The organism is Clostridium sp. DL1XJH146 (assembly GCF_054819755.1).
Map to the genome: position 1 here is coordinate 1 of NZ_JBTVVN010000008.1, position 115,343 is coordinate 115,343.

The following is a 115,343-nucleotide window of genomic DNA, read 5'->3' on the forward strand; positions in this document are numbered from 1 at the left end:
GATCTCTTTTTAAACAATTCTTTTATCATATAGTCCCTAATTTTTTCAATCTCCGTAGGAGCTAATGTTTCTAAAAAGTTGTTGATAGTATCGTGATGGGGTAATTCTTCTAATTCCTCATATCCCAATGCTTTCGCAATATTATCAATACATTCATCTCTATTAAATTCTGTTGTCATTTTGTTCATGCTTTTTATACCAGTTATATTTTTCATTATCAATGTAAAGATTAATATATCAGCATTGTAATTAATATAACTTTGATGTCTTTTGTCTTTAATATCCTTTAGTTTTGAGTTAATTGCTTTAAAAAAATGATTTTTGATTTTTAAGAACTCTCCGAAAAAATTTATTGTACTTAATTTTTCTCTCTTTTGTTTTCTTGTTACTTTTTTCATAGGTACCCTCCAATAATGTAGTAATATCAATATATCTTTACTAATAATTATATAATATTTTATTACATTTTTGGATTAATTTATCTCGAAATATTTTTACTCGTTAAAGCTGCATTTACCATCTAATTTATTTATTATGCTATAATTATATATTATCTTTTATACTCTATTAAAACAAAAGGATGTGAACTTATGAATTTGATAGATCTACATTGTGATACATTTAGTAAACTTTATTTAGAAAATAAACAACTATGTAAAAATAAATTTCATATTGATATAGAAAAATTAAAAAAAGCTAACTCAATAGGACAATTTTTTGCAGTTTTTATTGACCAAAAGGAAACTTTATATCCTTTTGATTATTCTAACGAATTAATTAATTTATTTTATTCAGAGCTAGAAAAAAACAAAGATTATATTTCCTTTGCTTCAAATTATAATGAATTAGATGTTAATACTAAACAAAATAAAATTTCGGCTTTTTTAACTATAGAAGGTGGGGAAGCTATAGAAGGTAAAATGGATAATCTATATTTATTGCATAATTTAGGTGTTTCATTAATAACTCTAACATGGAATTATCATAATGAAATTGGTTATCCTAATCATGAGTTTAAATATAGTAATAATGGATTAACTCCTTTTGGCAAAGACTTAGTTGAGGAAATGAACAAACTTAATATGATAATAGATGTATCTCATCTCTCTGACCAAGGCTTTTATGATGTATCTCAAATCTCTAATTCTCCTTTTTTAGCATCTCATTCTAATGCTAGGTCTATTGAAAATAATGCTAGAAATTTAACCGATAACATGATAAAAACAATTTCTAATAGTGGTGGTTTAATAGGAATAAATTTTTATAGTGAATTTTTAAATGGAAGTGATGAAAGTAAAATATCTGATATTGTACAACATATAAAACATATACAAAATATTGGTGGTATCGATGTTATTTCTTTAGGTTCTGATTTTGATGGTATAAATTGCAACTTAGAGATTAAAGATATAAGTTATATGGACAAATTAGAGTATGCATTAAAAATAACAAACTTTACGGAAAATGAAATAGAAAAAATATTTTATAAAAATGCTGTAAATTTTCTCAAAAACTTCTAGAGATTTATTAATCTCATCAATATATACTGGAAAATTTATCAATAAAAAGATACCATTTTATTATAATTCATAATTATTACTAATTTGATTGAAAAAAAATACTAAATACGATACATTTATTACAATACATAATTTATAATGCACAATGCACAATTGTGGATGATTTTCTTCCCTTTGGTCAGAAAATCTTTAATTATTTAGTTAATTATAGATTTTGCGTAGCAAAATCATCCTTAATTGCAAATTGCTAATTTCAAATTGCTAATTTGTTTTACAATCTACAGAAGGAGGAAAATAGAATGGAATATAGAAAAATTTATGAAGAGTGGCTTAATAACCCTTATATTGATGAAAAGGCAAAAGAAGAATTAAAAGCCTTAGAAGGAAATGAAGAAGAAATTGAGGATAGATTTTATAAAACTCTTGAATTTGGTACTGCAGGTCTAAGAGGAAAACTTGGAATCGGTACAAATAGAATGAATATATACAACATATCCACAGTTACTCAGGGAATAGCTAACTTTATTGTGGATAAAGGTCAAGAATATGTGGATAGAGGAGTAGTAATCGGCTATGACTGTAGACATTTTTCTGCAGAGTTTGCAATGACTGCCGCTCTAGTATTAAATGCAAGTGGTATTAAAGCATATTTATTTGAAAGCTTAAGACCTACTCCTGAAATTTCATATGCAATTAGAGACTTAAAAGCAGCTTCTGGAATAATAATAACTGCTAGCCACAATCCAAAAGATTATAATGGCTATAAAGTGTATTGGGAAGATGGCGCTCAAGTGTTATCAGACATTGCTGATGGAATGACTAAAGAAATATTATCTCTTAAAGGGTTACAAGATGTTAAGAAAATGGATGAAGAACAAGCTAAAAAATCCGGTTTATTAACTATATTAGGTAAAGAGATGGATGATAAATATATAAATATGGTTAAAGGCTTAAGCATTAGAGATGAAAACATAGATAAGGATATTAAAATAATCTATACACCTCTTAATGGAACAGGAAATATTCCAGTAAGGAGGGTTCTCTTTGAAAGAGGATTCACTAATATTACTGTAGTACCAGAGCAAGAAAATCCAGATCCTGATTTTACAACAGTAGGATATCCTAACCCAGAGGATACAAGAGCCTTCAAATATGCCGAAAATCTTGGAAAAAAAATAGGCGCAGAATTACTTATTGCAACAGACCCAGATTGTGATAGACTTGCTATTGAAGTTAGAGATGAAAACGGAGAATATGTTTCTTTTAACGGAAATCAAACAGGAGCAATTCTTATTAATTATATAGTAGAAGGTATGCATTCATTAGGTACTCTTCCAACTAAACCTGCAATAGTTAAATCAATTGTTACAGGAGATTTAGGAAAAACTATAGCAGCTGAATATGGTGTTGAAACTTTTGAAGCTCTAACTGGTTTTAAAAATATATGTGGAAGAATACCTGAACTATCACAGAAGGGATATAACTATATTTTCGGATACGAAGAAAGTATTGGATATACAACAGGAACTGCCGTAAGAGATAAGGATGGTGTAAGTTCTTCTATGCTTTTATGTGAAGCTGCTGCTTATTACAAATCAATTGGTAAAACTCTTTTAGATGTAAGAGGTGAAATATTCGAAAAACACGGCCATTTCAGAGAAAAACAAATTTCTCTTGTTTTAGAAGGTGTTGAAGGAAAAAATAGAATCAAAAGAATGATGGATGTTTACAGAAAAGACTATCCAAATAAGATTGGTGATAAAGCGCTTTCTGAAGCTGTAGACTATGAGAATGGTTATAAAGATATTCCTGCATCAAATGTTCTAAGATTTTTCTTAGAAGACGGAAGCTGGTATGCCGTAAGACCTTCAGGTACAGAGCCTAAGATTAAAATATATATCTATACAAAAGGGGCTACTGAAGAAGAAGCTCTTGAAAATATTAAATTGATTGAAGAGATTGTGCTTGCCAAATTGAATTCTGTGGAATAATCTTATCAATGCACAATTCACAATGCACAATTTAGGAGGATTTTCTTCGTTCCTTAGAAAATCTAAATTTAAATAATTAATAAAAATAATAACTAAAAATAAAAAGGCAGTAAATAGATTGTTTATACTATCTATTTACTGCCTTTTCTTTAGTCTAAAAATTAATACAAATATTTAAGCAATAGTTTAAATACCAACATTACTTTAAACATAACTTTTAATAGCAAATACATAATCTATATAAACACTTGCACAGCAATACACGTTGATACAGATGTAATCAAAAATAAAATACCACCTACATATAATGCTTTAATCCCTCTATCCTTAATATCCTTAAAATTAACAGACAACCCCATGGCAACCATAGCCATTAATATAAACATTGAGCTAAGTTTAACAAGTATATTAGTTATGCTACTTGGTATAATTCCTAAAGAACTAACTATTCCTGCAAGTATAAAGTATAAAACATACATAGGGAATTTTGCTTTTTTTACGGCATTATTTCCCCCATTTTTTTCTGATTTATTATAAATATACCCTAATACTAAAGAAACAGGCACAAGCATTAATACTCTAGTCATTTTAACAAAGGTTCCAACTTCACCTGAAATTTCACCTCTTGCAAAGGCCGCAGCAATTGCATGTGCAACGCCATGCAATGAAATACCAGACCAAACCCCATATTGAATATCACTAATATTTAGTGTTACAGCCATTGCTGAATACACTAAAACGCCAATAGCTCCTAAAAAACTTACTATGGAAACTGCAACAACAGAATCCTCATCTTCAGCATTAATAGTTGGAGCCATAGCTACTACTGCAGATGCTCCACAAATACAAGATCCCACACCAATAAGTACGGCAAGCTTGTCCTCCACCTTGAATAATTTCCCTAAAAAAACAGCTATTAACAAAACACTTGGAACAAATATTAACACCATAATAATTACTCTAGGTCCTAGCTCCATTATAGACTTAAAATCCAGTTTAAATCCAAGTAATACAATTCCCACTTTCAAAAGTTTTTTTAAAGAGAATTTGATTCCATCTGTAAAAACCTTACTAGTTTTTACAGTATTATTATAAATAATTCCCATTACTATTCCTATAGTCAATGCCTCTAGATTGATCCATCTACTTAAAGAATCATTTATATACATAGACAATATAGATATAAAAAATACAAAAACAATACCAGGTATTATTTTTTTTAGCTTTTTCATAAAATCACCTCGATTTGAATTATATCAAATCCAAGGTATAAATAAAAATTATAAATACTTATAAATATATAAATTATTCTTATAGTATTGCTTTGTTACAATAATTAATGAAATCCGCTAAGTAAGTATTATCCATACAATTATTCATATAAACAAAATTAAACTCTCTTTTAAATTTAATTTCCTTTAAATCTTTATTCTTAATAGGTAATGTTTTAATGAACCCTAACTCTACTTCTCTTTTTATAGCTTCTTTAGAAATAATGGTGTACCCTAAATTCTCTTCCACTAAAGCTTTTATAGCATCTATGCTTCCTACTTCCATATAGACACTAAACTCGTCAAAATTATAATTTTCTTCTATCAAAGTATTTTCAAAAGATTTTCTTGTTCCAGAACCATCTTCTCTCAAAATAAGTTTTCCAGAGAATATATCTTCTATAAATACAAATTCCTTTTCATTAAAAGAATGCTTTGGTGAAAAAGCTAAAACTAGTTCATCTTCTTTTATTTTTACATATTCAAATTTATTTCTATCAAAAGGTCCTTCAACTAAGCCCAAATCAATCTCTTCTCTTAGTAATCTTTTGAGTATCTTCTCAGTATTATTTACAGTCAAAATCAAATCAATCTCTGGATGTAAAACTTTATATTGTCCTAATATTTTTGGTAGAAGATACCCTCCGATTGTAAGCGTTGCGCCAATATTATATGTTTTTTCTATAAAAGCTTTATTCCTAAGCTTCTTTACAATATCTCTTTCTTTTATTTCAACATCCTTTACGTATTTTAAAAACTCTTCTCCTTCTTCTGTTAACTCAATATTCCTACCGTTTTTCCTAATAAACTTTATCTCATAATATTCTTCTAAAAACTTAATATGCTGACTAACTGCAGGTTGTGTCAAATTAAGAATTTGTGCCGCTTTAGTATAGTTTTTTATTTTAGCGACTGTTAGAAAAGTTAACAACCTTGTATCTATCATATTTATCTCCTAGCATAAATTTTAATTATTAACTTCATTACTTTCCATTTAGAATCTCTTGATGTTTCTCATCAAAAGGTTTATTAGTATCATAGCCTAAATTTTCGAAAATACTAATGTCTTCAGCTTTTACATCACTATTATATAAAATGCCAATAACTCTATTAATCTGTTCGTTTCCTTTTTCTAATGCAATTTCTAATAAATCATAAAAGCTCTCTTTATGAACTTCCTTTTTATCTACAGGATTAAACCATTTTCTTCTTTTACTATTCATGTAATCTATATTACTATCATAGGCAAATTGCGAATGAAATTCCACTGGTTTTTTATTAAAGAATTTTAAGAAAAAATTCAAAACTGAACTTTTCATTCCCTTTGGATCAATAAATAACCAGAATGTAAAATATCCAGTATTAACTGTTTTTTGAACATCCTCTTGCAGTATATCTAAATCATAAATACTTTTAGAGGAATAGACTAAAAATTCTTTTATTATATTAGGAATTTCTTTTTTATCTTTTATATATTTATTCCCATTTATATATTTAGAATCTTTTCCCAATCTTTCATTTGATAAAATACTATCTATTATTCCTTCCAATTCAACATGTCTTATTTCTACCTTTTCACCTTTGACTGTATATACATTATTCAATTGAGCCCAATATACATAGGGATGTACAAATCTATCAGAACTATAATGACATATAAATCCCACTAAATATGCTAATAAATCCTTATATTCTTCTGAACTATTATCCATCTTCTTTAAAAATTCTATTCCATTATTTAAAAAATCCCCAGTCTTTTCTCTATGCATTGCTTTAGCTAATTTTAATATATTTTCTGATTTACTCAAAGGATTCATTCCAGAAAAAAAGAAAACATCTGGCCCCATAGCCCCCAAGAAAAAAAGATGCTTTCTTGAGTTTATAATATGGGCTAAATCACTATCATAGAGTTTATTAAGCATATCCTCAGCAAAGAAAAAATGTGTAAGATTATCAGCCATCATTGCTCCCCCCGTAAAATAAATATACTTTATTTTACCATAAACTCACACTCAAACTTTGTCTTAAAATGCTTTATTACATAATCAAATTGTAATAATTTTATACAACGAGATAAGCAAAGTAAATGACATAAAAAATTTTCACTAAAACAAAAAGTAATAAACACATACACATTGTATGCACTTATTACAAATTCTTAATATTTTATCATTTCAATCTTTTAATCTTTTAACTGCACTCTGCACATTGCATTCTATAATTACAAAAAGCACTGTGGACTATAAACTATTCTACAATCATAGTCCCTACCCCTTTATTAGAAAACACTTCTAACAATATAGAATGAGGTACTCGTCCATCTAAAATATGGGTCCTATTAACTCCACCACAAATGGCTTCTTTGCAACATTCAATCTTTGGAATCATACCTCCAATAATTGTTTTATCTTTAATCATTTCTTGTATGGCAGAAGTTTTCACTACAGGAATCAATGTATCAACATCATCTTTATCTTTTAATATTCCAGGAACATCTGTTAGTAAAATTAATTTCTCAGCTTTTAACTCTTTACTAATACTTGCCGCAACACTATCTGCATTAATATTGTATACCTTTTGGTCGTCCTCGCCAAGTGCAATAGTTGAAATTACTGGTGTATAACCATTTTCAAGACTGTCTACTATTAACTTTGTATTGACATTAGTTATTTCACCTACACAACCAAGGTCTACCCCATTTTTGCAAAGTTTTTTAGCCCTTAAAAGATTAGCATCTATACCACAATACCCTACTGCATTTCCCCCGCTATTTACTATTAAAGAGACTATATCTTTATTCACTTTACCTGCTAGTACCATCTGAACGATCTCCATAGTCTCGTCATCCGTAACCCTTAGTCCATCTTTAAATTCACTTTTTTTTCCAACCTTTTTTAACATATCATTTATAGCTGGACCTCCACCGTGTACAACTACTACTTTTATCCCAACACAGCTAAGCAATACAATATCATTTATTACAGCTTTTTTTAATTCTTCATTAATCATTGCATTTCCACCATATTTAACAACAAATGTCTTCCCGTAGAACTTTTGGATATATGGTAGCGCTTGAATTAAGATTTCTGTTTTCTGCATATTTGTTATATAGTCTCCATTGAACATATTTTTATTCCTCCCTTGTATCTCTCAATAATTAATTACAAAGTCAATATTTATTAATATTACGTATGTTCTATTTAAAGTATTTTTATACAAAAGTCACATATAAGTTACTTACCTTCACTCGTTTAATGTTAATAAATATAAAATTATGTGTATAAATATTCATTTTTATTAATAATATACTATCATATATAGTCCACATATTTCAAGAAAATTATAGCTTATTTCTAATTTATTTGAATTTGTTCTTCAATTAGTATAATATTTAATTAAATAATAAAAAAGCACCCTTTAATTACAATTAAAAAGCTTAAATTATATTAAGGAGGTATTCTGTGATTAAGTATGACGAATCAACATATAAGGCAGTTAAAAATGCTGGATCTGCAGGAATTGTTCTAGGAATAATCTCGATAGTGACAGGTGTTACTATTGGCATTATTTCAATTATCTTTGGTGGAGCTCTTTTAAATAAGAAGAAAAATTTAATTGACTAAAACATCTAATTTTCATGTATTATACTAGTTTAAAACCCTAAGAGTAATTCAGCTTAGGGTTTTAAATAACATATTTTTTTATTATTTTAATAATTCTTTGAATTCTTCAATCTGCTCATTTTTATTTTCTAATATGCTCTTGAAGGATTTTTCTATCCCATCCTTATCTTCTTTTTCAACAGCTTCTTTAAAGCTCTTCCAATCGACAGCACACTTTTGTCTACGAGCCTCTCTATTTTCCTTATTTATTTCATTCATATTTCTATTTTCTTCTCTTAAATTTTCGAGGTATTCTTTCCCTTCTTCTTTTGTCATCTCTCCCTTATCAACTTTAGATAGAATTTCACTTCTAACCTTTTCTTTTTCTTCTTTCATTTTTTCGTTTTTACTATGCATTTGTTCTCTTAACTCGTCTAATTCATTCTCGGCTTCTTCCCATTGGCTTTTTATACCTGGAACTATTTTATCTGCTTTTTCAATAATTTCTAGCTGCTGAATCTTATGTTCCTCTCTTTTCTTAAGATTTTCATCTCTTTTTCCTTTACCTGGTAGAAATTCTCTCATTTCAATATTTGAAACAGAAATTTCAGCATCCTGTCCTATATTTTCAGCAAATACTACTGAACACATTAAAATATTAATGATTAAAATAGTTGGTACAATCATCTTCTTCAGTTTCATCATAACTTTTACTCTTCTCCTTTTATTCTATTTTGATATATCTATTATTCTCATTTTTATACAAATTATTTATAATATAGCGATTTTTTTTTAACTTCCCTCTTTCATCTAATCAAATAACTCTTGGATGAACTAATGCTCTATACTATAATAAAATGGAGTAATTAATTAAGATTTTATTTATGAAAGGATAATAATATGTTTAAAGATAAACGTAATTTTATAGAATATTGTACGATTTTTTTTATAGGTGTATTGCTTACTGCTATGATAATATTTAATTTTCAAGGTATAAAAAATTCAGCAACCAAATTTTTCAGCGTACTAACACCATTCTATATAGGCTTTGGAATAGCTTATATATTAAATAGACCTGTTTACTACATAAGCAGGAAATTCAAAATCAATTTAGCAGCAATAATTGCTATAACTTATTTATTATTGATGTTGATAATTACTCTTTTCATAGTTAAAGGTCTTCCAATGGTTTTTGATAATTTGATAAATTTGGTTAATGCAATTTCAATTAGTATATCTAACCTACCACAATATTTAGACCAATATAATTTGGGACCAATTCAAAGTATAATAGATGAAAACATAAGTAAAATAACTGATTATTTAGGAATTATTTCTACTTTCTTGTTAAATAATACGATGAAAATTTTTGTTTCTATAACTTCAACTCTCATGAATGTTTTTTTTGGTGTAATTATTTCAATTTATATGCTTGCAGATAAGGGAAAGCTCAAAAAATTAGGTGACTATTTAATTACAGCTTTATTTAACAGAGAAAAAGGCGAAAAAATAAGTGAATTCTTAAAAGAAGTTAATAATATTTTCTCACATTTTCTCTCCGGGCTTATTGTAGAAGCTATCATTGTTGGTTTTTTAGCCTTTATTGGTTTTTCTTTAATGGGTGTAAAATATGCCGCAGTACTAGGACTAACTCTATGTATGACCAATGTAATCCCTTATATAGGCCCTTTTCTAGGTTCAATTCCAGCAATAATAGCTACGTTAACATATAACCCCTTAAAAGCCATTTGGGTAGCTATATTTATAATTATCCTTCAACAATTTGATGGGAATTTTATAGGCCCAAAAGTTATGGGAAATTATATAGGTCTTGACCCTCTTTTGATAATATTAGCTATAACAATAGGCGGAGCCTATGCAGGAGTTTTAGGAATTTTACTTGCTATTCCTACTGCCGCAATACTAAAAATAATCTTTAATAGATTAATCCATAGATATGAATTAAAAAGGAAAACCAAACAATTAAAAAGTAATATACAAAAATAATAAAAATAAGAAACTAAGAAAACATGATTATTTAATCTCCTTTTCTTAGTTTCTTTTATTAATAAAAAAACTTTATTAGCTATATACTTATAATTAATCTATTTTAATTAATATCAATATTTTTTCTTTTGCTCGAGAATATACCGATTTTCAAATCAGAAATCATAAAAATACTCATCAAGATTATTCCTAGTCCAAGTAACATTCCACTGGTTATTTTTTCTCCTAAAAATATCACACCCCATACAACCCCAAACATTGGAACTAATAAAGTAACACTCAATGTTTTAGTAGGCCCGATCTCTTTTATAAGATAAAAATATAGTACATAAGCAATGGAAGTACACATAATTGCCAGCGCAAAAACTGATAAAATTATATTACTTGATATATGTCCCGATGGTATATTAAATATGGCAAAAGGTAATAAAACTATAGCGGCCGAAAGTTGCTGCCCTGTAGCTATAGATAATGAATCCACATCTTTAAATGCCTTTTTTGCAAATACTCCTGCAAATCCATAACATATTGTTGCAAGTATTGACATAGATGCTGCAATAATTACTTTCGGTGTGATTAGCATAGGACTCCATCCTAGTAACACTACAACTCCTATGATTCCTATTAGTATTCCTAATAATTTCTTCACTGTCAGTTTTTCTTTAAGCCATATTGAAGCCACAATTACTGTAAATATCGGAGTAGCAGAATTCAATATTGATGCAATAGATGCATTTAATGTTAATGTGGCCGTTGCAATCAACGTAAATGGAATTGCCGAATTAATAGCTCCAAGTATCAAATATTCCTTCCATTTTTCTTTGAAATTAGGTTTCTTTTTTATTATAAAAGCATAAATTAATAAAGCTAGTCCCGCTATTAACACCCTAATCTCAATAAGAAAAACTGCTCCAAGCACCGGTGCCGCTACTCTCATAAACAGAAAAGAAGCTCCCCACAATGCAGCCAATAAAAATAAAACCCCAATGTCTTTAATTTTCATAAAAATCCCCTTCTTTTAAACATAATGTGCAATGTTCAATTTGCAGTGTTCAGTTGAAATATTTAGAACCTTAAGATATTTAATAAGTTCTGGCACTTAATCCATGAATATACTATTAAAATTACATAAAGTATCCATAACCATATTAATTATATACTATAACAATTAAATGGGATAGCCTTATATAAAGACTATCCCATTGTTTCTAATAAATTAACTTTTTTTAGATGCACATCCATCTGCATGCGGACAAGAACTGCATCCTGTGCACTGGCCTTTTACTTGCCTTTTCATATGCTTACTCAATATATAAACTGTATAAACAATAATTGGTACAAATATCAATATACTTATTAAATTCTTCATTAAATCACCATCTCCTAACTAGAAGAATAATCCTCCAATTTGATATACAACAAATGCAAGAATCCAGGCCACTATAAACTGATAAACCACTGAAAATGCAGCCCATTTAGTTGAATTAGTTTCTCTCTTAATAGTTGCTATAACTGCTATACATGGCGTGTATAATAGTACAAACACCATAAATGCATATGCACTCAATTGAGTAAACGTACTAGATAAAGCTGATCCAAGAGATGCTGAATTTTCTGTTGCTACTTGTCCAATACCATATATTATAGACATATTACTTACAACCACTTCTTTTGCTATTATACCAGTGAAAAGTGCTAAAGATGATTGCCAATTTCCAAAACCAAGAGGTGTAAATATTGGAGCTATAATTCTTCCAAAGTACGCCCCAAAACTATCTGCAAGTTCTGCTGGTCCAGAAAAATTAAAACCTAATACAAACCATAAAACTACTGATGCTGCAAAAATAACAGTACCTGCTTTAATCAAAAATCCTTTAACCCTATCCCATACATGAATAAAAATTCCTTTTGCTGTTGGTATTCTATATGGTGGAAGTTCCATTACAAATGGAGTATTCTCACCTTTAAATAACGTCTTTTTAAATATAAGTCCCATAGTTATTGCAACTACAATTCCAAGTACATATAAAGAAAAAACAACTAAACCTGCCCTCTTAGGGAAAAATGCTGCTGCAAATAATGTGTATACAGGTAATCTTGCACCACAAGACATAAATGGATTAATTAAAATAGCCGTTAACCTATCTTTTTCATTTTCTAGGGTTCTAGTAGACATAATAGCAGGAACATTACATCCAAATCCCATAATCATCGGAATAAAGGCCTTTCCATTAAGTCCAATCTTCTTCATAGCTCTATCCATGATAAAAGCAACTCTTGCCATATATCCACTATCTTCAAGAATAGAAATCGCAATAAATAATATTATAATATTAGGTAAGAAAACAAGTATTCCTCCTACCCCACCAATAATTCCATCTACAATTAATGATTGTAACCATTCTTGAATACCTATAGCTTGAAGACCACTTAAAACCCATCCTGACAACGTTGCTCCAAAAAACCCATCAATCAAATCTAAAAAGATACCCCCAATATTAAAAGTACACCAGAAAACAAAATACATTAAAAAAGCAAAAATTGGCATTCCTATCCATTTATTAGTTAATACTTTATCAATTTTATCCGAAGTTGTAACTACATTGGTATTAGGTTTTTTCACTCCAGCAGAAACAACATTAGATATTAATGAATATTTTCCATCTACTATTAAAGATTCTATATCTTCTAATTCTTCTTCATCTGAAGTAGTAACTTCTTCATTTAATTGAACATTAAACTTGTCTAGTATATCCTTATCTTGCTCTAATATTTTTAAAGAAAGCCATCTTTTATTAATATCTTTAAATTCTTCTTTTTTCTCAATTAACTTTTCTATAATTGCAGATTTTTCTTCTATTTCTTTTTCATAATTTATTTTAATAGGCTTATAATTTTCTTTTTTATTATAAAATTTTATTATTTCACTCATAAGAATATCAATACCTACGTTTTTTGCTGCTATAATTGGAACTACAGGAACTCCTAAAATATTTGAAACTTTCTTTGCGTCAATTATAATACCTCTTTTTTGGGCTAAGTCAGCCATATTTAAAGCTACAACTACAGGTCTACCTAATTCTATAAGCTGAAGTGTTAAATATAAATTCCTATCTATATTAGTTGAATCTACGATATTTACTACTACATCAGGCTTTTCATATACTATATAATTCCTTGCAACAATTTCTTCTATAGAATATGGTGATAGACTATAAGTTCCAGGAAGATCTGTAACAACAATGTCTTTACCTTCAAAGCTTGTCTTACCTTCCTTCTTTTCAACAGTTACCCCTGCCCAGTTACCTACATATTGCCTCGACCCAGTTAATTCGTTAAACAAAGTTGTTTTACCACAGTTTGGATTTCCCGCTAAAGCAATTCTTATGGAATTCTGCATTGATTCATCCTCCTAAATATATAGAATCGATATTGATACTCATTATCATTATATGATTAAAAATTTATTCTACTACAATGTTCTTTGCTTCATCTTTTCTTAAAGATAAATTATATCCCTTTATTTTTATTTCAATAGGATCACCCATAGGAGCAACTTTCTCAATATGAACTTCTGTGCCTTTTGTAACTCCCATTTCCATTAATCTTCTTCTTACAAGTCCGCTTCCATTAATAGATTTTATCTTACTATTATCACCTGGTTTTAATTGTTCTAAAGTTCTCATAATTACATTTCCTCCTCAACGAAAATTTTCTGTGCAACTCCTCTTCCTAAAACTAATTTAGAATCTCTAAGCTTTATTATAAAAGGGCCTCTCATATCGTTGGATACAACACTAAACCTAACACCATTTACTAAACCTAAATCTTGTAACCTCTTTTGAAGTTTCTTTCCCTGCTGTATTTTAACTAGAACAACTTCTCTTCCTTCACTAACCATTGCCAAAGGCATATTAAACCCTCCTTATTTGTATATAATTTATTTTTTATGTAATTTCATATTTATAAATTTATATCTTCAATAACATTATAGTTGAAAATGATTATCAATGTCAATATGTTTTTCTAAATTTTAAAAAATAAAAAATCAAAGCCTGTTTTTTTATTCCTCAGCTTTGATTTGCATTTATCTTATTATTATTTTAACTTTATCAATTCTCTTTTGTTTAACCTTCTCTATTTTCAAAACTATATCATTATATTCAATAATTTTATTTTCATTACTTTTAGGTATATATCCAAGGTAATCTATAATAAATTCACCTGAAGGAATTTCAATATGTAATCTTTCATTCAATTCATCAATAGGTGTAAAGCCATCAACTAGAAAACTACTATCATCTATATTTTCAATAAAATCATAATTATCATCATGTTCATCAAATATATTTCCCATAACTTCTTCCACTAAATCTTCCGTAGTTACTATACCAGTAAAAGAACCATATTCATCTATTAAAAAAGCAATGTTATTCTTTGTGCTTTGCATTTCAATAAACAATTCATCTATATTTTTAGTTTCAGGTACAAAATATGCAGGCCTAAGTAATTTCCTTATTATCTCACAAGTAATATCACCTTTATATAATTCTACAAATAAATCCTTAACATAAATAAACCCTAATATATTGTCTACAGTTCTTTCATACATAGGTATTCTAGAATATTTTTCTTCTGTTATTTTTAATAATATTTGTTGTGCCTCTAAGTTTATATCTAACATAAAAACATTAAATTTAGGCGTCATTATTTCTTTTGCCAAAGTATCATCAAATTCAAAAATTCCTTCTATCATATCTTTTTCTATATGATTTATTACTCCATGCTCTTCACCTGTATTAATCATCATTCTAATTTCTTCTCTAGATACATTTTCATTTAAATTATCTCTGTTTACTCCTGAAAGTTTAACAAGTAAATTTGTAGAAAAGGTTAATATTTTTACAAAAGGAAGAGTAATTTTAGAAATAAATATAATAGGTTTTACAGAAAACATTGCAATAGATTCAGCATTTTGAAGAGCTATTCTTTTAGGAAATAATTCACCCAAAACTAATGTTAAATAAGCGAGTATAATTGTAACTACTATAAAAGCTACTTGAGAGCTAGCTGGAATACTCATTTTTTGAAAAACTAAAGTTAAAGGCTGAGATAAATTAGTAGCAGCTGAAGCACTAGCAAAAAATCCACCTAGCGTAATCCCAACTTGAATCGTTGCTAAAAATCTGCTCGGTTCTTTCATTAACTTTATAAGTAATTTTGCTTTATTATCTCCTTGTTTAGCTAAAAGATTAATTTTAGATTTATTTAATGACACTATTGCCATCTCTGATGCTGCAAAAAAAGCATTCATACAAATTAAAAGAAAAATTATTAATAATTGCATAATCATTTTTTTATATCCCTTCTTAATTTATAGATTATTATTCCTTTTTTCTATTATCCCCAAATTATTTTAACTTATGGACTTTATAAAAATTTAATTAATTAAAAATTTAATTTATATAAAAAGGCTACCTCATAATAAACTATAGGGTAACCTTTTGAATTAATATTCTTTTTTAATTATTTAACTAAATTCAAAGATTTTCTGACTAAAAGGAAGAAAATCCTCATTAATTGTGCATTGTGAATTGTGCACTGTGCATTAATATAAAATAAAAACTTACTATTATATCAATACTTATTATTAACGCCTATATTACAAAATACATCCTAATTTTGAAGTATCCTCATAGAATTAAATACGGCAATTATTGATATTCCTACATCTCCAAAAATAGCAAGCCACATAGGTGCTAGTCCAAATAAAGCTAATATCATAATAATAAATTTAACTGAAAGAGCCATAAAAATATTTTGATTGGCTATCCTTTTAGTTTTCTTTGCAATATTAATTGCATCAATTATCTTAGATGGTTCATCATTCATAATAACAACATCGGCAGCTTCAATAGCAGCATCTGATCCAACGCCACCCATAGCTATTCCTATATCTGCTCTACTTAAGACAGGCGCATCATTAATTCCGTCCCCAACAAAAACAAGGGTATTATTTTTATTTTGTTCTAACAGTCCTTCTACTATTTCTACTTTTTCATCTGGTAATAATTCATATTTAAAATCTTTTATTCCAAGTTCTCTTGCAACTTCTTCCCCTGTTACTTTCCTATCTCCTGTGAGCATTACAATTTTATTAATTCCCAATTGATACAAATTTTTGATAGCTTCTTTGGAATCCTTTTTAACTTTATCTTTTATAGTTATACATCCTGCGTATTTACCATCTATCGCTGTATAGACTATAGTTCCAGAAGATTTGTTTTCTTCTGCTTTTATACCTTTTTCTAACAGATAATTTAATTTTCCGCTTAAAACTTTTTTACCTTCTATCTCTGCCTCTATACCTTTTCCTCTTATTTCTTTGTAATTTTTAATTAAGGCTTTATTTATAGTTTGTTCTTGTTTTTCATTGCCCTTTAGCTTATCATAACTTATTCCTCTATTTATAAAATATTTAACTATTGAAGTTCCTATTGGATGTGTTGAAAATCCTTCAGCATAAGCTGTATATCTTAACAAATCTTCTTTCATAAATCCTTGTTCTGGGTTAATACTGGTTACCTGAAATTCCCCTTCTGTTAACGTCCCTGTTTTATCAAAAACTACTACACCAATATTACTTAAAGCTTCTAGGTAGTTACCGCCCTTAACTAGCACTCCTTTTCTAGAAGACGCACCAAGACCTGCAAAATAAGATAGTGGTATAGAGATAACTAATGCACATGGACAAGATACAACTAAGAAAGTAGCTCCTCTTAATATCCATTCATTAAACCCTTGTCCACTAATGAATAAAGGCGGTACTAAAGCAATAAATAGAGCTACGAAAACTACTGTAGGTGTATAATATCTTGCAAATTTAGTTATTTTAAGCTCTGTCTTTGCTTTCTTAGCACTTGCATTTTGCACTAGATCAAGAATTTTAGAAACAGCTGACTCTCCAAATTCCTTTTTCACCTGAATTTTAAGTACTCCATCTATATTAACTGATCCACTTATTATTTCATTTCCTTCACTAATATCTTGTGGAAATGACTCTCCTGTCAAAGCTTTAGTATCTATTGAAGAATTTCCTTCCACAACTACGCCATCTAAAGGAACTTTTTCTCCCGGCTTAACTAGAATTATATCTCCTACTTTAACTTCTTTTGGTATTACTTTTTTTATATTATTTTCTATTAATAGGTTTGCATATTCTGGTCTTATATCCATCAAATCAGATATAGATTTTCTTGAAGATTCTACTGCTTTATCTTGAAAATATTCTCCTACTTGATACAAAAGCATAACCATAATTGCTTCTGGATACTCTTTCAGTCCAAGTGCAGCAATGGTAGCAACAGACATTAAGAAATTCTCATCAAAAATTTCACCTGCCATTATATTTTTAATAGATTTCAATACAATATCATACCCTATTACTAAATATGAAACTAAAAAAATGCCAACTGCCCAACTTCTATCCTTAAATAAAAAACCAATTACTAAAGCAGCTAAACTAAACCCTATCCTCATTATTAATTTATTATTTCTTTCATTTTCATCATTTTCTCTATTTCCACTAACTAATTCATCTTTTCTGCAATCAACTAAATCATTGTCTATGACTTTCACATCAGGTTCTAACGCTAAAACAATATCTTTAATTCTATTTGCAATTTTACTTTCATCCTCTTTTTCTACTCTAACCTCTAGCTTGGAAAGAGCAAAATTTAATGAAGCTTCTTTTATTCCTTCTAACCCTCTAACATTTTTTTCAATCTTAGCTGCACATCCTGCGCAATTTAATCCTTTAAGCGTATATTCTTTCAGTACTATATTCTCAGAAGAAGAATCAAAATTATATTTTTCAATTTCCTTCTCCTTAACTCCACATTTTTCAAATTTATCACTACAATCCCCATTGCTACTGCAAATACCATGGTCACTACAGCAACACTCTTTCTTATCTGTCATATATTTTTCCTCCATTTTTATCTTGCAAAACTTTTTTCTAAAAATTGCACAATAATAATTAATCTTTTAATGAATTTGGGTTTTATTAATTAAAGATTTTCTGACCATTGGGAAGAAAATTACCACAATTGTGCATTGTAAATTGTGCATTGTGCATTTCTTTAAAATTATTCTTTAATATGTTCTAATGCTATATTAAGAATTCCTTTAACATGCTCATCATCAAGTGAATAATAAACTACCTTACCTTCTTTTCTATATTTCACAAGTCTTGCACCTTTCAAAACTCTAAGCTGATGTGAAATTGCAGATTGTGTCATATTCAAAACATGTGCTAAATCGCATACACACATTTCAGAAACAGATAGAGCATTAATTATTTTAATCCTTGTTCTATCTCCAAAAACCTTCAATAAATCAGCTGCTCCTTCTAATCGTTCTTCATCCACCATATGTTTAGTAACTTTATTTACTCTATCTTCATGTATAACATTGCAACTACAAAATTCAATTTTATTGTTATTTTCTTTACTCATATTATAAACTCTCCTTATCTTTATGTATGAATACTTGTTCATATGTTAATTTGTATTATATACTTATATTTTATGCTTGTCAAACAAATAAGTTCTCTAGATACATATTATTTCTTTACTATTTCACTACTAAAATTAATTTAGATTTATTCTAAGATAAAATAGTGAATTTATTATATATGATTAGAGTTTTTTTTATAAAAAAATAAGAGGTCTTCTACTTTATGCAAAATACCTCTTTCTCTATAATTTATTTTTAATTTTCATTATTCATCTAACAATTTTTTTGATAACTTCATACTATACAATGAATAATCTATATCCTATATAAACTAAACTTATTAGCTTTTACAACATTTCTTATGAATATAATTCTTATACCCTTCTCCTTGACATATTTCATCTCCTGGATATATTGCCCTTTTACAATAGTCGCATATATTATTATACATTGCTACTTTAACCGTTCCTTCTATCATAATAGGCTTCTTTTTCTTTTTTAGTTCTTCTACTCTGTTCAACTCTTTTCTCATTTCTTTTAAATTATTTGAGCATATCAACCAATTTATGTAATTATTTAAATCACCATCAAACAAAAGATTAGCTTTATTCTTTGCAATCTCCATAACATACTCCTCAATTTTTATTGACATTATTTTATAATTCTTATCCATACATATCTCCATAATAAATAGTACCTAGTTTAATATATTGATTTTGATTTTTTTTATTCCACTATAATTTAAAATTATATGGTGTAATTTAAATATTTTATCTCAATTGATTATTGCCTGTTCTATTATTACTAGTTTCTATAAAAGAAAAAAATAAATTCTCTTCAATGAATACCTATTAACTATCAAATTTATGTTATAATTATTTTGTGCTAATTGATAACGTTTCACAATTATAGGAGGTATTTTCATGCATATACCAGATAATTATTTAAGTCCTTCAACCTGTGCTACTTTTGGAGTTGTAATGATTCCTATTTGGAGAAATGCTCTAAAAAAAATCAAGAATGAATTCACAAAAAAAAGACTCCCTTTACTGGGTATAAGCTCTGCTTTTTCATTTTTGATTATGATGTTTAATATTCCTCTCCCTGGCGGTACTACCGGCCATGCTGTTGGTTCAGCCTTAATTGCAATACTACTTGGACCTTATGCAGCCCTTATTTCTACAACTATTGCTTTAGTAATACAAGCTTTTTTCTTTGGCGATGGAGGTATTCTTGCTCTTGGTGCTAATTGTTTTAACATGGCCTTTATTATGCCTTTTACAGCTTATTATATTTATAAATTAATTACTGAAAATTTCAAAAGCAAAAAAATCGAAGCTTTTGCTGTATTTTTTTCAGCATATATTGCTTTAGCTATAGGTGCACTTTTTACCGGTATAGAATTCGGATTACAACCGCTTCTATTTAAAGATGCTCTTGGTAATCCCCTTTACTGTCCATACGGTCTAAACATTTCAATACCTGCCATGCTAATTCCTCATTTATTAGTTGCATGTGTTCTAGAGGGTTCTATAACTTTAGCCGTTTACCAATTTATCAAAAAATCTTCACCAGAATTTTTCGAAGAAAAAATTAGTAAGCCAATCAAATATGGTTATGGACTAATTATTGGTCTTATAGCCCTAGTTCCACTTGGACTTTTAGCAACTGGAACAGCTTGGGGAGAATGGGGTACTGAAGAATTCAGTTCCTTAATAGGCTTTACTCCTACAGGCATGGAGAATGGATTTACATTTAAAGCCTTAATGCCTGATTACTCAATACATGGTATTCCAGAAATATTAGCTTATATATTATCAGCTATCCTTGGAGTTTTTCTTATAGCACTAAGTATTAAATTACTTATTAAACCTAAATCAAAAAGTTCTCTTCAATAAAAACTATTTTAACTACATTTAGTAAATACTAATGTAGTTTTTTTATTATCTAAATCGCAATTATGATATAATGATTATTATACTTTACTTGAATGGAGATATAGACTTAATGAATATAGATTGGTTATACAAAGAAGAAATTTATAGTCCTAAAAAAGACAATCAAAAATTCCTAGATAAAAGTATACTCTCATTTATCCACCTACTCTCAACACTAAAAAGAGAAGGTGTCGTAAATAATCCAATATCTTATAATGTTTCATCTATGTTAAAAATGGTTTTCACACTATGTATACTTATTTTTATTTCCTTAAGTAGGAGCTTTATTTTCATTGGTTTAATTTTAATTTATAATTTTTCACTAATATTAATGTTTGAAAAAGATGAAAAAAGAGGCATTTTGTTTCTCTGTACACTGATCCCTACTTTTACTTTAATTGCTTTAATTCCTTCAATGATGATGGGTAATATAAGAAATAGTTTACTTATTATAATAAAGGTTTTTTGCACTATTTCATCTGTAAATCTGCTTTCATATACAACAAAATGGAGTCATATCACCAAATCATTAAAACTCTTTTTTATTCCTGATTTATTTATTTTTATTTTGGAAATCACAATTAAATATATATTTATTCTTGGTGACTTTTCTCTTCAAATGTTATATTCTTTAAAATTAAGATCTGTAGGAAAAGATAATAATAAACATACTTCTATTTCTAGAATAGTAGGTAACACTTTTATAAAATCGAAAAATTTAGGTGAAGAAATGTTTTCAGCAATGGAATGTAGAGGCTTTACTGGAGAATATAAATCTTTTATGGATTTCAAACTCCACCGATGGGATATACCTTATATTATTGTAAATATAATTTTAATCGTTAGCTTTTTTTTATTAAAATATAAATTTCCCTATACTATATAGAAAGGATTCTTGAAATGATACTATTAGATAATATTACTTTTAAATACAAAAAACGAATTGCACTAAATGATATAAATATAACTATAAAAAAAGGAGAATCTATAGCCTTAATAGGTGAAAATGGTAGTGGAAAATCTTCTCTTTTAAAGGTCCTTAACGGAATTATTTTTCCAAAACAAGGAGAATACTATTTTGAGGACAATCTAATCAGTGAAAAAACTTTACAAGATAATATCTTTTCAAAATCTTTTCATCAAAAGGTAGGCTTTATATTTCAAAATTCAGATGCACAATTGTTTTGTCCTACAGTTTTTGAAGAAGTTGCATTTGGTCCAAGGCAAATGAATCTAGAGGAAAATGAAGTGAATAAAAGAGTTTCTGATTGTCTTGAATTACTCAATATTAAAGAATTAAAACACGAAAATCCTTATAATCTAAGTGGTGGAGAAAAAAAGAGAGTTGCTATTGCATGCGTTCTTTCAATGAACCCATCAATTTTAACCCTGGATGAACCTATGAACGGAATTGATCCAAAAGGAAAAACTTTTCTTAGAAATTTACTCATTGATTTAAACAAAAGTGGAAAAACTATTATTTGTTCTACTCATGACTTTGAATATGTAGAAGGAATATTTCAAAGAGCTATTGTTTTTTCTAAAGATCATAAGATAATTCGAGATGATGATTATATCACTGTTATAAATGATTTAGAATTTTTAAGAAGCAACAATATAATATAAAAGCCTAATTTATTATACTCTACTGACTTTTGTAGACTATTTAAATTAGGCTTTATTTTCCTTAATCATCTGTCTACTATGGTCAAAATGCTCAAATAGCGCTTTCTGAAATTCTTCCATATCTTTATTTCTAACCGCTTCAAGTATTCTATTATGCTGATTTAAACTTAATTCTCTGCTTTTATCGCTAGTTTGATAGTCTTTAACTACGAGTAAAAATAAATCATTTAAATTATTAACCATAGTTATTAGTTTTGCGTTTCCTGATACTTTTACTATTATCTCATCAAATTTTATAGATTGTTCTAAGAATTTTCTATTGTCTTTTATTTTAAAATATTCTTCTTGTTCCTTTAAACAGGTCTCCATTTTCAAAACGAGTTCATTTATCTTGCTTTTCCTTAAACATATTTTAAATCCGCCGATTATTAACATTTCAATTGCATCTGTTAGATCTAAAATCCCATCTTCATTAAATTCTATAACCCTTATACTATGATTAGTTTGTGTTTGTACAAGTCCCTCTTTATTTAATAAATTAATAGCTTCTCTTATAGGTGAATTGCTAATTTCAAGTTCCTTAGCAAGTTCCTCTATATTTATTTTTTCACCAGGGTTTATCTCACCTGATAATATTTTATTTTTTAGATACTCATAAGTTTGTTCTTTTATTGTCTTTTTTTTTATTAAAGCCATTTTTTCACCTATTTCCAAATTGTTAATTGAGAACATTGTTTTTCTACTATATCTTTTACTCTTGCGTTATTACTATCTAAAGCAATATCCTTATATTTACCTATAATTTTATTTAGGTCTTCTTTACTTATATCTTCTGTAATTTTAAAATTTTGTTCTGTTAACTTGTTTAAAATAAAATTAATATCCAATATATCTTTATATACTAAATCTACAACGCTAGTACCTACATTAGTCTTATAAGATAAAATACCCTCTTGCTGTAACCTGTTTATAGCTTCTCTAACGGGTATTTTACTAACACCAACTTCTTTGACTAATTTATCTATATTAATCTTTTCACCTTTTTTTATTTCCCTAGATACTATTTTATCTTTAATATAATAGTATACTTTATCAGCAAGAGTTTCTTTAGTAAACATGTATTCCCCCCATTATAGTATACTATTTAGTATATACTATTTTTTATTCTCATACAATAGCAAACTCTTCTCTAGTTAATTAACTGAAATAGCCACTTTAATATACTATTTTTACATACACATTGTTTATATGAAATTAAATTTCCTCTAACATTTAAAAGATTCTCCGAAAATACGGAGAACCTTTATTCAGAGCATTTTACTAATTACAAACCACACAATTAATCATTAATTAAAGACATTCCTATATTTATGGCTTTTAAATTGACATCAATAAATCTTTCTTTCACATTATCATTTATGATTTTTTCCCAATTTATTGCTTCTAAATTCATTGATTTTACAAGAGCTCCAAGTAATATTACATTCATTACCTTTGGATTTCCTAGCTTTTTAGCTTCCTCTTCTGCATGGATTACTGTTGTATTTACTTTTGATTTTAATTCTTCAATAATCCCTACTGGATAATCTATCTTACCATTTAAAATAGGCATAGATTCTATTTCAATATCACTTACAACAACTTTACCTTCTGGTTTTAAATACTTAAGCCATCTAAGTGCTTCCATTTTTTCAAAAGAAACTAGTATATCCGCTCCCCCTAATTCTATAGAAGAAGAATAAACTTTCTCTCCAAATCTTACTTGTGAAGAAACTGACCCACCTCTTTGAGACATACCATGAATTTCACTCATTTTAACATCATATCCAGCTTCCATAAGTCCTATTGTTAATAACTTACTTGCTAATATTGTTCCCTGTCCACCTACTCCAACTAATAATATACTTTTTGTCATATTATTTTTCCTCCTTTTCAATGGCATTTACTGGGCAAACTTGTAGACAAACTTCACAGCCCACACAATGATTAAGGTCTATTGAAGTCTTTTTCTTATCTTTGTCAAATGATAAAGCAGGACATCCTGTTTTAATACATTTTTTACATCCGATACACTTATCTACATTAACCTTACATTTTGAAGTGAAAACTCCTTCAAATTCCTCTTTATCATTATCTGAAAGTTTTTTAAGTACACATGGCCATCTTGTAATAATAACAGATGCTTCATCTAAAGCAAAAGCCCAATCAAATGCTGCATTTACCTCTTGCAGATTATTTGGATTTACTGTCTTTACATTTTTAATTCCACAGGCTCTTACTAATGCTTCAATATTTACTTCATTAGTTGGCATCCCTTGAAGTGTGAATCCAGTACCAGGGTTTTGTTGATGACCTGTCATTCCTGTAATTCTATTATCCAAAATCACATTAATTGTATTACTTCTATTATAAGCAACATCTAAAAGTGAATTTATACCAGTATGAAGGAATGTAGAATCTCCAAGTACTGAAACAACTCTCATGTTATTATCCTCTTGCATATTAAAGACTTTTTGTGCACCATGTCCTGTACTAATGCTAGCTCCCATACAAATACAAGTTTCCATTGCATTATATGGCTCTGCAAACCCTAAAGTATAGCATCCTATATCACCAGTAATCATTACATTTTTTCTTTTACCTATTTCATAGAAAAATCCTCTATGTGGACATCCTGCGCAAAGTGTAGGAGGTCGTCCAACTACTTTTTCTTCATCATATTCTATAGTAGGTTCTGTCTTACCAAATACTGATTTTCTTATAACATCAGCAGTCATCTCACCCATATATGGGAATACATCTTTGCCATATACCTTTATTCCAGCAGCTTTTATTTGCTCTTCAACAATAGGGTCATTTTCTTCTATTACATATAATTTATCTACTTTTGCAGCAAATTCTTTAATTTTTTCCATTGAAAGAGGATTAGTAAATCCTAATTTTAAGTAAGATGCCTCTTCTCCAAATACTTCTTTTGCATAGTAATAACACATGCCTGAAGCTATTACCCCTATCTTTGTATCATTCCATTCAAAAAAGTTTAGCTCAGTCTTATTTGAGAATTCCACTAATTTATTCATTCTCTCTTCTACTTTTACTCTCATAACCTTTGAATTTGCTGGAACTGATACATATTTGCTTATATTTTTACTATATTTTTTTATACCAACTTCTTCTCTATCATAACAATCAACTACACTTTTGGAATGACAAACTCTTGTTGTCATTCTAACCATAACTGGTGAATCATATTCTTCACTAAGCTCTAATGCAGCCTTTATCATATCCTTTGATTCTTGACTATCAGATGGTTCAAACAACGGTATTTTTGCAAACTTTGCATAATATCTATTGTCCTGCTCATTCTGTGAAGAATGCTGTCCTGGCTCATCTGCTGAAATTAAAACCATTCCTCCATTTACTCCAGTATAAGCAAAAGTAAACAAAGGGTCTGCTGCTACATTTACCCCAACATGTTTCATAGCTGCAAGTGATCTAGCTCCTGCTATTGATGCTCCAATAACTGATTCTAAAGCAACCTTTTCATTTGGAGCCCATTCAGCGATGATATCCTTTTTATACTGGGCAACGTTTTCAAGTATTTCAGTACTTGGTGTCCCTGGGTATGCAGCTGCATATTTAACACCAGCTTCATAAGCACCTCTTGCTATTGCCTCATTTCCTGTCATTAATTTCTTCATAAAATACCCCCTATTTAATAGTTCAATACACAATGCACAATTCACAATGCACAATTTAGGATGATTTCCTCATACTTCGGAAATCTTTAGTTTAAAAGTTGATTTTGCTTTGCAACATCATACTTAAGTCTACACTCTGTCCTTTATAACAATATAAGATTAAACCAAAAATATATAATAATAACTTACGTAACACAAAAACACTTTTATCTATAAAGCATAGTATACTATGCTTTATAATATTAATATAGCATATATCCATCCTCTTATCAATGTAAAATTCTTAATAATTTATAATCCTTCAGTAGATTCCCACCCATTTATATTAAATTTCACTTTATAGACGCAATCTTCCAAAATACTCCCCTCACATATAATGATTCAAAAGAATATATTATAGATAGAGAATATAAAGAGGTGAATTGTTTTGCAAATACATGTTGTTAGAAAAGGTCAAACCCTATGGGGTATTTCTCAAACCTATAGTGTTCCCTTAGATACATTGATTAGATCAAATGAAATACCAAATCCAAATAATTTAGTTGTTGGCCAATCAATAGTTATTCCTATATATGGCAGCTACCATTGGGTGAAACCAGGAGAAAGTTTATATCAAATTGGTAGGCAATATAATATTTCTACTGATGAACTTATGAGAATTAATGGAATAATGAATGTCTATCAAGTTCCTATAGGCTTAAGGCTATATATACCACAAAAGACTCGTCGCTATGCTGATGTAGGAGCTTATGTTGATTTAAATATTACAGGTGATAATTCCCCTAAAGTTGTAGATAAAATAGGAGAAGATTTAACTTATTTAAGTATATTCAGCTATGCTATAAATCGTAATGGGACACTAACATCAATCAATGACCAATCTACCATAAATGCAGCTTACAAAGATGATGTATTACCTCTAATGGTCCTAACCAATTATGAGGATGGTACTTTCAGCCAAGATCTAGCAACATATATTCTTACTGATGAAGCACTACAAGATAAAATATTAGATGAAGCAATTAAACTTATGAAAGAAAAAGGATATGGAGGATTAGATTTTGATTTTGAATATTTAGGTGCTGAAAATAAAGAAAGATATAATAATTTTCTAAGAAAAGCCGCTTCTATATTAAAAAAAGAAGGTTATTATATTTCTACTGCCCTAGCACCAAAAACATCAGCAGATCAAAAGGGAACCTTATATGAAGGACATGATTATAAATCTCAAGGTGAAATCGTTGATTTTATTTTCTTTATGACCTATGAATGGGGTTGGTCAGGCGGTCCACCACTTCCTGTTGCTCCTATAAACAAAGTAAAAGGAATTATGGAATATGCTATTTCTGAAGTTCCTAAGAATAAAATTATGATGGGTATCCCTCTATATGGATATGACTGGACATTACCTTACGTAAAAGGTGGTAAATTTGCAAAAGCAATCGACCATCAAGAAGCAATACTCCTTGCTGAAAAATACGGTGCTGAAATAAAATATGATTATGTGGCTCAATCACCATACTTTAATTATGTAGATGAAGCTAAAAAATCTCATATAGTGTGTTTTGAAGATGCACGAAGTATACAAGCTAAATTTGATCTAGTAAAGCAATTGGGCATCAGAGGATTTTTCTACTGGGTACTTGGAAATGAATTTCCTCAAAACTGGTTACTAATCGAGGATAATTTTGTGGTTAGGAAAAAAGTTTAATCTCTATCTACTTCAATTATTGAAAAAAGCTAGCTTAAATAAGCTAGCTTTTACTCATTATAATCAATTATTCACTCACCATACAATCCAAAAATTTAATAAACTCATTTCATAATTATTACTTAACATTACTAATATTAATAATTTTCTTAATCTTATCTATATCTTTTGTCTTTTCTTCTAATTTCATAAATTCAGTATCAGCTTGAGTGATAAAATTCAATATTGTATCTTGTGTTACTTTTATTTCCTTTTGAATTTCCTCTACTTTATCTAATCTTTGGTCAAATTTGTCTAATCTTTGATCGATTTTATCTAATCTTTGATTTATTGGCTCAATTTTTTTATCTAGCAAATTTTCTATAGCTTTTAATAAAAATTCATTTTCCATAAATTCACCACCCTATATTGCTGAGTCTTTAAGTAATTATATCATGATAAAAACAAATGTTCAAACCAAACGCACTGGCAGATTGTGTAAAATATATACCTGTAATATTCTCTTCATATTATATACCAAATATAATATATCTTAAATAAACCCGTTAAACAAAATGAGGATTAATTTTAGCAACCAGAAGACGAATTCCTAACGTCATTCATCTTCTGGAAGTACCTCGCGTTTGTAAATATTTTCAGCAACAATCTATTCCACAAATTATGCAAAATAAAAGAGTAGATTCAATTCTACTCTTTTTCAAACTGCTTCAGCCACTCTAATTTTATATATTTAATTCTTCTTTTAATTTTACAACTTCTTCTTCACTCAAACCCGTTACTTTGACGACCTCTTTTATTTCCATTCCCATTATTAGCAATTGTTTAGCTGTTTTAATAATTCCTTTTTTAATTCCCTGTTCAATTCCTTGTTCAATTCCTTGTTCAATTCCTTGCTTTACCCCTTCTTCTCTAGCTGTTTTTTCTCTTGTTAGTTGATCCATTATTTCTGCTTGTCTAGCCTCATAAGCAATTCTTGCCTCTTTGCTTTTACTAACTCTTTGAAGTATTTCATAGGCTGTTTTTATATTCTCGTTTTTTTCTGCTAACATTTGCATTCCCTCCCCTGACTTCGCATCTATGAATTCTAGCCACTCTAGTATAGGGTCATCTATATCTTTTAAACTTTCTAATTTTTCAAGTTTGGGTAATTCTAAAAAATGTGCTTCTAGTACATCTGTTAATTTATACCCAGTGTCATCTTCTAAAATATGAAATGTAGTATGTATCTTATCTATTGGTATTCTCTCGAAATCAACAATATTTATTGTTATACATTTTTTAAGTTTATCGTAAGTATCTCCTGGCACTACTTGACTATTGTACATCTTTGACCAATAAAATAAAGTTCTTTCTGCCATAAATTCTGTAGGTAGTATTTGTATTTCTATATCAATATGCTCATCATTTTTTTGTTTTCACCCTTACATCTAAAATACCTTTTTTATCTTCCTTAAATTCTCTTAAAAGTTCCGTATTTAATAATTCTATTCCTTTAAATTCTTCCTTATGTAATTTTAAAACAGCACTTAAAAATGCAATTAAAACATCTTTATTCTTTTCATCTCCAAATATTAATTTGAAAACAAAATCCACCTTTGGTGACATTATAAAATCATCATTATAACAAATATTATTTAAGCTTAACTTACTATTATTATTCAAAATATTATATTCACTTCCTATTGTTTTAGTAACTATTTCTTTATGATTTTGTCCAAAAATTCAGTCAATTATTCACTAAAACTAGGAAATTTATCTTTAATCTATTATATCATAGAAAAAGAATTAGTTAGATAAAAAAATTTTTGCACCGCAAAAATTTCCTCCTTAATCGTGCTTTGTGCATTGGTTTAAAACTTTCTTTTAGCCAAGGGTTTACATATTCATTTCAATAATTTAGAATTAAAGGAGGTGAATGGAATGGTTTTGAACTTAAAATCCTTAAATTAGGAAAAATTATCATATATTAATAGCAGTAGTCAACAAACTAAAGCTAGCAAACAAAAGGCGAATTCCTAACATCATTTATATTCCTTAAACTCACTTTAAATGTAAATTCTCCTAACATTCTACACGAAGCCGATAACCTCGAATCAAAGCAAAGGGAATTGCTTCATCTTCATCAACATTCAAGTAATTAAGAATTTTGATGTGCTTGCTCGTAAGGTCGTTAATCGTTTTATAGATAAAATTGAGGAGGTTAATATCATGGATTATAAAAACACTGCTGATGAGCAGGCAGATAACCCGGCAGTCCATAAAAAAACAGAAAGGGCTCAGGAACAGGATAAAGACAGTAAGATTGATAAAATAGTTATGGTATTAATGTGGTTATTCCTATTTCCTTATATGTTAATCAGTACCATCATCTTAACTGAAAAGTTGAGCACAAAAGTCAAGGTAACAATACTGTTTTTAATGTTTCTGCTGTTTATCTGTATTGATTTAATGTAGATTTAATAGCAAGCAAGTGAGACATCAAGCTGTCTCACTAATACCCCTATGGCATATTAACAATTTATTATGACTATTATGTAAGCCCGAATTATAGTTGCATTTGTGATTATTAAGTTCTATGAATCACTGGAGCATAGTGTATCCAATAAAAGCAGGTAAAAGAGCGTTCAATATCATTGCTTGATTACAGGGGAGGTGTTTTAATATGAAGAAGCTGCAAGTAACTATGGTGCTAATAATGGTTTTGGGTTTATTGAGTTTTATAAGTCCCGAAATATCGGCAGATGAGTACTTTGATATTAGAGATTATGATGTATATATTAATGTGCTACCTAACAACAACTATGAAATTACAGAAACCATATCGGTAGAGTTCTATGAAAATCGGCATGGTATTTACCGGGATATCGATAGAGAATACAATGGGTTGAGACATGCTATAACAGATGTTAAAGTAACTGATGGCAGCGGTAATGAGCTTGAAGCTGATGTAAGCAGTAAGAAGGATTTGTATAGAATTCAGATTGGTGAAAAAAAAGAGTATGTGTCAGGACTTCAAACCTATAAGATTTCTTACGTCTATGCGGGTAACGATGATATATATGATAGTTATGATGAATTTTATTTTAACATTATTGGTACACAGTGGGATGTTTTTATTGACCAAGCACGATTTACCATTGAAATGCCTAAAGGGTTTGATCCTGAGCAATTGAATATTACAACCGGATATTTGGGTAATACCAGTAATGAACACGCGAATTATACGTTGGAAGGTAATATGATTCATGTTGAGACCTATAAGCAGCTCTGGCCTAATGAGGGGATTACCATTGCCCTGACTTTACCGCAAGGGTATTATGAAGATTCAGAGCCTTGGATTAGTCAGAACTTGGTATTGATTCTGTTTGGTATTATGGGTATGATTTTCTGCAGAATTCTGGTTTTCTTTTTTATGAAAAATAATAAAAAGAAAATAAAGCCGGTACTGGTAGATCAACCACCTGAAGGATTAAACTGCGCTGAACTAGCATATATTTACAAAGGTGAATCCATACAGTATGAGGATATTTCTTCATTAATTTTACAGTGGGCAACGGAAGGTTATCTGGAGATTCATGAGAATACGAAAGGCAGTTTGATTAAAAAGGAAGCACAGTTTGTTAAAATAAAGGATATAGGTAATGAGAAGCAAGCCTATGAGCAGCAGTTGTTCAAAGACCTGTTTGCACACGGAAATGGCGACAAAGTGTATAAGTCTCAGCTGAGGATGAGTTTTCACGAGAATTTATATACAGCACAGCAAGCCATTGAGCAGAGGTTTTCAGGGGATAAGGATATATTGGCTGATGACGTTCAGGGAAATGTTATCATCGGTTTTATTGGAATGATGCTACTGTTTACAGTTATGACAATTATGATTGGATTGAATTTATTTGAAATTGGATTCTGGTCTGCTGCGGGTCTATCTTTGTTAATCATGATCGGATTTACAATAGGTGGTATAGTTATATTACTGATTTTCAGACAAAAAAGACAGCCAATGGAATTAATTACAGGTAGTATGTTTATCTTAGTAATGATTGGTATTGCTGTGATTTTGATAATTAGAAATTGGTCGTATATATCCTTGCTGTGGAAGTGTTATCCTGTAGTTTTTTTGTTACTATTAGGTATAGTTGTTTTATATGAAGTAGGGTTAGTGATTCTTGGTTCTGTGAAACATTACACCCCATACGGCATAGAAATGATGGGTCAGATTATGGGCTTTAAAATCTATATTGATGAGGCTCATGCTGAAGACATTAATAATCGGAACCTAAGAGATTCTTCATATATATATTCACTATTGCCTTTCGCTATGGTGTTAGGGTTAAGTAAAGAGTGGAATAAGCTGTTGAATTATGTGACAGTAATGGATAGGAGATCTCCATTTTGGTACTTTGGATATAAGCGATTTGATACTGATGAGTTTACAAGTAACATGCGTGGTACTATGTCAAGTATTAGCTCCACTCCTTCTTCTAATTCCAATAGTAGTGGCGGTTACTCCGGTGGAGGTGGTGGAGGTGGTGGAGGCGGTTCTTGGTAGCACCCAGAAGACGAATTCTTTACGTCATTCATCTTCTGGAGCCACTCCGCTGATATAAATATTTCCAGTCACAAGCTATTTCACAAATTATACAAAATAAAAGAGTAGATTCAATTCTACTCTTTTTCAAACTCCTTTCGCTATTTTAATTTTATATATTTAATTCTTCTTTTAATTTTACAACTTCTTCTTCACTCAAACCCGTTACTTTGACTACCTCTTTTATTTTCATTCCCATTATTAGCAATTGTTTAGCTGTTTTAATAATTCCTTTTTTAATTCCTTGTTCAATTCCTTGTTCAATTCCTTGCTTTACCCCTTCTTCTCTAGCTGTTTTTTCTCTTGTTAGTTGATCCATTATTTCTGCTTGTCTAGCCTCATAAGCAATTCTTGCCTCTTTGCTTTTACTAACTCTTTGAAGTATTTCATAGGCTGTTTTTATATTCTCGTTTTTTTCTGCTAACATTTGCATTCCCTCCCCTGACTTCGCATCTATGAATTCTAGCCACTCTAGTATAGGGTCATCTATATCTTTTAAACTTTCTAATTTTTCAAGTTTGGGTAATTCTAAAAAATGTACTTCTAGTACATCTGTTAATTTATACCCAGTGTCATCTTCTAAAATATGAAATGTAGTATATATCTTATCTATTGGTATTCTCTCGAAATCAACAATATTTAATGATTTTATTCATTATATTTTTATTCTGCTTTTTCTTCATTTGAATAAACTGCAACTGCAACACCCTGCATAGGATAAGATTCAGCAATTTCTCCTGAAGATACCATAGATACCTTATTCCCAACTTTGAAATCCCTTGAAACATCTGTGAAAAACTCTTCTTGCAATGCTTCTCCATCTTCAAAGAAATTTGTTTCTTCTGTTATTGTTATCCATATTTGACCTTTAACATATTCTGTATTACTATCTACTAAAACCCTAAGACCATCCTCACTTACCTCTAATACTTCTCCAAGGATATCAGGCACAATCATGGAACCGCTTATACTTCCTGAGTTTACTTCTTGATTAATTGGAATCTCATCATTAATATCATTTCCCATATTATCATTTTCCTCTATATGCGCAGTATTTTCTAAAGTACTATTATTTACATTGCCATTTGTAATCTTACTACACCCTACAACAAAAATTACCGTTAAAGCCATTATTACTAAAATGCTGCTTTTTTTCTTCATAAGTAAACCCTCCATTTTAAAATTAATTCGTCTTAAATCACAACTCTTATATCAACAAAGCAATAATTCTCCGCTTCGCTTCGAATCATTGCAAGAACCCTCGAGGGTCATTAACATTTTATGAACAATTATGTAAATATTTGTTTATAAGTAGTGGTATTCCACTACTTTTATTTTTTATCTCTATTTCTATTTTACCTCTATAAAAATATCCTCACTAAAAAATTCAAATTTCCGCAGATTATATTTTTCGGATGATTTCAAAATTGTTTAAGGCTAATTAGATAAAGAAATTTTTGCTCCGCAAAAAAAATTTCATCCTTAATTGTGGATTGTGCATTGTGAATTGTGCATTGATTTAAAACTTTCTTTTGGCCAAGGGTTTACATATTTGTTTCAATAATTTAGAATTAAAGGAGGTGAATGGAATGGAAATGACTTTGAATTATAGTGGTGCTTTTTGTGAGTTGGGCTATGATGAGTTGGACTTTGTTAATGGTGGCGGTATAACAACAGTAATTGCTTATACTACTGCTGGTACTATTTGTTTTTGTGGAGGTCTTTTTTTAACTCTTGTTTCTCTTGAATCTTTTTTATGTACTGTTGCTACTTTTGGGGTTTCTTCTGCTGTTGGGTTTGAAGCTGCCGGAACGGCAGTAACACTATACGGCATGTCTATTGATTGTTTTAGCAAAGCAATTAATGCTACAAGAAGATAATATTATATATATCTTTATTATTATTAATGTAAATATTTGAATTATCAAGTTATAACTCTACTAATTGAGGAGATATTTTATGTCTACTTTTGCAACTTTAAATGATCATCAACTTAGTTTGATAAATGGTGGCGGTTTAAGAGAAGGTATATTTGCTTTTATAGGTGGTGCACTAGTATTTATAGCAGGACTATTAGCATCAGGTGCTATTCTTATTGTTGCTGGTTTTTGTACTGCTGTCTATGGAATTGCCAATATTATTGAATATTTCGATAATAAATAAATTCTAGATAAGTAAAAATCAAGACTCACATACTGTATATGAATCTTGATTTTTACTTCATTAGTTTACAATAATATCTACTTGAAAATAGATTATCAAAAAGTATTATTTTATTTTCAATTTCATAATAATGAATAGTAGGTTAATTTATGAAATTCAAGTTAAATCCTGGTTTACCTTTGCTTCTACTTTTTATAATACTTTTTTTATTATCTTTTAGTAAAACCGAGAAAAATTTAATCATTAGAATTTCAAGCTTTATTTCAATAATTTTAATCATAATAGCAATTATTATTCGAAAATTTTCATCATAAAAGCAAGCAAGTGAGCCATCAAGCAGTCTCATTAAGACTCCTAGTGTATATTAATAATTATCAAACAAATTTGTAAATATATATTTTAAAGTAGCGATCTTCACTACTTTTATTTTTTATCTCTATTTCTATTTATCGCTCTAAAAATCTCCACACGAAAAAATTCAAATTCCCAATTTAATGTAAAAGGACCTTACTAATACTTTAAGAATAATCCTTGAGTTAATGTACTAAATCCTTTGGATACCCTTTTTTTTCAATGATCCCATACTCTAACATCAATTCATCTGTTAGATATATAATGCCTTTACAATGCAAATCTGCTACTCCTTCACTTATTAATTCATAAGTTTGTGATTTGTAAAAATAATCCATACTTTCTTCTAAATCTTTACCTGTTTTTCGGGAAAATTCTAATATTATATTTTTATATAAGGATTGCATCAAAATTCTATTTGCTAGCATATTCTACACTTCCTTACTCTCTATATATACTAAATATATATCAATAATTTCTTGATTAATTATACAAATTTGCTCATTTGGTTTATAATATTGTAATCTTTTTAAAGCTTCTTTTTTTTCTATTAATCCATCCTTAAATAGTTCTATGGTATTATATACTCTATCATCAGCTATACCACCCATAACTAAATCATACTTCAAGAAAATACTACTTCCTTCTCTACAGTCTAAAATAAAGTCTAGCCATTCTAAGTCATAACTTAAAAATTCTTTAACTCTATATAATTCTCTAATTCTATTTAAATCTAATTCGTAGATATTTAAATATCCCTTTTTACTTCTTCTTTTAAATTTATATGTCCAATTAATAGCTTGTTCTTTAATCGCTGTTATGTAAAAACCTTTTCCAAAATCTAAAGCATCTCTTGAAAAAGATATTTGAGGATTATCAACCACGCAATACTAACCATGGTACACTATCATTTTAATGCTCCCCTTTCTTTCAAAACTTCAACTAAATCTTCTACTATATAGTTTTTACTTTGAGAGTGTAATGGTTCATAACTCGGTATAATATAATCATTCAACACACTTACTTCTTTCAATAATTCATATACTTTTTTAGGACTCATTCCTAATTTTTCTGACAAGCTCTCAACGCAAAAATAACAAATTCTAATTTTTTTTCATCCATTACAACACCTCCAATAATAATTGATTTTAAAATATTTAAGCAATCTTTTCACTTTATTTTCTATATTAATTATAATAAAAAAGTAGATTCAATTCTACTCTTTTTTACATTCCTAATACTGTTCTTATTTTATAAATTCAACTCTTCTTTCAATTTTTCAACTTCTTCTTCACTCAAACCTGTCGCATCTATAAATTCTAGCCACTCTAGTATAGGGTCATCTATATCTTTTAAACTTTCTAATTTTTAAGTTTGGGTAATTCTAAAAAATGTACTTCTAGTATATCTGTCAATTTATACCCAGTGTCATCTTCTAAAATATGAAATGTGGTATGTATCTTGTCTATTGGTATTCTCTCAAAATCAACAATTTTTATTTATGATTTTATCCATAAATCCAGTCAATTATTCACTAAAGCTCGAAAGTTTATCTTTAATCTATTATATCATAGAAAAAGAATTAGTTAGATAATGACAAATCATTTTCAAATGCCATTATTATTAATGGACGTACCTCTAAGTGGTTCAATAGCTTAAAAAAACTATTTGAAGAAAAAGAGCAAAATACAAAGTGACAATAAAAAGAGAGCAGTATATAGATTTGTGTTTACACAAATCTATATACTGCCCCACTGCTCCTTTTATTCTGCATTTTCTTCATTTGAATAAACCGCAGCTGCAACACCCTGCATAGGGTAAGATTCTGCTATTGCACCCGTTGATACAATAGAAACTTTATTTCCCACTTTGAAATCCCTTGAAACATCTGAGAAAAACTCCTCTTGAAGCGCTTCCCCATCTTCAAAGAAATTTGTTTCGTCTGTTATTGTTATCCATATTTGACCTTGAACATACTCTGTATTACTATCTACTAAAACCCTAAGACCATCCTCACTTACCTCTAATACTTCCCCAACAATATCAGGCATAATCATTGATCCACTAATACTTCCTGGATTCCCTTCTTCATTAATTGGAAGTTCTTCATTAATTTCATTTCCCATATTGCCATTTCCATCTTCATTGGCAGTATTTTCTAAAATATTATTATTTACATTGCCATTTGTACCATTACTACACCCCACAGCAAAAATTACTGCTAAAGCCATTATTACTAAAATACCCTTTGTCTTCTTCATAAGTAAATCCTCCATTTTTAAATTAATATATTTTAAAATTGTAACTCTTATCTTATATACGATAGACTTTACTAAAAAGTTCAAAAAATTTATACAAGCTTCTTGCTTGAACTTTATCTTAATCCACTACTCTTATTTTATATTTATAACAAAATTAATCAATATTAACTTCTCTTTTTTCTTCTATTTTTCCTCTTCTTTTATTTTCCTTTTTAAAACTATCCACTACATTGCTCATACTATCAAACACTTTACTAACTCCCATTTTTTTATTTTTGTTTGTAAATTTTATTCTATTACCAGTAAATAGTGCCACTATCAATCCAACTATAACAAATGGCCAATCAGCTATTGTTGCTAATAACAATATTAGTATAGGAACATTGATTACTGTTTTACCACTTCTGTGTACTATGAATTCTATCTCAATAAGTTTTTTTAACAAAGATTTTGCTTGTTTCTTAAACTCTCCTTCTTTTTCACTATATTTATCTCTCTTTAATCCATTTTTCTTTTCAAGATAAACTAATGCTTCCACTAAATCTCCATCTTTTTTTTCTAGCGCTTCTTTTGCTTCTTCATAGGTAGCTTTAGTCCTTTCTCTTAATAAATCAATTTCTTGTAATTTTACTGTCATATTGATAACCTCCTATTTTTTTAATTTACAATACTTTTTCCCGTCAATATATATTTTTCATTTAATTTTGGCTTCTATTATCTATATATATTGAATATATTACGGTGTAATGCTATTATTTATTTAGAATTGATAACTTATAATAGAATTTATTTTATAAAGGAGTTAATGTATGGACAATATCGATATCAAGATACTTAAAATTTTACAAGAAAATTCCAGAATCTCTTCATCCGATATTAGTAGAAAAGTTAATCTTTCATTATCTGCCACAACAGAAAGAATTAGAAAATTAGAAATATCAGGTGTAATAAAACACTATACAACTATTATTGATAGTGGCACTGTAGGTAAAGAGCTTGCTGCAATTATGAATGTAAGTCTAGAAAGACCTCAATTCACAGAAGTTTTTATGGAATTTATATTTCAAGAAGACGAAATAACAGAATGTCATTATACTGCTGGTGGTTACGACTATATAATAAAAATAATTACTAAAAATACAACAACTTTAGAACAACTACTTAATAGGATAAAAAGCGTACCCGGGGTATTAAAAACTAATACAAATATAGTATTATCTACTGTTAAAAATAACTACTCAGTTAATTTAGACAATATCTAAATAATGTTTAATTTATTGGAATAATGTTTAATTTATTTGAAAATTAAACTATAATAGATATATCACATTATGGAATGGGGTTTTAAAATGAGCGAAAACGTTCAATCAGTAGATAGAACATTTAAAATAATTGAAATGTTATCAAAATATCCACAAGGCATAAGTATATCAGAATTAAGTAAAGTTCTAGAATTGCATAAAAGTACAGTTCATAGATTGCTACAAACCTTAGTTAATCTAGGCTATGTTAACAAAAAAAGTGATAGTGATTATTTCTTAAGCTATAAACTATTTGAAATCGGCTCTTCAATAATTGATGAATATGATTTAAGACAAGTGGCAAGACCTTATTTATCTGAACTAAGAGATTTAACAAATGAAGTTGTTCACTTAGTAATTCAAGATGGTCCTGATATTATATATATTGATAAATATGAAAATAATGCTACTATTAGAATGCATTCTAATATTGGCAAGAGGATGCCTATGTACTGCTGCTCAGTAGGTAAAGCAATATTATCAACTTATTCAGTAGATGCTGTAAAACATATTTGGTCTATTTCAAATATAGAACAAATCACTGAAAAAACAATTACAAATTTAGATGATTTATTTAAAGATCTACAATTAATAAAAGAGAGACAATATTCAATTGATGATGAAGAAAATGAATTAGGTATTAAATGTTATGGTGCACCTATTCTAGGTTATAATGGTAAAGCCGTTGGTGCTATTAGTATTTCTATCCCTCTTATTCGTTTAAGTGAAAAATATGAAAAACAATTTCCTATATGGATTAAAAAATACAGTTCAATTATCTCTAAAGCAATAGGCTATAATAAATAGTCTATTTTTTTGTTTTTTGACTTGAAAAATATAAAAAGTCATTATATAATGGTCTTAAAGTTTTATATTTTGATATAGCATTTCATATAATGAAACGGAGGAGTTTTAATGAAAAAGTTTGAAGTTATAAAAAGAATTGTTGATGTAGGTGTTGTCTCTGTTGTAAGAGCAGAATCTAAAGAAAAAGCAGTAAAAATAGCAACTGCATGTATAAAAGGTGGAGTATCTGCAATAGAAATTACTTTTACTGTTCCATTTGCTCAAGAAATCATCAGAGATCTTAGCGATTCATTCACTGACGAAGAATTAATTGTAGGAGCTGGTACTGTTCTTGATTCAGAAACTGCTAGAGTTGCAATTCTTAACGGAGCTCAATACATAGTTAGTCCACATTTCAACGCTGAAATAGCTAAATTATGTAACCGTTATTGCGTTCCTTACATGGCTGGTTGTATGACTATAACAGAAGTAGTTACTGCTATGGAGTCAGGTGTTGATATTGTTAAATTATTCCCTGGTTCTGCATTTGGACCAAGTTTTGTTAAAGCAATTAAAGGACCTCTTCCACAAGCAAACATTATGCCTACTGGTGGAGTAGATGTAGATAATGTTGATGAATGGTTTAAAAACGGAGTAATTGCTGTAGGTGCAGGTAGTAGCTTAACTAAAGGAGCTAAAACTGGTGACTATAAAGCTGTAGAAGAAACTGCAAAACAATTTGTGGATAAAATAAAAGCATTTAGAGAAAATAATAAATAAATAGGAGGCTATTTTCATGAAAAAAGTTGTTACTTTAGGTGAAATAATGTTAAGATTAACTACTCCAAATTTCCAAAGATTTGTTCAAGCTGAGAAATTTGATGTTGTATATGGTGGAGGAGAAGCAAACGTTGCTGTTGCTTTATCAAACTATGGATTAGATGCTCACTTTGTATCTAAACTTCCTGATAATGCAATCGGTCAATCTGCTTTAAACTCTTTAAGAAAATTCGGAGTTCAAACTGACTACATCGCTAGAGGTGGAGAACGTCTTGGAATATACTTCTTAGAAATTGGTGCTTCTATGAGACCATCTAAGGTAGTTTATGATAGAGCTCATTCTGCTATAGCTGAAGCAACTATCGCAGATTTTGATTTTGATGCAATATTTGAAGATGCTGAATGGTTCCATTTCTCTGGAATTACTCCAGCAATAAGTGATGCTGCTGCAAAAGTAACTGAAGAAGCTTTAAAAGCTGCTAAAAGACATAATGTAACAGTAAGTGTTGACTTAAACTTCAGAAAGAAATTATGGACTCCTGAAAAAGCTCAATCAGTAATGAGACCATTAATGGAATATGTTGATGTATGTATCGGAAATGAAGAAGATGCTGAAAAAGTTCTAGGTTTTAAACCAGGTGATACTGATGTTACAGCAGGTTCTTTAGAATTAGACGGATACAAAAAAATATTCAAAGAAATGAAAGAACAATTTGGATTTAAATATGTTACATCTACTTTGAGAGAAAGCTATTCTGCTTCTGATAATGGATGGTCAGCATTAATATATGATGGTAATGATTTTTACCACTCTAAGCATTATGATATAAGACTTATTGATAGAGTTGGGGGCGGAGATTCATTTGCTTCAGGTTTAATATACGGTCTTATGATGCTTGATAACAAAGAAGATGCATTAGAATTTGCAGTAGCTGCATCTGCTTTAAAACAAACAATCCCTGGTGATTGTAACTTAGTAACTGTAGATGAAGTTAACACTCTTAAAGACGGCGATGCTTCAGGTCGTGTTCAAAGATAGTTATAGATTTTCATATTATTACAAATTTGTATAAACTGATTTTATACAATCCCTTATCAGCCGGTGCTTCATACACACCGGCTTTTTTTTATTACAAATGATGATTTTCTAATATAATTATAAATTCAGAATTTACTTAAGCCATTCTGGTTTATCACTTATAAAAGGTCTAACCTTATATTTACTTTCGTGATCCTTTAGTATTTTTTCTCTAGCTTCTTTAGAATTTTTTATTTTAAATACTAATTCTTGGTCAATTTCGTCACTAAAAGGACAACTTGCAAGACAAATTCCACAATCCGTTCCTAAATGTCTCCATCTTTTATAACATTCGTCTGCCACTATTCTCCATTTACGTATGCCGTCACTCTCTTCTTTTTCTCCAGAAGGAATTGCTTTAGCAGGACATGTTCTTATACATTTACCACACTCAATACAAAATTGTTCTATCCCATACCCTTCTTTTTCATCACAAACAAGTGGAATATCCGTTGTTACTATCCCTAAGCGAACCCTAGGCCCAAACTCTTTTGTTATTAATAATCCATTTCTTCCAATTTCACCTAACCCTGCATCCTCTGCAACTAAAGGTGCTACAACAAGATAATTCCCATCCATATGATTTCTAGCCCCGTACCCAAGCTCTCTTATATAGTATGAAAGTACCATTCCAATTACTGCAGCATCAATATATCCTTTTGTAACTGCAACAGCTTCACTTACTTGTGGTGCTCTAAATATCATTTCTTTATCCATCTCCACTGCAAATACTATTCCGTACTTATGAGTATTCTCTATTTTTTCACCATAATTTTCTGCTTCTCTTCCTCTATAAGAATAATAATGTTCATCCTTCATTTTAGTAATTCCAACTAACTTTGCATTGTAATACTTAGCTAAACCTTTAATTTTTGTTGTAATACTCTCTGAATCTACCTTTGTTTTTTCAGCATTAGCTTGTCCTTCAGAATATCTTTTTATATCTGAAAGAAAATGAAAGCATCCATCAACTATAGGTGAATTGATTGGATTAAAAGTTGCCGTTCCTTCTTGTCCCATCATAGGTAATTCTCTTAACATATCATCATTCTCTTTTTTTTCAGGATTTCTCTTATAATAATCTTCATATTGCTCAGTATTCTTCTTATTAGTTCATTCTCGAAAAAATTACATCTCTTTCATCACTATTTCTCATTTATTTCCTCCTAAATCTTTTATAGTATAATTATTTTAAATTACTAATAATATTTCTAGTTAAGCAACTATCAATAGTTATAACTACCATCACTTCTAGTTTTATATTACTTCTAGTTTTATATTACTTCTAATAATAACATATCCATTTTATAACTATATAATTTATAATTAAAACTTAATTCTTTACTTTTTACAAAAAATAAACAAAAAACATCAGCAGAATATACTATGTTTCCTTCATAATAAACAGAAATATTTGTAACTACCATAGTACCTTCAACCTTCGACAATAGAATCAATTGATTTACACAATTATTTCTCCATCTTCATCGTGAATGAGTGCCGAAGGGCATGTCCATAAAGCTCTTTTAACAAACCTAACAGTACTATGCATACTTTTCATAATAAATTTAGTTATTTGAATTAAATCTTCATTCTCTTTAATCTTAAAATCTAGTTTAATATTATATTTATCATCACCAACTCCATTCATATGGTCAACATTATATTCTTCATATAATCTCTATTCTATACTTTAATTTAGTCTTATCCAAAATTAATCTTAGAAAATACAAACTCTAATGTTATTAAATACTAACCTCTCTATCTTGGAAAAGTTTTATTCCTAATGAAATAGCAATTTTCTGTTTTATTCTTTTGAAAGTATATTCATTATATATAAAACTATCTATATTATTCTTTTCTTCTTCTATATTTATTTCTGATACTTTTGCATGTGCTAATTCGCAAAAAACATCTTTTCTATTACTATTAACTATTATTATATTATTCTCTTTTTTAAGTTTTTGGGGTATTATTTTGACATAGGTAGTAGCTTTAAAAGGAATATAGAATACAGAAAACATAATCTCTCCACCTATTGAATTTTTCTTATTGGATTTAACAATGGCATACTGTATATACTGTCTTACAAATCCATCTAAAAACAACGTACTACTTTGTGGCAAATAATCTTTTCTTGTTAATACTATTTCATTATTTAATTTCGTCACTTCTAAAACAGGCTGTGAAAATTGAATTATTACTTCAAGATTTATATTAACATCACAATCAGCTACTAAAACAGGAACTAACGATACAATTGAAGCTTTAGTCCCAGTTGGTTCACTAGATTTATTTGGACATTCTTGGATAATAACTGCTTTACTAACTTGAACTTCGAAATCTTCTTTTACTGTTGTACTTTCTTCTATTTTAACTAAATCTGCTGAAGCTTGCGCTTCACTATTTTTATAGTAATTTCTATGTTTATGTTTTTTTGACATATATAATTCTCCTTCTAAATTTTTAATTTCTAATTTTTACTATAAGTATTTTTAATATTTACCTCTTTTCAAAATTATTATAGCTAATATAAATTAATAATTATAAAGAAGAAACAGCTCTTATAGCTGTTTCTAATAAATTTTTGAAAGTTTAAACTGCAACTGATACAGATGTTATTTTGCAAATTGGTACTGCATAATAAACTGTTCCATCAAATAAAATTACTACTCCCTCTCCAACTTTAACTACTGCCGCAGCAGTTGGTATTGGAGCTGGATCTCCTATAAATCTATAAATTACCTTTAAATTACCTTGTTGATACTCTTCGAATTTTTTTCTAAGTGGGCACTCACAACAACGGCACTCCCCTGTTCTTTTACGACAGCAAGGTTTAAGCAAATCAATTGATTGCAAACAATCATTTTTTATTTCTATTATCTGACAAATAGGAATTACTATAATCCCTTCTACATTTTCATTAAAAGTTACAAGTGAATCACATACTTCACATATTATACCAGTAAATTCTATTATAGATGATGTCCATATTTTAACTTCACCTTTTCCAATTAACTGTTTTAACACATATTCTACTGGTCTAACACAGCAGTCACAAATAGAATCTCTAATTGGCTCTCCTTTAGGGCAATAACGGTATTTTGATATTTTATTACCACAACAATCTTTCTCACAACAACCACATTTTACTTTTTTTTCTTGATTCTTAGTTTCTTTTTCATTATCACATTCATACTTTTCATATTCTCCATACATTTTCTTTCTATCATAATGTGGATAATAACTCAATACTTTCACATCCTTAGGTTATATTTTTTTATTCCTAAATTTATTTTTTATTCTTCTGTTTAATCTATTATATTAATTTTCATAGTTACTGTTATTTAAATTAACAGTCTTCACATTCTTCTTCATGTTCTTCATATTTCATTTCAGGTTGATTTTTTATATACATCTCTTCATTTTGCATAACTCTTAATGTTACACTTACGACCATTTTTTCTTCTAACTTTTTAAAGTTTCCTTCTTCACTTGGTCTTTGCAAAAAATCACATTCAGATATAATATAATTAACCAATTCACAATAAGGTTGATCACTATAATTAGTATAATTAATTAAGTGTTTCTTATTGCTATCTTTACAAAGCTTATTATTATCTAGCATTTCAAATTCATCTTGAAAAGAAGGTTCATTTTTATTTTCACAACTGCTAGATAATTTAACATTTGTTGAACATTCGAATGGTATTTTACATGTTGTACATAAAACATCTCCACTAATACATCCTGTCTTTCCTTCTTTTTCACATGTTGGATGACAATATCTAATATTTTTCTTCACATACCCCTCTAAAAACAATTGGTAATTATCATATTTACAATCCATATACGGAGTGTATATTGGACATAGTGTACATTGTGTTATACATACTTCTTTATCAATATTCTTAATATCTGTAGCTGTTTTTTCTATTTTAATGAATGATTTAACATTAATATTTACACAACATATTTTCTTAACAACTGGAACTTTAGCCACAAATGGATGTGGGGTTCTAACATGGGGTGGCATACACCTATTCGTGCAACATGGCATTGTTGTTGAATTTAAAACCTTAGAAGTACAACTTTCATTCCCATCATTTTCTTCCCAGTTCTCATATTCAACATCTGATGCTGAATCATTTTTTATCATACTTATCCTCCTCTTTTAATCCGATAAAATCAAATCTTTTATGATGATTAGTTTCTATTTCATTAATATTTTATGCAGTGCAGTATATAAATGTAACCTAAATAATATTTTTTTCAGAACTTTTAATTAATAAGTGTCCTTGTTAATATATTTGTCATAATATATATTAACTATAAGATAAAAGGAAGTTATCCTATGCGAAAAGAAGTGAATAATTTTTATACTAACAATATAACAAATCGTTTATGCAAGGAAAAAAAATTTTTTGTTGATTTTATGCCCTGTGAAACTGTAAAAGAAGCAACCCTAGATATAGATTTCCATAATAGAACTCCCCATCATGATACAAGCAATTTTATAGAATTTTTATTATTAATTATACTCATATTTTTAATAGCTTATTGCTATAATAATTGATTAACATTCACATCTTTTGATGAATATTATATATAGGAATGCTATAAATAAATTAAATAAAATTCTGGAAGGTGGAAAATACTATGAATGAAAATTATGAAACAATAGACCTTAATAGCGAATTAGACACTACTATAGAGATAGATAAAACTTTTAAAAAAGAAAACGACAATATAAAATCTGATTGTACAAGCGATATTTGTAATGAACTTGAATTTGGTTATGATAATGAGGATTGCTGTGAAGGAACTTTTTGTGATGAATTCGATAAATGTGAAATAACAAAATCTATAACAAAACAAGTATTTTTAGAATGTCAAGGAAGACTTCTAAGGTTACACTTAAAATTAAAAAATGTATGCACTGGTCATTATATAAATCTAGGAGTTGTAATTCTTAATAAAAAAAGAGAAATACTGGGCTTTAGGGTTAAAAAAATATATATTGCAGGACCTCCTCACACATGTACCGATATTTGTAAAGAATTTTGCTTTGCTTTTGAAGACAAAAACATTTGCAAAGAGAGGAAATTTAAAGTTTTAGTTATTGCTCAATATTGTTAGCTAAAATTAACCCTATAAAATGCAAGCTAATTATTATATAATAATACTTGTGAAATATATGCATGTATGCTTTATGTAAATTATAAAGAGATATTTTAGTTTTTCTAAAACATCTCTTTATTCAGTATTAATATATACTGTATAATTATCAATTAATATTTTGAGAAGGAGTTAACAAATGAGTATTTTAACAGTAAAAAACCTGAGTCACGGTTTTGGAGATCGTGCTATATTTGACAATGTATCATTTAGACTTTTAAAAGGTGAGCATATCGGATTAATAGGTGCAAATGGTGAAGGTAAATCCACCTTTATGAACATAATAACAGGTAAGCTTGAACCTGATGACGGTACAATTGAATGGTCTAAACGAGTGAGAGTTGGTTATCTCGATCAGCATACTTCTCTTGAAAAAGGAATGACTATCTATGATGTTTTAAAAAGTGCTTTTAAGTATCTTTTTGATTTAGAAAATGAAATAACTAATATCTATGACAAAATGGCAACTGCTGATGCTAATGAAATTGAGAAACTGCTTGAAGAAACCGGTACTCTCCAAGACATATTAGATCATAATGATTTTTACATAATTGATGCTAAAATAACTGAAACTGCATCCGGTCTAGGTCTTACTGATGTTGGACTAGATAAAGAAGTACAAGACCTAAGTGGTGGTCAAAGGACAAAAGTTTTGCTAGCTAAACTATTGCTAGAAAAGCCAGATATACTACTTTTAGACGAGCCCACTAACTATTTAGATGAACAGCATATAGAATGGCTGAAACGCTACCTAAATGAATACGAAAATGCCTTTATTCTAATTTCACACGATATACCATTCTTAAACAGTGTAATTAATCTTATTTATCATATGGGTAATCAAGAACTAAATCGTTATGTTGGAGATTATAATAATTTTCAACAAGTTTACGAAGCAAGAAAAAAACAAGTTGAGGCTGCCTATAAAAAGCAACAAAAGGAAATTGATGACTTAAAAGATTTCGTTGCTAGAAATAAAGCACGTGTATCTACTAGAAATATGGCTATGTCTAGACAAAAGAAATTAGATAAAATGGATCTTATAGAACTTGATAAAGAAAAGCCAAAGCCAACTTTTGATTTTAAACAAGCTAGAACTTCAGACAAATTAATTTTCGAAACTAAAAACCTTGTAATAGGTTATGACGAACCTTTGTCTAAACCATTAAATTTACTTATGGAGCGCGGTCAAAAAATTGCTTTAGTTGGTGCTAATGGACTTGGAAAAACAACTTTACTTAGAAGTATTTTAGGTGAACTAAAAGCTATTTCTGGTGAAGTAGAACTAGGTGACCATCAATATATAGGATATTTCCAGCAAGAAATTAAAGAAGCTAATCATAACACTTGTATAGAAGAAGTTTGGAAAGAGTTCCCTTCCTACACTCAATATGAAGTACGTGCTGCTTTAGCAAGATGTGGTCTTACTACCAAACATATAGAAAGTAAAGTTCTTGTTTTAAGTGGTGGTGAACAAGCAAAAGTTCGTCTATGTAAAATACTTAATAGAGAATCAAATATTCTAGTTCTAGATGAACCTACTAACCACTTAGATGTTGATGCAAAAGAAGAATTAAAAAGAGCTTTAAAAGAATATAAAGGAAGTATTCTTTTGATTTGCCATGAACCTGAATTTTATCAAGACATAGTTACAGAAGTATGGAATTGTGAAAACTGGACTACTAAATTATTTTAAGCGTTGCTTAGAATAATTTAATGTGAAGTGTGAAGTGATGGTTGATTCTCTCCCTTTGGTAGAGAATCTTTAAATCATTTTATTAATTCAAAGATTTTGCATAGCAAAATCATCCTTAACTTCAAACTTCACATTCCACACTTCACACTTTGAAATTCAGCACTTCACACTATGTTTTAAAAAGCCGGTACTATAGCACCTTCATATTTTTCTTCAATAAATTTCTTGATTTCTTCAGAGTTTAAAGCTTCTACTAGTGCTTTAATTTCTTCACTATCCATATTATCTTCTCTTGCTGTTATTATGTTTGCGTATGGAGAATCAGCATCTTCAATAAATATTGCATCTGTAGTTGGGTTTAATCCACCTTCAAGAGCAAAATTTGTATTGATAATAGCAAAATCAACATCTTGAAGAACTCTTGGTAATTGTGCTGCTTCTAATTCTTTAAATTGAAGATTCTTTTCATTTTCTACAATATCTAAAGGTGTCTGAGTTAGACCCTCTTCATCCTTAAGCTTTATAAGCCCTTGTTTTTGAAGTAGTAAAAGTGCTCTTCCTTCGTTTGTTGCATCATTTGGAATTGCTACAATTGCACCATCTTCAATATCTTCTATTGATTCTATTTTTTCTGAATAAGCTCCTAATGGCTCAACATGTACTTTACCTACTGAAACTAGCTCCATATTATTGCTAGCATTAAATTCATCCAAGTATGGCTTATGTTGGAAAAAGTTTGCATCTATATCCTTATCATTCAACGCAATATTTGGTGTTACATAATCAGTAAATTCTTTAATTTCAAGTTCAATGCCCTGCTCTTCCAAAATTGGTTTAACTTCTTCTAATATTTCAGAATGTGGTGCCGGTGTAGCCCCTACTACTATTTTCTTTAATTGACTATCTGTTCCTGAATTTGCCGTATTATTTTGTGATGAACACCCCACCAACACAGCTCCTATTGTTAAAATTGTTATCCCTAATAAAGTTATTTTTTTCATTTTAAACCCTCCATTTTTTTGTTTGCTATGTTTGTATATTTCTTTGTATCAATAAGTGTTGTTATTTTTAATAGTTATTGTTTATTTATAATTTTCAATTTGCAATGCTTTTTAAAAGATAATTTTCAATTTGCAATGTGCAATGTGCAATTAATGATGATTCTCTCCTATTGTCGAGAATCTTTAATTATTACATAAGTTCAAAGATTTTGCGTAGCAAAATCATCCTCAATTGCAAATTGCTAATTGCTAATTGCACATTTATCTATAAAGTGTTATCTCTTGTCTAATTTCGCTGCAATTTTATTCCCTGCAGACTGAATAATCTGTACAAGTATTATCAATATAACTATTGTTCCTATCAAAACATCTGTCCTAAATCTTTGATAACCATATCTAATTGCTAAATCTCCTAAACCTCCACCACCAATGGCTCCTGCCATTGCAGAGTATCCAATCACATTAATAAGAGTTAATGTAAGTCCCAAAACTAAGGACGGTATAGCCTCTGGAATTAGCACATTAAAAATTATATCTTTCGTTGTTGCCCCCATTGCTAAAGATGCTTCTATTATCCCCCAAGGAATTTCTTTTAAAGATGATTCCACAACCCTAGCTACAAAAGGCGTTGCTGCTAGTGATAAAGGAACTATTGCTGCAGTTGATCCTATTGATGTCCCTACAATTAATCTAGATAAAGGGAATATTGCTATTATTAAAATTATAAAAGGAATAGACCTCATAATATTTACAATATATCCTAGTACCCCATTAATTTTTTTATGTTCCCAAATATGCCCCTTTTCACTTATTACAAGTATTACCCCCAATGGTAAACCTAATATAACTGAAAATAGTGTGGAGAAAAACACCATATACAAAGTTTCAAACAATGATGGAACGATAAGAATATATAAATTACTAATAGTTTCTATCAATTAAATCACCTCTACTGTCAATTTTATATCTTTCAAGTAATTTACAGATGAAGTTATTGATTCTTCCTTACCAGAAATCTTAATAATAAGATGGCCCAAATTAGTGTCCTTAATATTTTCAATGTTTCCTGCAAGTATACTTACATCTACATCAAACTTTTTAACCATATCTGAAATTATTGGTTCTTTTGACCTTTCACCAACAAAATGTATCTTTAAGACTTTTTGTTCAATTCCTTCATTTTTTTCAATAGACAAAACATCCTCTGGTAAGAAATATTTATTTTCTTGCAGGAAGCTTCTTAAAATATCAGTCTTTGGATTGGAGAAAACAGAAACTACATCCCCCTCTTCAACTACAGAACCTTGTTCTAATACAGCAACCTTGTTACACAAATTTTTTATAACATCCATCTCATGGGTTATTACAATGATTGTAATATTAAATTTTTTATTTATTTCCTCCAGTAATTCTAAAATAGATTGTGTAGTATTTGGATCTAAGGCTGAAGTTGCTTCATCACATAATATTATTTCGGGATCATTAGCAAGTGCTCTTGCAATACCAACTCTTTGCTTTTGTCCTCCAGATAACTGCGCTGGGTAACTATCCTTTTTATCCTCTAAGTCTACAACTTCTAATAATTTCTTTACTTTAATATCAATTTCTTTTTTACTAATTCCAGAGATTTTTAAAGGAAAAGCTATATTCTCATAAACTGTTGAATTCATAAGTAAGTTAAAGTGCTGAAAAATCATACCTATTTTTTTTCTCATTTCTCTAAGTTCTTTAGTTCCAACTTTTACAATATCTTTGCCATCGATAATTATTTCTCCACTAGTAGGTCTCTCTAGCATGTTGATGCATCTAATCAAAGTAGATTTACCTGCACCACTGAGCCCTATAATTCCAAATATATCTCCGTGTTCAATAGATAAATTTATATTTTTAAGAGCCTCAAAAGACTTTTCCTTGGAAATATATTTTTTATTCAAATTCTTTATTTCTATCAAGTATTTCACTCCTTACTTACTTCTAAAACAAGAGGCGCCATCTTGTCCTATTTTCATTAAAACTAAAAAAACTTCTCTCAGAATCACTGAAAGAAGTTAAAGGCATTTTAATATTATCTCTCAGCTTACGCTGTAGGATTTAGCACCGGGCTTTTCAGCTGGTTGCTGGGTTTCAAAGGGCCTATTCCCTCCACCACTCTTGATAATTTAGTATTAAGTTTTTTGATGATGTTTATGAGTATATATTAAATTTTCAGCCTTGTCAATGTTGTTTTATGTAAAATAAAAACTATTTTTTCTTTCTCATTTTTAGCTTTAAGAAAGCCAAAGCCTTTTTAGCATCTAGCTCATTCATATTATTTTCGCCAACAACTTCTGTCTCAATGCCTTTTTCTGATTTATTAATATCTACTATAGTATCCATATATTTATTAGTAACTACAAACTTAGCTTGAGTTCCAACGAAAGTTACTCCCACTAATGGAATCTCTCTCTTACCAACTTCTTCTATAGTATTAGCAAAATCAACATGTGAGTTACCCCAGCCGTCTGCTGATAAAATCACACCATCTGCTCTCATAGATTCAGCAAGTACCGCCGCCCTTTTTCCTACATAATATTTTTCTCTATTCCCTTGTGGTGTTCCAACCACTACAACACCTAGTAAATCAACATCAGTATCATTTGAAACCACATCTAAAAGAGGGTCTCTGAAATGATGCAAAGTTGTTTCCTTAGTTGAAGGTCCTATTCCCATTTTAATTCACCTCTCATCAAGTATTTGCTCTAATTGCTCCATCCCTATATTCATTAGGAGATAAAATAACGGGTACATTACCCATATCTATTATTGATCTTCCACCATCAAATCCACTTGGCTCATGAGGAAGAATTATATTATCATAATTTGCTCCTTGACCTGCTATTTGCTTAATAATAACTACTTTCTTTTTACCATGTCTTACTCTATCAAAATACTCATGGGATTCCGTGCAACCTCTTCCATCAAACTTCTTTAATATCTCTCTATACTTCTGAATAAAATTATCACAAGCTCTATGAGCTGCCATAACTAGATCACGGCTATAAGGTAATCCACCTTTTAAAACTACATCAATATGAATAATATAATCTTTTTTAGATGGCGTTCCTGCTCTATCAAATACCATTTGTTCTTTAAGGATACCTTCTGATGAACCAAATTCACCCATTTGTCTTCCATCAGCATCAATCCCCGTAAGCATTATATAAACCCCAGTAATAGTATGCGTAATTCCCTCCCCTATCTTTCCAAGAACCTTTGTTGAAATAGGTATCACATCCATTATAGTATTTACATATCTATCATAATCTCCAGGTTTAATTATATCTATATTAATCTTTTCTATCAATTCTTCCGACTCTTCTAGAAATTGAATTATATTCTTATCAACAACTAAAGTATTATCTCGTATATTAGTTTTTTCACCAAAAATAACTTCATTCATATGAAAAGCTTTTATAACAAGCCTTCTTAAAATTGTTTCTTCCATATTGTCATCTCCTTACGCTATTTATAGCTCACAGTTCACAGTTCACAGTTCACAGTTCACAGTTCACAGTTCACAGTTCACAGTTCACAGTTCACAGTAATTATACACTACACATTACTACTTATAAAGTGTCCTTTATTGAAATAAAGCTTCCCCATCTATGAAGATTAAGATGAGAAAGCTCTATTAATTATTTATTTTTATGAATACTATTCTGTAACTGCTTCTGTACTACCTGCATTTTTAGCAGCTTTCATTAATAATGTTATACCTGTATAAGTAACAACAACTATTACTAACCATCCTAATACTTCTAGTGGTAATGATTTTACTAAGTATGCTGCAATTATAACACCTACAGCACCTGCAACTGCAATACCCATAGATGCTCTTCTATTATAAGCTCCTTCTTTAACAAACTTAACTGATGCTACTGGCATCAAGAAAGCACAAGAACCCATCATGATAGGGAATGCAACTGCTGGAGACATTCCTAAGAAATATATTAATGCCATACATGGAGCATATAAACCTATACCAGCTGTCATTAATGCACCTAAAATAAAGTTACCAACAACACCGATTACTAGTTTTCCACCTGTCAAAGCGATAGCTTCTCCGCCACCTGGCATCCATGACATTTTTCCTGCTAGCATCAAGAATGCTGTTGCTATTAAAGCTACACCCATCAATATTTGAACAGCTCTCTCATTAAATTTAGAAACTATTCCAGCTCCTACATATGCACCTATAGTTGCAGCTGCAAGCATTGCAACTAATGTTAATGTATCTACTTCAATAACTTTTATAAATATGAATGCTTCCATAATAACTGGAATTGTACAAGAAACATTTAACGTACCTGGTAATAATCTATCTGGTACCTGTTTGAATGCTCTTAACAACGCTGTTGTTGGAGCAAATGAACCTATACCTAGAGTATCAAAAAAGTTTGTTACAAAACCTATACCTGATACTTTTACCCATGAATTGTCCTCTAAATTGTCTTTGTACTTCATAAAATCCTTTACAAATACTACTGAAAACCAAGCTCCGAAAGCCCCTAATGCACCTAAAATTGCTGTTACCATATTTACATCTCCCTTAAATAATATTTTATAATAACTTTATAATAATTTTCAATAATTAAGTTTTTAATACTAATTATTGAAATGTGAAACCATTTCCAACTGGATCTTCTGGATCTATTACCATTTGGTTAAATCCTGTTATATATGCACTACCAGTGATTTCTGGAATAATAGCATCAAATTCTCCAGCTTTTGTAGTACTAACTACTCTTCCTTTAAACATTGTTCCAATAATACTTTCATAGACAAAAGGCTCATTTTCTTTAATCATACCTTTAGCATATAATGTTGCTAATTTTGCACTTGTACCTGTTCCACATGGTGAACGGTCAACTTGTCCCTCTCCAAAGATTACAACGTTCTTAAATGTTGCTTCTGGGTTTGAAGGTAAGTCATATATTTCAACTAAGTCAACAGTTTTTATATGTGCTTTCTCTGGATGTTGAATTTCAAATTCTTTATTTACTATATCTCTAATCATTAAACCTAGTTCTGTAAGTCTGTTAACATTTTTTACTTCCACTTCAACACCTAATTGTTTTGCATTTACTATAGCAAAGAAACTTCCACCAAATGAAATATCTAGTGTAACTTTTCCTACAGTAGGAAGATCGATTTCTACATCTCTTTTATATAAGAAAGAAGGTACATTTTTGAATGATACTTCTTTTGCTTTTCCATTTTCAACTTTAACACTCGCTCTTACCAGTCCTGCTGGTGCTTCTAAAACAACTTCTGTAATAGGCTCAGTTACTTTTACCATTCCTGTTTCAACAGCAGCAGTAGCAGCGCCTATAGTTCCATGTCCGCACATATTAAGGTATCCTCCACCATCCATGAATATAATTCCAATGTTGGCTTCTTCATTAGTTGGTTGTGTAATAATTGAACCAAACATATCTTTATGTCCTCTTGGCTCATGCATTATAGCTGTTCTTAAATCATCTAAATTATTTTCTAGGTATTCTTTTTTCTCTGACATTGTCTTTCCAGGTATTACAGGTACACCACCTACTACTATTCGTGTAGGTTCTCCCATTGTATGTGAATCAATTACATTAATTGATCTATTTACTTTCATTACTGACACCCCTTTAATGAATGAATTTGTTATTTTATTGACAAACATATGTAAATTTTTTAACCCTTTTTCATGATTAAATTATAAAATAATATAACTGCTTATGAATACTATAAAAAATAACATTACATAATATTCTGACTTTTTATTTCTTTAATACTTTCCTACCTTTTGAAAAGGTAGGAAAGTAAATTAAATTCTATAGTACTGCTATATACTCATATGGAAGAGATTTGATTCTTCCTGGAGTTTCTATAGAAACTAAAGCTTCTAAAGTCTCTCTTGTAATAGCTGTTTGCATTTCTATATTGTTTGGCTCTCCAGCATTTGCTCCCATTGGTACTAACGGAGCCGTTACTCTTGGTGCACCATTTTGTCTTACTACAGGAGGTAACGCTGCAATAATTATTGTAGGTATTCCTGCTGCTTCAATCGCTCTCTGCACAATCACGGCAGAGCGGTGGCAAGTTCCTCAGCCAGCAGTTAATAGAACTGCATCTACGCCTTCTTCTTTTAATTGTTTTGCTATTTCTGGACCTGTTTGTTCAGTGAAAACATTAACGTCTCCACCGCCACCCATAAATCCAAAGTTTACTGGGGCAATTCCCTTTATAACTCCTGCTTCTGCTAATTCTCTAACCCTATCTATAGGGAACATGCAGTTTACATCTTTATTTACATCTGCGTTATCATATCCTCCGTGAGAAACCATCAATTCAGAACTTGGTGCATCTCCTGGAATAACTCTGAAACCAGTATCTCCTGCAAGGTTAAATTTCTTATCAGTTTTTAAATGTACACCGGCAGCTGTTGCTAATGCTACAACCATTTCATTTAATGGTTTTGTAACAGGAGTCCATACTACTGGAGGTGTATTTGGAACAAATATTTCAGACTGTAGTCCTTTTACGCTAGTTAAGCTCATTTTCTTACCTCCTATTTATTTTCTTCTACTTTTCTTTTTACTTCTTTTTCTCTTCTTGCTATTTCAGCATAATCTTCATCAACGTCTGGACCTAATACTTCAGGATAGCTCATCATAAAACCAACTTCTTGTCCTACCAATAATTCATATTCTGTTATTACTAACCTTCTTGGTACTTTTAATTGACCCATTCTTCCTTTAAGATCCATAGTAACTGAACAATCATTTACATCTACTACAATTCCCTCAAAGAATTTTTCAGAAGATATATATTTAAGTCTATCCATCACTTTCACTCCATTCTATTGTTCTACTTCGTATATCTCTCTTCTTTTCTTACTTTTTTCTAATGATTGCTCATTAGCTTCTAATTCTATTTTTCTTCCTGTAGCTTTTTCTATTGCTTCAACGTTATTTAATTTAACATTTGGATTCCATTTTCTTTCAGCTTCTTTGATTTCTTCTCCAGCCATTTTTGTTTTTAGCATAGCCATAGCACGGATAGCATCTTCAGGTGCAAGGCAGTTATTTTCAAGTATTTCATTTTCAATACCATGAGCTGACTTATTGTTGTCTACCAAAGCGTCCATATATGGGTTACCAACAACTAATTGTCCTTGAACTGCAGAATAAGTTACTCCAACTACTGGAATTCCTCTCATACCAATTTGCTCGATATGACTTGCAAAATCTATGTGGTTATTTCCAAAACCTTCAGTAGTAACAATAGCACCATCAACGTCCATAGTTTCAACTGTCATTCCAAGTATTTTAGAAACATAGAATTTTTGAGAGTTTACTTGAGGTGAACCTACAAATATTACTCCAGCTAAATCTATTTCTTCATCATGCATAGCTTCTAGTACTAATGGCTCTCTCCAGTAATGTCTAGTAGTTTCTTTTGAAGCAGGTCCAATACAAGTTAATGCATGAATACATCCGTCTAATACTTGAAGTGGAGAAACAACTACTGGAACGTTTCCTAAATCAACATTTGGTTTTGCTCCAAGTGTTCCTGCTGGTTCTACTGGTAATATAAAGTTATCATGCATTGCGCCTTGGCCCATGATTTCTTTTACTATTACAACTTTCTTTTTACCTGGGCGACGAACTTGATTAAATTCTTCTTCATTTACTACTAAGCTATCATCTGCTGCTTTAAGAGCTTCTCTTATTTCTTGAGTGATAATGTCAGTAGCTTCATGAGCTGCCATAGGTCCTGGTCTTTCCATATTTGTACCAGCTTTAACTGTTACTTGTGTTTTTACAAAAAGTTCACCTTTCTCTGGTGATCCTGGTCTTCCCCACATGATGTTTCTATCTAGTCTTCCTTCTGAAGAACCAAATTCTCCTATTTGAACACCATTTTCATCAGTACCTGTTACCATTACAACAACTCCGTCAAGAACTCTTGTAATACCTACTCCTAAATCGCCTTCTTCTTTTGTTGCTATTGGCTGAATATCCATTATAGTTTCACTATATTCATTGTATCTTTCTGGAGTAATGATATCTAACTTAAGGTCTACTACTAATTCTTCAGAAGCAATTGCATCTTTAACTACATCTTCTCTTATATATAATATAGTTCCTTCAATTTTAGTTTCTTTTGCAAATTCAACTTTTTCTATTTTAAAGTGTCTTCTTTTTAAGCTTCTTACAATTTTTTCTTCTAATTTCTTTTCTTCTTGTGCAGGAGCTTCCCCAGCTACAACATTAGCTTGAACTGCAGGTGTTCCAACAACTCCACCAGCAATTGATAAAGGAATTTCTAAGTTGATATCTCTTCCTTCTCCAATGTGGATTTTAACTGTATTTCCAGCAAAACTTGTTACAGCTGCTATTGGTTCAACTGGTGCTACAGCTTCTACTGCTGGAGTTTCTTCTACAACTTCTTCTTCAGTTTCCATTACAGTAACACCCTCAAGTACATCAGTAGTTAATGCTGTTAAAGCATCTACAGTTACTTTCAATTTTGCACCTAAAACCTCACCGATTTTAAGACAATTTTCTGGTATTTCTAATAGACCTGATGCTTCTAAATCTGGTACAATATTGGGATCTTCTATGTTTGATGGTTCAATAACTGTTCCTGCTTCAAATCTGCAACATGTAATCGCTACATCATTTGCATGCTCCTTAGCAGTTTCTATTGTAATAGACATTTAATTTCCTCCTTGTTTTTTGCTTTAATCTTTAATATTGTTATTTTAAAAACTAATGTTTTTATAAAAACTTTTTGTTTATGTTTTAATGTGCAATTTGCAATTTACAATTAGCAATTAGGGAAGAAAATCATCCATAATTGAACATTGCAAATTGCACATTGCTAATTATGTTTTGCTAGTTATCTGTTTTTCTATAAAGTTTATGGCCAAAGGCCCTTAAAACGTGATCTGTACTATGGTATACGGGAACTCCTAACCTAGGAGCTACTTGCATGACTGTGTTAGTTCAATCCTGACACGTCCCAGTAAGTATAACCTCCGCACCTTCTTTTTTAAGATATAGAACTTTTTCTGCTTGGCCTGGACATGTACCAGGTTTATCACATCTATATCTTCCGTTAACTTCTACCATTCTTTTGCATTTTGTAGTAGCTATTACTTCTGCGCCCATAGCATTAGCAATTTCAGTTAATCTTTCTTCCTGAGCTCCACATTCACAAGCAATAACTCCAACTTTTCTTTTTTCTGTTGGAAAAGGCATACTTACTAATATTCCGCCTAAAGTTTTATTAACAGGTGTAGATTCTTCTCCATGTCTTCCTGTAAACGGTCCACCTGTTACGATTTCTCCGTGTGGTTCAACATATCCACCACATTCATTTATGAAATGTGATATTGGCATTCCTATAGGAACATCGAAGAATACTCTTCCTTCTCCAGCTTCTTTTAATCTACCACCTACAGTAAGATCCTTTGTAATAACTGGTCTTTTTTCTTCAATAGCTAAAGCTACATTTTTAAGTGTTTCTACATTTGAAATGATAGCATTTGCAGTTATTGGTAATGCACCCGGCTCTAAAACAATTCCTAAAAGTTCTCTAACGATAACTCTTTCATCACCTGCTGGATACATATTAGGTAAAAATTTAACTTCAATATTTTCTTCATCTTTACAAGCTTTAGCCACTGACAACAGTGCCTTCTTATGTATAGGCTTTATTGCAACAAAACCTTTTTCAGCACCTGTGATTTCCATCACATATTTAAGTCCTCTAATAACAATACTTGGATTTTCTTCTAATAGCATTGTATTATGATTTAATGTTGGCTCACACTCTGCAGCATTTACTATGACAGTTCCGCCTTTTAAATCAGTGTTGAATTTAATATGGGCTGGAAAACCTGCTCCACCTGCTCCAACGATACCAGCTTCTTTTATAGCTTCAAGGTTATTTTCTACGTCTTTAATTTTCATATATTCATCAGGTTGATTATCGTTAGCTTCAATTAAAATATTAAAATCATCTATACTAATAACTTTCCCTAAAACGCTTGAATGTATGTTAGCTCCTAATCCTTTAGGAATTGCTATCAATTGTCCCTTTTGAACTTCTTCACCAACTTTAACAATAGGTTCACATGGCGCTCCTACATGTTGTTTTAGTAATATAGAGATATTCATCATTTCACCTCCTTATGTAATATGTTCAAATTCAGTTTGTACTTTTTTTCACAATAGTATAGTAGCAAGTTACGTGCCAAAAAAATAAAACTGCATAGAACTTGCAGTTTATTTAGCAACAATGGCTAATTTACTTGTATAACTTTTTTTTATTAAGATAATTTTATTATAAATAATTTTTATAGAAAATGAACTTTTTGTCTAATTTTCGACTTTATTTTTATATGTATCCCTTTTTTCATTACGGCATCTCTATTCTGCCTTGTAGAGAACAAAAAACTAACATCTGTCTAATTTTAGTCACTTGTTAGTTTTTTGACACTTTTAATTTTATTTGAATTTATTAAATCTTATAATTATCAATTTTATAATATAATGTAGTCCTTGGTATGTTTAGCAACTCTGCAGCCTTTGCTTTATTTCCTTTAGATAACCTCAAGGCTTCTTTTATAAGCTCTGTTTCTAGTTTCTTAATAGATTCATTTAAATCAAGAGTATCATTTATCCCTGTATTTTTTTTATTTATTTCTTTAACCATATAATTTGGAATCAAATCACTAGATATTGTATTCTCTTTAGCTAATACAATTAAATTTTCCATTGTATTTTTTAATTCTCTTATATTTCCTTTCCAATGGTAATTTAATATAATTTTCATGGCTTCTTTATCTATTTTAGGAATTTCCTTATTATTCTTTTGAGATAACTCTTTTAAAAAAGCATCAATTAGTAAAGGAATGTCTTCTCTTCGCTCTCTCAAAGGTGGAAGATTTATTTCCACTACATTAATTCGGTAATATAAATCCTCTCTAAACTTTTTCTCTAATATCATTTTATTTAAATCTTTATTGGTTGCTGATATTACTCTTGTATCTATTGGAATATACTTATTCCCACCAACCCTTATAATTTGTTTTTCTTGTAATACTCTTAATAGCTTGGCTTGCATAAAAAGAGGCATATCTCCAATTTCATCTAAAAATATAGTCCCTCCCTCAGCCATCTCAAATAATCCTATTTTGCCATTTTTATTAGCCCCTGTAAATGCGCCTTGTTCATATCCAAAAAACTCACTTTCAAATAATCCTTGCGGTATGGCACTACAATTAACAGGTACAAAAAGGCCTTTTTCCCCACTATAATTATGTATTTCCCTTGAAAAAACTTCTTTTCCTGTTCCACTCTCTCCTGTAATCAATATTGTAGCTTTAGTTCTAGCAACCTTTTTAGCAATTTCAATTTTATCATTTATTTCTTTACTTCTACCCACAACACCACCAAAATCATTATTGGAATACCTTTTAATTTCTTCTTCTAAAAATTTCAAAGTATCATTTGCCTTCTGCAATTCACTAGCTAACTTCTTAACTTTAGAAATGTCTCTATCTGTACTTACTGCTCCTGAGAATATTCCGTCTATCCATATGGGTGAAGAATTAATAATCATATGAAAATCTTTTTTAGGTTCATGCTTAACATCCTCGTAAGTTTCTTTAGTTTCTAAAACTTTTAATATCAAAGCATTAGGGAAAAAATCTTTTATTTCTTTACCTAAAATATCTTTTTGCAATACGCCATAAAGCTTTTCTGACTTTTTATTCCAAAGAACAACTATACCATCAATATCGACAACACAAACAGCTTCATATATAGAATTAAGGACATGATCTAATTGTACGCTTGAATTCTCAATAGTTTTATAAAGATATTCAAGTATTTCACTTTTCCTTATAACTCCTACTAATTTCCCATTTACAATTACAGGCAATCTTCCAACTTTATTCTTAGTCATCATATTTCTACATTCTAATAATGTTGTTGTTAAACCTATACTAATAAAATTACGGTTCGCATATTTTTTTAATGTTATTTTGTCATAATCATTATTTTTTATAATTTTAGATATATCAACAAAAGTCAAAATTCCAACTAATTCTCTTTTATCATTTTCAATAAAAATCTCGTCATAATTGTTCTCTAACATAGTTTCTATAGCTTCATTCAATTCACAATTTTCATTAAGCATACTAAATTTTTTAGACATAACACTGCTAACTAAAATACTTTTTGAATGTAAAAACACTGCACTCACCTCTCTATATTTTATATTCTAAAAAAACGCCTTGATAAGATAAAATAATCAAATCAAAGCGTTATAACTTCTATTTGGCATTAAAATGTAGAAATACAATCAACCACGAGCTCTATTAACGCACAATATAGTTTAAAAGGCCTATCACAAATCCACACATATATCTACTTCCATTAATCATTTACATTTTACAATATAGTTTTATGTTTGTCCATAACAACCTATATTAATGTAAATTTTAGTAATTAATTTATGTTAATGTATCAATATATCATTTTCCTCATTTTCAACTTTAAAAGAGCCAAAGCCTTTTTGCAATCTAATTCATCCATATTATTTTCACCTACTACTTCTGTCTCTATACCTTTTTCTGATTTATTAATATCCACTATAGTATCCATATATTTATTAGTTACTACAAATTTAGCCTGTTTTCCTACAAAAGTAACTCCAACTAAAGGAATTCTTCTCTTACCAACCTCTTCTATAGTATTAGCAAAATCAACATGTGAATTACCCCATCCATCAACTGAAAGAATTACTCCATCAGCTCTCATAGCTTCAGCAAGTACAGCTGCCCTTTTACCTACATAATACTTTTCTCTATTTCCTTGTGGTGTTCCTACAACTACAACACCTAATAGATCGACATCCGTATCCTTAGAAACCACATCTAAAAGTGGGTCTCTAAAATGATGTAGAGTAGTTTCCTTTGTTGAAGGTCCTATTCCCATTTCAATTCACCTCTCATCATGTATTTGCCCTAATTGCGCCATCCCTATATTCATTTGGGGATAAAACGACTGGCATATTACCAACATCTATTATTGATCTTGCACCATCAAAACCACTTGGCTCATTAGGAAGAACTTGATTATCATAATTTGCTCCTTGACCTGCTATTTGCTTGATAATAACTACTTTCTTTTTACCATGTCTTACTCTATCAAAATATTCATGAGATTCCGTGCAACCTCTTCCATCAAACTTCTTTAATATCTCTCTATACTTCTGAATAAAAACATCACTAGCTCTATGAGCTGCCATAACTAGATCACGGCTATAAGGTAATCCACCTTTTAAAACAACATCTATATGAATAATATAGTCTCTTTTCGATGGCGTTCCCGCTCTATCAAATACCATTTGTTCTTCAAGGATACCTTCTGATGAACCAAACTCACCCATTTGTCTTCCATCAGCATCAATACCTGTTAGCATTACATAAACCCCTGTAATAGTATGAGTTATACCTTCTCCTATTGTGCCAAGAACTTTTGTTGAAATAGGTATCACATCCATTATAGTATTTACATATCTATTGTACTTAGAAGGTTCAATAATATCTATATTAACCTTTTCTATTAATTCTTCTGTCTCTTCCATAAATTTGATTATATTTTTATCGATTACTAAAACATTTCCCAATATATTTGTTTTCTCATCAAAAATAACTTCATTTATATGAAATGATTTTATCACGAGCCTTCTTAAAATTGTCTCATTCATATTCTCATCTCCTTACTCTTCTAATTAGAGTTTTCATTTCATATTTCAATCTTTAATTGAGAGATCCATATTCATTACAAATTGTATATTCCTACTAGATTTAAGTAAAGCTTTCTTATCTTTGAAGCACGATAAGAAAGCTTTATTATTCATTAGTTTTTCTAAATATTACTCTGTAACTGCTTCTTCTTTACCTGCATTTTTAGCAGCTTTTATTAATAATGTTATAGCTGTGTACGTAACAACGACTATCACTAACCATCCAAGTACATTAAGTGGTAATGATTTTACTAAATATGCAGCAATGAAAACACCTATAGCACCAGCAAGTGCAATGCCCATAGATGCCCTTCTATTATAAGCTTCTTCTTTAATAAACTTAACTGATGCAACTGGCATCAAGAAAGCACAAGAACCCATCATAATAGGAAATGCAACCGCTGGAGACATCCCTAAGAAGTATATCAATGCCATACATGGAGCATATAAACCTATTCCTGCAGTCATTAATGCACCTAAAATGAAGTTACCAATAATACCAAAAACAAGTTTTCCTCCTGTTAATGCAATAGCTTCTCCACCACCTGGCATCCATGCCATTTTACCTGCTAACATTAAGAAAGCAGTAACTAATAAAGCAATACCCATCGTCATTTGAACAGTTCTTTCATTAAACTTAGCAACTATGCCAGCGCCTAAATACGCTCCCAAAGTTGCAGCTGCAAGCATTGCTATTAATGTTATTGGTTCTACTTCAATAACTTTAATGAAAATAAATGCCTCTAACATAACTGGTATTGTACAAGAAACATTTAATGTACCTGGTATTACTCTATCCTGCACCTGTTTAAATGTTCTCAATAATGCTGTTGTAGGAGCAAATGAACCTATACCAAGAGTATCAAAAAAGTTTGTTAAAAACCCAATGCCTGATACCTTTACCCATGAATTGTTCTCTAAGTTATCTTTGTGTTTTATGAAATCCTTTACAAACACTACTGAAAACCAAGCTCCAAAAACTCCTAATGCGCCTAGAATTGCTGTTACCATAATATTAACATCTCCCTTGTATAATATTTAATAATACCTTTATATAAGCTATTCCAAAATAGACCTTATATTTTAAAATCTATTATTGAAATGTAAAACCTTTTCCCACTGGGTCATCCGGATCTATTACCATTTGATTAAATCCTGTTATATATGCACTACCAGTAATTTCTGGAATAATTGCATCAAATTCCCCAGCTTTTGCAGTACTAACTATTCTCCCTTTAAACAATGTTCCAATTATACTTTCATAAACAAATGGTTCATTTTCCTTAATCAAACCTTTTGCATATAAAGTTGCTAATTTAGCACTTGTTCCTGTTCCACATGGCGAACGGTCTACTTGACCCTCTCCAAAGATTACTACATTTTTGAATGTTGCTTCTGGATTTGTAGGTAAATCATATATCTCAACTAAATCAACACTTTTTATATGTTTATTCTCTGGATGTTGAATTTCAAACTCTTTATTTACTATATCTCTAATCATTAACCCTAGCTCTGTAAGTCTGTTAACATTTTTAGTTTCCACTTTAACTCCCAATTGTTTTGCATTTACAATAGCAAAGAAACTTCCACCAAACGAAATATCTAGTGTAACTTTACCTACAGTAGGCACGTCAATTTCTACATCTCTTTTATATAAGAAAGAAGGAACATTTTTGAATGAAACTTCTTTTGCTTTTCCATCTTCTACTTTAACACTTGCTCTTACTAGACCAGCTGGTGCTTCTAATACAACCTCTGTAACAGGTTCTGTTACTTCTACCATTCCTGTTTCAACAGCTGCAGTTGCTGCTCCTATAGTTCCATGGCCACACATGTTAAGGTATCCGCCACCATCCATAAATATAATTCCAATATTCGCTTCTGGATTAATTGGTTGTGTAATTATTGAACCAAACATGTCCTTATGACCTCTCGGCTCATGCATTATAGCTGTTCTTAAATCATCTAAATTATTTTCAAGATATTCTTTTTTTTCTGACATTGTTTTACCAGGTATTACAGGTACACCACCTACTACTATTCTTGTAGGTTCTCCCATTGTATGTGAATCGATTACGTTAATAGATCTATTTACTTTCATTATTGACACTCCTTTTAATAAATGTATTGTCTTGTTATTTTATTGACAAATGCTAGTAAAATTTTTAGACTTATCTATAATTCACACAATAAAATATTATTACATATCACAAAATAATATTGCATAATATTTTGACTTTTTATTTCTTTAATACTTTCCTACCTCTTAGCTAGATAGGAAAGTATTGTAAATTCTATAGTTTAGCAATATATTGATATGGAAGAGATTTGATTCTTCCTGGAGTTTCTATAGAAACTAAAGCTTCTAAAGTGTCTCTTGTAATAGCTGTTTGCATTTCTATATTATGTGGTTCTCCAGCATTTGCTCCCATTGGCACTAACGGAGCTGCTACTCTTGGTGCACCATTTTGTCTTACTACAGGAGGTAACGCTGCAATAATTATTGTAGGTATTCCTGCTGCTTCAATCGCTCTCTGCACAATTACGGCAGAGCGGTGGCAAGTTCCTCAGCCAGCAGTTAATAAAACTGCATCTACGCCTTCTTCTTTCAATTGTTTTGCTATTGATGGTCCAGTTTCTTGAGTGAAAGCATTAACATCTCCACCACCACCCATAAATCCAAAGTTTACAGGAGCAATTCCTTTTATAACTCCTTCTTCCGCCAATTCTCTAACTCTATCTATAGGGAACATGCAGTTTACATCTTTATTTACATCTGAATTATCATATCCCCCGTGAGAAACCATCAATTCAGAACTTGGTGTATCTCCTGGAATAATTCTAAAAGTTGTATCTCCTGCAAGGTTAAATCTTTCGTCTGTTTTTAAGTGTACACCAGCAGCTGTTGCTAATGCTACAACCATTTCATTTAATGGTTTTGTAACAGGAGTCCATACTACTGGAGGTGTATTTGGAACAAATATTTCAGATTGTAATCCTTTTATACTTGTTAAGCTCATTTCCTTACCTCCTATTTATCTTTTTCTAATTTTCTTTTTACTTCTTTTTCTCTTCTTGCCATTTCAGCATAGTCTTCATCAACTTCTGGACCTAGTATCTCAGGATAGCTCATCATCAAACCAACTTCTTGTCCTACCAATAATTCATAATCAGTTATTACTAATCTTCTTGGTACTTTTAATTGACCCATTCTTCCTTTAAGGTCCATAGTAACTGAACAATCATTTACATCTACTACAATGCCCTCAAAGAATTTTTCTGAAGATAAATATTTAAGTCTATCCATTATCAACACTCCATCCTAATCTTCTTTTTCGTATATTTCCATTCTTTTCTTACTCTTTTCTAATGATTTCTCATTAGCAACTAACTCTATTTTTCTTCCTGTAGCTTTTTCTATAGCCTCTATGTTATTCAATTTAACATTCGGATTCCATTTTCTTTCTGCTTCTTTTATTTCTTCGCCAGCCATTTTTGTTTTTAACATAGCCATTGCACGAATAGCATCTTCAAGAGTAAGACAGTTATTTTCAAGTATTTCATTTTCTATACCTTGAGCTGATTTATTATTATCTATTAATGCATCCATATAAGGATTGCCAACTACTAATTGTCCTTGAACAGCAGAATAAGTTACGCCAACTACTGGGATACCTCTCTTACCAATTTCTTCAATATGACTTGCAAAATCTATGTGATTGTTACCAAAACCTTCAGTAGTAACAATAGCACCATCAACATCCATAGTTTCAACAGTCATTCCAAGTATTTTAGAAACATAGAATTTTTGAGAGTTTACTTGTGGTGAACCAACAAATACTATTCCAACTAAATCTATTTCTTCATCATGCATAGCTTCTAATACTAATGGCTCTCTCCAATAATGTCTAGTAGTTTCTTTTGAAGCAGGTCCAATACATGTTAATGCATGAATACATCCATCTAATACTTGAAGTGGAGAAACAACTATCGGAACATTTCCTAAATCAACATTTGGTTTAGCCCCAAGTGTTCCTGCTGGTTCTACTGGCAATATAAAGTTATCATGCATTGCTCCTTGACCCATGATTTCTTTTACTATTACAACTTTCTTTTTACCCGGGCGACGAACTTGATTAAATTCTTCTTCACTTACAACCAAGCTTTCATCAGCTACTTTAAGAGCTTCTCTTATTTCTTGAGTGATAATGTCAGTTGCTTCATGTGCAGCTATAGGTCCTGGTCTTTCCATATTTGTACCAGCTTTAACTGTTACTTGTGTTTTTACAAAAATCTCATCTTTTTCTGGTGATCCAGGTCTTCCCCACATAATATTTCTATCTAATTTTCCTTCACAAGAACCAAATTCTCCTATTTGAACACCATTTTCATCAGTACCAGTTACCATTACAATAACTCCATCAAGTACCCTTGTAATACCGTCTCCTACTTCGCCTTCTTCTTTTGTGGCGATTGGTTGAATATCCATTACTGTTTCTGAGTATTCGCTATATCTTTCTGGTGTAATAATTTCTAGTTTTATATCTACTACTAAATCTTGAGTACTAATTGCATCTTTAACAACATCTTCTCTAATGAATAATGTTGTTCCCTCAATTTTTGTTTCTTTTGCGATCTCAACTTTTTCTATTTTAAAGTGCTTTCTTGTTAAACTTCTTATAACTTTTTCTTCTAATTTCTTTTCTTCAACTGTAGCTTTTTCTTCAGCAACAACATTTGTAACTGTTGGTACTGCTCCTCCAACTACTCCTCCTGCTATTGATAAAGGAATTTCTAAGTCAATATCTCTTCCCTCACCGATATGGATTTTAACTATGCTGCCACCAATGCTTGTAACTGGTGCTACTGGTGCTACTGATTCTACTGGAGATACAGCTTGTATTTCTTGAGTATCCTCTTCTTCAACTTCTTCTTCTTTTTCCATTAAGGTAACACCTTCAAGTACATCAGTAGTTAATGCTGTTAAAGCATCTACAGTTACTTTCAATTTTGCACCTAAAACCTCACCGATTTTAAGGCAATTTTCTGGTATTTCTAATAATCCTGACGCTTCTAAATCTGGTACAATATCTGGATCCTCTATATTTGATGGTTCAATAACGGTTCCTGCTTCAAACCTGCAACATGTAATAGCTACATCATTTGCATGCTCCTTAGCAGTTTCTATTGTAATAGACATTTAATTCCCTCCTTGTTTTTTGCTTTAATCTTTAATATTGTTATTTTAAAAACTAATGTTTTTATAAAAACTTTTTGTTTATGTTTTAATTTGCAATTTGCAATTTACAATTAGCAATTATTGAACATTGCAAATTGCACATTGCTAATTATATTTTGCTAATTATCTGTTTTTCTATAAAGTTTATGACCAAAGGCCCTTAACACATGATCTGTACTATGGTATACGGGAACCCCTAACCTAGGAGCTACTTGCATAACTGTGTTAGTTCAATCCTGACACGTACTAGTTAGTATAACCTCCGCACCTTCTTTTTTTAGATATAGTACTTTTTCTGCCTGACCTGGGCATACTCCTGGTTTATCGCATCTATATCTTCCATTAACCTCAACCATTCTTTTACATTTTGTAGTAGCAACTACCTCTGCTCCCATAGCATTAGCAATCTCTGTTAATCTTTCTTCCTGAGCTCCACATTCGCAAGCAATAACTCCAATTTTTCTTTTTTCTGTTGGGAAAGGCATGCCCACTAATATTCCACCTAAAGTTTTATTAACTGGTGTCCATTCCTCTCCGTGTTTTCCTGTAAAAGGACCACCTATTACAATTTCTCCATGTGGTTCAATATATCCACCACATTCTTTTATATAATGTCCTATAGGCATTCCTATAGGTACATCAAAGAACACTCTACCCTTTTGAGCATCTTTTAATCTTCCACCTACAGTAACATCTTTTGTAATTACAGGCCTTCTTTCTTCTATAGCCAACGTTACATTTTTAAGAGTTTCTACATTTGAAATAATGGCATTTGCAGTTATTGGTAGAGTACCTGGTTCTAAAACAATTCCCAAAAGTTCCCTAACAATAACTCTCTCATCACCAGCTGGGTACATATTAGGTAAAAATTTAACTTCTATGTTTTCTTCATATTTGCAAGCCTTTGCTACCGATAAAAGAGCTTTTTTATGGATAGGCTTTATTGCAACATAGCCATTTGCAGCACCTGTGATTTCCATTACATATTTAAGTCCTCTAATAACAATACCTGGATTTTCTTCTAAAAGCATTGTATTATGATTTAATGTTGGCTCACACTCTGCAGCATTTACTATGACAGTACCACCTTTTAAATCAGTATTAAACTTAATATATGACGGAAAACCTGCTCCACCAGCACCAACGATACCAGCTTCTTTTATTGCCTCAAGGTTATTTTCAACCTCTTTTATTTTTATATAATCTTCAGGTTGGTCATCTTTGGCATCAATGACAATATTATTACCATCAATATCTACAACTTTCCCCAAAACACTTGAATGTATATTTACTCCTAGACCTTTTGGAACTGCTATTAGTTGTCCTCTCTTGACCTCTTCTCCAACCTTTATTATAGGTTCGCACGGAGCTCCTACATGTTGTTTTAGTAATATAGAGATATTCATTATTTCACCTCCTCATATAATACGTTCAAATTCTTTTGTACTTTTTTTCACAATAGTATAATTAGCAATTACTGTGCCATCTTAAAATAATTTCACATTATGTAAATAAATTCAATCAACCTAAGATTATTGCTAATATAGGAAATTTTTATATCATAATACTCACTTATAGAAATTACTAATAAAAGTTATCTTCTGCCAGTTTGCTGACAATTTCCTCTCATTATAAGCTACACAAACTTCCTGTAAACATTTACCAGCCTAATCAAAATCCAATAATTTTAAAAAAACGTCAATAATTTGACGTTTGTCAGATTATTGACGTTACTTTATTTTGTAACTATCCATTTTATAATACAAGGTAGCTCGTGGTATATTTAATAACTCTGCTGCTTTCGCTTTATTGCCTTTACCTTCTACCAAAGCTTTTTTTATGAGCTTAATTTCAAGTTCTTTTATAGATTGTTTTAAATCTAAATTTTCATCATTAATAACTTTTTTATCCATATCTTTTATCATATATTCAGGAATTAAATCACTTGTAATATACTCATCTTTAGATAACACTATTAAATTCTCTATTGTATTTTTTAGCTCCCTTATATTTCCCTTCCAACGATAATTTTGTATGATTTTCATAGTATTTTTATCTATTTGTGGTATTTTTTTACCATTCTTCTTAGATAATTCCTCTAGAAATGTATTAACTAGCAAAGGAATATCACCTTTCCTTTTCCTAAGTGGCGGTAAGTTTATTTCAACTACATTAATACGATAATATAAATCCTCTCTAAACTCGTCATTTTCAACCATTTTAATTAAATTTTTATTTGTTGCTGATATAACTCTTGTATTTATAGGAATATACTTATTTCCACCAACTCTTATTATTTGTTTCTCCTGTAGTACTCTCAGAAGTTTGGCTTGCATAAAAAGTGGCATATCACCAATTTCATCTAAAAATATAGTTCCTCCCTGAGCCATTTCAAATAATCCTATTTTCCCTTTTTTATTAGCTCCTGTAAATGCACCTTGTTCGTATCCAAAAAACTCACTTTCAAACAAACCATCCGGAATGGCACTACAATTAACAGGAATAAAATGACCTTTTTCTCCACTATAATTGTGAATTGCTCTAGAGAAAACCTCTTTTCCTGTCCCGCTCTCGCCTGTAATTAATATTGCTGCCTTTGTTCCAGCAACTTTCCTTGCAATTTCAATTTTATCAATTATTTGCTTACTTTTACCTACGACACCGCCAAAATCAGCCTGCGAATATCTATTCATTTCTCCTTGTAAAAACTTCAGAGTATCATTTGCCTTTTGTAATTCACTAGCTAACTTTTTAACTTTAGAAATATCTCTATCTGTGCTTACTGCCCCTGCAAATTCTCCATCTATCCATATTGGTGAAGAAGTAATAATCATATGGCAATCTTTTTTAGGTTCATGATTAACGTTTTCATAAGCAACTTTAGTTTTTAAAACTTTTAGTATCAAAGCATTAGGGAAAAAATTCTTTATTGGTTTACCCAAAATATCCTTTTGCAATACGCCATAAAGTTTTTCTGACTTTTTATTCCAAAGAACAACTATACCCTCAGTATCTACAACACAAACAGCCTCATATATAGAATTAAGGATATGGTCTAATTTCATGCTTGAATCTTCTATAGTTTTATAAAAATACTGAAGAATTTCATTTTTCCTTATAACTCCTACTAATTTTCCATAATCAACTACAGGCATTCTTCCAATTTTATTCTTAACCATAATATTCCTACACTCTAATAATGTCACATTTGAACTTACACTCATCAAATTACAATTCAAAAATTCCTTTAACGTCATTCTAGAATAATCATTATTTTGCATTATTCTAGATATATCAACAAAAGTCAGAACTCCAATTAATTCTTCATTTTTATTTTCAACAAAAATTTCTTCATATTTGTTTCTTAACATACTCTCTATAGCTTTGTCCAATTCACAATTTTCTTTAAAGACATTAAAATTCTTAGACATAACGTCTCTAACTAAAAAATTTTTTGAATATAAAAACACGCTACTCACCTCTATAGGTTTTTATTTTTAAAAAACACCTTGATAAGATAAAAATTATCTGACCAAGGTGTTATGTCTTATATTTGGCGGGAATATGTGGGAATCGAACCCACCCAGGACGCTCTTAACGCCCCAACACAGTTTTGAAGACTGGCAGGCACACCAGCACCTATCTACTCCCATACAGCATTTTAATTCTATACTAATCTAGAATTTTTGTCAATAAAAAAAGGCGCGAATTATGTCAGCTTACGCTCATTACCCTCTCTTTTAGTAACTTTAACTTCATCTAGATGTTCTAATAAAGCCATAGCATATTGTCTTGAAGTATTTAATTCCTCCCTAACCTCTGCCAATGTAATCTTTTCATTCTTTTGTATATAAGTTATAATCTTATCTTTTCCAGAATTATAGTTTTCCTTTGAATAAGTTATATCTTGAGATATTTTGATTAATTCACCACTCTTAAGTAATAAATCATAAACTTTTTTATATTCTTCTATGTTTTGCTTGTCTTCTGTCAACGCTTTAAATTTTGGTGGTGAAAACTTACCCTCATCAATTTTACTTAAAAGCTCATTTTTTATATTATTCTGCTCTTCATTCAACTTTATTTCAAAACCTATACTACAAATATAATTTCCTTTTACTTCTATCATTGCCTTACTATCTAGTATCTTTAACAATTCTTTATATATTTTATTTTTCAAATCCTTTGAAAATACCTTTGTTTTGAATTCTTCTTTTAATATACCTACTTCAAGAGGGTTTTGTTTATGATAATTTTCTAAAGTTTTATTTATATTTTCTTCTAATCCTCTAATATATTTTCTATGAATATAATTCTTCTTTCCACTCTGTTCTAGTTTATAAATTTTAGCTTCCTCTTCAAGTTGTATTAGTATTTCTTCTAAATTATCTATATTTCTACCAACTTTTTTTATTATTTCATCTTTATTTGGAAAAGTCGAACTTATTTCATATATTATATGTTCAATAATATCTTCTATGCTTCCTTCTGCCTTCATTTTTAAATTACTAATGTATGTTTGATTAAATCTCTTTGCCTTTGTTGCTTTAGGATCAATTATAGTTCCTCCACCTATTGTATACACTGGTGAATAGTTTCTTATAATGAATTTATCTCCTTTTTGAAAGGATGCCATTTTCTCTAATCTAATTTGCACAAAAGCAGATTCTCCTGGCTTTAATCCTTCTTTTTCTAAAATAATTATTCTACCCATTATTTCAGAGGTTCCAGCATAAAATCTAATTCTTTGTCTATTTTTCAGAGCAGTTTTAACACTTTTTAAGTATATTAATTTTGAATCTACCATAAATGATGAATCAAGAACATCTACTCTAGATATTACATCCCCTCTATGAATATCATCTTTCTTTATATTCATTAAGTTGATTGCACAACGTTGCCCTGCTTCTCCTATTTCTTCATCTTCGCCATGTATTTGTATGCCTCTAACCTTTGTTTTTATACCACTTGGATAAATCATTAATTCATCATTAATTTTAATTTTTCCACTTAGAATTGTTCCTGTTACTACAGTTCCAAAGCCAGATACAGAAAAAATTCTATCTACTGCTAATCTAAAATGTCCTTCTCTATCTCTTTCCTCCGCTTGGTCTACTTTTTCATCTAAAACCCTGATTAATTCTTCCATTCCCTCTTTTGTTTTTGATGAAACAGAAATAATAGGAGCATCACTTAAGAAAGTACCTTTTACTTCTTCTGAAATATCACTTTCGATCATAGACAGCCATTCATCATCAACTAAATCTTTTTTAGTAATTACTATAATCCCTTTTTTTACTCCTAATAACTGAAGTATCTCAAGGTGTTCTTTTGTCTGAGGCATTATCCCCTCGTCTGCGGCTACCACTAGGGCTACAACATCTATTCCCATTGCACCTGCAAGCATGTTTTTTATAAATTTCTCATGACCTGGCACATCAATTATTCCTGCTCTCTTTCCGGAAGGAAGGTCAAAATAAGTAAATCCTAGATTTATAGATATCCCTCTTTTTTTCTCTTCTTCTAAGGTATCTGTTTCTCTTCCTGTTAAAGCTTTTATAAGCTGCGTTTTACCATGATCAATATGACCAGCTGTTCCTATAATTATATGCTTCATATCTCTAACTCTCTTTCTTCTATCAGTTTAAAGGCATTAATTATCGTATCGAAATCTTCATCTTTAATAGTCCTTATATCCATAATAAATTCATCATTATTTACTCTACCGATTATCGGAACATCATTTTCTCTCATAAGTTTTTCTAATTTAGTAGTGGAAATCTTATCTGATTTAGCTTTCACTACAAAAGATTCAATTGTCTCTGTAGGAAGAGACCCACCTCCAACTTTTGAATAACCACTATCTACATTAAAAGTATAAATATTTGATTTATTTCTTAATTTCCTTAATAATTTTTGAGCTCTTTTTTTATGAACTTCTTTAGGAGATAACATCATGTATAAAGTAGGTATCTTCTCAATTGCTTCATTTTCCGATAAATATAATCTCAAAGTAGACTCTATTGCAGCAATAGTCATCTTCCCTACTCTCAGAGCTCTAGTCAATTGATTTTTCTTTATCTTATCAATATACTTTTTCTTTCCTACAATAATACCTGCTTGTGGACCTCCAAACATTTTATCTCCACTAAAAGTAATTACATCAATATTCTTTTTTACACTTGATTGAACTGTCGGTTCATATATAAATCCATATTTTCTAAAGTCAATAAGTACTCCACTACCTAAATCTTCTACTACAGGAATATCATGTTTGTTTCCTAGTTTTTGCAGTTCAATTCCATCTACATCATCAGTAAATCCAAGTATTTTATAATTAGATGTATGAATTTTCATGAGCACACCTGTATTTTCATTAATATTATCTTCATAGTCATACAAATGAGTTTTATTAGTTGTTCCTACTTCCACTAATTTTGCTCCACTAAACTCCATAACATCAGGAACTCTAAATGAACCACCAATTTCTACAAGCTGCCCTCTAGAAACAATAGCTTCTTTTCCACTACATAATGTGCTTAGTACTAGCATCACTGCTGCTGCATTATTATTAACAACAACAGCAGCTTCTGCACCAGTTATTTTTGTTACTAAATATTCAAGATGAGAATATCTACTCCCACGTTTTCCTTCATCAACATCGTACTCTAGATTATTGTACCCATTAATTACGCTCATTACATTTTCAGCCGCTTCCTTGCTTAATAATGACCTACCTAAATTTGTATGGACAATTATCCCTGAAGCATTAATTACTTTTTTCAAATGATTTTGAGATTTTGCTTTAAGAGTTTTCTCAAAATATTCTAAAATTTCTTGTATCTTTAATTCATCAATTTTACCACTTAAAATTTTTTCTCTATAGCTATCAATGGCTTCCCTTAATGCCTCTACAACCAATTCTCTATTAATATTTTTTAAGTATTCTACTACAATCTCTTCTTTTAGTAAATAATCCATTTTTGGAAGTGCTCTTAAAAGTTCTTTTTTCATATTATCACCTATCTACGAAATTATTATTGAATATTCTTCTTTAGCTTTAAATTCTCCAATTATACTCGATTTTAAATTTAATTTATTTAATTCCTCTAACATTTTCTCAGCCTCATTCTTTTCTGCTGATATTAATAATCCACCTGATGTTTGAGGATCAAATATAATATCCACCATCCAAGGCTCTACATCTACTAATTTGTAATTTTCTTTTATATACTCTCTATTATTATAACTTCCAGCTGGTACAAGTCCCATTTCAGCATATTCTTTCGCTTCTTTTATATAAGCAATTTTATCTTTATTAATATATAATGTTAAATCAGAAGCTGATGCCATCTCATAGGTATGCCCCATAAGTCCAAAACCAGTTATATCTGTGCATGCATGTGTGTCGTACTGTGTCATTATTTCTCCAGCATATTTATTTAAAGTTGTCATAATTTCAACTGATTTATTATATCCTTCATTTGAAGCCAATCCAGCCTTTATTGCCGTATTAATTATCCCAGTACCTAGAGGTTTAGTTAATATAATAACATCCCCCTCTTTTGCACCATAGTTTTTCATTATTTTATCAGGATGAACCATTCCTGTTACAGATAGTCCATACTTAGGTTCGTCATCTTCAACTGAATGACCTCCAACAACAACAGCCCCTGCTTCAATAACCTTATCTGCTCCACCTTTTAAAATTTCACCTAAAACATCTATTGGCAGACAGTTTGGAAATCCTACAATATTTAATGCAACAGTTGGCTTTCCTCCCATAGCATAGACATCACTTAAAGCATTTGCAGCAGCTACCTGGCCAAACACATATGGATCATCTACTACAGGTGTGAAAAAATCTAAAGTTTGAATTATTGCCATTTCATCACTTAATTTATATACAGCAGCATCATCGCTAGTTTCAATTCCTACCAATAAATTCTTATCTTCCATCTTAGGAAGTTTACTTAAAATCTCAGAAAGAGCTCCCGGCCCTATTTTAGCCGCTCATCCAGATTTCTTTGTCATTTGCGTTAGCCTTATATCTTTCTTTTTAGCTATACTCATAAAATTACCTCCTGTATTTTTCATATAATACCCCATTTTTAGAGATTATTGTTATTAATAAGTAATGTTAATTTTAATAACTATTATTCATAAATAATTTAAAATGTACAATTACCAATAATTATCTTATATCGAGATTTTTTAATCTATTAAATTAATTCAAAGATTTTGCGTAGCAAAATCATCCTAAATTGTGCATTGTGTATTGTGCATTTATATTCAAAAGTGCCTTATATCATTCCCCTATATTCTATAACAACTCTTTTATAAAGTCCATAAAACAAACCTTAATCTATTTGATTTTCTCACCAATATATTATAGTATTAAATCAGTTAGATTTTATTATAAAAAATCTTTAACATTATTAAAGTTTAAATTTATCAAAATATTTTAAAGAGGTGTATAAATGGATTTCAAGCAACTAACCTCATTCATTGAAATCGTTAATTTAAAAAGCTTTTCAAAAGCATCGGCAAAACTTTACTTGACTCAGCCAACTGTTACAAATCATATTCAAAAATTAGAAGAAGAACTAGACGTTATCTTATTAAACAGGACTGGTCGTGAAGTTACCCCTACTGAACCAGGCTCCCTATTTTATAATTATGCTCAAGAAATGGTTAACCTAAAGGCTTCTGCTACTTATAAGTTAAACGCCTACAAATCAAAAATACAAGGAAATATTGAAATCAATTCAAGTAGTATCCCTTCTCAATACATCCTTCCCTACATAATCAAGGATTTTAAATTCCTTTATCCTGATGTGTTTTTTAAGATTAATCAAACTGATTCAAAAAATGTTATTAATTCAATAAAAGATGGATACAGTAATTTTGGTATTGTAGGTGCTAAATATAATATAAAAAATGTAGAATATACAGAATTAATGGAAGATCGACTAGTACTAGCCTTACCTTCAACATATGCAGATAAATTTTCGCCCTTTGATACTATAAATTTAAATCAACTTGAAAGCATCCCACTTATTCTACGTGAAGAAGGCTCAGGATCCCGTTATATGATTGAAGAAGAACTATTGAAATTAGGAACGTCATTTAAAAACTTAAAAATAGTTACTCAAACTTCAAATAATGATACTATAAAAAAAATGATTGAGCTAAATATAGGCGCAAGCTTTATTTCCCAATTAGCTATTAAAAAAGAAATCTCAAGCCGCACCATAATTCCTGTTGAAATATCAGATATGAATCTTAAAAGAAATTTTTATTTTGTTTGCCATAACAAGAGATTTTTATCTCCACTATCAAAGACCTTTAAAGACTTTGTACTTGATTACAATATATCGGAATAATTAATTAGAATACTAACATTTTATAAATTGCTATAAAAAACCTAAAAGACGGTTCTTGACTAAAGTCAACAATCGTCTTTTAGGTTTTTATTAATTATTTATTAAAAGATTTACTCCCAAAGGAGTAAATCTTCCTTAATTGAACATTGCTAATTGCTAATTGCTAATTGCTAATTTCATTTTAAACAGCTTCCTGGTTTTCAAACTGACTATTATAAAGATTTGCATAGAAGCCATTTTCAGCAAGTAAATCTTTATGGTTACCTTTTTCTACAATATCGCCATCATTCATAACCAATATCATATCCGCATCTCTAATTGTTGAAAGACGGTGAGCTATTATAAAGCTAGTTCTATTTTCCATTAAGTTGTTCATAGCTTTTTGAATTTGAACCTCAGTCCTTGTATCTACAGAACTCGTAGCTTCATCTAAAATAAGTAATTTAGGATTAGCGAGTATTGCTCTTGCAATTGTAATCAATTGTTTTTGTCCTTGAGATACATTTGATGCTTCTTCATTAAGAATCATATCATATCCCTTCGGTAACATATGCACAAAGCTATCTACATGAGCAGCTTTCGCAGCTTCAATAACTTCTTCATCTGTTGCATCTAATCGTCCATATCTTATATTTTCCATAATAGAACCATTGTACAGCCAAGTATCTTGAAGCACCATTCCAAACTGATTTCTTAAATCTTTTCTTGTAAAATCTCTGATATCTACTCCATCTACTAAAATGGCGCCTGTATTAACATCGTAAAAACGTAATAAAAGCTTAACCATTGTTGTCTTACCTGCTCCTGTAGGGCCTACAATAGCAATTTTTTGACCAGGTTTTACTTCTGCTGAAAAGTCATTAATTATAGTAACATCTTCTTTATATCCAAAATGTACATTTTTAAATTCAACATGTCCTTTAACATCTACTTTAATAGGATTAGTTGTTTCAGCAATTTCATTTTCTTCATCTAAAAATTCAAAAACACGTTCTGCAGCAGCTGCTGTCTGTTGAAGAATATTTGAAACATTAGCTAACTGTGTTATTGGTTGAGTAAAATTTCTAACATATTGTATAAACGCTTGTATGTCTCCCACTTCAATAGTTTTCTTAGCAGCAAGGGCTCCACCAAGAACGCATACAGCTACATAACCAATATTACCAATAATAGTCATAACTGGCATCATCATTCCTGATAAAAATTGTGATTTCCAAGCTGTTCCATATAATTGTTCATTAAGTACATCAAATTTTTCAAGACTTTTTTTCTCCCCATTAAAGGCTTTTACAATTACATGTCCACCATATATTTCTTCAATATGACCATTTACATTTCCTAAATAGTCTTGTTGCTGCTTAAAATATTTTTGGGAACGCTTTACAATTAGTATAACAATCACCATAGAAATTGGAATAATGGCAACTGCAACTAATGTCATTAAACCACTAATACTAAGCATCATTATCAAAACACCAACTACTGTAACAAAAGATGTAATTAGCTGTGATAAACTTTGATTGAGCGTTTGACTTACAGTATCTACATCATTAGTTACACGAGATAACACTTCTCCATTGTTGGTAGTATCATAATAATTTAATGGCATATTGTTAATCTTTTGTGATATATCTTTCCTCATATTATAGGTAACTTTCATAGCTACCCCTGACATTATAAAACCTTGAATATATGAGAATAATGTGCTTAATCCATATAGCGCAACTAAAGTAAGCATTATTCCACCTATATAAGAAAAATCAACACCTTCTGAAGTCCCAGCAATTTTACCCATAACTCCTTCAAATACTGCTGTTGTAGCTTTTCCCAGTAATTTAGGTCCGTATATTCCAAAAGCAGCACTAGCAATCGCAAACACAAATACAACAATAAAAGAAATACGATATTCTTTTAAATATGATATAAGTCTTTTCATAGTGCCTTTGAAATTACGAGCCTTAGCTCCACCCATCATACCTGGGCCCATTCCTCCTGGGCCACGTCCCATACCTCCAGATCGTTTCATTCTATTATTTACTGATTTATCTTGTTCGCTCATGCTAATTCCTCCTTAGACAATTGTGAAAGGGCAATTTCTTTATAAGTTTCACAAGTATTCATCAATTCTTCATGTGTTCCTATACCAACCATTCCACCATCTTCAAGTACAATTATTTGTTCTGCATTTTTTATTGTTGATATTCTTTGTGCCACAATTAAAACAAGACTGTCTCCTGTTTTTTCCCTTAAAGCTCTCCTTAAAGCTGCATCTGTTTTGAAATCCAAGGCAGAAAAACTATCATCAAATATAAATATTTTAGGTTTTTTAACCAAAGCTCTAGCTATAGACAATCTTTGCTTTTGTCCACCAGAAACATTAGCTCCTCCTTGAGAAATTTCTCTTTTAAATCCTTCTTCTTTTTCATTTATAAATTCCATTGCTTGAGCTATTTCAGAAGCCTCTTTCATACTTTCTTCATCTGCATTTTCATCTGCATACTTTAAATTCGACTCAACAGTTCCACTAAACAAAGATGCCTTTTGAGGAATATAGCCAATTACATCTCTAACATCATGCTGAGTTACGTCTCTTACATCTATTCCATCAATTAGAATTTCACCCTCTGTTACATCATAAAAACGAGGAATCAGATTTACAAGTGTTGTCTTTCCTGAGCCAGTTGCTCCTATTATAGCTGTAGTTTTACCAGCTTCTGCTTTAAAACTTATATTTTTAATCATATTTTCTTCAGCACCTGGATATTTAAATGATACATTTTTGAATTCTAAATTACCTTTTGACTCTTTAGAAAACTGCTTTGGATCTTTAGGATCAATAATAGTTGGTTCAACTTCAAGTACTTCCGCTATACGTTCTGCTGATACAGAAGCTCTTGGTATTAAAATAAACATCATTGAAAGCATTAAGAAGGCAAATATTATCTGCATAGCATATTGCATAAATGCTATCATATCTCCAACTTGCATAGCAGAATCAGCTATTTGATGTGCTCCAACCCATACAATTAGAACTGTTGTACCATTCATAATTAACATCATTGCAGGCATTAGAAAAACCATGACTCTACTTACAAATAAATTTGTACTAGTAAGATCTTTATTAGCTTTATCAAAACGTTTTTCTTCAAATTTTTGTGTGTTAAATGCACGAATAACCATCATACCTGAGAGATTTTCTCTTGTAACCATATTGAGCTTATCAACCAATTTTTGTATTGCTTTAAATTTCGGTAATGCGATTGAAAATATTATTGCTATCATTCCAACTAAAATCGTAACTGCAAGCGCTATAATCCAAGACATAGAAGCACTTTTATCTATTGCTTTTATAATCCCTCCTACCCCCATAATAGGTGCATAGAAAATCATACGAATCATCATTACCATTAAAGTTTGTATTTGAGTAATGTCATTTGTACTTCTTGTAATTAAGGAAGCCGTTGAAAATTTGTCAAGTTCTATGTTAGAAAAATTCTCAACCTTAGTAAATATGTTTTTCCTTAAATTTTTTCCTAATCCTGCTGCTATTCTAGCTGCAATAAATCCAACTGTAATAGATGCAATTGCTCCAATCAGTGATACTAGAAGCATAATTCCACCCATTCTTAAAATATAATTACTTTGAAGTTTATCTGTGTCTAATCCTAATTCTTCATAGTTAGCTTTAACTATAGTTGCTCCTGCCGTAGTAAGCATGGACTCATCCATTTCTTCTATTTGTGCTGTAAATGAAGATAACATTTGTTCTCTCTGCTCATCTGGCATCTGAGAAATTACAGCAAATAAATCTGTGCCTTCTGGTAAAGTCATACCATTAACTTCAATTTCTTTTCCCTCTGAATCAGTCATCATTTCATTAATACCTGCAACAGACATTAATGCTTTAGATAGAATAGGTTCTAATTCAATTATTTCATCATCAGTTAAATCTTTTAAAACATATATATTTTCTTCATTAATATTAGGATAGTCTTCTAAATAACCACTATATTCATCATTCGAAGTATCCATTAGTTCATAATTACTAAGTACTTTATTTTTGTCTTCTGTATTCAAAAACAAAGTAAGTTTATTCATATCTTCTTCTATTATTATTTCTTGTGCTGCACTATCCACTCCACCTTGCTGAATCCCTATATTAATAATATTAGACATGTAATCTGGCAAAGCTAAATCTGTCATAGCTTGCACAAATAAAAGGGAAACTGCAATTAGGAGCGATATTGTAAATGGTTTTAAAAATTTTATAAGTTTGGTCATATTTTATCTACTCCTTGTTATTTTTTTCTTCTTTGAATCGATTTATTAATTCATCTAAAGTCTTCAGCCCATTCAAAACTTCATCCATTTCTTCAGATGTAGCATAATTAATAATTTTTGATACATAGCTTTCTAAAACTTTAAAATGGCATTTCCATTCTTCTTTAAATTCTTTTGTTAAATCAACTATAACAACACGCCGATCTTCCTTAGACCTTTTTCTTTCTACAAATCCATTCTTTTCTAGTCTATCAATAATTCCTGAAATTGTGCTATTAGATAAGCACATTTTCTTACTTAGATCACTGATTTTCATTCCCCCGTGATGGCCTAAAATACCAACTAACATTCCTTGGGTACCAGTTAAATTCTCATCTTTAAATTGTTCTTTAAAATTTAGTCTAATTGACTCTTTTACATTTTTTAGAATTCTTAAAATTTCATAAGTAGTGTCTATTTCATTCAATTAGTATTCACCTCCTAATCTCATTGCAAAAGTATATTTATTTCGAACTATTTCGGATGTAATTATTTCGCATTAGATTATTTCGCATTAGATTATTTCGTATTAGATTATTTCGCATTAGATTATTTCGTATCCGAAATAAATTATATACTAAGTAATTCCTTTTGTAAATACTTAATTTTATAGACCTACATTTCCTTTTATTAGTTACTTTTATTTCAAAAATTGCTGATTTATCTAGTATTGTTTTATGAATAATATTCACTGATGAATTATTTGAAAAGAAAGAAAAAAAGGAATCAGTAATATTCCATTACTAATCCCTTTTTACGTTATTTATTATTTAATTGTGAATAATATTTTTTTCAAAACCATTTATTAATCTTAAAAAAGGAAACCATACCTCCCGAAATAATTATACATGCTATACAAAAATATATAAATGCTTGCTGATTAGTAAGTCCAGGCATATATATGAAATTCATACCGAATACTCCAGTCAAAAAAGATAGTGGTATGAAAATTATAGAGAAAAAAGTCAATGTAGTCATTACCTTATTCATTCTGTTACTTATATTAGACATTTGGGTTTCTGATAAACTCATAACCATTTCTCTATAAGTAACAATTGTTTCTGCAACGTGCTTTAAATGATCTTCTACATCTTTAAAATACTTTGTTACCTCATCTGAAATATACTCCATATCATTAGCTAAAAAACTAATCAAAATATCTTTGATAGGAAATACTGCACTTTTCAACAAAAGAATTTCTTTTTTTAAACTATAAATTAATTCTAATGGAACTTCTTTCTCTTCTATGACCTGTTCTTCTATATCATCAATTTTTGATGATACTACTCCAAGTATTTCAAAATATTGATCTGTTAAAGCATCTATTACAGAGTAATATAAATAATCTACCTTTCTGTTTCTAATGATACCAGCATTATTTCTTATGCGATTTCTAATAGTATCAAAAACATCACCTTCACATTCTTGAAAGGTAATAATCATATTTTTGAATACGAGCATTGAAATATGCTCATGTATTATATTCTTCCCTTTCATATAAACCATTTTAAAAACAGAAAACAAATATTCTTTATGGGGCTCAATCTTACTTCGTTGTTTTATATTAACTATATCTTCTAATAACATCTTATCAATACTATACTTTAATCCAATCTCTTTTATCAATTCAATATTGTGGAGCCCTATAACATTTAGCCATATAACCGATGACGTGCTAGGTATTTCATCTATTCCTTTTATTTCTTTAAATTCAAACTTTTCTTTATCATAAACAATTAATTCAAGTCTAACGGATTGATTAATATACTCTCCCGTATAAATTAACTCCCCCGGAACTTGATTTGTAAAAAGATAATTTTCTCTACTATTATTACTCATAAACCTCACCTCATCCCCTAATAATTATATTACTACTTATAGTACTTTTAGTACTCCTCTTGGCGTATTTGATGCCAGGTACTTTTTTTCTATTCTACTGCATCCGCTATAGCTTGAAGGTCTTTTATTATGATGTTTGATTTGTCAAAATCTATTACTCCTTCGTCTCTCATATTGCCCATTTCTCTGGATAATGAAGGTCTTGAAACGTTTAGGAATTCTGCTAGCGCACTTCTACTTAGAGGAATTTTAAATTCAAGCCTATTATTTTTTTTATATTGTTCTAGTAAATAATTACTTATTTTTTCTCTCAAAGTTTTCATAGCAAGATATTCAACTTTTTTATTCAATGAGAGAGCCTTATCTGATAATATTTTTAACATATTTATGATTAAATTTCTATGGCTACTACATGCTCTTGGACATTGAGTTACTATTTTTTCAGGAGGTATAAACATAATCTTACAATCCTTTTGTACATATACACTAGAAGGCCATTTTTTTTTCTTTGAAAAAGCTGCTACTTCTCCAAACATACTTCCTTCATTTAAAACCGCCATAATCATTCTATCTCCATTAATATTTTCCTTCAAAATAGCTACTTGCCCTTTTAAAATCACTCCAACTCCTGTAAGCTCATCACCTGCCATGACTATGAATTCATCCTTCTTATAGTTATTTATTTTTGGATTTATACAAGCAATCATACTTTTAAGTTCCATATCTTCAATTCCATAAAATAAAGGTATTTTATTAAAATTATCCATACTACTCCTCCATAATTATTAGATATTTTATGTTAATTATATCATCAATAAAGTATCCATTACTAAACTTAATTTATGAATTTCCTAACGCCAAATATTTTTTTAATAAATTAACATATTCTTGATATATTTTTTGATACTTCATCAAAAAATATCTATTATTATTACTATTTGTTAATTATCTATTCTTTTCCATTTTACAAAGTAACAACTTAATGATATAATATGAATTGTTAGATTAAACATTATTTTATGGGAGGAATTTAAATTTATGAAAATTATTAGAAAATTATTAGTTGTAACTATGAGTTTAACTCTTATTCTTAGTTTATTTGGATGTGCAACTGAGAGCGATAAAATCGTCTTTGGTGAAGGTGATTGGGATAGTAATGCCCTCCACGATCAAATTGCCAAATTGGTTATTGAAGAAGGATATGGTGTTCCTGTAGATATAGTTATCGCAGATACAGCTGTAATGATTTCCGGATTAAAGACAAAGGACATAGACTTATCTACAGAATTTTGGTCTGACAACGTTCCTACATATGAAGAAGATATTGCTAATGGTCATTATGTAGAACTCTCTACAAATTTTGATGATAATATACAAGGTTTATACGTACCTTCTTATTTAGTAGAAGGCGAAAATGCTATTGCCCCTGATTTAAAAACTGTTGAAGATTTAAAGAATTATCCTGAATTATTTCCAGATCCAGAAGGATCCGATAAAGGAATAATTTATGGTGGACCAGAAGGTTGGATGGCAACAGGGTTCTTAGACAAAAAAATGATTGAATATGGCTTAGATGAATATTACAGTTTCAAATCAATTGACTCATCAGCTACTCTATCAGCCACTTTATCAAGCGCATATGAAAAAGGCGAACCTTGGGTTGGTTATAATTGGGAACCTACTTGGGTAATGGGCCTTTATGATATGGTATTACTTGAAGATACTGAGTATACTCCTGAAAACTTTGAAAATGGAATTGGTAGTTTTCCATCAGTTGATGTTACCGTTGTAGCAACACAAGAATTTATTGATGATTATCCAGAAATAACCGAGTTTTTATCAAAATATAAAACTTCTTCTGAATTCACTAACCAAGGATTAGGTTATATGCATGAAAATGAAGTTGAACCCGATGAAGCTGCTAAATGGCTACTAAGTGAAAACAAAGATTTACTCAAAGGTTGGGTACCAGAGGATATATATGATAAAGTAATTTCTGCTATTGAATAAAAACATAACATAAATATAAAATTTGTAGTTATAAAAACAAATTATACTTGTCCAATTTTTGAAAACTAATCAAATCTCAGGACAAGTATAATTAAGTTTTAAAATGAAAATTTTATATTAGTCTTAATTTGATAAATATTACCGCTTTACTATAAAGTTTTTTAGACAAATAATTTTAATAGGAGTTGATAAAATAATGTTTGCTTTTCCAGAAAACTTACGCTTTGAAATAAGTGGCCCTATAGATAGCTTTATTAACTGGTTGCTACTAAATTTAGATGGATTTTTCGACGCAATAAGTATTTTTATTTTAACAATATTTAATGGTATTGAATTTATTTTGAGTATTCTCCCATGGTGGCTTATTATTATTGCCATATTTTATGCTGGATGGAGACTTTACTCTCTTAAAATGGGTTTTCTTTTATCCATAATGCTCTTTGCTATAGGACTTTTTGGTTTATGGGAAATGATGCTTTATACCTTTGCAATTGTACTTATATCCGTCCTTGTTTCAATAGTATTAGGATTACCCTTAGGCATACTAATGACTAAATCAAATACTATGAAACAAATTCTATTACCATTACTTGATGCTATGCAGACAATGCCAAGTTTTGTATATTTAATTCCTGCAGTAATGTTTTTTGGTTTTGGTAAAGTTCCTGCAGTTTTTGCAACAACAACTTATGCGCTACCACCTCTTATACGTTTAACTTATCTAGGTATATCTAATGTAAGTAATGATGTTATAGAAGCTGGCCTTGCTTTTGGTTCAACATCAAGACAAATGCTTTTCAAAATTCAATTTCCTCAAGCTTTACCAACTTTAATGGCTGGTATTAATCAAACAACTATGATGGCTATGGCGATGGTAGTCATTTCATCTATGATTGGAGCAGAAGGAATTGGTGAACAAGTATTAATATCTATTCGTCGTTTAGAAATGGGTAATGGCTTTCAAGCTGGTTTAGCCGTTGTATTTTTAGCTATCATTTTGGATAGAATTCTACAAGGAAGTGCTAATAAACTTAAGGAAATGGAGAGATAAATAATGTCAAATAAAAAAATAGAAATTAAAAATCTAACTCTTATTTTCGGTAAGCAAAAAGAAAAAGCATTAAAAAGTCTAAAAGAAAATAAAAGTATACAAGAAGTAAAAGAAGAAACAAATTGTAATGTCGGTGTTAATAATATAAACTTTGACATTGAAGAGGGAGAACTCTTTGTTATAGTTGGTTTATCAGGCAGCGGTAAATCTTCTTTAATTCGTTGTCTCAATTTACTTAATAAACCAACAGAAGGCGAGCTGTTAATAGACGGAGAAAATATAATTAATTATGATGATACACAATTACGTACTCTTAGAAGAAATAAAGTGTCCATGGTATTCCAACATTTTGGTCTGCTTAGTCATAGAAATGTACTAAGGAATGTTGAATATGGTCTTGAAGTTCAGAACGTCCCCAAAAAAGAAAGAGAAAAAAAAGCACTGGATGCTATAGAATTAGTTGGTTTAAAAGGTTGGGAAAAAAATATGCCTAGCCAATTAAGCGGTGGAATGAAACAAAGAGTTGGTCTTGCAAGAGCTCTATCTAATGACCCAGAAATATTATTAATGGATGAGCCATTTAGTGCTCTTGATCCACTTATCCGTCGTGATATGCAGGATGAATTTTTAAGCATTGAAGATTATATGGACAAGACTATTGTATTTATTACTCATGATATGAATGAAGCCTTTAAATTAGGTGACCGTATTCTTCTACTTAAAGATGGTGAAATTGTACAAATAGGAACACCAAAAAATTTCCTCGAAACTCCAGCTAATGAATATGTTGAAAGCTTTATTGAAGATGTAGATAAATCAAGAATTCTACGTGTTCGTTCTGCTATGAGAAAACCAACAGTTTTAGCTAAAGAATTTGAAAATCGAATGAGTGTAATTAAAAAATTAGAAGATGTAGAAAGAGATTTTTGTTTCGTAACAGATAATGCTAGTCAGTTGCTAGGTTATGTCGAACTTGATACATTAAAAAACAGTAAAACAGATGATATTAGTAAACATATTATTAAAGATTGTCAAAGTCTAAACAGGAATGCCTACTTACACGAAGTATGGTCAAAACTTGATGAAAACAATTATGATGTACCTATAGTTGATAAAATGAATAGATTACGTGGTGTTTTAAGTAATGATGATGTCGTTTCCGCATTAGCATAGACAAAACCAGCAGATTTTAAACTGCTGGTTTTTTTGTTATTATATAAAGTTTTATTATTATTTCTTAATAATTCTATTTTTTAGTAAGATATTTTCTTATATCAAAAGCAACTGCTGTTACTATAATTGCACCTTTGATAATTTGTTGCCAGTAAGGGTTTACCCCTACAAATGTTAAACCATAGTTAATTACACTAAAGATAAGTACCCCAACTACTACACCTGGAACTGTTCCTACACCACCTGATACTGACCAGCCACCTACAACACAGGCTGCAATTGCATCAAGCTCATATCCTGTTCCATAGTTATTAGTAGCTCCACCAGTTCTAGCTGCCTCTAGAACACCTGCAATACCGTATAATGTACCTGCTATAACATATATAACGAGTATTACGGCAATAGCTATCAATATGACATAATGAAGGTAAAGTCAAATTGTCAAAAATAAATAAAGAAAACCTAGTACAAAGCCTTTCAACTAATGATACTGAAAGTAGAATTCCTTACGTTCTTCTTGACCTAGCTGATAAATATGTCACAAGTATTAAAGAAGGCCTAGAAATAAATATGCCAATCACAAGAGAAGAAATGTCCAAATATCCAGGTGTAACAAGAGAAACAATTAGTATAAAGCTACATAAGTTTGTAGAAGAAGCATTAATAACCCTTAATGGAAATAAAATTATTATAATTAGAAATTACGAAACATTAAAATATTATAATCCACTTACACGTTAAAAAACATCAAAGTCTATACCTATTACTGTGTATCCTCTTGTTAATCCAATATTTATCCTATATAATTGATAAATGAAAGAGAGGTACAAAAATGAACTCAATTACAATTGAAGAAGCCTACAAGCGAAATGATGTAGTATTCATTGATGTTAGAACAAAACAAGAATATGATGAAGATTGTATTTATGGTGCTATTAATATCCCTATTTTTGATGCTGAAGAACGGAGTAAAATAGGATACATATATAAGCAAGTGAGTAAAGATGAAGCTATGACATTGGGATTAGAGATAGCTTCAAAAAAATTGCCTGATTTTTATTCTAAATTGAAAGAATTCCAGAAACAAAGAAAAAAAATTGTGATTTACTGCTGGCGTGGTGGAATGAGAAGCACCTCTATAACTACTGTTATGTCTTTAATGAGATTACAAGTATTTCGATTAGAAGGTGGATATAAAAGTTACAGAAGTTATATAAGAGGACAATTTAATAAACTAGAAGGCAAATTAAAATTTATTGTTCTTCAAGGTGGTACCGGTGTAGGTAAAACTGATATTTTAGAATCTTTAGAAGACAAAGGTTATCCAGTTATTGATTTAGAAGGCTATGCTAATCATAGGGGCTCAACTTATGGTTCAATAGGCCTCGGAGAACAAACCTCACAAAAGCAATTCGAAAGTATTCTTTATCACAAATTATTAGAGCATAAAGATACATATATGTTTATCGAAGCTGAAAGTTCAAAAGTTGGACGTAGAGATGTCCCAAAACCTGTTTATGAATCACTATTAAATGGCATATATGTACATATAAATTGCTCTATGGATCTTCGAGCAAAAAGATTAGAAAACACTTACGTTTCTGTGGATAATAACATTTCAGATTTGATTGAAGCCACTAGTAAAATTAAGCGTTATCTTTCTTCTAATGATTATGAAAATATAATTTCACATATACAAGCTAAAGAATTCAAAGAAACTGCCATTATTCTTTTAGAAAACTACTACGATAAACTATACAATAAGTGGTCAAAAAAAGATCATCCTATTTGTACTATCAATGCAGATAATGTTGAATCTGCAGTAACTGAATTAATTGAAGTATATAATAAAATCAGTGAATAAATCACCTATATCAAAGCTCTACTTTTTATGTTTATACAAAAACTCCGCGAAAGCTTCAAAAGTGAATTCCTTCTGATTTGAAATGTCCTCATTTACCATTTTAAAAAAACATGAAGGAATCTCTTTTTTTCTTAAGTTTTTTTCTATACAAAGAGTACATCCTTCTTCATGATTAGCAGGATGATTAGGACATTTCAAATCACCACAAGTACAAAATTTTACATCTTTCATAATATAATCTCCTTTTATTTTTATAAATTTATTTCTATATATTATTCCTTCTTAACTGAAGATACATTACTTTTTAGTATACTTTCAATTTTGTTTAAAGGCATAGGTTTATAATAATAATATCCTTGTATTTCCTCACAGCCAAGCTTTCTTAGAAAATCTAATTGCCCTTTAGTTTCAACCCCTTCGGCAATAATTTCAAAATCTAATTTTTTTATAAGTTTTACTATAGATGATAATATTTCCTCATCTCTTTTATTGACAGTTATTTGTGTTACAAATTCTCTTGCAATTTTAATTTTATCTACTGGTAGATCTCTTAGGTATTTAAGAGAAGAATATTCAGTACCAAAATCATCCATGGATATTTTTATCCCTAATTTTTTTAAATTACTCAAAACAGGAATTATATCATTAATATTTTTTATTAAAATGCCTTCTGTTACCTCTAATTCTAGATGTCTAGAGTTCACTCCTGTTTCGTCAATAATTTGAGAAACTCTATCCAAAAATGAGCTATCATTCAATTGTACAACTGAAATATTAACTGCTATTTTAATATTATTAAATCCAAAATCTTGCCACTTTTTATTTTGCATGCAGGCTGTCTTTAGTACGTACTCCCCAATTTTATTAATCAATCCATTTTTCTCTGCTATGGGAATAAACTTAACAGGACTAATCATTCCATATTTTCTATGATTCCACCTTGCTAAAGCTTCTACTCCTATAATATTTTCAGTTGATTGGTTAACCTGTGGTTGATAATACACTTCAATTTCATTTAATTCTAAAGCATGATATAAATCATTTGATAATTTGATTTGTTCTATAACATCATTCCTCATTAATTCATCAAAACATCTATATGTGTTTTTACCGTTATCTTTTGCACTATATAATGCAATATCTGCATTTTTAATAAGCGTTTCAATATCTCTACCATCATCCGGATAAATATCAATACCAATGCTAGTGCTAACATATAATCTTTCTTTATCTAAAATAAAGGGCTCTTTAAAACAACTAAAAATTTTTTCTACAGCTTCTTCAAAATACTGTCTATTCCTTGTAGTATTAAACAAAATCAAAAACTCATCTCCGCCAATCCTAGCCACAGTATTAGCTGATGATATTGTATTTAGTAGCCTTTTAGAGATTTCCTTTAAGACTTCATCTCCCTTAGCATGTCCGAAATTATCATTTATATTTTTAAATGAATCGATATCTAGAAATACTAAAATAACATATTCATCCTCTTTAGCATTATCTATTGCCTTTTGAATTCTTTTATATAATAATCTTCTGTTTGCCAATCCTGTTAATTCATCATGTTCAGCTAAATACTTTATATTTGACTCTATTTTAATTCGTCTATTTATTTCCTTATTCAAATCAATATTTAAAGCACTTAACTTTTCAGTACGCTCTTTAACTCTATTCTCAAGCTCATTATTCATTCTTATTAATTTTTCTTTCATATTCTTTATCTTTGATAATTCCTGAAAAATAATAACGGTACTTAATTTATCTCCAAATTTATCTAGTAAAACTATATATGATAAAAGTATCGGGATATATATGCCATCTTTTTTTACAATATCAGTTTCATGACTGCTTACTATAACTTCATTAAAATCACATGAATTTGGAGATAATAAAAGAGAAATATTTTTATCTTTTATTTCTTTTAGATTAAAACCTAATAAATTTTCGCCACCATTATTAATCTCTTTAATTAAATTGTTTTCATCTAATACAATTAGCCCTTCATTCATAAAATTAATAGCTTCAAATGCTATTTTTTTAGGATTTAAATTCATTAATCTATACTTATTTATTGAATACGCAATTACCCCTACTGGAATTAGTGTTATTATTACCACAAAAGGATCAATAACGAGTTCATTAACTTTTTCAATTAAATACTTATCTGCTATAATTGCAAATATACCTATAATAATCACTGCTACTATTATTAAACTAGCTTGAACTTTTTCTCTCTTCTTTTTTGTTGTACTTCCCCAAACCATGAGTAATACTACTGATAATATCATGCTATACGTATAATATATCATATAATAGCTATTATAAATTAATCCTCTTCCCGTGCCCATGGCAAAATATGCTCCATATACTGCTTTAGAAAATTCATGCTTAGAAAAAGGCAAAACACAATATAAATAGACCGCAATAATAAATGGAATAGATATTATTATACTATTTATTGTTTTATGTAAAAAAAACTCATTTTTAGTTAGCACAATAATAAATACTACTATATGAAAATATAAATATATACTTATAAAAGCTACTATTTTATAACTCCATAAATTAATATTCACATTACAAATTTGTAAAATATTTAGCAATGACCATATAAATAGAAGTCCACACATAATAAAGAATAATCTATTAATAGTTTTATTGTCTTTCATAAATATGTATATTCCAGTAAATAGATATATCACAGAACATATTGTATAAACAATTATTAATCCAGTCATCTTTTTCCTCCTTAAAATTACTTCATCTGAAATTTTAATCTATTAAGTCATCATTAACTCTCCATTAGCTTGAAAATATTAATAATTACTTCACCATCAGTTTTAAATCTTATTTCTTTCTCTTTAGATTTTAGGAACACTAAACTTGTCAACGTTTTTTTTTCTTAAACTTTGATTAATATATCCTGATTTTCCTTTGTTCAAAGTTACTAATTCTTTCTTTTTATCAAATTTCTTAATATACTGATTTACATCCATAGATATTTCAATTCCTTTTCTAGTATTTATTAATTATAATATGGCTCAATACTTTTTTAAAATATTAACTTTATTTTAAGCACATTTATATTTTTTATCTGAAAAAACACTCAATTAAATGATCATTCACTACCCCTACAGCTTGCAAATATGAGTATATGATTGTAGGCCCTACAAATTTCATCCCCATTTTTTTCAGTGTTTTGCTTACTCTATCTGATAACTCTGTAATAACTGGTACCTGGTCCATTGTAATCCACTCATTGACTATTTGCTTTCCATCAACAAATTGCCATAAAAAATCATTGAAACTACCATAGTCTTTCTGTATCTGTAAAAATATCTTTGCATTTAGTATAGAACTCTCTACTTTTCTACGATTACGAATTATTCCTGGATCTTTTAGTAATTCTTCTACTTTATTCTCATCATATGAAGCTACAACACAAGGTTCAAATCCATCATAAGCTTTTCTATAAGTTTCTCTTTTATTTAAAATAGTTTGCCAAGAAAGTCCTGCCTGAGCTGATTCTAAAATCAAAAATTCGAAAAGTATTTTGTCATCGTGCACTTCTTTTCCCCATTCTGTATCATGATATTTAATCATCAACTCATTTTTGCCCGCCCAATCGCATCTTTTACTCATAAGTATCACCCCTTGTTATATTATACAATTTTTATTTTAGTCTGTATATGTAGACGAATATTTCCATCTAATCATATCTAAATAATCTTAGAAACTTCCAAAATTCTGAAAATCAATATACAATTAAGTTTTATACATAAAAAAAGCAGCAAAATTTCTCGCTACTTTATAAATGATTTTTAATTATATTTACTTTTAATAGACTATATAAATATACCAATACTATTACTATCTATTTTAAAACTTTATAGTTAAAATATTCAAAATCAGCATAGAAATCATGATGCCTCATATCAACAGTTTGCATACCTACAAATGCTCCTGTAAATCCCATAGGCTCAACATAATCATCTGATAAAATAGATGAATCGTACTCTCCAGGGAACTCGACGAATTTATCTTTTACTGCATAATAAAATTTTATTTTATCGTATTTTACTACTAACTTCAAAGTAATACTTGCGAAATAATCAATTTCAATTTCTTCTAACTTAAAGTTTGACCTATCAACACATAAAAGTCCAAGAGAGTATTTTTCCTTTACTTCATCAAAACTTAGTCTAAAGAAATATTGGTTTTTTTCATCGTATCTATATGTGATACCAGCCATATGATGAAAACTTTCTGGTTTACATTGGAATCGTGTTTCTGCCTCAAACATAAAATCTGTTTGTCTTCTTGCAACAAGAGTTTGCAGATGTTGTGACATAATAGATTCTCTACCATAAAGTCTCAAATAACCTTTTCTTTCATCTACAGTCATCAAATCACCAAGAGGTACTCTAAGTGTTTGAAAATCTTTAAAGAAATCATTATTTTGAAAAGTATATTTTATATCATCATTTACTAATTTTTCGATGTTCTCTTCAACCTCAATATAATCTTGAGGGTCATTACATGGTCCATTACTAGAGTCAATATATGGCCATCCATCTTGCCAAACTAATCTTTGTATTGATGTTTCACGGCCTAACACACAACGGTCTGTTCCCGGAAGTGGACGTCCACAAAGATGCACAAGAAACCATTCTTCTTTATCATTTTTGCACATACTTGCATGGCCTGCTTTTTTTATATTAATATCCTTGTTATAACTTGTAACTAGTGGATTACTTGGGTGTGTTTGATAAGGACCAAGTACGTTTCTACTACGTGCAATTGTTACTGCATGCTCGTAGGATGTTCCTCCTTCAGCAGTCATTAAATAATAAAATTCTCCTACCTTGTATATATGCGGTCCTTCAGTTAAACCAATGCTTGTTCCTCTATAAATTTTTTGGACTTCACCTACAAGACACTGTTTTTTTTCATCAAATTCCTGTATAACAATACCCGCAAAACGATCAAGATTATCTTTTCGATAATCCCACTCCATATTCAAATACCAAACTCTACCATCATCATCATGGAAAAGGGATGCATCAAAACCACTACTATTCATGTAGAGTGGTTCACTCCACTCTCCATCGATTTTATTACAAGTTGTTAAATAATTATGGGCATCTTTAAAAGGTGCATCATTATCCCAAATTTTAACATCAGTATATATAAGGTGAAATTTTCCTTTTTTATAAGTTAAGCAGGGTGCCCAAATACCACCCGATGATGGATTTCCTCTCATATCCAAAAGACTAATTCTATTAAGTGGGCGAGCCACTACCTCCCAATTAACAAGGTCTTTCGAAGCATGAATTTGCACACCAGGAAACCACTCAAAAGTACTTGTTGCTATATAATATGTACCCTTGGCATAACAAATAGCTGGGTCAGGGTTAAACCCTCTCAATATAGGATTTTCAATCCTTGTCTGCATTTCCATCGCTCCCTATAGCTTTCTACTTTTTATTATTTCTTGATATCTATAGTAACTATCCTTTGGATACCTTTTTTGTGTTTCATAATCAACATATACAATTCCAAACCTCTTAACATATCCAAAAGCCCATTCATAATTATCCATTAAAGACCATGCAAAATACCCCACTACATTCATTCCTTCATCATTAAGTTTACTAACAATTTGAAGATGATCATTTAAATAGTTAATTCGGTCTTCATCATGTACTTTGCCTTCATCAAGCTTGTCATCCCATGCAGAACCATTTTCAGTAATATAAATTGGTATGTCTGTATAATCATTTCTAACTCGTTTAACCATATCATATAAAGCATAAGGCGTAATATCCCAATCCATTCCTGTTTTTTTATGTTCTGTATGAACACCTCTTGATATTAGCAAGTTAGTAGGATCATATTCTACTAAGGTATGTGTATAGAAATTAGCCCCTAGAAAATCAATTTTACTAGAGATAATTTCAAGGTCACCTTCTTCAATAAAACTAAAATCCGAAACTTTAATTGACAAAAGCATCATTAAATCATCTGGATATTTACCTTTAAATATAGGATCTAAAAAAGCACGATTGCCTACTGCATCTGAAACTTTAGCCGCTAATTTATTATTATATGAATTATCAGCAGCATACACTTGTGTTAAAACAAGTACAATACCAATTGGTTTATTGTACCTGTTTTTATAATAATCTACCGCAAGCCCATGTGCTAAATTCAAATGATGAACTGCCTTTATATACTCAGTAACATCTCTATGACCTGGTGCATGATTTCCTATTAGATATCCTAAAAAACTACTACAAAGTGGCTCATTTAAAGTTATCCATTGGTCAACATATTCATCTAATTTACCTACAATGACCTTAACATAATCAAGGAATAAATATGCCGTATCACGACTAATCCATCCACCATTTTTTTCATAAATCCAAAGTGGTAAATCCCAATGATACATTGTTACAGATGCTTTGATACCACTTTCTTTCAATTCAAGAAGTAAGTTCTTATAAAATTGGATTCCTTCTTGTGATATTTCTCCTTCTTTTGGCATAATCCTTGCCCATGATATAGAAAATCTATATGAATCAACGCCTAATCTTTTCATAAGCGCGACATCTTCTTTATAGTATTTAACGTGCTGACAAGCTATTTTACCATCGCTTTTATCCAAAATTTTCCCTGGTTTCTTAGCAAAATCGTCCCAAATGCTTTCTATATAACCATCTTTAGTTTTTGTACCTTCGATTTGGTATGATGATGTAGCAACACCAAAAATAAAATCTCTAGAAAACATTTTCCTTCCTCCTATTCTTTAACCCCGCCTAATGTAATACCTCTTATAATGTATTTAGATAAGAACAAGTACGTAATTAAAAGTGGGAATACTGATAATGATAATCCTAAATAAATACCACCGTATTCTGTACTATAAATATCCGCTTTTAATAACTGAACAAGCATTGGAAGTGTATATTTACTTTCACTTGTTAAAAGCGTTAATGGCATCAAATAGTTATTCCACGAACCTACTATTCCAAATATACCCATAGTTGCTAACGCTGGTTTCATAATTGGCAACATAATTTTGTGATATATTTTAAGTTCCCCTGCTCCATCAATACGTGCCGCATCCACTAATTCTTTTTGGAATGAGCCTAGTAAATATTGTCTTAAGAAGAATATAGTAGCCGGAGAAGCTATTGCTCCTAAAATCAATGGAGCGAAAGAATCCACTAAGTTTATATTCAACATAAATCTGTAAAAACCAACCATACTAAGTTGTGCAGGTATCATCATTACAACTAATATAACAGTAAATAAAGCTTTACGTCCTTTAAATTCATAAGCTACAAGACCGTAAGCAGCCATAGACGAAAAATATATCCCTAGAAATGTTGATGAAAAAGCAATTATAGTACTATTTCTCATACCATTCCAAATACTAAACCCTCTTCCTGTTAAAACATCCCAGTTATACTTCAAAAATCTACTTGGGAAAAGTGAAATTCCCTGTTGTATTTGTTCAGTTGAACGTGTAGCATTAACAAACATTAACCAAAACGGCATAATGCTCAAGCAAACTAGAATGATAAGTAGTAAATAAATAAAAAACTTCTTTATTTTTTGACCTGTTGTTTCCATTTAAGCACTCCTCCTATCATCTTGTCTGAAAAGTTTAAAAATAATTACGCTAATAATTGCAATGAGAATAAATAGCAACATAGATGCTGCTGCAGCTATATAATAGTTGCGTCCGCCAGTAAATGCTTGCTTATAAATATACATAGTCATAGTTTGAACTGAATTGCTTGGAGCACCGCCTGTTAAAAGGAACGGAATATCAAACATTTGCATACCACCAATTAGTGATGTGATAAGTGTAAATAATAAAATAGGTTTAATAAGCGGCATAGTTATTTTCCAAAACATTTGTTTTGAAGTTGCTCCATCAACCATTGCAGATTCATAAAGTGATGGAGAAATACCTATAATTGCTGCCATCAAAATAATCATTGTATATCCATACCACATCCAAAATTGTATAAATGCAACTGTACCTCTTGTAATACCTTTACTTCTAAAGAAATTTATTGGTTCGCTAATCAATCCAAGATTTTGCATGATTTGATTTAATGGTCCAGACGGATACCCAAATATTGCATAGAAAAGAACTGATACTGATGCAGCAGTAATAATATTGGGTAAGTATAAAGTAACCTTGAAAAATCCAGTTGCTCTTATTTTTAATTTAAGATCTGTAAACCAACTTGCTAAAAGTAACGAAAGTACTAGCTGTGGAATAAAGTTCATCATCCAAATTATCCATGTATTTGCAAATGCTTGTCGAAATAATTTATTACCAAATAAAGCCGTATAATTCTTAAATCCAACATATTTATATTCAGTTGCCCAACCTGCTAAATCTGTAAAACTCAAATTAATAGTGTATAAAATAGGATATAATTGAAAAATCAAAAATGCTATAACAAATGGAGCCACAAAAAAATAACCGTATTTAGAATATGAAACTACTTGTTTCTTTTTTTTCTTTGCTTCATTTTTATTTGAAAGTATTTCTCCCGTCATTCTAAAACCTCCTTTTAACTAGGAAGAAGAACTTTTCCTAATTTTACAGAAAAGCTCTACTTCCTTTTAAATGTTCTCATAAATAATATTTTAAATTATTTACTATACTTTCTTATATATTTCATACTAATCTATTGCAATATTAGGGAATGCATTTTGTACGCCCATTTTAAAATCTTCCATAGCTGTATCTAAATCTTTTTCACCATTTGAATAAGCCTCTAATTCTTCTGCTAATAATGATTGGATATCATAGTCACTACCTTGAAGATTTGATGCATTAATATTTGGTGCCATTTCAGCAAAAGCAGCATAATGGTTTTGACCACCTAAGAACTCTTCTGAGAAATCATCTTTTATACTATCAACTACAACTTGGTCTGATAAGAAATCTCCTGTATCTTTAGCCCATGTAGTTAAGAATTCATCATTAAGTGTTAAATATTCAATAAGATCTGCTCCTGCGTCTGCCATTTCAGTTCCTTCACGAAGTCCAACCCAAGTACCACCCCAGAAATATGGTGATGGTCCTTGAACCATTCCCCAATCGCCTGATGTTGTAGTCCCGTCTGTTGCATTTTCTGCATTTGTTTTAAGTACGTAGTGTAAGCCCCATGTAGGTAATAAGTATCCAAATACATCATTTCCACTCATGCTAGCAAACCAAGCTTCACCCCACTGCTCAGCATCTGCAGTTAATCCTTCATCTTTTAATATTTTTGCTGTTTCAAATAAATCAGTAATTGTATCATCAATTACAAGTGTGTCATCTTCAATCCAAGCATGTTCACGATCTGCATAGAATACTTGAACTAAATCACCAACACCTGAAATCATGTGTACTTCGCCATTAGATTTTTCATCTATTAGACGTGCTGTATCAATAAATTTGTCAAAATCACTTATAAGTGGTTGTACTTCATCCGGTTCAGACACTCCTAAGTATTCTTCTGCTATTGAACGACGATAGAAGAATGCACCTGGTGTTCCTTGCCATGAAAGACCTTTAAGTACTCCATCTTGATCTTTTGCTACATCTAATACATAAGGAAGAGTATCTCCCGCTTTATCTTCAAGACCTACTTCTGATATATCCATTGTGAAAGGAGATTCAACATACTTTTTAACGAATGCTGCTTCCATTGCAAATACATCTGGTGCATTTTTACCTGATGCTAAGACAGGATCAAGTTTTGTTTGATAGTTCTCTGTTGGAACTACTACAACTTCAATATTATAATCAATATCCGGATTATCTTTTATATAATAATCCTCAATCATTCCTTTTATTTCATCAGTAAATGTCCAAACAACTAATGTTTTGTCAGCATCTGCATTTCCAAGTGTAGAGCTTTCTCCTTCGTTTGCTGCATTTGCTTCGGCATTAGCGTCTGCATTAGCATTTGCGTTATTACTTTCATTTGAATCATTTGCAGGTGCATTATTGTTACCCCCACAAGCTACAAGTGACATCACCATCATTAATGTCATTAACAATGCAATAATTTTTTTCATCTTTACAACCCCTTTTTGAATAATTTTTTTAATATATGAAAATATATTAGAACAACTGACATAATTGTTCTATTATATTTTTCAATCATAATCTAAATATTTCTTAACCGGTTTCTTAAATACCAAAAAACTCATAATGTAATAGTTATCATTACTTAACCGGTTTAGTTATCTTTAAAAACAATAGACTAAAACATCAATATATCTTTATTCTCTATAATAAAGTTCACCATTCCAATGTCTTAGTCCTGAAAGCGTTTTCTCAACCGATTAAGTACATTATATAATAAAAAAACGCATAAAGCAAGCGTTTTTTTTGTATTAATTGGTTTTTATTTTGTATTAATTGGAATCTTTATCTAGAAGAATCACGTTCTATCAATTTAACCGGTACTTGTATAACAACATTCTCCTCCTCAGGTTTTTCAATTTGCCGTACCAATTGTTGTACTGCTATTTTGCCCATTTTATTTGTATCTTGTTTTATTGTAGTTAAAGATGGAGTTATTATTTCTCCCAATTCTATACCATCAAAACCGACAACTGCAATATCCTCTGGAATATTATATCCATGTTCTAAAATACATTCAATTCCGCCTAACGCAGAATAATCATCCGGATACACAATTGCACTTGGTATTTCTTTCGCCTTCTGAAAAAGAAGATTTGTTTTATTATACGCATCACTTTTAGAATAATATACCCCTTCTATAAGACTAAATTTACCATAATCTAAGAAATCCTCATTAGCTTTTATAAAACTTTCTATTCTTTGTTCTGTTACATAACTAGTCTCACCGTGAATATATGTAATATTTTTATGTCCTTGAGCTTTTAAATAATATACAATTTTACGCATGCCATCAACATTATCTGATTTAACAGTGCTTGCTGTATCAAAAATATGATCAATAGCTACAACGGGTATTTCACTTTCAACAAGTTCTTTTATCTCTTTTGCCTTAAAATCTATACATGCAATAATAATACCATCGCATCTTCTGTAACGAGCATGTTCAAGGTAAGTAGTATCTTTACCTGCAATGCTTTTTGACATAAATGTAATATCATAGCCATTGAACTCTGCTTCCTGTTTAATGCTTTCTAAAACTCTTGAAAACAGATAGTGAGTAAACCCACTATGTTGACCATCTTCAAATAAAACCCCTACATTCCAAGTTTTATTAGTTGATAATGCAATAGCTTGAGAATTAGGGGAATACCCCATTTCTTTTGCAACTCGATGAATTTTTTCTTTTGTTTTAGCACTAATATCCGGCTTATCATTAAGTGCCTTGGACACTGTTGCAGGTGCATATCCTGTTTTTTTTGCAATATCATATATTGTAACCATAAAATTACCCACTTTCATAAATAATAGACACCTTAATAATATCATATTTATGATAGATATTGTAATTAATACTGCAATTTATAACTTTTTTCTATAACCTTTACCATCTTATATATTAGCTCATTATAAGGTGTTGGCACACCTAGTCTAAGTCCTTCTTTGTATATAAATCCATTTATATATGCAACTTCAGTAATTCTTCCATCCTTCATATCTTGAGCTGTTGAAGGTATATGCTCGTATAATTCCGGGCTAATTGCCGACACTTGCTTCTTATCATTTACGAAATCATCTGAAAATTTTATTCCATTAGCCTTTGCTACTTCCATAACTTCATTCCTTACCATATGAACTAGTTCACCAGTTCCATCAATTGATAAGCCCTTACCAATAGGAAGTCTTAATAATCCGAAAAGTACATTAACAGAATTATTTTTCAATTTTAACCACACTTCCCCATCAATATCCTCACTAATAATAACTTTAAGTCCACTTTTTTCTATTAAATCTTTTAAATTCACCATTTCTTCAGTTATTGTTTTTGTTGTAGACCCAAAACAAATTTTTGAATTTTCACCTACAAAACTCTTAATATGTCCTGGTTCAATTAATTTACCTGCAAACTCTAAAATGCCGTATAATATCTTGTCTTTATTATAATACTTAGCTAGTACATCAACATTTCCTATACCATTTTGTAATGTCATAACATATGTTTTTTCATCCGCTAAACATTTAGCTCCCTTAGCTGCAACATCAGTGTATACTCCCTTAACAAGAAATATAATAACATCCATCTTTTCATTTATTTCTGTAGCTGAATTTACTGCAGTAATTTTTATATCCTCAACCTTATCATTTAGTGTTATTTTTAATCCATCTTGTTGTATAGCTTTTACTTTTTGCTTATCTGTATCTACAAGCCATACATCCGTCCCAGATTTTTTAAGCATTGATCCAACTAAACTCCCCATTACTCCAGCACCAATTATTGCAATTTTCATTAAAATTCCTCCATAAGTTTTTTTATACCACTTAGTATTCCACATGAATTATATTTCATAGTATTTATAAAATTTTTATAATATTTATAAATATTTTATAGTTATTATAGAAATATGTCAAGTTTTTTATAGACACAAAGGAAATATAACTCTATATAATATTGCATTGTCAAATCCTCTCTTTTAAAAACAAAACTCACAAAAGTACCATATGAATGCATAATGATTTGTATTAAAAATATTTGTGGTTATATTAATCAAGACAAAAATCTATAAACCTTATATAATTCAAGATACTATTATTTATTGATGTATAAAATATTTTAAGTTATAATATTATGAAAATAAACAAATATCGCATTATTAGATTAGTACATAATTTCATAGTTGAGTTAAAAGGAGAAATCATAATTATGGAAAGTAATATTGATATTATTAGTATTTTAAAAAACATTTCACAAGTCATCACTACACTTTTAGGTTCTGAAACAGAAGTACTTATTCATGATCTAAAGAGCGGTGAGATTATTTTTATAAGCAATGGCCATTTAAGTGGTAGAACTATTGGCGATATAGAAGATAAAAGCACTCTTTCTATGCTTTCAAGACATACTAATGAATTAAACAGTTTAATTGGATATTCAAGTACTTCTAAAGATGGTAGACCCCTTAAATCATCAACAATCTTCATAAAAGATAACTACGGCAATCCTATCTATGCATTGTGTATTAATCAAGATATTTCTACTTTACAAGGATTGCAGAATTTATTAGGTTTACTAACAAAAACAGTTCCTCTAGAATCCATAGGCGATAACCAAAAAAATCAAACTATACAACAAATTACTACTAAAATTATTATAGAAGAAATATCTAAATCTAAACCTTTCTCTCTAGATTCAAAACAAAATAAATTAAGCATTATTAAAAGACTAGATGATAAAGGTGTATTTGATGTAAAAGATGCAATTCCAAAGGTATGCGAACTTCTTTCTATATCCCAAGCTACGCTTTATAATTATCAGCGCGAGTTAAAAAATATGTTTTAATCCATCAACTTTATTATATCTTAGCTATTCTATATTATACTTTAAGCTGTAAACTCATAAGTAACTATTATAAAGAAAAAGAACCAGATTAATTACATCTGATTCTTTTTCTTTATAATTTTATTTACTTTTATTTTAGCCTATATAAGCTACTATATTGTGAACTCCTTCATCTTCAAAAATCGGAGCCTTGTTTGTATGCAGTTCTTCTCCATCAACAACAATACGCTTAACTCCTTTAGATATATGATTAGGGTTTTCTATTGTAATATTATAAATTGCACCTTTAAACTCTTTAGTTATATTAACTTTATCCCAAGCCTTTGGAATACATGGGTCTATTATTAACCCATCATAATGTGCTCTAATTCCTAAAATATATTTCGTTGCAGCTTGGTAAACCCATGAAGCTGTTCCTGAAAGCCAACTATTACGACCTAACCCAAACTGTGGATGTTCATCTCCTAAAATGTTTTGAGGGAATACATAAGGTTCTACTTCAAATTCATCAATTTTATCATTTTTCAAAATCGGATTTATTTGTTGATAATACTCAAAAGCTCTATCCCCATTGCCTACTAATGTTTCCGCAATAATTACCCACGGATTAGAATGTAAGAAAATTCCTCCATTCTCTTTTGCACCAGGTGGATAAGTTGATACCCCTCCTAATATAGGATCATACCCATTATATCCAGGATAACTTAACTTAATACCATTCTTAGTATTCAAGTACTTATTTAAAGATTCGAGAGATTGATTAGCTCTGTCTCCTTCTGCAAATCCTGACATAACAGTCCAAGATTGAGCATTAGTATAAATCATACCACTTTTGTTTACCTTAGAACCCATAGGATTTCCTTCATGGTCAAAATATCTTAAATACCACTCACCATCCCAACAATTATCATTTACCGTCAACTTTATCTCATCATAATAAGCCTTATATTTATTAACCATATCCTCGTCACCTAAATATTTCATTAAGTCCATCATTTCTAATAAAGCTTTACCATATAAGTTTGCATTAAATATAGATTCTGCCCCTTTAGGTAAATTAACGCAATCATTCCAATCAGCAAAACCTAATAAAGGTATACCATGTCTACCTTTATTCACATGTGTAAATTCAATAGCTCTTGTTAAATGCTCTAATATAGAAGCTTCTTCTAAAGGCTTACCACTAGAATCTTTTTCGTAAAAAGGTATCATTCTATTCAACAAATCGTAATCGGCCGACTCTTTAAGATACTCACAAACTGTTTGTATAATCCACAGATGATCATCACCATAAAAATCTTCTCTGTCTTCCATAGAAGTTGCTTCACCTGTAGTTGCTTCCATTGTTAATGGATAAAATTGATGCATGGCACAGCCATTTCTTCTTTGTATAGATAATAGTTTCCCAATCATCTCAACTGATTCATCAGCACATAATCCCATAATACCTATCAAATCTTGAGATGTATCTCTAAATCCTATACCTCTTACCCCAAGTCCTAATTGGTATAACGATAAAAATCTTGACCAGTTTTTAGTAGTCATACATTGTTTTGGATTGTGTATATTTACTAATGTATTAAAATCTTCATCCGGAGTTTCAACATGATATTTTGATAGATATTTATCCCAATGAGCATTTAATTTAATAAAGGCTTCATCAACATTTTTCTCATCTCTATATTTTTCTATCTCTGTCATTTCATAGTCAAAATCAGTATACTGCCCTAATTGTGTTATTATCCTCTTTGTTTCCCCTGGTCCAATAGTTCCCATATTATGCAAAGCAGCTACAATGTTATCTTCTCTTAAAGCTTCATAATTACTCAATTTTTCTTCAAATAAGCTCAATGGTTTCATGAATGTTCCGTATCCATTATCACCTAAAAAAATCTTCCTATCTGTTTCGAATGAATCTATTGTGTAATTTGATGTAAAATAATTTATATCCGTATCTTTCCTCATAAATGCAAATTGTTTAATAATCCTTTTGCCATCTTCTTCAGTTACACATTTAGATTGCATAGTCTGAGGAACCCAATCAGCATTATTAAATTGCTTCATAGCCTCAAAGTGAGTGTATTCAACAAATGGTATTATGTCAATTTCTAAAGATTCACCAGATATATTTGTAACTTTTATATCTCTTATTTCTCTTTGACTATCTACAGGTACAAATATTGTAACTTCAGTTCTAACTCCCATCATTTCTGATTTTATGACACTATAACCATTTCCGACTCTACATTCATAGTAATCATAAGGTGTTAATGTCGGTACATAGAATGGCGAGAATACTATATATTCATCATTTTTTTTAATACGAATATATAATGTTTCCCCCTTAAGTTCTGATGCTGGCATCTGTGGAATATACTTTACAATTCTATTGAGCGCAGGATCTCCCTTACATATAAGTGCTCCCCCCGTTTGATCTATAAGTCCACCAAAATCCAAACCACCAATATAATTCGTCCATTTTACAGGAGTTTTAGGATTAGTTATAACATATTCTTTTTTCTCATTATTAAAATATCCATATTTCATTTGAATTCTCCTTTATAATTTGACTATTTTTTATGTTTAAAGATTTGACTTAGAAAAATCATCATTGATTACACATTGTTAATTGCTCATTATTATAAACAACCTAATATTACTTCTACTTCACAAGTATCTGCTTCTATAACAGGTATAACATTACCTTCAACTATTTTTCCATCAACTTTTAATGTTTTTACACCTTTAGATACTGCATCTGGATTAAGAATATGAATATTATAAGTTGTATTTCTAAACCTTCTACTAACGGTATATTCTTTCCATTCTTTTGGTATACACGGATTAATTTCTAGTCCATCATAATTTGGTTTAACCCCAAGAATCCACTGTGTTATTGTTACATAGTTCCACGCTGCTGTACCTGTTAGCCATGAATTTTTTGCTTCACCATGCCTTATAGCGTCTTTTCCTGCTATCATTTGTGAATAGACATAAGGTTCTGTCCTATGAATATCACTAATTTCTTCTAAATATGCAGGGCAAATTTTCTTATATATGTTAAAGGCCTCATCACCTCTACCAATAACTGTTTCTCCGCATGCAACCCAAGGATTGTTATGACAGAATATACCAGCATTTTCTTTGTATCCTGGTGGATAAGTTGATATTTCACCTAAATTAATCATATATTTAGTGTAGGCTGGATTATTTAATACCATTCCATAATCTGTATCTAAATATTTTCTGGCAGAATCTAAAGCTTTCTCTGCAAGTCCTTCTTTAACTCCAATTTCACCCATTACGCACATACCTTGAGGTTCAATAAATATCTTTCCTTCTTCGCATTGATTACTTCCTACTTTATCCCCAAAGGCATCATAAGCTCTTAAGAACCATTCACCGTCATAACCATATTTAATAACTTTTTCTTTCATTTTTTCAATTTCATTTTCAGCTTTTAATGCTTCATCATTAAGACCCTTTCTCTTGCATAACTCAGCAAACTCTGGTCCAATAAAAGCAAACATTCCTGCAATAAATATAGATTCCGCTACACTGCCATCCGCATTATTCTGTGCAGTCTGGAAAGACTCTCCTGGAGAATCTGAAAAACAATTCAAATTGAGACAATCATTCCAATCAGCTCTTCCTATAAGTGGAAGCCCGTGCGGCCCAACATTATTAATAACATGATAAAAAGATCTTTTTAAATGTTCCATCATAGATTCGCTTAAATTCTCATCATTATTAAATGGAACTTGCTCATCTAAAATACTAAAATCTCCTGTTTCTTTTATATACGTTGCTACAGATAAAATCATCCAAAGAGGGTCGTCATTGAATCCACCGCCCAAATCATGATTTCCTTTTTTAGTTAATGGCTGATATTGATGATATGCTCCCCCATCTTCTTTCTGTGTTGCTGCTAAATCAAGTAATCTTTCTTTCGCTCTTTCAGGTATTTGATGAACAAAACCTAAAATATCTTGATTAGAATCTCTAAACCCCATTCCTCTTCCTATACCAGATTCGAAGAAAGATGCACTTCTTGATAGATTAAAAGTAACCATACATTGATAAGTATTCCATATATTAACCATTCTATTTACTTCCTCTTCAGAAGTATTTACAGTATATGCTGACAACAAGTTTTCCCAGTTGTTTTTCAACTCTTTTAGAGCTTCATCTACTTTATCACTAGTACTAAAATTATCCATCATTTCTTTTGCTTTATCTTTATTAATTATATTTTTGCTTTCCCACTTATTATCTTTATCATTTTCAATATATCCAAGCACAAATATTAATTTCTTGCTTTCATTAGGTTTTAACTCTATATCAATCATTTGAGATGCTATTGGAGACCAACCACTTGCTATGCTATTTTTAGACTTCCCTTGCAGTACTACATCAGGATTATCTAATCCATTATATAGACCTACGAAACTTTCTCTATCAGTATCAAATCCATCAATGTCAGCATTTACTGAATAAAAAGCATAATGATTTCTTCTTTCTCTATATTCAGTTTTATGATAAATCGCAGACCCATCTATTTCTACTTCTCCAATACTTAAATTTCTTTGGAAATTAGTCATATCATCATTAGCATCCCATAAGCAAAATTCAATATATGAAAATAAACTAATGTTTTTTACTTCTTCTGAATTATTTGTAACTTCGATTTGATGAACTTCACAATTATGTCTTAATGGCACAAAAGAAGTTTGCTCTACTTTCACTCTATTTTTTTCTCCAGTTATCTTTGAATAACCAAGACCATGTCTACATTCATAAAAATCTAACTCTGTTTTAACTGGCTTATATGCAGGTGACCATACTGTATCCTTGTCTTTTATATAAAAATACCTACCTTCATTATCAACTGGTACATTGTTGTACCTATATCTAGTAATCCTTCTTAACCTTGCATCTTTATAAAAAGCGTAACCACCTGCTGTGTTTGAAAATAAAGAAAAAAAGTTTTCACTTCCCAAATAGTTAATCCAAGGATATGGTGTCTTTGGTGTCGTAATTACATATTCCTTATTTGCATCATCAAAAAATCCATATTTCATTGTTATAAACCTCCTTAATATATTATAAATTTATAAATAAACACGCGTTTATTTTACTATGAAAAAAATATCTATTACACTTTCTTACATGTATCTCTTTCAAAAAACTCTACAGCATACTCATAAACCTGCAGATTATATTTTTTTTCTTGGTCCTTAATTTGATCATCAAGTACATTAATTGCTTTTTTAGCCATTTCATAAAAATTTGGTCCAATAGTTGTTAATTTAAGGTCAAATTCTTGTGCCCTATTGGTATTATCAAATCCTACAATTGATATATCACCTGGTACACTATAACCTTCTTCTTTAAAAGCTCTAATAGCGCCTAAAGCCATGTAATCATTTGCACTTATATACGCAGAAGCTAGTTTATTATTATTAATAACTCTTTTAACTTCTAAATAAGCTGTATCAGTTGAAAAATCACCCTCTAAAAGATATTCTTCATTAATATTTAGATTTTTTCTTTTCATCGCTTCTTTAAATGAAATAAATCTGCCATTTCCAGACCTAGAAGTTTCTCTACCTTTAATGAAACCGATTTCTCTGTGTCCAAGATTATATAAATAATCTATAGCCTTCTCTATCCCAATTTGATCATTAGAATTAATAATTGTAAAATTAGTATTTTCATATTTCTTAGCTTCTTCTTTATTCATATCGTAATCAAATAGAATAATAGATGTATTAAAGTTTTGTGCATTTATACGGGATAAAGTATCATTTTCAGTTCCTATAATTATCCCACCATCAATTCTTTTCTCTGAAAAAGCTTGGTTTATTTTCAAATACTTATTTTCATCAGATACAATACTTACAAGCACATAATAATCTTTTGCATTTGCCATATCAACAAGAATATCAAGATATGAAGCAAAATAATCATTCTTAAATAATCTATCCCCATTTTCCAATCCATCACGAATGATAAAAAATAATCCTATAGTATTACTGTTTTTACCTGCTAGTGTTCTTGCATATGAGTTAGGCATATAATTATATTCATTGATAACTTTCATAACCTTTTGTCTGGTTTTTTCAGGAACGTTAGGATAGTTATTAATAACCCTAGATACAGTACTACGTGATACCCCCGCTAGCCTTGCTATATCGATACTTTTCATATCTACACCTTCTTCCAGCTTGCAATCTGATACTAGTTTTTATGTTATATTAAACAACAAATAGAATTTATAAACACGCGTTTATTTTAACCTATTATCTCTAAAATGTCAAATATTTTTCTAATTATTTACAACTATTTCAATGTATTATTTTTATATCTTATAAATATTGTCACCTTATATTCGATAATTTTCCTACATTTATTATTTTATTTTGTATATTTTTTTTAGTTTTTGAATTGTATTACTTTTTTTTATTAAATTTTTTATAAATAGCTTGTTTTTTACTGTTTTTTATTGTACACTATTACTATAATAACAGATATAAAACTCGATAATAGCAAAATTAGTGAAAACTAATGACGCAAAACTAAAGGGACTAACATGTTTAAAACATTATGTCAGCCAGTTGCCGAAGGTTTGATAAACTACTCATACCTTTAAGTATGAGTAGTTTTTTATCATCAGGAGGTAATATTTTGCTTTCTTTGAAAAATAAGACTAATGGTACTATAGTAGTTTCTAATGTAGTTGAGGCTAATACTTTTTTTAAAAGATTAAAAGGCTTAATGTTTACAAAAGAACTATCACCTCAGACTGCAATGTATATTCATCCATGTAATGGAGTGCATACATATTTTATGAACTACGCTATTGACGTTTTATATCTTGATATTAATAATCAGATCATCTCTATTGATAAAAATATGAAACCCTACAAACTAGGAAAACCCCACCAAAATGCAGTGGCTGTAATAGAACTATCTAATGGAATGATTGAAAAAAGTCAGTTAAGAATAGGACAAGTATTAGAACTTATTTAAAAAGGAGGTCTACCTATGTTAATGAAAATGAAAAATTTATTTGTAGACGAACATGGTCAAGGTATGACAGAGTACGGACTAGTTTTAGGAATAGTAGCAATCGGAATAATAGCTGTTCTTGTACTTTTAAGAACTCAAATTAGTGCATTAATACAAAGTATTATTGACAATTTAAGTAGCGAAACACCTGCAGCACCAGCACCTTAAAAAGAACAATGATTTTAAACCACTAATAAATTAATACCACAAAACCCATTTAACCAACCATAGTTATCTAATAATAACCAATCAATACCACTATTGATTCAAAAACAAACATTAAGCTACCCACACAAAAGGCCTTCCACTAAATGGACGGCCTTTTGTGTAAAAGAGGTGAAGAAAATGATTTTAGATATAATATTAATTTCAGTTTTAATTGTATGTCTCATTACAGATTTAAAATATCAAAAAATTTATAATAAAATAATCTATCCCACTCTTTTGGCTGTAATAGTAATTCATATAACCTCAAACGGTTTCAGTGGATTTAAATCATCCATATTAGGTTTTATAGTGGGTTTAAGTATACTCTTAACACCATATTTCTTAGGTGGCATAGGGGCAGGCGATGTAAAATTATTAGCGCTAATCGGTGCTATAAAAGGAAGTGTATTTGTTCTAAATACAGCCTTATATATGGCACTAATCGGCGGTATAATTGCCCTTGTGATTATTGTATATAAAAAAGAACTAAAGAACTTCTTTAAAACAATTGTAACTTGGATATTTTCTTTATTTAATGGAATTAAATATAAAATCGATCAACCTTCTTCATCCTTAACACAAAAGTATCCTTATGGTATTGCTATTGTTGGTGGAGCTCTAATTTGTTTATTCTTTAAAGGAGCATGGATAATATGAAAGTAAAAAAAGGCCAATCAATGGTAGAGATTGCAATAGTACTCCCTATTCTTTTACTTCTATTATGTGCAATTATTGATTTTGGAAGAATTCTTTATGCATCTATGCATTTAAATTTAGTAACACAAGAAGCTGTAAGAATGAGTTCTCTAGGTTCTAGTGATAATGAAATAGATAATTATATAAATACTAATGTTGATCTTCCTGATAAAGATACAATCGTTGTAAATATATCACCAAATGATTTGACAAGAAACCCTGGAGATTATGTTACTTTGAAAATAACCTATGAAGTTAACTATATAACCCCAATTATTAGTAACTTTATTCCATCTCCCTTTGAAGTCAGTACTCAATCCACTATGAGAGTGGAATGAATGTAAATATAAATATAAATGCACAATGCACAATGCACAATGCACAATGCACAATTATGGATGATTTTCTCCCTTTGGTCGAAAATCTTTTAATCAATTAATTAATTAAATTATAGATTTTGCGTTGCAAAATCATCCTTAAACTGTGAACTGTGAACTGTGAACTATGCACTGTTCCCCGTTAACCGTTAAATAAAAGCAGGTGAGATATTATGCTATTTAAAAAAAGAAACCTTGTAGAAGAAGAATCCGGAAGCGTGGTAGTCATTTTTTCACTTTTCTTAGTAATACTTATGGGCATAGCTGGTTCTGTAATTGACGTTGGTATTTTATACAATACTAAAAGCCATTTAAGAAAAACAGCCCAGGCAGCAGTTTTATCAGGTGCTCAAGAACTACCAAATAGCAATTCTTCCGTTAATTATGTTGTAAACCAAATACTATTAGCTCATGGTGAAGAAAATAGTATTAAAAATTTATCAATAGATACAACTACAAATTATAAACTTTCATTAACACTAGAAAAAGAAGTTCCTATGTATTTTCTAAAACTTTTTAATATGGATAGCCAAAAAGTTCAAGTTACTTCCTCTGCCGAATTAGCTCCTATGAGTTCAGGTCGTGGCGCCGTACCCCTAGGTATAAATAAAAATATTCCTCTAGAGTATTTCAAAGAATATACTCTAAAAGTAGATTCTGGTGATTCCGAGTATGGAAACTTTGGTATTTTAGCTCTTTCAGGACCTGGTGCAAAATTATATGAACAGGATCTTATGTATGGTTATGACGGTGAACTAACTATAGGAGATATTATAAATACTGAAACCGGAAACATTGAAGGCAAAACAATCAATGCTATTGATTTTAGATTAAACTCCTGTAATCATCCAATTGATGATTACACCGAAAGAGATTGTTCAAGAATTATATTAGTTTTAGTTTATGAACCCTATAAATTTAGTGGAAGTCAACTAGACCAAGTTAAAATAACTGGTTTTGCTTATTTCTATTTAAAAGAACCCGTTGATACACATGATTCGTCAATAGTAGGTTATTTTATTAAAAGAGTAGGAACTGGATATGGAGATAAAACATTACAAACCACCGGTGCATATACCGTAAAATTAACAGAGTAGGTGAAACTATGAAATTAAGACATATTCTTATATTGGCATTACTTATGGCATTAACAACTACTTTTCTTTTCAGTAGATATTTAAAAACCCTTGATGCAAAATACACTAAAGAAGAAAACACTGTACAAATCATTGTTCCAAACATTAATATTAATCAAAATCAAAAAATCACATCAGAAATGCTAGAAACAAAAGAACTTAACTCAGAATCAGTACATCCAGAAGCCATAAGAAATGCTGAAGATATACTAGGCACCTATGCTGCTATAGATATAAAACAAGGTGAAATCCTGTTTTCTGATCGTTTTATTAATCAATTGACTGTGGATGATTTTGTTACAAATAAAATAAAAGATGGCTATAGAGCCTTATCTTTAGAATTTAATTTTGTTGAGTCTGTTTCAAATTTAATTGAACCTGAAGATTATGTTGATGTCATTTTCAGCGAAATAGTTGAAGACACTATTACTTCCAAAGAAACAGTAATAACTACAACCTTACTGCAAAATGTTAGAATTTTAGCTGTAGGTAAACGACTTTCTAAGAAAGATACTAGTGATATTATCTTAAATAGTAATAATGAATCTTCTACGGTAAATACTAATAATGAAGTTGAATATGTATCTGTCACATTAGAATTAACTTCTGAAGATGTGGTAACTCTTGTAGGAGCAAATGAAAAAGGAAATCTAACACTTTCATTAAAAAGTAAAATATTCCCCAATAAATAAACATTCAAATCAAAGATGGTGAAGCCTATGAATATAAATACCAATAAATATGGTTCAGATAATATATCAAAAGGTGAACTAATTGTTTTTGTAGCCGCCAAAGGTGGAGTAGGAAAAACAGTTATTTCCGTTAATACAGCTGTGACCATTGCCCAAAAGGGTTATTCAACCTGTATACTAGATGCCGACTTTCAGTTTGGCGATGTAAATGTGGCACTAAATATACAGCCTAAACTCACAATAAGTGATATGCTTCAAGATATAGATTCACTAGATAATAATATGCTTTCAAATTATCTTCAAAAACACGAAAGTGGACTAAAAATTCTATCTGCACCTTTAAAACCTGAATATGCAGAATTAATCACACCAGAAATAATTGCCTCAATATGTAACAAAATATTGGAACAAAATAAATTCTTAGTAGCAGACTTAGGGACTGGTCTTACAGAACATAATATCAGCTTCATAGAAAAAGCTGATAAAGTTTTTTTGATTACAGACTTAGAAATGACAACCCTAAAAAACACAAAAATAATGCTTAAAACTCTTAAAACCTTAGATTTAGACGATAAAATTAAAGTTATTGTCAATAGAGGCGATATGGAAAGTGTTATTAAATTTAGAGATGTAAAAGATATACTATCATTAAATAATTTAATATATATATCAAACAATTTCAAAGTTGTATCTAAATCTTTGAACATAGGTATTCCTTTTATACTTAATAAACCTAAAGAAAAAATCACAAAAGAAATTAACGATTTAGCAAATGAAATCCTAGAATATAAAAAATCAAATAAACGTACTAGAAGAAAAAAGAAAAGTTTTTCTCTCTTCCCTAAAAAAGATAAAGGAACTAGGAGGTAAAATATGGGCCTCATCGAAAGAATCAACACAAAGAAAAATACTAGTAGTGATAATACAACGAATACCTTAACAGGAGATAAAATAACATTAAATAAAAAAGAACAAAAACATAATGTTACCAATAAATATGAAACTAAAAATAACCCCTTACAAAAAATTGTTTATAATACAACAACAAGAAATAAAACACCTAAAGACCAAGAACTTAAAAACAGAATTCAAAAAACTATAATGACTCAATTCAAAGATGAAGATGTAGAAAAAATAGCTCCTAAAATAGACTTAATATCTCTTGAACTTATAAAAAAAGATGGAGAATACTTCAGTGGTGTTGACAGAAAAGGCATTGTAGAAGAAATAATTAATGATTTAACCGGATATGGACCAATAACTCCTTTGCTTAATGATGAAGATGTAAGTGAAGTTATGGTAAACGGCCCTTATAACGTCTACGTTGAAAGAAAAGGCAAAGTAGTTTTTACAGATATACAATTCAAAGATAACCAGCATGTTATGCATATAATTGAAAAAATAGTTTCTCCTTTAGGAAGAAGAATAGATGAAAGTAGTCCTATGGTTGATGCAAGACTCCCTGATGGCTCTAGAGTTAATGCCATAATCCCTCCCCTTGCACTCAATGGCCCTACTATAACCATCCGAAAATTTTCTAAAGACCCTTTTACAATTGAAAATCTAATAAATTTTGGAACATTAACTAAAGATATGGCTATCTTCATTGATGCATGTGTTAAAGCAAAATTAAATATTTTTATTAGTGGAGGGACAGGCTCTGGTAAAACAACAACTCTAAATGTTCTTTCTTCCTTCATTCCAAATGATGAAAGAATAGTTACTATAGAAGATGCCGCAGAACTACAGCTTACTCAAGATCATGTTATTTCATTAGAATCAAGACCTGCTAACATAGAAGGTAAAGGTGCTATAACTATAAGAGATTTAGTTAAAAACTCCTTAAGAATGAGGCCAGAG

113 protein-coding genes, 1 tRNA gene, 2 pseudogenes and 2 riboswitches (1 of these 118 running past the window's edge) are annotated in these 115,343 nt (G+C 30.0%); of the genes and pseudogenes, 33 read left to right on the top strand and 83 right to left on the bottom strand.

What is annotated here, in order from left to right; genetic code table 11:
• Positions 1-398: transposase family protein (locus ACVHXK_RS05515; RefSeq protein WP_461205370.1), on the bottom strand; the 398-nt coding region annotated here is incomplete at its 3' end.
• Positions 399-590: 192 nt separating this feature from the next.
• Between ACVHXK_RS05515 and ACVHXK_RS05520 the strand changes: the two genes are divergently transcribed.
• The gene (locus ACVHXK_RS05520; protein ID WP_461205371.1) at positions 591-1,520 is read left to right on the top strand and encodes a dipeptidase; all 930 of its coding nucleotides are present in this window, start codon (positions 591-593) and stop codon (positions 1,518-1,520) included.
• Positions 1,521-1,819: 299 nt separating this feature from the next.
• Positions 1,820-3,511 carry a phospho-sugar mutase gene (locus ACVHXK_RS05525; protein WP_461205372.1) on the top strand — a complete coding sequence of 564 codons (1,692 nt, stop codon included), beginning with the start codon at positions 1,820-1,822 and terminating at the stop codon, positions 3,509-3,511.
• Between the two features lie 236 nt (positions 3,512-3,747).
• Here the strand turns inward: ACVHXK_RS05525 and ACVHXK_RS05530 are convergent, their stop codons facing one another.
• From ACVHXK_RS05530 to argB, 4 genes are all read right to left on the bottom strand, one after another.
• Positions 3,748-4,743 (bottom strand): YeiH family protein, encoded by a 996-nt coding sequence (locus tag ACVHXK_RS05530; RefSeq protein ID WP_461205373.1) that lies wholly within the window; start codon positions 4,741-4,743, stop codon positions 3,748-3,750.
• 79 nt (positions 4,744-4,822) lie between these two features.
• Complete coding sequence (locus tag ACVHXK_RS05535; protein WP_461205374.1) at positions 4,823-5,728, bottom strand: LysR family transcriptional regulator; 906 nt, start codon at positions 5,726-5,728, stop codon at positions 4,823-4,825.
• 37 nt (positions 5,729-5,765) lie between these two features.
• Complete coding sequence (locus ACVHXK_RS05540) at positions 5,766-6,743, bottom strand: zinc dependent phospholipase C family protein (RefSeq protein ID WP_461205375.1); 978 nt, start codon at positions 6,741-6,743, stop codon at positions 5,766-5,768.
• Between the two features lie 286 nt (positions 6,744-7,029).
• The gene (gene argB, locus ACVHXK_RS05545; RefSeq protein WP_461205376.1) at positions 7,030-7,908 is read right to left on the bottom strand and encodes an acetylglutamate kinase; all 879 of its coding nucleotides are present in this window, start codon (positions 7,906-7,908) and stop codon (positions 7,030-7,032) included.
• Between the two features lie 335 nt (positions 7,909-8,243).
• Between argB and ACVHXK_RS05550 the strand changes: the two genes are divergently transcribed.
• A complete protein-coding gene (locus ACVHXK_RS05550; protein ID WP_461205377.1) occupies positions 8,244-8,405 on the top strand; it encodes a hypothetical protein in 162 nt (53 codons plus the stop codon).
• Positions 8,406-8,486: 81 nt separating this feature from the next.
• Here ACVHXK_RS05550 and ACVHXK_RS05555 read toward each other — a convergent pair whose 3' ends face one another.
• A complete protein-coding gene (locus tag ACVHXK_RS05555; RefSeq protein WP_461205378.1) occupies positions 8,487-9,089 on the bottom strand; it encodes a hypothetical protein in 603 nt (200 codons plus the stop codon).
• A 195-nt stretch (positions 9,090-9,284) separates the two neighbouring features.
• Here ACVHXK_RS05555 and ACVHXK_RS05560 point away from each other — a divergent pair, with 195 nt between their 5' ends.
• Positions 9,285-10,391, top strand: coding sequence for an AI-2E family transporter (locus tag ACVHXK_RS05560; protein ID WP_461205379.1), 1,107 nt, complete (start codon positions 9,285-9,287; stop codon positions 10,389-10,391).
• Between the two features lie 103 nt (positions 10,392-10,494).
• On the opposite strand, the gene ACVHXK_RS05565 is transcribed toward ACVHXK_RS05560, so the two are convergent.
• The 9 genes from ACVHXK_RS05565 to ACVHXK_RS05605 form a co-directional block, all read right to left on the bottom strand.
• Entirely contained in the window at positions 10,495-11,394 is a 900-nt protein-coding gene (locus ACVHXK_RS05565) for a DMT family transporter (protein ID WP_461205380.1), read from the bottom strand.
• Positions 11,395-11,607: 213 nt separating this feature from the next.
• Positions 11,608-11,760 (bottom strand): FeoB-associated Cys-rich membrane protein, encoded by a 153-nt coding sequence (locus ACVHXK_RS05570; RefSeq protein ID WP_461205381.1) that lies wholly within the window; start codon positions 11,758-11,760, stop codon positions 11,608-11,610.
• Positions 11,761-11,778: 18 nt separating this feature from the next.
• Entirely contained in the window at positions 11,779-13,791 is a 2,013-nt protein-coding gene (feoB, locus tag ACVHXK_RS05575) for a ferrous iron transport protein B (protein ID WP_461205382.1), read from the bottom strand.
• Between the two features lie 64 nt (positions 13,792-13,855).
• Positions 13,856-14,077, bottom strand: a complete 222-nt coding sequence (locus tag ACVHXK_RS05580; protein ID WP_461205383.1) for a FeoA family protein — start codon at positions 14,075-14,077, stop codon at positions 13,856-13,858.
• A 2-nt stretch (positions 14,078-14,079) separates the two neighbouring features.
• Complete coding sequence (locus tag ACVHXK_RS05585; RefSeq protein ID WP_461205384.1) at positions 14,080-14,304, bottom strand: FeoA family protein; 225 nt, start codon at positions 14,302-14,304, stop codon at positions 14,080-14,082.
• 174 nt (positions 14,305-14,478) lie between these two features.
• The gene (locus tag ACVHXK_RS05590; RefSeq protein WP_461205385.1) at positions 14,479-15,744 is read right to left on the bottom strand and encodes a hemolysin family protein; all 1,266 of its coding nucleotides are present in this window, start codon (positions 15,742-15,744) and stop codon (positions 14,479-14,481) included.
• Between the two features lie 323 nt (positions 15,745-16,067).
• The gene (locus tag ACVHXK_RS05595; RefSeq protein ID WP_461205386.1) at positions 16,068-18,371 is read right to left on the bottom strand and encodes a heavy metal translocating P-type ATPase; all 2,304 of its coding nucleotides are present in this window, start codon (positions 18,369-18,371) and stop codon (positions 16,068-16,070) included.
• A gap of 167 nt (positions 18,372-18,538) precedes the next feature.
• Entirely contained in the window at positions 18,539-18,907 is a 369-nt protein-coding gene (locus ACVHXK_RS05600) for an ArsR/SmtB family transcription factor (RefSeq protein WP_461205387.1), read from the bottom strand.
• A 341-nt stretch (positions 18,908-19,248) separates the two neighbouring features.
• Positions 19,249-19,581 carry a hypothetical protein gene (locus tag ACVHXK_RS05605; RefSeq protein ID WP_461205388.1) on the bottom strand — a complete coding sequence of 111 codons (333 nt, stop codon included), beginning with the start codon at positions 19,579-19,581 and terminating at the stop codon, positions 19,249-19,251.
• A 250-nt stretch (positions 19,582-19,831) separates the two neighbouring features.
• Between ACVHXK_RS05605 and cbiM the strand changes: the two genes are divergently transcribed.
• The 3 genes from cbiM to ACVHXK_RS05620 all read left to right on the top strand — a co-directional run bounded on the left by cbiM (position 19,832) and on the right by ACVHXK_RS05620 (position 22,471).
• Positions 19,832-20,806 carry a cobalt transporter CbiM gene (cbiM, locus tag ACVHXK_RS05610; protein WP_461205389.1) on the top strand — a complete coding sequence of 325 codons (975 nt, stop codon included), beginning with the start codon at positions 19,832-19,834 and terminating at the stop codon, positions 20,804-20,806.
• Between the two features lie 109 nt (positions 20,807-20,915).
• Entirely contained in the window at positions 20,916-21,731 is an 816-nt protein-coding gene (locus tag ACVHXK_RS05615; protein WP_461205390.1) for an energy-coupling factor transporter transmembrane component T family protein, read from the top strand.
• 14 nt (positions 21,732-21,745) lie between these two features.
• Positions 21,746-22,471, top strand: coding sequence for an energy-coupling factor ABC transporter ATP-binding protein (locus ACVHXK_RS05620; RefSeq protein WP_461205391.1), 726 nt, complete (start codon positions 21,746-21,748; stop codon positions 22,469-22,471).
• Positions 22,472-22,516: 45 nt separating this feature from the next.
• Here the strand turns inward: ACVHXK_RS05620 and ACVHXK_RS05625 are convergent, their stop codons facing one another.
• The 4 genes from ACVHXK_RS05625 to iorA all read right to left on the bottom strand — a co-directional run bounded on the left by ACVHXK_RS05625 (position 22,517) and on the right by iorA (position 26,172).
• Positions 22,517-23,167 carry a GntR family transcriptional regulator gene (locus ACVHXK_RS05625; protein ID WP_461205392.1) on the bottom strand — a complete coding sequence of 217 codons (651 nt, stop codon included), beginning with the start codon at positions 23,165-23,167 and terminating at the stop codon, positions 22,517-22,519.
• An 8-nt stretch (positions 23,168-23,175) separates the two neighbouring features.
• Complete coding sequence (locus ACVHXK_RS05630) at positions 23,176-23,589, bottom strand: GntR family transcriptional regulator (protein WP_461205393.1); 414 nt, start codon at positions 23,587-23,589, stop codon at positions 23,176-23,178.
• A 221-nt stretch (positions 23,590-23,810) separates the two neighbouring features.
• Entirely contained in the window at positions 23,811-24,386 is a 576-nt protein-coding gene (locus ACVHXK_RS05635) for an indolepyruvate oxidoreductase subunit beta (RefSeq protein ID WP_461205394.1), read from the bottom strand.
• Between the two features lies 1 nt (position 24,387).
• Positions 24,388-26,172 (bottom strand): indolepyruvate ferredoxin oxidoreductase subunit alpha, encoded by a 1,785-nt coding sequence (gene iorA / locus ACVHXK_RS05640; protein ID WP_461205395.1) that lies wholly within the window; start codon positions 26,170-26,172, stop codon positions 24,388-24,390.
• A 427-nt stretch (positions 26,173-26,599) separates the two neighbouring features.
• Between iorA and ACVHXK_RS05645 the strand changes: the two genes are divergently transcribed.
• Positions 26,600-27,883: a glycosyl hydrolase family 18 protein gene (locus tag ACVHXK_RS05645; protein WP_461205396.1), complete on the top strand. Its 1,284-nt coding sequence runs from the start codon at positions 26,600-26,602 to the stop codon at positions 27,881-27,883.
• Positions 27,884-28,001: 118 nt separating this feature from the next.
• Here the strand turns inward: ACVHXK_RS05645 and ACVHXK_RS05650 are convergent, their stop codons facing one another.
• The 3 genes from ACVHXK_RS05650 to ACVHXK_RS05660 form a co-directional block, all read right to left on the bottom strand.
• Entirely contained in the window at positions 28,002-28,274 is a 273-nt protein-coding gene (locus tag ACVHXK_RS05650) for a hypothetical protein (RefSeq protein ID WP_461205397.1), read from the bottom strand.
• 331 nt (positions 28,275-28,605) lie between these two features.
• Complete coding sequence (locus ACVHXK_RS05655) at positions 28,606-29,241, bottom strand: Rpn family recombination-promoting nuclease/putative transposase (protein WP_461205398.1); 636 nt, start codon at positions 29,239-29,241, stop codon at positions 28,606-28,608.
• A 43-nt stretch (positions 29,242-29,284) separates the two neighbouring features.
• The gene (locus ACVHXK_RS05660; protein WP_461205399.1) at positions 29,285-29,545 is read right to left on the bottom strand and encodes a PD-(D/E)XK nuclease family transposase; all 261 of its coding nucleotides are present in this window, start codon (positions 29,543-29,545) and stop codon (positions 29,285-29,287) included.
• Between the two features lie 546 nt (positions 29,546-30,091).
• Between ACVHXK_RS05660 and ACVHXK_RS05665 the strand changes: the two genes are divergently transcribed.
• Positions 30,092-30,337, top strand: coding sequence for a hypothetical protein (locus tag ACVHXK_RS05665; protein WP_461205400.1), 246 nt, complete (start codon positions 30,092-30,094; stop codon positions 30,335-30,337).
• Positions 30,338-30,545: 208 nt separating this feature from the next.
• Entirely contained in the window at positions 30,546-32,432 is a 1,887-nt protein-coding gene (locus ACVHXK_RS05670) for a DUF2207 domain-containing protein (RefSeq protein WP_461205401.1), read from the top strand.
• 151 nt (positions 32,433-32,583) lie between these two features.
• Here the strand turns inward: ACVHXK_RS05670 and ACVHXK_RS05675 are convergent, their stop codons facing one another.
• Both ACVHXK_RS05675 and ACVHXK_RS05680 read right to left on the bottom strand, forming a co-directional pair.
• Complete coding sequence (locus tag ACVHXK_RS05675) at positions 32,584-33,123, bottom strand: Rpn family recombination-promoting nuclease/putative transposase (protein ID WP_461205488.1); 540 nt, start codon at positions 33,121-33,123, stop codon at positions 32,584-32,586.
• Positions 33,124-33,134: 11 nt separating this feature from the next.
• On the bottom strand, positions 33,135-33,632 hold the full coding sequence (locus ACVHXK_RS05680) for a DUF3221 domain-containing protein (protein ID WP_461205402.1): 498 nt from the start codon (positions 33,630-33,632) through the stop codon (positions 33,135-33,137).
• Positions 33,633-34,060: 428 nt separating this feature from the next.
• Here ACVHXK_RS05680 and ACVHXK_RS05685 point away from each other — a divergent pair, with 428 nt between their 5' ends.
• Positions 34,061-34,351, top strand: coding sequence for a hypothetical protein (locus ACVHXK_RS05685; RefSeq protein WP_461205403.1), 291 nt, complete (start codon positions 34,061-34,063; stop codon positions 34,349-34,351).
• A gap of 79 nt (positions 34,352-34,430) precedes the next feature.
• Positions 34,431-34,634: a hypothetical protein gene (locus tag ACVHXK_RS05690; RefSeq protein ID WP_461205404.1), complete on the top strand. Its 204-nt coding sequence runs from the start codon at positions 34,431-34,433 to the stop codon at positions 34,632-34,634.
• Positions 34,635-34,776: 142 nt separating this feature from the next.
• On the opposite strand, the gene ACVHXK_RS05695 is transcribed toward ACVHXK_RS05690, so the two are convergent.
• The 7 genes from ACVHXK_RS05695 to ACVHXK_RS05725 form a co-directional block, all read right to left on the bottom strand.
• Positions 34,777-34,980, bottom strand: a complete 204-nt coding sequence (locus tag ACVHXK_RS05695) for a hypothetical protein (RefSeq protein ID WP_461205405.1) — start codon at positions 34,978-34,980, stop codon at positions 34,777-34,779.
• 190 nt (positions 34,981-35,170) lie between these two features.
• Positions 35,171-35,413 (bottom strand): hypothetical protein, encoded by a 243-nt coding sequence (locus ACVHXK_RS05700; RefSeq protein WP_461205406.1) that lies wholly within the window; start codon positions 35,411-35,413, stop codon positions 35,171-35,173.
• 3 nt (positions 35,414-35,416) lie between these two features.
• Entirely contained in the window at positions 35,417-35,869 is a 453-nt protein-coding gene (locus tag ACVHXK_RS05705) for a DUF3990 domain-containing protein (RefSeq protein WP_461205407.1), read from the bottom strand.
• 23 nt (positions 35,870-35,892) lie between these two features.
• Complete coding sequence (locus ACVHXK_RS05710) at positions 35,893-36,063, bottom strand: DUF3791 domain-containing protein (RefSeq protein ID WP_461205408.1); 171 nt, start codon at positions 36,061-36,063, stop codon at positions 35,893-35,895.
• A gap of 283 nt (positions 36,064-36,346) precedes the next feature.
• Positions 36,347-36,484 (bottom strand): PD-(D/E)XK nuclease family transposase, encoded by a 138-nt coding sequence (locus ACVHXK_RS05715; protein ID WP_461205489.1) that lies wholly within the window; start codon positions 36,482-36,484, stop codon positions 36,347-36,349.
• A 264-nt stretch (positions 36,485-36,748) separates the two neighbouring features.
• Positions 36,749-37,246: a DUF3221 domain-containing protein gene (locus tag ACVHXK_RS05720; RefSeq protein WP_461205409.1), complete on the bottom strand. Its 498-nt coding sequence runs from the start codon at positions 37,244-37,246 to the stop codon at positions 36,749-36,751.
• 154 nt (positions 37,247-37,400) lie between these two features.
• Complete coding sequence (locus tag ACVHXK_RS05725) at positions 37,401-37,883, bottom strand: DUF4342 domain-containing protein (RefSeq protein ID WP_461205410.1); 483 nt, start codon at positions 37,881-37,883, stop codon at positions 37,401-37,403.
• A gap of 172 nt (positions 37,884-38,055) precedes the next feature.
• On the opposite strand from ACVHXK_RS05725, the gene ACVHXK_RS05730 reads away from it, so the two are divergent.
• The 4 genes from ACVHXK_RS05730 (at position 38,056) to ACVHXK_RS05745 (ending at position 41,152) form a co-directional block, all read left to right on the top strand.
• Positions 38,056-38,508: an Lrp/AsnC family transcriptional regulator gene (locus tag ACVHXK_RS05730; protein WP_461205411.1), complete on the top strand. Its 453-nt coding sequence runs from the start codon at positions 38,056-38,058 to the stop codon at positions 38,506-38,508.
• Between the two features lie 87 nt (positions 38,509-38,595).
• Complete coding sequence (locus tag ACVHXK_RS05735; RefSeq protein ID WP_461205412.1) at positions 38,596-39,354, top strand: IclR family transcriptional regulator; 759 nt, start codon at positions 38,596-38,598, stop codon at positions 39,352-39,354.
• Positions 39,355-39,462: 108 nt separating this feature from the next.
• Entirely contained in the window at positions 39,463-40,113 is a 651-nt protein-coding gene (locus tag ACVHXK_RS05740) for a bifunctional 4-hydroxy-2-oxoglutarate aldolase/2-dehydro-3-deoxy-phosphogluconate aldolase (RefSeq protein ID WP_461205413.1), read from the top strand.
• Positions 40,114-40,129: 16 nt separating this feature from the next.
• Positions 40,130-41,152, top strand: coding sequence for a PfkB family carbohydrate kinase (locus ACVHXK_RS05745; RefSeq protein WP_461205414.1), 1,023 nt, complete (start codon positions 40,130-40,132; stop codon positions 41,150-41,152).
• 132 nt (positions 41,153-41,284) lie between these two features.
• On the opposite strand, the gene ACVHXK_RS05750 is transcribed toward ACVHXK_RS05745, so the two are convergent.
• From ACVHXK_RS05750 to ACVHXK_RS05775, 6 genes are all read right to left on the bottom strand, one after another.
• Positions 41,285-42,232: a 4Fe-4S dicluster domain-containing protein gene (locus tag ACVHXK_RS05750; protein ID WP_461205415.1), complete on the bottom strand. Its 948-nt coding sequence runs from the start codon at positions 42,230-42,232 to the stop codon at positions 41,285-41,287.
• A gap of 233 nt (positions 42,233-42,465) precedes the next feature.
• Positions 42,466-42,618 carry a hypothetical protein gene (locus ACVHXK_RS05755; RefSeq protein ID WP_461205416.1) on the bottom strand — a complete coding sequence of 51 codons (153 nt, stop codon included), beginning with the start codon at positions 42,616-42,618 and terminating at the stop codon, positions 42,466-42,468.
• Between the two features lie 35 nt (positions 42,619-42,653).
• A complete protein-coding gene (locus tag ACVHXK_RS05760; protein WP_461205417.1) occupies positions 42,654-42,842 on the bottom strand; it encodes a hypothetical protein in 189 nt (62 codons plus the stop codon).
• Positions 42,843-42,936: 94 nt separating this feature from the next.
• A complete protein-coding gene (locus ACVHXK_RS05765) occupies positions 42,937-43,635 on the bottom strand; it encodes a DUF7852 domain-containing protein (RefSeq protein ID WP_461205418.1) in 699 nt (232 codons plus the stop codon).
• A gap of 151 nt (positions 43,636-43,786) precedes the next feature.
• A complete protein-coding gene (locus tag ACVHXK_RS05770) occupies positions 43,787-44,443 on the bottom strand; it encodes a hypothetical protein (protein WP_461205419.1) in 657 nt (218 codons plus the stop codon).
• 100 nt (positions 44,444-44,543) lie between these two features.
• Complete coding sequence (locus ACVHXK_RS05775; RefSeq protein ID WP_461205420.1) at positions 44,544-45,350, bottom strand: CsxC family protein; 807 nt, start codon at positions 45,348-45,350, stop codon at positions 44,544-44,546.
• Between the two features lie 500 nt (positions 45,351-45,850).
• On the opposite strand from ACVHXK_RS05775, the gene ACVHXK_RS05780 reads away from it, so the two are divergent.
• A complete protein-coding gene (locus ACVHXK_RS05780) occupies positions 45,851-46,330 on the top strand; it encodes a hypothetical protein (RefSeq protein WP_461205421.1) in 480 nt (159 codons plus the stop codon).
• Positions 46,331-46,508: 178 nt separating this feature from the next.
• Complete coding sequence (locus ACVHXK_RS05785) at positions 46,509-48,065, top strand: ABC-F family ATP-binding cassette domain-containing protein (RefSeq protein ID WP_461205422.1); 1,557 nt, start codon at positions 46,509-46,511, stop codon at positions 48,063-48,065.
• A gap of 176 nt (positions 48,066-48,241) precedes the next feature.
• On the opposite strand, the gene ACVHXK_RS05790 is transcribed toward ACVHXK_RS05785, so the two are convergent.
• The 25 genes from ACVHXK_RS05790 to selD form a co-directional block, all read right to left on the bottom strand.
• Positions 48,242-49,066: a MetQ/NlpA family ABC transporter substrate-binding protein gene (locus ACVHXK_RS05790; protein ID WP_461205423.1), complete on the bottom strand. Its 825-nt coding sequence runs from the start codon at positions 49,064-49,066 to the stop codon at positions 48,242-48,244.
• A gap of 275 nt (positions 49,067-49,341) precedes the next feature.
• Entirely contained in the window at positions 49,342-50,004 is a 663-nt protein-coding gene (locus ACVHXK_RS05795; protein WP_461205424.1) for a methionine ABC transporter permease, read from the bottom strand.
• On the bottom strand, positions 50,005-51,018 hold the full coding sequence (locus ACVHXK_RS05800; protein WP_461205425.1) for a methionine ABC transporter ATP-binding protein: 1,014 nt from the start codon (positions 51,016-51,018) through the stop codon (positions 50,005-50,007).
• 110 nt (positions 51,019-51,128) lie between these two features.
• Positions 51,129-51,227, bottom strand: a riboswitch (SAM riboswitch).
• A gap of 80 nt (positions 51,228-51,307) precedes the next feature.
• Positions 51,308-51,775 (bottom strand): glycine/sarcosine/betaine reductase component B subunit, encoded by a 468-nt coding sequence (locus tag ACVHXK_RS05805; protein ID WP_461205426.1) that lies wholly within the window; start codon positions 51,773-51,775, stop codon positions 51,308-51,310.
• 16 nt (positions 51,776-51,791) lie between these two features.
• Complete coding sequence (prdD, locus tag ACVHXK_RS05810; RefSeq protein ID WP_461205427.1) at positions 51,792-52,550, bottom strand: proline reductase cluster protein PrdD; 759 nt, start codon at positions 52,548-52,550, stop codon at positions 51,792-51,794.
• Positions 52,551-52,759: 209 nt separating this feature from the next.
• The gene (locus ACVHXK_RS05815) at positions 52,760-53,641 is read right to left on the bottom strand and encodes a TSUP family transporter (RefSeq protein ID WP_461205428.1); all 882 of its coding nucleotides are present in this window, start codon (positions 53,639-53,641) and stop codon (positions 52,760-52,762) included.
• A gap of 73 nt (positions 53,642-53,714) precedes the next feature.
• Complete coding sequence (locus ACVHXK_RS05820) at positions 53,715-54,722, bottom strand: proline racemase (protein ID WP_461205429.1); 1,008 nt, start codon at positions 54,720-54,722, stop codon at positions 53,715-53,717.
• A gap of 199 nt (positions 54,723-54,921) precedes the next feature.
• Positions 54,922-55,647, bottom strand: coding sequence for a D-proline reductase (dithiol) protein PrdB (gene prdB, locus ACVHXK_RS05825; RefSeq protein ID WP_461205430.1), 726 nt, complete (start codon positions 55,645-55,647; stop codon positions 54,922-54,924).
• Between the two features lie 11 nt (positions 55,648-55,658).
• Positions 55,659-55,934: a CBO2463/CBO2479 domain-containing protein gene (locus ACVHXK_RS05830; protein ID WP_461205431.1), complete on the bottom strand. Its 276-nt coding sequence runs from the start codon at positions 55,932-55,934 to the stop codon at positions 55,659-55,661.
• Between the two features lie 15 nt (positions 55,935-55,949).
• Entirely contained in the window at positions 55,950-57,812 is a 1,863-nt protein-coding gene (prdA, locus tag ACVHXK_RS05835; protein ID WP_461205432.1) for a D-proline reductase (dithiol) proprotein PrdA, read from the bottom strand.
• Between the two features lie 178 nt (positions 57,813-57,990).
• Positions 57,991-59,277: a proline reductase-associated electron transfer protein PrdC gene (prdC, locus tag ACVHXK_RS05840; RefSeq protein WP_461205433.1), complete on the bottom strand. Its 1,287-nt coding sequence runs from the start codon at positions 59,275-59,277 to the stop codon at positions 57,991-57,993.
• Between the two features lie 343 nt (positions 59,278-59,620).
• Complete coding sequence (gene prdR / locus ACVHXK_RS05845; protein WP_461205434.1) at positions 59,621-61,360, bottom strand: sigma-54 dependent transcriptional regulator PrdR; 1,740 nt, start codon at positions 61,358-61,360, stop codon at positions 59,621-59,623.
• A gap of 272 nt (positions 61,361-61,632) precedes the next feature.
• The gene (locus tag ACVHXK_RS05850) at positions 61,633-62,103 is read right to left on the bottom strand and encodes a glycine/sarcosine/betaine reductase component B subunit (RefSeq protein WP_461205435.1); all 471 of its coding nucleotides are present in this window, start codon (positions 62,101-62,103) and stop codon (positions 61,633-61,635) included.
• A 16-nt stretch (positions 62,104-62,119) separates the two neighbouring features.
• Positions 62,120-62,878, bottom strand: coding sequence for a proline reductase cluster protein PrdD (gene prdD / locus ACVHXK_RS05855; RefSeq protein WP_461205436.1), 759 nt, complete (start codon positions 62,876-62,878; stop codon positions 62,120-62,122).
• A 168-nt stretch (positions 62,879-63,046) separates the two neighbouring features.
• Positions 63,047-63,928 (bottom strand): TSUP family transporter, encoded by an 882-nt coding sequence (locus ACVHXK_RS05860; RefSeq protein WP_461205437.1) that lies wholly within the window; start codon positions 63,926-63,928, stop codon positions 63,047-63,049.
• 82 nt (positions 63,929-64,010) lie between these two features.
• A complete protein-coding gene (locus tag ACVHXK_RS05865) occupies positions 64,011-65,018 on the bottom strand; it encodes a proline racemase (protein ID WP_461205438.1) in 1,008 nt (335 codons plus the stop codon).
• A gap of 193 nt (positions 65,019-65,211) precedes the next feature.
• On the bottom strand, positions 65,212-65,937 hold the full coding sequence (prdB, locus tag ACVHXK_RS05870; RefSeq protein WP_461205439.1) for a D-proline reductase (dithiol) protein PrdB: 726 nt from the start codon (positions 65,935-65,937) through the stop codon (positions 65,212-65,214).
• Positions 65,938-65,948: 11 nt separating this feature from the next.
• Complete coding sequence (locus tag ACVHXK_RS05875; RefSeq protein WP_461205440.1) at positions 65,949-66,224, bottom strand: CBO2463/CBO2479 domain-containing protein; 276 nt, start codon at positions 66,222-66,224, stop codon at positions 65,949-65,951.
• 15 nt (positions 66,225-66,239) lie between these two features.
• Entirely contained in the window at positions 66,240-68,117 is a 1,878-nt protein-coding gene (gene prdA / locus ACVHXK_RS05880) for a D-proline reductase (dithiol) proprotein PrdA (RefSeq protein ID WP_461205441.1), read from the bottom strand.
• A 158-nt stretch (positions 68,118-68,275) separates the two neighbouring features.
• Positions 68,276-69,562 (bottom strand): proline reductase-associated electron transfer protein PrdC, encoded by a 1,287-nt coding sequence (gene prdC, locus ACVHXK_RS05885; RefSeq protein WP_461205442.1) that lies wholly within the window; start codon positions 69,560-69,562, stop codon positions 68,276-68,278.
• 324 nt (positions 69,563-69,886) lie between these two features.
• Positions 69,887-71,626 carry a sigma-54 dependent transcriptional regulator PrdR gene (gene prdR, locus ACVHXK_RS05890; RefSeq protein WP_461205443.1) on the bottom strand — a complete coding sequence of 580 codons (1,740 nt, stop codon included), beginning with the start codon at positions 71,624-71,626 and terminating at the stop codon, positions 69,887-69,889.
• 84 nt (positions 71,627-71,710) lie between these two features.
• Positions 71,711-71,807 (bottom strand) — tRNA-Sec (locus ACVHXK_RS05895).
• A gap of 58 nt (positions 71,808-71,865) precedes the next feature.
• On the bottom strand, positions 71,866-73,773 hold the full coding sequence (selB, locus tag ACVHXK_RS05900) for a selenocysteine-specific translation elongation factor (protein WP_461205444.1): 1,908 nt from the start codon (positions 73,771-73,773) through the stop codon (positions 71,866-71,868).
• Entirely contained in the window at positions 73,770-75,170 is a 1,401-nt protein-coding gene (gene selA / locus ACVHXK_RS05905; protein ID WP_461205445.1) for an L-seryl-tRNA(Sec) selenium transferase, read from the bottom strand. Before selA ends, selB begins: the two co-directional genes overlap by 4 nt.
• 12 nt (positions 75,171-75,182) lie before the next feature.
• A complete protein-coding gene (selD, locus tag ACVHXK_RS05910) occupies positions 75,183-76,229 on the bottom strand; it encodes a selenide, water dikinase SelD (RefSeq protein WP_461205446.1) in 1,047 nt (348 codons plus the stop codon).
• Between the two features lie 407 nt (positions 76,230-76,636).
• Between selD and ACVHXK_RS05915 the strand changes: the two genes are divergently transcribed.
• Positions 76,637-77,542: a selenium metabolism-associated LysR family transcriptional regulator gene (locus ACVHXK_RS05915; RefSeq protein ID WP_461205447.1), complete on the top strand. Its 906-nt coding sequence runs from the start codon at positions 76,637-76,639 to the stop codon at positions 77,540-77,542.
• Between the two features lie 181 nt (positions 77,543-77,723).
• Here the strand turns inward: ACVHXK_RS05915 and ACVHXK_RS05920 are convergent, their stop codons facing one another.
• The 5 genes from ACVHXK_RS05920 to ACVHXK_RS05940 all read right to left on the bottom strand — a co-directional run bounded on the left by ACVHXK_RS05920 (position 77,724) and on the right by ACVHXK_RS05940 (position 84,468).
• Positions 77,724-79,601, bottom strand: coding sequence for an ABC transporter ATP-binding protein (locus tag ACVHXK_RS05920; RefSeq protein ID WP_461205448.1), 1,878 nt, complete (start codon positions 79,599-79,601; stop codon positions 77,724-77,726).
• On the bottom strand, positions 79,598-81,823 hold the full coding sequence (locus ACVHXK_RS05925) for an ABC transporter ATP-binding protein (protein ID WP_461205449.1): 2,226 nt from the start codon (positions 81,821-81,823) through the stop codon (positions 79,598-79,600). The genes ACVHXK_RS05920 and ACVHXK_RS05925 overlap by 4 nt, the downstream gene beginning before the upstream one ends.
• Before the next feature lie 7 nt (positions 81,824-81,830).
• Positions 81,831-82,289, bottom strand: coding sequence for a MarR family winged helix-turn-helix transcriptional regulator (locus tag ACVHXK_RS05930; protein ID WP_461205450.1), 459 nt, complete (start codon positions 82,287-82,289; stop codon positions 81,831-81,833).
• 365 nt (positions 82,290-82,654) lie between these two features.
• A complete protein-coding gene (corA, locus tag ACVHXK_RS05935; RefSeq protein WP_461205451.1) occupies positions 82,655-83,701 on the bottom strand; it encodes a magnesium/cobalt transporter CorA in 1,047 nt (348 codons plus the stop codon).
• Between the two features lie 89 nt (positions 83,702-83,790).
• Complete coding sequence (locus tag ACVHXK_RS05940; RefSeq protein ID WP_461205452.1) at positions 83,791-84,468, bottom strand: Crp/Fnr family transcriptional regulator; 678 nt, start codon at positions 84,466-84,468, stop codon at positions 83,791-83,793.
• Between the two features lie 271 nt (positions 84,469-84,739).
• Between ACVHXK_RS05940 and ACVHXK_RS05945 the strand changes: the two genes are divergently transcribed.
• The 3 genes from ACVHXK_RS05945 (at position 84,740) to ACVHXK_RS05955 (ending at position 87,935) form a co-directional block, all read left to right on the top strand.
• Positions 84,740-85,711 carry an ABC transporter substrate-binding protein gene (locus ACVHXK_RS05945; RefSeq protein ID WP_461205453.1) on the top strand — a complete coding sequence of 324 codons (972 nt, stop codon included), beginning with the start codon at positions 84,740-84,742 and terminating at the stop codon, positions 85,709-85,711.
• A 196-nt stretch (positions 85,712-85,907) separates the two neighbouring features.
• Entirely contained in the window at positions 85,908-86,762 is an 855-nt protein-coding gene (locus ACVHXK_RS05950) for an ABC transporter permease (protein ID WP_461205454.1), read from the top strand.
• Positions 86,763-86,765: 3 nt separating this feature from the next.
• Entirely contained in the window at positions 86,766-87,935 is a 1,170-nt protein-coding gene (locus ACVHXK_RS05955; protein WP_461205455.1) for a quaternary amine ABC transporter ATP-binding protein, read from the top strand.
• A 73-nt stretch (positions 87,936-88,008) separates the two neighbouring features.
• Here the strand turns inward: ACVHXK_RS05955 and ACVHXK_RS05960 are convergent.
• Positions 88,009-88,335: pseudogene (locus ACVHXK_RS05960) on the bottom strand (ABC transporter permease subunit); the annotation flags it as partial.
• A gap of 38 nt (positions 88,336-88,373) precedes the next feature.
• Here ACVHXK_RS05960 and ACVHXK_RS05965 point away from each other — a divergent pair.
• Together ACVHXK_RS05965 and mnmH are read left to right on the top strand one after the other, a co-directional pair.
• Entirely contained in the window at positions 88,374-88,676 is a 303-nt protein-coding gene (locus ACVHXK_RS05965) for a Crp/Fnr family transcriptional regulator (RefSeq protein WP_461205456.1), read from the top strand.
• Between the two features lie 91 nt (positions 88,677-88,767).
• Positions 88,768-89,799, top strand: a complete 1,032-nt coding sequence (gene mnmH, locus ACVHXK_RS05970) for a tRNA 2-selenouridine(34) synthase MnmH (RefSeq protein ID WP_461205457.1) — start codon at positions 88,768-88,770, stop codon at positions 89,797-89,799.
• An 18-nt stretch (positions 89,800-89,817) separates the two neighbouring features.
• Here the strand turns inward: mnmH and ACVHXK_RS05975 are convergent, their stop codons facing one another.
• The 11 genes from ACVHXK_RS05975 to ACVHXK_RS06025 all read right to left on the bottom strand — a co-directional run bounded on the left by ACVHXK_RS05975 (position 89,818) and on the right by ACVHXK_RS06025 (position 102,255).
• Positions 89,818-90,030 (bottom strand): DUF6485 family protein, encoded by a 213-nt coding sequence (locus ACVHXK_RS05975; protein ID WP_461205458.1) that lies wholly within the window; start codon positions 90,028-90,030, stop codon positions 89,818-89,820.
• Positions 90,031-90,071: 41 nt separating this feature from the next.
• Positions 90,072-92,537, bottom strand: coding sequence for an EAL domain-containing protein (locus tag ACVHXK_RS05980; protein WP_461205459.1), 2,466 nt, complete (start codon positions 92,535-92,537; stop codon positions 90,072-90,074).
• A 123-nt stretch (positions 92,538-92,660) separates the two neighbouring features.
• Positions 92,661-92,795 (bottom strand): hypothetical protein, encoded by a 135-nt coding sequence (locus ACVHXK_RS05985; protein ID WP_461205460.1) that lies wholly within the window; start codon positions 92,793-92,795, stop codon positions 92,661-92,663.
• A 94-nt stretch (positions 92,796-92,889) separates the two neighbouring features.
• Positions 92,890-93,441 (bottom strand): DNA-3-methyladenine glycosylase I, encoded by a 552-nt coding sequence (locus tag ACVHXK_RS05990; protein ID WP_461205461.1) that lies wholly within the window; start codon positions 93,439-93,441, stop codon positions 92,890-92,892.
• Positions 93,442-93,673: 232 nt separating this feature from the next.
• Positions 93,674-95,254 carry a glycoside hydrolase family 43 protein gene (locus ACVHXK_RS05995; RefSeq protein ID WP_461205462.1) on the bottom strand — a complete coding sequence of 527 codons (1,581 nt, stop codon included), beginning with the start codon at positions 95,252-95,254 and terminating at the stop codon, positions 93,674-93,676.
• Positions 95,255-95,266: 12 nt separating this feature from the next.
• The gene (locus ACVHXK_RS06000; RefSeq protein WP_461205463.1) at positions 95,267-96,589 is read right to left on the bottom strand and encodes a GH1 family beta-glucosidase; all 1,323 of its coding nucleotides are present in this window, start codon (positions 96,587-96,589) and stop codon (positions 95,267-95,269) included.
• Between the two features lie 11 nt (positions 96,590-96,600).
• Positions 96,601-97,437, bottom strand: a complete 837-nt coding sequence (locus tag ACVHXK_RS06005; RefSeq protein WP_461205464.1) for a carbohydrate ABC transporter permease — start codon at positions 97,435-97,437, stop codon at positions 96,601-96,603.
• Positions 97,438-98,382 carry a carbohydrate ABC transporter permease gene (locus tag ACVHXK_RS06010; RefSeq protein WP_461205465.1) on the bottom strand — a complete coding sequence of 315 codons (945 nt, stop codon included), beginning with the start codon at positions 98,380-98,382 and terminating at the stop codon, positions 97,438-97,440.
• Positions 98,383-98,508: 126 nt separating this feature from the next.
• Positions 98,509-99,897, bottom strand: a complete 1,389-nt coding sequence (locus ACVHXK_RS06015; protein ID WP_461205466.1) for an ABC transporter substrate-binding protein — start codon at positions 99,895-99,897, stop codon at positions 98,509-98,511.
• Positions 99,898-100,252: 355 nt separating this feature from the next.
• Complete coding sequence (locus ACVHXK_RS06020) at positions 100,253-101,251, bottom strand: LacI family DNA-binding transcriptional regulator (RefSeq protein ID WP_461205467.1); 999 nt, start codon at positions 101,249-101,251, stop codon at positions 100,253-100,255.
• 65 nt (positions 101,252-101,316) lie between these two features.
• Entirely contained in the window at positions 101,317-102,255 is a 939-nt protein-coding gene (locus tag ACVHXK_RS06025; protein WP_461205468.1) for a ketopantoate reductase family protein, read from the bottom strand.
• A 413-nt stretch (positions 102,256-102,668) separates the two neighbouring features.
• On the opposite strand from ACVHXK_RS06025, the gene ACVHXK_RS06030 reads away from it, so the two are divergent.
• On the top strand, positions 102,669-103,304 hold the full coding sequence (locus ACVHXK_RS06030) for a helix-turn-helix transcriptional regulator (RefSeq protein ID WP_461205469.1): 636 nt from the start codon (positions 102,669-102,671) through the stop codon (positions 103,302-103,304).
• A gap of 135 nt (positions 103,305-103,439) precedes the next feature.
• Here ACVHXK_RS06030 and ACVHXK_RS06035 read toward each other — a convergent pair whose 3' ends face one another.
• From ACVHXK_RS06035 to ACVHXK_RS06050, 4 genes and pseudogenes are all read right to left on the bottom strand, one after another.
• A complete protein-coding gene (locus ACVHXK_RS06035) occupies positions 103,440-105,851 on the bottom strand; it encodes a GH36-type glycosyl hydrolase domain-containing protein (protein WP_461205470.1) in 2,412 nt (803 codons plus the stop codon).
• A gap of 92 nt (positions 105,852-105,943) precedes the next feature.
• On the bottom strand, positions 105,944-108,385 hold the full coding sequence (locus ACVHXK_RS06040; RefSeq protein ID WP_461205471.1) for a GH36-type glycosyl hydrolase domain-containing protein: 2,442 nt from the start codon (positions 108,383-108,385) through the stop codon (positions 105,944-105,946).
• Between the two features lie 74 nt (positions 108,386-108,459).
• A complete protein-coding gene (locus ACVHXK_RS06045) occupies positions 108,460-109,512 on the bottom strand; it encodes a LacI family DNA-binding transcriptional regulator (RefSeq protein ID WP_461205472.1) in 1,053 nt (350 codons plus the stop codon).
• Between the two features lie 284 nt (positions 109,513-109,796).
• Positions 109,797-109,865: pseudogene (locus ACVHXK_RS06050) on the bottom strand (hypothetical protein); the annotation flags it as partial.
• A riboswitch (cyclic di-GMP riboswitch) is annotated at positions 109,842-109,929 on the top strand. (Overlaps the previous pseudogene by 24 nt.)
• A 62-nt stretch (positions 109,930-109,991) precedes the next feature.
• On the opposite strand from ACVHXK_RS06050, the gene ACVHXK_RS06055 reads away from it, so the two are divergent.
• The 8 genes from ACVHXK_RS06055 to ACVHXK_RS06090 all read left to right on the top strand — a co-directional run.
• Positions 109,992-110,336: a DUF192 domain-containing protein gene (locus tag ACVHXK_RS06055; protein ID WP_461205473.1), complete on the top strand. Its 345-nt coding sequence runs from the start codon at positions 109,992-109,994 to the stop codon at positions 110,334-110,336.
• 15 nt (positions 110,337-110,351) lie between these two features.
• A complete protein-coding gene (locus tag ACVHXK_RS06060) occupies positions 110,352-110,543 on the top strand; it encodes a Flp family type IVb pilin (protein WP_461205474.1) in 192 nt (63 codons plus the stop codon).
• Positions 110,544-110,720: 177 nt separating this feature from the next.
• Entirely contained in the window at positions 110,721-111,239 is a 519-nt protein-coding gene (locus tag ACVHXK_RS06065) for an A24 family peptidase (protein ID WP_461205475.1), read from the top strand.
• The gene (locus tag ACVHXK_RS06070) at positions 111,236-111,616 is read left to right on the top strand and encodes a TadE/TadG family type IV pilus assembly protein (protein WP_461205476.1); all 381 of its coding nucleotides are present in this window, start codon (positions 111,236-111,238) and stop codon (positions 111,614-111,616) included. The genes ACVHXK_RS06065 and ACVHXK_RS06070 overlap by 4 nt, the downstream gene beginning before the upstream one ends.
• Positions 111,617-111,828: 212 nt before the next feature.
• Positions 111,829-112,752, top strand: coding sequence for a TadE/TadG family type IV pilus assembly protein (locus ACVHXK_RS06075; protein WP_461205477.1), 924 nt, complete (start codon positions 111,829-111,831; stop codon positions 112,750-112,752).
• A gap of 8 nt (positions 112,753-112,760) precedes the next feature.
• Complete coding sequence (gene cpaB / locus ACVHXK_RS06080) at positions 112,761-113,483, top strand: Flp pilus assembly protein CpaB (RefSeq protein WP_461205478.1); 723 nt, start codon at positions 112,761-112,763, stop codon at positions 113,481-113,483.
• A gap of 27 nt (positions 113,484-113,510) precedes the next feature.
• Entirely contained in the window at positions 113,511-114,353 is an 843-nt protein-coding gene (locus ACVHXK_RS06085; RefSeq protein WP_461205479.1) for an AAA family ATPase, read from the top strand.
• Between the two features lie 3 nt (positions 114,354-114,356).
• A protein-coding gene (locus tag ACVHXK_RS06090; RefSeq protein ID WP_461205480.1) for a CpaF family protein crosses the window boundary here: on the top strand, positions 114,357-115,343 show its 5' portion. 450 nt of this gene lie beyond the right edge of the window; the window shows 987 of its 1,437 coding nt (coding positions 1-987); the start codon lies at positions 114,357-114,359; the stop codon falls past the right edge of the window.

Excerpts from the sequence above, each read along its gene's own strand:
- ACVHXK_RS05850 (WP_461205435.1), bottom strand. The coding sequence starts at position 62,103 with ATGGGAATAGGACCTTCAACAAAGGAAACTACTCTACATCATTTTAGA.
- ACVHXK_RS05685 (WP_461205403.1), top strand. The coding sequence starts at position 34,061 with ATGGAAATGACTTTGAATTATAGTGGTGCTTTTTGTGAGTTGGGCTAT.
- iorA (WP_461205395.1), bottom strand. The coding sequence starts at position 26,172 with ATGAAGAAATTAATGACAGGAAATGAGGCAATAGCAAGAGGTGCTTAT.
- ACVHXK_RS06010 (WP_461205465.1), bottom strand. The coding sequence starts at position 98,382 with ATGACGGGAGAAATACTTTCAAATAAAAATGAAGCAAAGAAAAAAAAG.
- ACVHXK_RS05915 (WP_461205447.1), top strand. The coding sequence starts at position 76,637 with ATGGATTTCAAGCAACTAACCTCATTCATTGAAATCGTTAATTTAAAA.
- cpaB (WP_461205478.1), top strand. The coding sequence starts at position 112,761 with ATGAAATTAAGACATATTCTTATATTGGCATTACTTATGGCATTAACA.
- ACVHXK_RS05540 (WP_461205375.1), bottom strand. The coding sequence starts at position 6,743 with ATGGCTGATAATCTTACACATTTTTTCTTTGCTGAGGATATGCTTAAT.
- ACVHXK_RS06025 (WP_461205468.1), bottom strand. The coding sequence starts at position 102,255 with ATGAAAATTGCAATAATTGGTGCTGGAGTAATGGGGAGTTTAGTTGGA.
- ACVHXK_RS05650 (WP_461205397.1), bottom strand. The coding sequence starts at position 28,274 with ATGGAAAATGAATTTTTATTAAAAGCTATAGAAAATTTGCTAGATAAA.
- argB (WP_461205376.1), bottom strand. The coding sequence starts at position 7,908 with ATGTTCAATGGAGACTATATAACAAATATGCAGAAAACAGAAATCTTA.
- ACVHXK_RS06060 (WP_461205474.1), top strand. The coding sequence starts at position 110,352 with ATGTTAATGAAAATGAAAAATTTATTTGTAGACGAACATGGTCAAGGT.
- ACVHXK_RS05695 (WP_461205405.1), bottom strand. The coding sequence starts at position 34,980 with ATGAGACTGCTTGATGGCTCACTTGCTTGCTTTTATGATGAAAATTTT.
- ACVHXK_RS05535 (WP_461205374.1), bottom strand. The coding sequence starts at position 5,728 with ATGATAGATACAAGGTTGTTAACTTTTCTAACAGTCGCTAAAATAAAA.
- ACVHXK_RS06030 (WP_461205469.1), top strand. The coding sequence starts at position 102,669 with ATGGAAAGTAATATTGATATTATTAGTATTTTAAAAAACATTTCACAA.
- ACVHXK_RS05565 (WP_461205380.1), bottom strand. The coding sequence starts at position 11,394 with ATGAAAATTAAAGACATTGGGGTTTTATTTTTATTGGCTGCATTGTGG.
- ACVHXK_RS06075 (WP_461205477.1), top strand. The coding sequence starts at position 111,829 with ATGCTATTTAAAAAAAGAAACCTTGTAGAAGAAGAATCCGGAAGCGTG.
- ACVHXK_RS05735 (WP_461205412.1), top strand. The coding sequence starts at position 38,596 with ATGAGCGAAAACGTTCAATCAGTAGATAGAACATTTAAAATAATTGAA.
- ACVHXK_RS06040 (WP_461205471.1), bottom strand. The coding sequence starts at position 108,385 with ATGAAATATGGATTTTTTGATGATGCAAATAAGGAATATGTAATTACG.
- selA (WP_461205445.1), bottom strand. The coding sequence starts at position 75,170 with ATGAAAAAAGAACTTTTAAGAGCACTTCCAAAAATGGATTATTTACTA.
- ACVHXK_RS05785 (WP_461205422.1), top strand. The coding sequence starts at position 46,509 with ATGAGTATTTTAACAGTAAAAAACCTGAGTCACGGTTTTGGAGATCGT.
- ACVHXK_RS05940 (WP_461205452.1), bottom strand. The coding sequence starts at position 84,468 with ATGGATAATTTTAATAAAATACCTTTATTTTATGGAATTGAAGATATG.
- ACVHXK_RS06035 (WP_461205470.1), bottom strand. The coding sequence starts at position 105,851 with ATGAAATATGGATATTTTAATAATGAGAAAAAAGAATATGTTATAACT.
- ACVHXK_RS05990 (WP_461205461.1), bottom strand. The coding sequence starts at position 93,441 with ATGAGTAAAAGATGCGATTGGGCGGGCAAAAATGAGTTGATGATTAAA.
- ACVHXK_RS05580 (WP_461205383.1), bottom strand. The coding sequence starts at position 14,077 with ATGAGAACTTTAGAACAATTAAAACCAGGTGATAATAGTAAGATAAAA.
- ACVHXK_RS05995 (WP_461205462.1), bottom strand. The coding sequence starts at position 95,254 with ATGCAGACAAGGATTGAAAATCCTATATTGAGAGGGTTTAACCCTGAC.
- ACVHXK_RS06000 (WP_461205463.1), bottom strand. The coding sequence starts at position 96,589 with ATGTTTTCTAGAGATTTTATTTTTGGTGTTGCTACATCATCATACCAA.
- ACVHXK_RS05700 (WP_461205406.1), bottom strand. The coding sequence starts at position 35,413 with ATGCTAGCAAATAGAATTTTGATGCAATCCTTATATAAAAATATAATA.
- prdD (WP_461205436.1), bottom strand. The coding sequence starts at position 62,878 with ATGAATGAGACAATTTTAAGAAGGCTCGTGATAAAATCATTTCATATA.
- ACVHXK_RS05730 (WP_461205411.1), top strand. The coding sequence starts at position 38,056 with ATGGACAATATCGATATCAAGATACTTAAAATTTTACAAGAAAATTCC.
- ACVHXK_RS05865 (WP_461205438.1), bottom strand. The coding sequence starts at position 65,018 with ATGAAAGTAAATAGATCTATTAACGTAATCGATTCACATACAATGGGA.
- ACVHXK_RS06065 (WP_461205475.1), top strand. The coding sequence starts at position 110,721 with ATGATTTTAGATATAATATTAATTTCAGTTTTAATTGTATGTCTCATT.
- ACVHXK_RS05690 (WP_461205404.1), top strand. The coding sequence starts at position 34,431 with ATGTCTACTTTTGCAACTTTAAATGATCATCAACTTAGTTTGATAAAT.
- ACVHXK_RS05615 (WP_461205390.1), top strand. The coding sequence starts at position 20,916 with ATGAATATAGATTGGTTATACAAAGAAGAAATTTATAGTCCTAAAAAA.
- feoB (WP_461205382.1), bottom strand. The coding sequence starts at position 13,791 with ATGCAGAATTCCATAAGAATTGCTTTAGCGGGAAATCCAAACTGTGGT.
- ACVHXK_RS05875 (WP_461205440.1), bottom strand. The coding sequence starts at position 66,224 with ATGGATAGACTTAAATATTTATCTTCAGAAAAATTCTTTGAGGGCATT.
- ACVHXK_RS05590 (WP_461205385.1), bottom strand. The coding sequence starts at position 15,744 with ATGATTATGCAATTATTAATAATTTTTCTTTTAATTTGTATGAATGCT.
- ACVHXK_RS05975 (WP_461205458.1), bottom strand. The coding sequence starts at position 90,030 with ATGAAAGATGTAAAATTTTGTACTTGTGGTGATTTGAAATGTCCTAAT.
- ACVHXK_RS05740 (WP_461205413.1), top strand. The coding sequence starts at position 39,463 with ATGAAAAAGTTTGAAGTTATAAAAAGAATTGTTGATGTAGGTGTTGTC.
- ACVHXK_RS05980 (WP_461205459.1), bottom strand. The coding sequence starts at position 92,537 with ATGACTGGATTAATAATTGTTTATACAATATGTTCTGTGATATATCTA.
- ACVHXK_RS05600 (WP_461205387.1), bottom strand. The coding sequence starts at position 18,907 with ATGAGTAAAGAAAATAACAATAAAATTGAATTTTGTAGTTGCAATGTT.
- ACVHXK_RS05815 (WP_461205428.1), bottom strand. The coding sequence starts at position 53,641 with ATGGTAACAGCAATTTTAGGTGCATTAGGGGCTTTCGGAGCTTGGTTT.
- corA (WP_461205451.1), bottom strand. The coding sequence starts at position 83,701 with ATGAGTAATAATAGTAGAGAAAATTATCTTTTTACAAATCAAGTTCCG.
- ACVHXK_RS05605 (WP_461205388.1), bottom strand. The coding sequence starts at position 19,581 with ATGGATAAGAATTATAAAATAATGTCAATAAAAATTGAGGAGTATGTT.
- ACVHXK_RS05755 (WP_461205416.1), bottom strand. The coding sequence starts at position 42,618 with ATGGTAGTTACAAATATTTCTGTTTATTATGAAGGAAACATAGTATAT.
- ACVHXK_RS06070 (WP_461205476.1), top strand. The coding sequence starts at position 111,236 with ATGAAAGTAAAAAAAGGCCAATCAATGGTAGAGATTGCAATAGTACTC.
- ACVHXK_RS05665 (WP_461205400.1), top strand. The coding sequence starts at position 30,092 with ATGGATTATAAAAACACTGCTGATGAGCAGGCAGATAACCCGGCAGTC.
- ACVHXK_RS05670 (WP_461205401.1), top strand. The coding sequence starts at position 30,546 with ATGAAGAAGCTGCAAGTAACTATGGTGCTAATAATGGTTTTGGGTTTA.
- ACVHXK_RS05560 (WP_461205379.1), top strand. The coding sequence starts at position 9,285 with ATGTTTAAAGATAAACGTAATTTTATAGAATATTGTACGATTTTTTTT.
- mnmH (WP_461205457.1), top strand. The coding sequence starts at position 88,768 with ATGAACTCAATTACAATTGAAGAAGCCTACAAGCGAAATGATGTAGTA.
- ACVHXK_RS05725 (WP_461205410.1), bottom strand. The coding sequence starts at position 37,883 with ATGACAGTAAAATTACAAGAAATTGATTTATTAAGAGAAAGGACTAAA.
- ACVHXK_RS05520 (WP_461205371.1), top strand. The coding sequence starts at position 591 with ATGAATTTGATAGATCTACATTGTGATACATTTAGTAAACTTTATTTA.
- ACVHXK_RS05625 (WP_461205392.1), bottom strand. The coding sequence starts at position 23,167 with ATGGCTTTAATAAAAAAAAAGACAATAAAAGAACAAACTTATGAGTAT.
- ACVHXK_RS05635 (WP_461205394.1), bottom strand. The coding sequence starts at position 24,386 with ATGACAAAAAGTATATTATTAGTTGGAGTAGGTGGACAGGGAACAATA.
- ACVHXK_RS05655 (WP_461205398.1), bottom strand. The coding sequence starts at position 29,241 with ATGGCAGAAAGAACTTTATTTTATTGGTCAAAGATGTACAATAGTCAA.
- ACVHXK_RS05985 (WP_461205460.1), bottom strand. The coding sequence starts at position 92,795 with ATGGATGTAAATCAGTATATTAAGAAATTTGATAAAAAGAAAGAATTA.
- ACVHXK_RS05775 (WP_461205420.1), bottom strand. The coding sequence starts at position 45,350 with ATGATAAAAAATGATTCAGCATCAGATGTTGAATATGAGAACTGGGAA.
- ACVHXK_RS05630 (WP_461205393.1), bottom strand. The coding sequence starts at position 23,589 with ATGTTTACTAAAGAAACTCTTGCTGATAAAGTATACTATTATATTAAA.
- ACVHXK_RS05555 (WP_461205378.1), bottom strand. The coding sequence starts at position 9,089 with ATGATGAAACTGAAGAAGATGATTGTACCAACTATTTTAATCATTAAT.
- ACVHXK_RS05585 (WP_461205384.1), bottom strand. The coding sequence starts at position 14,304 with ATGCCTTTGGCAATGGTTAGTGAAGGAAGAGAAGTTGTTCTAGTTAAA.
- ACVHXK_RS05955 (WP_461205455.1), top strand. The coding sequence starts at position 86,766 with ATGTCAAATAAAAAAATAGAAATTAAAAATCTAACTCTTATTTTCGGT.
- ACVHXK_RS05830 (WP_461205431.1), bottom strand. The coding sequence starts at position 55,934 with ATGGATAGACTTAAATATATATCTTCTGAAAAATTCTTTGAGGGAATT.
- ACVHXK_RS06085 (WP_461205479.1), top strand. The coding sequence starts at position 113,511 with ATGAATATAAATACCAATAAATATGGTTCAGATAATATATCAAAAGGT.
- ACVHXK_RS05525 (WP_461205372.1), top strand. The coding sequence starts at position 1,820 with ATGGAATATAGAAAAATTTATGAAGAGTGGCTTAATAACCCTTATATT.
- ACVHXK_RS05530 (WP_461205373.1), bottom strand. The coding sequence starts at position 4,743 with ATGAAAAAGCTAAAAAAAATAATACCTGGTATTGTTTTTGTATTTTTT.
- ACVHXK_RS05920 (WP_461205448.1), bottom strand. The coding sequence starts at position 79,601 with ATGAGCGAACAAGATAAATCAGTAAATAATAGAATGAAACGATCTGGA.
- ACVHXK_RS05570 (WP_461205381.1), bottom strand. The coding sequence starts at position 11,760 with ATGAAGAATTTAATAAGTATATTGATATTTGTACCAATTATTGTTTAT.
- ACVHXK_RS06015 (WP_461205466.1), bottom strand. The coding sequence starts at position 99,897 with ATGAAAAAAATTATTGCATTGTTAATGACATTAATGATGGTGATGTCA.
- ACVHXK_RS05680 (WP_461205402.1), bottom strand. The coding sequence starts at position 33,632 with ATGAAGAAAAAAAGCAGCATTTTAGTAATAATGGCTTTAACGGTAATT.
- ACVHXK_RS06005 (WP_461205464.1), bottom strand. The coding sequence starts at position 97,437 with ATGGAAACAACAGGTCAAAAAATAAAGAAGTTTTTTATTTATTTACTA.
- ACVHXK_RS05925 (WP_461205449.1), bottom strand. The coding sequence starts at position 81,823 with ATGACCAAACTTATAAAATTTTTAAAACCATTTACAATATCGCTCCTA.
- ACVHXK_RS05765 (WP_461205418.1), bottom strand. The coding sequence starts at position 43,635 with ATGTCAAAAAAACATAAACATAGAAATTACTATAAAAATAGTGAAGCG.
- ACVHXK_RS06045 (WP_461205472.1), bottom strand. The coding sequence starts at position 109,512 with ATGAAAAGTATCGATATAGCAAGGCTAGCGGGGGTATCACGTAGTACT.
- cbiM (WP_461205389.1), top strand. The coding sequence starts at position 19,832 with ATGCATATACCAGATAATTATTTAAGTCCTTCAACCTGTGCTACTTTT.
- prdA (WP_461205441.1), bottom strand. The coding sequence starts at position 68,117 with ATGTCTATTACAATAGAAACTGCTAAGGAGCATGCAAATGATGTAGCT.
- ACVHXK_RS05950 (WP_461205454.1), top strand. The coding sequence starts at position 85,908 with ATGTTTGCTTTTCCAGAAAACTTACGCTTTGAAATAAGTGGCCCTATA.
- selB (WP_461205444.1), bottom strand. The coding sequence starts at position 73,773 with ATGAAGCATATAATTATAGGAACAGCTGGTCATATTGATCATGGTAAA.
- ACVHXK_RS05860 (WP_461205437.1), bottom strand. The coding sequence starts at position 63,928 with ATGGTAACAGCAATTCTAGGCGCATTAGGAGTTTTTGGAGCTTGGTTT.
- prdA (WP_461205432.1), bottom strand. The coding sequence starts at position 57,812 with ATGTCTATTACAATAGAAACTGCTAAGGAGCATGCAAATGATGTAGCG.
- ACVHXK_RS05620 (WP_461205391.1), top strand. The coding sequence starts at position 21,746 with ATGATACTATTAGATAATATTACTTTTAAATACAAAAAACGAATTGCA.
- ACVHXK_RS06020 (WP_461205467.1), bottom strand. The coding sequence starts at position 101,251 with ATGGTTACAATATATGATATTGCAAAAAAAACAGGATATGCACCTGCA.
- ACVHXK_RS05780 (WP_461205421.1), top strand. The coding sequence starts at position 45,851 with ATGAATGAAAATTATGAAACAATAGACCTTAATAGCGAATTAGACACT.
- ACVHXK_RS05595 (WP_461205386.1), bottom strand. The coding sequence starts at position 18,371 with ATGACAGATAAGAAAGAGTGTTGCTGTAGTGACCATGGTATTTGCAGT.
- ACVHXK_RS05945 (WP_461205453.1), top strand. The coding sequence starts at position 84,740 with ATGAAAATTATTAGAAAATTATTAGTTGTAACTATGAGTTTAACTCTT.
- ACVHXK_RS05790 (WP_461205423.1), bottom strand. The coding sequence starts at position 49,066 with ATGAAAAAAATAACTTTATTAGGGATAACAATTTTAACAATAGGAGCT.
- ACVHXK_RS05750 (WP_461205415.1), bottom strand. The coding sequence starts at position 42,232 with ATGTTAAGAGAATTACCTATGATGGGACAAGAAGGAACGGCAACTTTT.
- ACVHXK_RS05720 (WP_461205409.1), bottom strand. The coding sequence starts at position 37,246 with ATGAAGAAGACAAAGGGTATTTTAGTAATAATGGCTTTAGCAGTAATT.
- ACVHXK_RS05805 (WP_461205426.1), bottom strand. The coding sequence starts at position 51,775 with ATGGGAATAGGACCTTCAACTAAGGAAACAACTTTGCATCATTTCAGA.
- ACVHXK_RS05760 (WP_461205417.1), bottom strand. The coding sequence starts at position 42,842 with ATGAATGGAGTTGGTGATGATAAATATAATATTAAACTAGATTTTAAG.
- ACVHXK_RS05745 (WP_461205414.1), top strand. The coding sequence starts at position 40,130 with ATGAAAAAAGTTGTTACTTTAGGTGAAATAATGTTAAGATTAACTACT.
- prdD (WP_461205427.1), bottom strand. The coding sequence starts at position 52,550 with ATGGAAGAAACAATTTTAAGAAGGCTTGTTATAAAAGCTTTTCATATG.
- ACVHXK_RS05820 (WP_461205429.1), bottom strand. The coding sequence starts at position 54,722 with ATGAAAGTAAATAGATCAATTAATGTAATTGATTCACATACAATGGGA.